At 52.5% G+C, this 115343-nt stretch carries 102 protein-coding genes, 2 tRNA genes, 1 other RNA gene, 1 pseudogene and 1 other annotated feature (1 of these 107 running past the window's edge); of the genes and pseudogenes, 55 read left to right on the top strand and 51 right to left on the bottom strand.

Annotation, left to right across the window (positions count from 1 at the left end; translation table 11 throughout):
- Together yicI and ACM615_RS01350 are read left to right on the top strand one after the other, a co-directional pair.
- A protein-coding gene (yicI, locus tag ACM615_RS01355; RefSeq protein ID WP_431011313.1) for an alpha-xylosidase crosses the window boundary here: on the top strand, positions 1-72 show its end. Its footprint begins 2253 nt before the window's first position; only the last 72 of its 2325 coding nucleotides appear in the window; the start codon falls outside the window, past its left edge; its stop codon occupies positions 70-72.
- A 253-nt stretch (positions 73-325) separates the two neighbouring features.
- Positions 326-1750, top strand: coding sequence for a DUF7594 domain-containing protein (locus ACM615_RS01350; RefSeq protein WP_431011312.1), 1425 nt, complete (start codon positions 326-328; stop codon positions 1748-1750).
- Positions 1751-1808: 58 nt separating this feature from the next.
- On the opposite strand, the gene xylR is transcribed toward ACM615_RS01350, so the two are convergent.
- From xylR to xylF, 4 genes are all read right to left on the bottom strand, one after another.
- Complete coding sequence (gene xylR / locus ACM615_RS01345) at positions 1809-2996, bottom strand: D-xylose utilization transcriptional activator XylR (protein WP_112289398.1); 1188 nt, start codon at positions 2994-2996, stop codon at positions 1809-1811.
- Between the two features lie 178 nt (positions 2997-3174).
- Positions 3175-4374, bottom strand: coding sequence for a xylose ABC transporter permease XylH (gene xylH, locus ACM615_RS01340; protein WP_129639861.1), 1200 nt, complete (start codon positions 4372-4374; stop codon positions 3175-3177).
- The gene (locus tag ACM615_RS01335) at positions 4367-5908 is read right to left on the bottom strand and encodes a xylose ABC transporter ATP-binding protein (RefSeq protein WP_431011311.1); all 1542 of its coding nucleotides are present in this window, start codon (positions 5906-5908) and stop codon (positions 4367-4369) included. Before ACM615_RS01335 ends, xylH begins: the two co-directional genes overlap by 8 nt.
- A 65-nt stretch (positions 5909-5973) precedes the next feature.
- On the bottom strand, positions 5974-6966 hold the full coding sequence (gene xylF, locus ACM615_RS01330) for a D-xylose ABC transporter substrate-binding protein (protein ID WP_120161446.1): 993 nt from the start codon (positions 6964-6966) through the stop codon (positions 5974-5976).
- Between the two features lie 382 nt (positions 6967-7348).
- Here xylF and xylA point away from each other — a divergent pair, with 382 nt between their 5' ends.
- Positions 7349-8668, top strand: coding sequence for a xylose isomerase (xylA, locus tag ACM615_RS01325; protein ID WP_129639859.1), 1320 nt, complete (start codon positions 7349-7351; stop codon positions 8666-8668).
- Between the two features lie 91 nt (positions 8669-8759).
- Positions 8760-10211 carry a xylulokinase gene (xylB, locus tag ACM615_RS01320; protein ID WP_159281071.1) on the top strand — a complete coding sequence of 484 codons (1452 nt, stop codon included), beginning with the start codon at positions 8760-8762 and terminating at the stop codon, positions 10209-10211.
- A gap of 681 nt (positions 10212-10892) precedes the next feature.
- Here xylB and lsrG read toward each other — a convergent pair.
- Genes lsrG through lsrA form a run of 6 tightly spaced genes read right to left on the bottom strand, consistent with a single transcriptional unit; the run spans position 10893 to position 16769 of the window.
- A complete protein-coding gene (gene lsrG / locus ACM615_RS01315; RefSeq protein ID WP_112288394.1) occupies positions 10893-11183 on the bottom strand; it encodes a (4S)-4-hydroxy-5-phosphonooxypentane-2,3-dione isomerase in 291 nt (96 codons plus the stop codon).
- Positions 11184-11186: 3 nt separating this feature from the next.
- Positions 11187-12062 (bottom strand): 3-hydroxy-5-phosphonooxypentane-2,4-dione thiolase, encoded by an 876-nt coding sequence (gene lsrF / locus ACM615_RS01310; RefSeq protein ID WP_129639857.1) that lies wholly within the window; start codon positions 12060-12062, stop codon positions 11187-11189.
- 19 nt (positions 12063-12081) lie between these two features.
- Entirely contained in the window at positions 12082-13083 is a 1002-nt protein-coding gene (gene lsrB, locus ACM615_RS01305) for an autoinducer 2 ABC transporter substrate-binding protein LsrB (RefSeq protein WP_369964279.1), read from the bottom strand.
- Positions 13084-13111: 28 nt separating this feature from the next.
- Complete coding sequence (lsrD, locus tag ACM615_RS01300) at positions 13112-14137, bottom strand: autoinducer 2 ABC transporter permease LsrD (protein ID WP_129639856.1); 1026 nt, start codon at positions 14135-14137, stop codon at positions 13112-13114.
- A complete protein-coding gene (gene lsrC / locus ACM615_RS01295; protein ID WP_132965989.1) occupies positions 14137-15213 on the bottom strand; it encodes an autoinducer 2 ABC transporter permease LsrC in 1077 nt (358 codons plus the stop codon). Before lsrC ends, lsrD begins: the two co-directional genes overlap by 1 nt.
- On the bottom strand, positions 15207-16769 hold the full coding sequence (gene lsrA / locus ACM615_RS01290; protein WP_132965988.1) for an autoinducer 2 ABC transporter ATP-binding protein LsrA: 1563 nt from the start codon (positions 16767-16769) through the stop codon (positions 15207-15209). The genes lsrC and lsrA overlap by 7 nt, the downstream gene beginning before the upstream one ends.
- Before the next feature lie 231 nt (positions 16770-17000).
- On the opposite strand from lsrA, the gene lsrR reads away from it, so the two are divergent.
- Together lsrR and lsrK are read left to right on the top strand one after the other, a co-directional pair.
- The gene (lsrR, locus tag ACM615_RS01285) at positions 17001-17975 is read left to right on the top strand and encodes a transcriptional regulator LsrR (RefSeq protein WP_112288400.1); all 975 of its coding nucleotides are present in this window, start codon (positions 17001-17003) and stop codon (positions 17973-17975) included.
- 70 nt (positions 17976-18045) lie between these two features.
- On the top strand, positions 18046-19638 hold the full coding sequence (gene lsrK / locus ACM615_RS01280; RefSeq protein ID WP_431011310.1) for an autoinducer-2 kinase: 1593 nt from the start codon (positions 18046-18048) through the stop codon (positions 19636-19638).
- Between the two features lie 442 nt (positions 19639-20080).
- On the opposite strand, the gene kdgT is transcribed toward lsrK, so the two are convergent.
- Positions 20081-21079, bottom strand: a complete 999-nt coding sequence (gene kdgT, locus ACM615_RS01275; protein WP_120161434.1) for a 2-keto-3-deoxygluconate transporter — start codon at positions 21077-21079, stop codon at positions 20081-20083.
- 260 nt (positions 21080-21339) lie between these two features.
- A complete protein-coding gene (fsa, locus tag ACM615_RS01270; RefSeq protein ID WP_120161432.1) occupies positions 21340-22005 on the bottom strand; it encodes a fructose-6-phosphate aldolase in 666 nt (221 codons plus the stop codon).
- Between the two features lie 145 nt (positions 22006-22150).
- On the opposite strand from fsa, the gene ACM615_RS01265 reads away from it, so the two are divergent.
- The 3 genes from ACM615_RS01265 to ACM615_RS01255 are packed head-to-tail and all read left to right on the top strand — an operon-like array spanning position 22151 to position 26292.
- A complete protein-coding gene (locus ACM615_RS01265; RefSeq protein WP_129639852.1) occupies positions 22151-23050 on the top strand; it encodes a glycyl-radical enzyme activating protein in 900 nt (299 codons plus the stop codon).
- 5 nt (positions 23051-23055) lie between these two features.
- The gene (locus ACM615_RS01260) at positions 23056-25488 is read left to right on the top strand and encodes a formate C-acetyltransferase/glycerol dehydratase family glycyl radical enzyme (RefSeq protein WP_112288858.1); all 2433 of its coding nucleotides are present in this window, start codon (positions 23056-23058) and stop codon (positions 25486-25488) included.
- A 60-nt stretch (positions 25489-25548) separates the two neighbouring features.
- Positions 25549-26292: a DNA-binding transcriptional regulator YciT gene (locus ACM615_RS01255; protein ID WP_431011309.1), complete on the top strand. Its 744-nt coding sequence runs from the start codon at positions 25549-25551 to the stop codon at positions 26290-26292.
- A gap of 18 nt (positions 26293-26310) precedes the next feature.
- Here ACM615_RS01255 and araD read toward each other — a convergent pair whose 3' ends face one another.
- Complete coding sequence (gene araD, locus ACM615_RS01250) at positions 26311-27006, bottom strand: L-ribulose-5-phosphate 4-epimerase (RefSeq protein ID WP_112288857.1); 696 nt, start codon at positions 27004-27006, stop codon at positions 26311-26313.
- Positions 27007-27407: 401 nt separating this feature from the next.
- Here araD and osmB point away from each other — a divergent pair, with 401 nt between their 5' ends.
- On the top strand, positions 27408-27626 hold the full coding sequence (gene osmB / locus ACM615_RS01245; protein ID WP_056780657.1) for an osmotically-inducible lipoprotein OsmB: 219 nt from the start codon (positions 27408-27410) through the stop codon (positions 27624-27626).
- Positions 27627-27715: 89 nt separating this feature from the next.
- Here the strand turns inward: osmB and yciH are convergent, their stop codons facing one another.
- Positions 27716-28045 (bottom strand): stress response translation initiation inhibitor YciH, encoded by a 330-nt coding sequence (yciH, locus tag ACM615_RS01240; protein ID WP_112288856.1) that lies wholly within the window; start codon positions 28043-28045, stop codon positions 27716-27718.
- An 11-nt stretch (positions 28046-28056) separates the two neighbouring features.
- On the bottom strand, positions 28057-28785 hold the full coding sequence (pyrF, locus tag ACM615_RS01235) for an orotidine-5'-phosphate decarboxylase (protein ID WP_431011308.1): 729 nt from the start codon (positions 28783-28785) through the stop codon (positions 28057-28059).
- Positions 28786-28976: 191 nt separating this feature from the next.
- On the opposite strand from pyrF, the gene ACM615_RS01230 reads away from it, so the two are divergent.
- Positions 28977-29264 carry an Arc family DNA-binding protein gene (locus ACM615_RS01230; RefSeq protein WP_112288854.1) on the top strand — a complete coding sequence of 96 codons (288 nt, stop codon included), beginning with the start codon at positions 28977-28979 and terminating at the stop codon, positions 29262-29264.
- A gap of 47 nt (positions 29265-29311) precedes the next feature.
- On the opposite strand, the gene lapB is transcribed toward ACM615_RS01230, so the two are convergent.
- From lapB to pgpB, 3 genes are all read right to left on the bottom strand, one after another.
- Positions 29312-30481, bottom strand: coding sequence for a lipopolysaccharide assembly protein LapB (lapB, locus tag ACM615_RS01225; RefSeq protein WP_431011307.1), 1170 nt, complete (start codon positions 30479-30481; stop codon positions 29312-29314).
- A 6-nt stretch (positions 30482-30487) separates the two neighbouring features.
- On the bottom strand, positions 30488-30799 hold the full coding sequence (locus ACM615_RS01220; RefSeq protein ID WP_095925116.1) for a LapA family protein: 312 nt from the start codon (positions 30797-30799) through the stop codon (positions 30488-30490).
- Positions 30800-31072: 273 nt separating this feature from the next.
- Positions 31073-31828, bottom strand: a complete 756-nt coding sequence (pgpB, locus tag ACM615_RS01215) for a phosphatidylglycerophosphatase B (RefSeq protein WP_120161425.1) — start codon at positions 31826-31828, stop codon at positions 31073-31075.
- A 291-nt stretch (positions 31829-32119) separates the two neighbouring features.
- Between pgpB and ribA the strand changes: the two genes are divergently transcribed.
- The gene (gene ribA, locus ACM615_RS01210; RefSeq protein ID WP_095921676.1) at positions 32120-32710 is read left to right on the top strand and encodes a GTP cyclohydrolase II; all 591 of its coding nucleotides are present in this window, start codon (positions 32120-32122) and stop codon (positions 32708-32710) included.
- 73 nt (positions 32711-32783) lie between these two features.
- Here the strand turns inward: ribA and acnA are convergent, their stop codons facing one another.
- The 3 genes from acnA to topA all read right to left on the bottom strand — a co-directional run bounded on the left by acnA (position 32784) and on the right by topA (position 39689).
- The gene (acnA, locus tag ACM615_RS01205; RefSeq protein ID WP_431011306.1) at positions 32784-35456 is read right to left on the bottom strand and encodes an aconitate hydratase AcnA; all 2673 of its coding nucleotides are present in this window, start codon (positions 35454-35456) and stop codon (positions 32784-32786) included.
- A gap of 186 nt (positions 35457-35642) precedes the next feature.
- Positions 35643-36617 carry an HTH-type transcriptional regulator CysB gene (cysB, locus tag ACM615_RS01200; RefSeq protein WP_112288851.1) on the bottom strand — a complete coding sequence of 325 codons (975 nt, stop codon included), beginning with the start codon at positions 36615-36617 and terminating at the stop codon, positions 35643-35645.
- A gap of 474 nt (positions 36618-37091) precedes the next feature.
- Complete coding sequence (gene topA / locus ACM615_RS01195; protein ID WP_132965974.1) at positions 37092-39689, bottom strand: type I DNA topoisomerase; 2598 nt, start codon at positions 39687-39689, stop codon at positions 37092-37094.
- Between the two features lie 462 nt (positions 39690-40151).
- Between topA and ACM615_RS01190 the strand changes: the two genes are divergently transcribed.
- A complete protein-coding gene (locus ACM615_RS01190; protein ID WP_112288850.1) occupies positions 40152-40403 on the top strand; it encodes a YciN family protein in 252 nt (83 codons plus the stop codon).
- Between the two features lie 137 nt (positions 40404-40540).
- On the opposite strand, the gene sohB is transcribed toward ACM615_RS01190, so the two are convergent.
- Entirely contained in the window at positions 40541-41584 is a 1044-nt protein-coding gene (gene sohB, locus ACM615_RS01185; protein ID WP_431011305.1) for a protease SohB, read from the bottom strand.
- A gap of 359 nt (positions 41585-41943) precedes the next feature.
- Between sohB and ACM615_RS01180 the strand changes: the two genes are divergently transcribed.
- On the top strand, positions 41944-42705 hold the full coding sequence (locus ACM615_RS01180; protein WP_431011304.1) for a YciK family oxidoreductase: 762 nt from the start codon (positions 41944-41946) through the stop codon (positions 42703-42705).
- A 14-nt stretch (positions 42706-42719) separates the two neighbouring features.
- Positions 42720-43310, top strand: coding sequence for a cob(I)yrinic acid a,c-diamide adenosyltransferase (cobO, locus tag ACM615_RS01175; protein WP_431011303.1), 591 nt, complete (start codon positions 42720-42722; stop codon positions 43308-43310).
- Between the two features lie 16 nt (positions 43311-43326).
- Here the strand turns inward: cobO and cobT are convergent, their stop codons facing one another.
- The 7 genes from cobT to rnm form a co-directional block, all read right to left on the bottom strand.
- Positions 43327-44370: a nicotinate-nucleotide--dimethylbenzimidazole phosphoribosyltransferase gene (cobT, locus tag ACM615_RS01170; protein WP_159281063.1), complete on the bottom strand. Its 1044-nt coding sequence runs from the start codon at positions 44368-44370 to the stop codon at positions 43327-43329.
- Between the two features lie 26 nt (positions 44371-44396).
- A complete protein-coding gene (gene cobC / locus ACM615_RS01165) occupies positions 44397-44993 on the bottom strand; it encodes an alpha-ribazole phosphatase (RefSeq protein WP_112288845.1) in 597 nt (198 codons plus the stop codon).
- 16 nt (positions 44994-45009) lie between these two features.
- Positions 45010-45762, bottom strand: a complete 753-nt coding sequence (cobS, locus tag ACM615_RS01160) for an adenosylcobinamide-GDP ribazoletransferase (RefSeq protein ID WP_431011302.1) — start codon at positions 45760-45762, stop codon at positions 45010-45012.
- Between the two features lie 25 nt (positions 45763-45787).
- On the bottom strand, positions 45788-46342 hold the full coding sequence (gene cobU, locus ACM615_RS01155) for a bifunctional adenosylcobinamide kinase/adenosylcobinamide-phosphate guanylyltransferase (RefSeq protein ID WP_132965970.1): 555 nt from the start codon (positions 46340-46342) through the stop codon (positions 45788-45790).
- A 136-nt stretch (positions 46343-46478) separates the two neighbouring features.
- Positions 46479-47399, bottom strand: a complete 921-nt coding sequence (rluB, locus tag ACM615_RS01150) for a 23S rRNA pseudouridine(2605) synthase RluB (protein ID WP_240783389.1) — start codon at positions 47397-47399, stop codon at positions 46479-46481.
- Between the two features lie 611 nt (positions 47400-48010).
- Positions 48011-48631 carry an L-threonylcarbamoyladenylate synthase gene (locus ACM615_RS01145; protein WP_431011301.1) on the bottom strand — a complete coding sequence of 207 codons (621 nt, stop codon included), beginning with the start codon at positions 48629-48631 and terminating at the stop codon, positions 48011-48013.
- Positions 48632-48665: 34 nt separating this feature from the next.
- On the bottom strand, positions 48666-49595 hold the full coding sequence (gene rnm, locus ACM615_RS01140) for an RNase RNM (protein ID WP_181955482.1): 930 nt from the start codon (positions 49593-49595) through the stop codon (positions 48666-48668).
- A 323-nt stretch (positions 49596-49918) separates the two neighbouring features.
- Positions 49919-50021: a sequence feature (Trp leader region), on the top strand.
- A gap of 55 nt (positions 50022-50076) precedes the next feature.
- Here rnm and ACM615_RS01135 point away from each other — a divergent pair.
- The 6 genes and pseudogenes from ACM615_RS01135 to ACM615_RS01110 all read left to right on the top strand — a co-directional run bounded on the left by ACM615_RS01135 (position 50077) and on the right by ACM615_RS01110 (position 57185).
- Complete coding sequence (locus tag ACM615_RS01135) at positions 50077-51639, top strand: anthranilate synthase component 1 (RefSeq protein ID WP_431011300.1); 1563 nt, start codon at positions 50077-50079, stop codon at positions 51637-51639.
- Position 51640: 1 nt separating this feature from the next.
- A pseudogene (trpD, locus tag ACM615_RS01130) lies at positions 51641-53244 on the top strand (bifunctional anthranilate synthase glutamate amidotransferase component TrpG/anthranilate phosphoribosyltransferase TrpD).
- Between the two features lie 3 nt (positions 53245-53247).
- Positions 53248-54612 carry a bifunctional indole-3-glycerol-phosphate synthase TrpC/phosphoribosylanthranilate isomerase TrpF gene (gene trpCF, locus ACM615_RS01125; protein ID WP_431011299.1) on the top strand — a complete coding sequence of 455 codons (1365 nt, stop codon included), beginning with the start codon at positions 53248-53250 and terminating at the stop codon, positions 54610-54612.
- 44 nt (positions 54613-54656) lie between these two features.
- Positions 54657-55847 (top strand): tryptophan synthase subunit beta, encoded by a 1191-nt coding sequence (gene trpB, locus ACM615_RS01120; protein WP_112288837.1) that lies wholly within the window; start codon positions 54657-54659, stop codon positions 55845-55847.
- A complete protein-coding gene (gene trpA, locus ACM615_RS01115; protein ID WP_112288836.1) occupies positions 55847-56653 on the top strand; it encodes a tryptophan synthase subunit alpha in 807 nt (268 codons plus the stop codon). The genes trpB and trpA overlap by 1 nt, the downstream gene beginning before the upstream one ends.
- A 217-nt stretch (positions 56654-56870) precedes the next feature.
- On the top strand, positions 56871-57185 hold the full coding sequence (locus ACM615_RS01110) for a BON domain-containing protein (RefSeq protein ID WP_095921655.1): 315 nt from the start codon (positions 56871-56873) through the stop codon (positions 57183-57185).
- Between the two features lie 75 nt (positions 57186-57260).
- Here the strand turns inward: ACM615_RS01110 and ompW are convergent, their stop codons facing one another.
- Positions 57261-57893: an outer membrane protein OmpW gene (ompW, locus tag ACM615_RS01105; protein WP_112288835.1), complete on the bottom strand. Its 633-nt coding sequence runs from the start codon at positions 57891-57893 to the stop codon at positions 57261-57263.
- Positions 57894-58328: 435 nt separating this feature from the next.
- Here ompW and ACM615_RS01100 point away from each other — a divergent pair, with 435 nt between their 5' ends.
- The 3 genes from ACM615_RS01100 (at position 58329) to yciA (ending at position 60228) form a co-directional block, all read left to right on the top strand.
- Positions 58329-59084, top strand: a complete 756-nt coding sequence (locus ACM615_RS01100) for a YciC family protein (RefSeq protein WP_112288834.1) — start codon at positions 58329-58331, stop codon at positions 59082-59084.
- 99 nt (positions 59085-59183) lie between these two features.
- Positions 59184-59723 (top strand): septation protein A, encoded by a 540-nt coding sequence (locus ACM615_RS01095; RefSeq protein ID WP_112288833.1) that lies wholly within the window; start codon positions 59184-59186, stop codon positions 59721-59723.
- Positions 59724-59787: 64 nt separating this feature from the next.
- Positions 59788-60228 (top strand): acyl-CoA thioester hydrolase YciA, encoded by a 441-nt coding sequence (gene yciA / locus ACM615_RS01090; RefSeq protein WP_013575935.1) that lies wholly within the window; start codon positions 59788-59790, stop codon positions 60226-60228.
- 88 nt (positions 60229-60316) lie between these two features.
- On the opposite strand, the gene ACM615_RS01085 is transcribed toward yciA, so the two are convergent.
- Positions 60317-61057, bottom strand: coding sequence for an energy transducer TonB (locus ACM615_RS01085; RefSeq protein WP_431011298.1), 741 nt, complete (start codon positions 61055-61057; stop codon positions 60317-60319).
- Positions 61058-61270: 213 nt separating this feature from the next.
- Between ACM615_RS01085 and ACM615_RS01080 the strand changes: the two genes are divergently transcribed.
- The 3 genes from ACM615_RS01080 to ACM615_RS01070 all read left to right on the top strand — a co-directional run bounded on the left by ACM615_RS01080 (position 61271) and on the right by ACM615_RS01070 (position 62332).
- Positions 61271-61567 carry a YciI family protein gene (locus ACM615_RS01080; RefSeq protein WP_112288831.1) on the top strand — a complete coding sequence of 99 codons (297 nt, stop codon included), beginning with the start codon at positions 61271-61273 and terminating at the stop codon, positions 61565-61567.
- Between the two features lie 163 nt (positions 61568-61730).
- The gene (locus tag ACM615_RS01075) at positions 61731-62045 is read left to right on the top strand and encodes a zf-TFIIB domain-containing protein (RefSeq protein WP_112288830.1); all 315 of its coding nucleotides are present in this window, start codon (positions 61731-61733) and stop codon (positions 62043-62045) included.
- A gap of 41 nt (positions 62046-62086) precedes the next feature.
- Entirely contained in the window at positions 62087-62332 is a 246-nt protein-coding gene (locus ACM615_RS01070) for a YnfU family zinc-binding protein (protein WP_310503040.1), read from the top strand.
- Here ACM615_RS01070 and ACM615_RS01065 read toward each other — a convergent pair whose 3' ends face one another.
- Positions 62333-62515, bottom strand: coding sequence for a YciY family protein (locus tag ACM615_RS01065; RefSeq protein WP_101076905.1), 183 nt, complete (start codon positions 62513-62515; stop codon positions 62333-62335).
- 299 nt (positions 62516-62814) lie between these two features.
- On the opposite strand from ACM615_RS01065, the gene cls reads away from it, so the two are divergent.
- Positions 62815-64275, top strand: a complete 1461-nt coding sequence (cls, locus tag ACM615_RS01060; protein WP_129639836.1) for a cardiolipin synthase — start codon at positions 62815-62817, stop codon at positions 64273-64275.
- An 80-nt stretch (positions 64276-64355) separates the two neighbouring features.
- Entirely contained in the window at positions 64356-64679 is a 324-nt protein-coding gene (locus ACM615_RS01055; protein WP_112288828.1) for an HI1450 family dsDNA-mimic protein, read from the top strand.
- Positions 64680-64756: 77 nt separating this feature from the next.
- Here the strand turns inward: ACM615_RS01055 and oppF are convergent, their stop codons facing one another.
- The 6 genes from oppF to ACM615_RS01025 form a co-directional block, all read right to left on the bottom strand.
- The gene (gene oppF, locus ACM615_RS01050) at positions 64757-65761 is read right to left on the bottom strand and encodes a murein tripeptide/oligopeptide ABC transporter ATP binding protein OppF (RefSeq protein WP_112288864.1); all 1005 of its coding nucleotides are present in this window, start codon (positions 65759-65761) and stop codon (positions 64757-64759) included.
- A 29-nt stretch (positions 65762-65790) separates the two neighbouring features.
- Entirely contained in the window at positions 65791-66816 is a 1026-nt protein-coding gene (locus tag ACM615_RS01045; protein WP_232829873.1) for an ABC transporter ATP-binding protein, read from the bottom strand.
- 11 nt (positions 66817-66827) lie between these two features.
- The gene (gene oppC, locus ACM615_RS01040; RefSeq protein ID WP_112288827.1) at positions 66828-67736 is read right to left on the bottom strand and encodes an oligopeptide ABC transporter permease OppC; all 909 of its coding nucleotides are present in this window, start codon (positions 67734-67736) and stop codon (positions 66828-66830) included.
- Between the two features lie 15 nt (positions 67737-67751).
- A complete protein-coding gene (gene oppB / locus ACM615_RS01035; protein ID WP_112288826.1) occupies positions 67752-68672 on the bottom strand; it encodes an oligopeptide ABC transporter permease OppB in 921 nt (306 codons plus the stop codon).
- Between the two features lie 186 nt (positions 68673-68858).
- Positions 68859-70499 carry an oligopeptide ABC transporter substrate-binding protein OppA gene (gene oppA, locus ACM615_RS01030; RefSeq protein WP_112288825.1) on the bottom strand — a complete coding sequence of 547 codons (1641 nt, stop codon included), beginning with the start codon at positions 70497-70499 and terminating at the stop codon, positions 68859-68861.
- Between the two features lie 1178 nt (positions 70500-71677).
- Positions 71678-72322, bottom strand: a complete 645-nt coding sequence (locus tag ACM615_RS01025; RefSeq protein ID WP_112288824.1) for a YchE family NAAT transporter — start codon at positions 72320-72322, stop codon at positions 71678-71680.
- A 533-nt stretch (positions 72323-72855) separates the two neighbouring features.
- On the opposite strand from ACM615_RS01025, the gene adhE reads away from it, so the two are divergent.
- Positions 72856-75525 carry a bifunctional acetaldehyde-CoA/alcohol dehydrogenase gene (gene adhE / locus ACM615_RS01020; RefSeq protein WP_120161392.1) on the top strand — a complete coding sequence of 890 codons (2670 nt, stop codon included), beginning with the start codon at positions 72856-72858 and terminating at the stop codon, positions 75523-75525.
- A 144-nt stretch (positions 75526-75669) separates the two neighbouring features.
- Here adhE and ACM615_RS01015 read toward each other — a convergent pair whose 3' ends face one another.
- Complete coding sequence (locus ACM615_RS01015; RefSeq protein ID WP_132965960.1) at positions 75670-76278, bottom strand: thymidine kinase; 609 nt, start codon at positions 76276-76278, stop codon at positions 75670-75672.
- A 627-nt stretch (positions 76279-76905) separates the two neighbouring features.
- On the opposite strand from ACM615_RS01015, the gene hns reads away from it, so the two are divergent.
- Complete coding sequence (gene hns, locus ACM615_RS01010) at positions 76906-77313, top strand: histone-like nucleoid-structuring protein H-NS (RefSeq protein WP_013575950.1); 408 nt, start codon at positions 76906-76908, stop codon at positions 77311-77313.
- 219 nt (positions 77314-77532) lie between these two features.
- Here the strand turns inward: hns and ACM615_RS01005 are convergent, their stop codons facing one another.
- The 4 genes from ACM615_RS01005 to rssA form a co-directional block, all read right to left on the bottom strand.
- A complete protein-coding gene (locus ACM615_RS01005) occupies positions 77533-78540 on the bottom strand; it encodes an NAD-dependent epimerase (protein WP_129639834.1) in 1008 nt (335 codons plus the stop codon).
- Between the two features lie 9 nt (positions 78541-78549).
- Positions 78550-79893, bottom strand: a complete 1344-nt coding sequence (locus ACM615_RS01000; protein WP_112288820.1) for a UDP-glucose dehydrogenase family protein — start codon at positions 79891-79893, stop codon at positions 78550-78552.
- Positions 79894-80109: 216 nt separating this feature from the next.
- Positions 80110-81123, bottom strand: a complete 1014-nt coding sequence (gene rssB, locus ACM615_RS00995; protein ID WP_112288819.1) for a two-component system response regulator RssB — start codon at positions 81121-81123, stop codon at positions 80110-80112.
- 96 nt (positions 81124-81219) lie between these two features.
- Positions 81220-82131 carry a patatin-like phospholipase RssA gene (rssA, locus tag ACM615_RS00990; RefSeq protein ID WP_112288818.1) on the bottom strand — a complete coding sequence of 304 codons (912 nt, stop codon included), beginning with the start codon at positions 82129-82131 and terminating at the stop codon, positions 81220-81222.
- A 149-nt stretch (positions 82132-82280) separates the two neighbouring features.
- Here rssA and ACM615_RS00985 point away from each other — a divergent pair, with 149 nt between their 5' ends.
- The 4 genes from ACM615_RS00985 to ACM615_RS00970 all read left to right on the top strand — a co-directional run bounded on the left by ACM615_RS00985 (position 82281) and on the right by ACM615_RS00970 (position 84109).
- The gene (locus ACM615_RS00985) at positions 82281-82745 is read left to right on the top strand and encodes a YchJ family protein (RefSeq protein WP_431011297.1); all 465 of its coding nucleotides are present in this window, start codon (positions 82281-82283) and stop codon (positions 82743-82745) included.
- A gap of 44 nt (positions 82746-82789) precedes the next feature.
- Complete coding sequence (purU, locus tag ACM615_RS00980; protein ID WP_129639831.1) at positions 82790-83638, top strand: formyltetrahydrofolate deformylase; 849 nt, start codon at positions 82790-82792, stop codon at positions 83636-83638.
- Between the two features lie 212 nt (positions 83639-83850).
- Positions 83851-83935 (top strand) — tRNA-Tyr (locus ACM615_RS00975).
- Positions 83936-83979: 44 nt separating this feature from the next.
- Positions 83980-84109, top strand: a non-coding RNA gene (locus ACM615_RS00970) — RtT sRNA.
- Positions 84110-84162: 53 nt separating this feature from the next.
- Here the strand turns inward: ACM615_RS00970 and ACM615_RS00965 are convergent.
- The 3 genes from ACM615_RS00965 to ACM615_RS00955 are packed head-to-tail and all read right to left on the bottom strand — an operon-like array spanning position 84163 to position 88596.
- Positions 84163-85995 (bottom strand): ABC transporter ATP-binding protein, encoded by a 1833-nt coding sequence (locus ACM615_RS00965; protein ID WP_431011296.1) that lies wholly within the window; start codon positions 85993-85995, stop codon positions 84163-84165.
- Positions 85996-86010: 15 nt separating this feature from the next.
- Positions 86011-87444, bottom strand: a complete 1434-nt coding sequence (locus ACM615_RS00960) for a M81 family metallopeptidase (protein WP_431011295.1) — start codon at positions 87442-87444, stop codon at positions 86011-86013.
- Between the two features lie 12 nt (positions 87445-87456).
- Positions 87457-88596: an ROK family protein gene (locus ACM615_RS00955; RefSeq protein WP_431011294.1), complete on the bottom strand. Its 1140-nt coding sequence runs from the start codon at positions 88594-88596 to the stop codon at positions 87457-87459.
- 235 nt (positions 88597-88831) lie between these two features.
- On the opposite strand from ACM615_RS00955, the gene ACM615_RS00950 reads away from it, so the two are divergent.
- Genes ACM615_RS00950 through ACM615_RS00935 form a run of 4 tightly spaced genes read left to right on the top strand, consistent with a single transcriptional unit; the run spans position 88832 to position 93113 of the window.
- Positions 88832-90376, top strand: a complete 1545-nt coding sequence (locus ACM615_RS00950; RefSeq protein ID WP_129639827.1) for an ABC transporter substrate-binding protein — start codon at positions 88832-88834, stop codon at positions 90374-90376.
- A gap of 24 nt (positions 90377-90400) precedes the next feature.
- Positions 90401-91321 carry an ABC transporter permease gene (locus tag ACM615_RS00945; protein ID WP_112288813.1) on the top strand — a complete coding sequence of 307 codons (921 nt, stop codon included), beginning with the start codon at positions 90401-90403 and terminating at the stop codon, positions 91319-91321.
- Entirely contained in the window at positions 91321-92187 is an 867-nt protein-coding gene (locus tag ACM615_RS00940; protein WP_120161378.1) for an ABC transporter permease, read from the top strand. Before ACM615_RS00945 ends, ACM615_RS00940 begins: the two co-directional genes overlap by 1 nt.
- Positions 92184-93113 carry an ROK family protein gene (locus tag ACM615_RS00935; protein WP_431011293.1) on the top strand — a complete coding sequence of 310 codons (930 nt, stop codon included), beginning with the start codon at positions 92184-92186 and terminating at the stop codon, positions 93111-93113. The genes ACM615_RS00940 and ACM615_RS00935 overlap by 4 nt, the downstream gene beginning before the upstream one ends.
- 40 nt (positions 93114-93153) lie before the next feature.
- Here ACM615_RS00935 and nac read toward each other — a convergent pair whose 3' ends face one another.
- Both nac and ACM615_RS00925 read right to left on the bottom strand, forming a co-directional pair.
- A complete protein-coding gene (gene nac / locus ACM615_RS00930; RefSeq protein ID WP_132965945.1) occupies positions 93154-94080 on the bottom strand; it encodes a nitrogen assimilation transcriptional regulator NAC in 927 nt (308 codons plus the stop codon).
- Positions 94081-94480: 400 nt separating this feature from the next.
- The gene (locus ACM615_RS00925) at positions 94481-95380 is read right to left on the bottom strand and encodes a GntR family transcriptional regulator (protein WP_129639824.1); all 900 of its coding nucleotides are present in this window, start codon (positions 95378-95380) and stop codon (positions 94481-94483) included.
- A gap of 192 nt (positions 95381-95572) precedes the next feature.
- Here ACM615_RS00925 and ACM615_RS00920 point away from each other — a divergent pair, with 192 nt between their 5' ends.
- The 9 genes from ACM615_RS00920 (at position 95573) to vapC (ending at position 103267) form a co-directional block, all read left to right on the top strand.
- Complete coding sequence (locus ACM615_RS00920) at positions 95573-96391, top strand: ABC transporter substrate-binding protein (RefSeq protein WP_112288808.1); 819 nt, start codon at positions 95573-95575, stop codon at positions 96389-96391.
- A 45-nt stretch (positions 96392-96436) separates the two neighbouring features.
- The gene (locus ACM615_RS00915; protein WP_431011292.1) at positions 96437-97150 is read left to right on the top strand and encodes an amino acid ABC transporter permease; all 714 of its coding nucleotides are present in this window, start codon (positions 96437-96439) and stop codon (positions 97148-97150) included.
- A gap of 10 nt (positions 97151-97160) precedes the next feature.
- Entirely contained in the window at positions 97161-97904 is a 744-nt protein-coding gene (locus ACM615_RS00910; protein WP_159281055.1) for an amino acid ABC transporter ATP-binding protein, read from the top strand.
- Between the two features lie 98 nt (positions 97905-98002).
- On the top strand, positions 98003-99166 hold the full coding sequence (locus tag ACM615_RS00905; RefSeq protein ID WP_132965939.1) for a M20 family metallopeptidase: 1164 nt from the start codon (positions 98003-98005) through the stop codon (positions 99164-99166).
- Positions 99167-99176: 10 nt separating this feature from the next.
- Positions 99177-100274 carry a mandelate racemase/muconate lactonizing enzyme family protein gene (locus tag ACM615_RS00900; protein WP_431011291.1) on the top strand — a complete coding sequence of 366 codons (1098 nt, stop codon included), beginning with the start codon at positions 99177-99179 and terminating at the stop codon, positions 100272-100274.
- Positions 100271-101455 carry a M24 family metallopeptidase gene (locus tag ACM615_RS00895; RefSeq protein WP_431011290.1) on the top strand — a complete coding sequence of 395 codons (1185 nt, stop codon included), beginning with the start codon at positions 100271-100273 and terminating at the stop codon, positions 101453-101455. Before ACM615_RS00900 ends, ACM615_RS00895 begins: the two co-directional genes overlap by 4 nt.
- Before the next feature lie 34 nt (positions 101456-101489).
- Positions 101490-102410, top strand: a complete 921-nt coding sequence (locus ACM615_RS00890) for a dihydrodipicolinate synthase family protein (RefSeq protein ID WP_132965933.1) — start codon at positions 101490-101492, stop codon at positions 102408-102410.
- A 204-nt stretch (positions 102411-102614) separates the two neighbouring features.
- Positions 102615-102848, top strand: a complete 234-nt coding sequence (gene vapB, locus ACM615_RS00885; RefSeq protein ID WP_112288802.1) for a type II toxin-antitoxin system VapB family antitoxin — start codon at positions 102615-102617, stop codon at positions 102846-102848.
- Positions 102848-103267, top strand: a complete 420-nt coding sequence (vapC, locus tag ACM615_RS00880) for a type II toxin-antitoxin system tRNA(fMet)-specific endonuclease VapC (RefSeq protein ID WP_112288801.1) — start codon at positions 102848-102850, stop codon at positions 103265-103267. The genes vapB and vapC overlap by 1 nt, the downstream gene beginning before the upstream one ends.
- Here vapC and ACM615_RS00875 read toward each other — a convergent pair.
- Positions 103253-104455: a glutamine amidotransferase-related protein gene (locus tag ACM615_RS00875; protein WP_431011289.1), complete on the bottom strand. Its 1203-nt coding sequence runs from the start codon at positions 104453-104455 to the stop codon at positions 103253-103255. The genes vapC and ACM615_RS00875 overlap by 15 nt on opposite strands.
- Positions 104456-104659: 204 nt before the next feature.
- On the opposite strand from ACM615_RS00875, the gene ACM615_RS00870 reads away from it, so the two are divergent.
- From ACM615_RS00870 to ACM615_RS00845, 6 genes are all read left to right on the top strand, one after another.
- Positions 104660-105868, top strand: a complete 1209-nt coding sequence (locus tag ACM615_RS00870) for a pyridoxal phosphate-dependent aminotransferase (RefSeq protein WP_431011288.1) — start codon at positions 104660-104662, stop codon at positions 105866-105868.
- A 160-nt stretch (positions 105869-106028) separates the two neighbouring features.
- A tRNA-Asn gene (locus ACM615_RS00865) sits at positions 106029-106104 on the top strand.
- 135 nt (positions 106105-106239) lie between these two features.
- Entirely contained in the window at positions 106240-106938 is a 699-nt protein-coding gene (locus tag ACM615_RS00860) for an RluA family pseudouridine synthase (protein ID WP_132965230.1), read from the top strand.
- Positions 106939-107149: 211 nt separating this feature from the next.
- Entirely contained in the window at positions 107150-108469 is a 1320-nt protein-coding gene (shiA, locus tag ACM615_RS00855) for a shikimate transporter (RefSeq protein WP_129639779.1), read from the top strand.
- 119 nt (positions 108470-108588) lie between these two features.
- A complete protein-coding gene (locus tag ACM615_RS00850; protein ID WP_120161347.1) occupies positions 108589-110037 on the top strand; it encodes an AMP nucleosidase in 1449 nt (482 codons plus the stop codon).
- Positions 110038-110270: 233 nt separating this feature from the next.
- Complete coding sequence (locus ACM615_RS00845) at positions 110271-111701, top strand: EmmdR/YeeO family multidrug/toxin efflux MATE transporter (protein ID WP_129639778.1); 1431 nt, start codon at positions 110271-110273, stop codon at positions 111699-111701.
- Between the two features lie 9 nt (positions 111702-111710).
- Here the strand turns inward: ACM615_RS00845 and ACM615_RS00840 are convergent, their stop codons facing one another.
- Together ACM615_RS00840 and ACM615_RS00835 are read right to left on the bottom strand one after the other, a co-directional pair.
- Complete coding sequence (locus ACM615_RS00840; RefSeq protein WP_431011364.1) at positions 111711-112397, bottom strand: response regulator; 687 nt, start codon at positions 112395-112397, stop codon at positions 111711-111713.
- Positions 112397-114049, bottom strand: a complete 1653-nt coding sequence (locus tag ACM615_RS00835) for an ATP-binding protein (protein ID WP_431011287.1) — start codon at positions 114047-114049, stop codon at positions 112397-112399. The genes ACM615_RS00840 and ACM615_RS00835 overlap by 1 nt, the downstream gene beginning before the upstream one ends.
- A gap of 369 nt (positions 114050-114418) precedes the next feature.
- Here ACM615_RS00835 and ACM615_RS00830 point away from each other — a divergent pair.
- Positions 114419-115343: 2-hydroxycarboxylate transporter family protein (locus ACM615_RS00830; RefSeq protein ID WP_431011286.1), on the top strand; the 925-nt coding region annotated here is incomplete at its 3' end.

Below are 115343 nucleotides of genomic sequence, written 5' to 3'. Positions count from 1 at the left end.
TCGGCCACTCAGGTGCAGGGCGTCGTCCTGACCCCGGTGACGGGCTGCAAAAAGTACGTTATTACGTTATAAAATTTATCATTAACCAGCCCCGCTACCTCCACAGGTAGCGGGTTTTTTATTCCCGTCAATTTCAGCATCACTCATTTGTACTCATCGTTATAAAACACATCATCGTTTTATTATTTCATCTGATTTTACGTGCGTGTCTGCCACATAATGAAAATAATAAGTTCACCCCTTTATTACTCAGGAGTTTTCTCTTTATTTTTAAACATGACACCACCGTCAGATATATTATCTGCGCCTTTCAAAGGATACCTCTATGAAGCTTATTATTTACTTTTCTTTGCTGCTGGCCTGTTGCGCAGGAATATCGCTACCGTCCGTTCAGGCTGCTGACGGACAGGCTAACGTGGTGTGTAGTTTCAGTCATATGAAACCGGATGACGCCATATTAATGCCCGGAATGCCAGGCATGGCAATGTCCCATGATTTTGTGGGCAACCGCTCCACCGATGCCTTCTCTACGGCAGAAAGCCTTCTCCTGCATTCTGGTACAACCTGTAATAACGCGGCGGACAGCACCGGTTATTGGGCGCCGACCATGATGTTACCTGATGGTCAGGTGGTGAACCCGTCCTACATCAAAATTTATTATCAGGCAAATAACGTTGCACAGTACCCTATCACCGCTTATCCGCACGGTTTGCAGTTACTGGCGGGTGATCACCGGGGCTCGGGGCCGAATCCTCAGGTTAATTTCTTATGTGCAAATGGTAATGGTTATACCCACACTGCCGACCAGACCTGCGGCCTGCGCTCCGCTGGCGATGCCGTGCAGTTCAATATTGCCGTGATGTTTCCTAACTGCTGGGATGGTGTCAACCTGAAAGCCAAGGGCACAAAAAATGCCGTCTACAGCGACAATTCAGGGAAATGTCCGGCCGACCATCCGGTCAAAATTGCCTCAGTGAATATGAACATTGCGTATGTTCTTCCTCAGATCCAATCGCTGGATGTCAGTAAAATCAAGTTATCACTGGATCCTCAGATGATTGACGGTCAGCTGACACCACTTTGGGGCAGTATTTACACCGCACATGGTGATTTCATGAATGGGTGGACAGAAGATGCAACCAAATTCATGGCTGACCGTTGCATGAATTATTCTATGGAGTGCTCGACGAATATCCCTTACAGCTATACCGATGCAGAAGCTGATACCTATGTCAGCAATCAAACCGATGCCGAAAATAATTATGGCAGCGTCCCGACATTATTAGTGCAGGATGACTGGAGAAACTCCAGCCGCGATTATCATAAACAAATGCTGGCATTAATTAAATTCAAAATTCCCGCTTTACCGCCAAATGTGGATGATTACCCCGGCGTAAGCTTTAAATATAAAATCCGCATCTATAATGGAAATATTTCTGATACCAGTGCCTTTACTATTTTCTTCTACCCAACCACACCTGATGGCTGGGATGAAAATACAGTGAACTGGAATAACAAACCGTCATTCAAATATACTGCGGATGCCAGTTTGTATATGGATAACGTTCAGCAATTCCGCTATGTCGATGTCGATAAAGCCGTCCGAGCAGCTATTGCTGCAGGGCAAACCGAAGTGGCGTATTACATAGGCGGTGAACGCACCGGCCGCACCATCAGTGTCGAAGCAAAAGAAAGCGGTAAGCCGCCGGTTCTGATGCTTGCCGGTTATCAAAAGGTCGTCGAACCTTAAAAAGCGGAAGGTCTGCCTTGCCCCGTTGCCCTCACAACGGGGCTTTTTTATGTGGTTTCTAAACGTCCTGATAGACACTTTCGCCGTGAATACTCCGGTACTCTTTCGGCGTCATTTCGTAGCCTTTTTTGAATACCGAATAGAAATATTGCAGCGACGGATAGCCGCACATCTGCGAGATCTCATTAATTGAAATCGACGTCGCCGCCAGCAGATTGCGCGCCCGGTCGAGTTTCTCTTCGTGGATCACACCGTGGATTGTTTGCCCGGTTTCATCTTTAAAGCGTTTTTCCAGGTTCGAACGCGACATCCCGATGGCATCAAGAACCTGCTCTACCTTAATCCCTTTACAGGCGTGATAACGGATATAGTGCATGGCCTGGATAACCGCCGGATCGCGCAAAGAACGGAAATCAGTTGAACGGCGCTCAACCACTTTCACCGGTGGCACCAGAATGCGCTGTAACGGTAAATCGCGCTGATCCAGCAACTGATGCAGGAGTTTTGCCGCCCGGTATCCCATCTGCCGCGTGCCTTGCACCACGGAAGACAGCGCCACGCGTGACAAATACCGCGTCAGTTCTTCGTTATCAATGCCGATCACACTGAGCTTTTCCGGCACCGGAATATTCAGGTGCTCGCAGACTTGCAACAGATGGCGTGCCCGGGCATCGGTGACGGCAATAATGCCGGTTTGCTGCGGCAAGGTCTGGATCCAGTCGGCCAGGCGGTTCTGCGCGTGCTGCCAGTTTTCCGGCGCGGTTTCCATCCCCTGATACACCACCCCCTGATATTGCTCGGCCGATACCAGTTTTTTGAAAGCGTGTTCGCGCTCCTGTGCCCAGCGTTTTCCGCCCGCATCAGGTAAACCATAAAATGCGAAGCGGTTGATACCTTTCTCTTTGAGGTGCATGAAGGCCGCTTCAACCAGCGCGTAGTTGTCAGTGGCGATGTAATGCACTGGCGGATAATCGTCTTCCTGATGATAAGAACCTCCGACGCCGACGATGGGAACGTTGAGATCCTTAAGCAACGTCTCGATTTCCCTGTCGTCAAAATCGGCAATGACACCGTCGCCGAGCCAGTCTTTAATATTATCTATACGACAGCGGAAATCCTCTTCAATGAAGATATCCCAGTCGCTTTGTGAGGCCTGCAAATACTCACCCACGCCTTCTACTACCTGACGGTCGTAGACTTTGTTAGCGTTAAATAACAGAGTGATCCGATAACGTTTCTCAAACATGCCTGTCTCTCACCGGTTTCTAATAGACTAAGCCTCATTCATTGCGCTAACTGAATGAGGCTGATTGCGTTGGTCAATAGCACAGCGCAATGGCTTAGGTTGATTTGGCATAGTGATTATGTGAGGTTCCTCAGGTTTTCCTGCATTGCCTCGTATAATCACCGCCACAGCGGTGGATTTATGCGCGTCTCTTGGTGGCCGAATCCATCCAGACCGCCAGCAGCAGGATCGCGCCTTTGACGATGTACTGCCAGAACGTTGGCACGTCCAGCATACTCATGCCGTTATCCAGCGATGCCATGATGAAAGCGCCCATTACGGCACCCGCAACACTCCCCACCCCGCCCGCCAGGCTGGTTCCGCCAATAACGCAGGCGGCAATGGCATCCAGTTCGGCAATATTACCCGCCGATGGCGAACCCGCGCCCAAACGTGAACTGAGGATCAGACCGGCGATAGCGACCATCAGTCCGTTTATCGCAAATACCGCCAGCTTGCTGCGCTCAACGTTCACGCCGGATAACCGCGCCGCTTCGATGTTGCCACCAATGGCATAAATACGACGACCAAATGAGGTGCGGGACGCCATAAACATGCCGCCCAGCATCAGAGCGACCAGAATCAGCACCGGCGTCGGCACCCCGCGATAGTCGTTGAGCAGAGATATCGCACCCAGCGCAATGATGGCCGTCAGTGCCTGACGGGTGACATCGTTTTTAGCCGCGCTCACCGGCAACCCGAGAGCTGCACGCTGTTTACGCCGGTGCCATTGCCAGCCGATAAACAGCGCCAGCGCCACTGCACCGATACCAAAACCTAAGGTATCCGGCAGGTAGCTTTGACCAATCAGCGACATCGCAGGCGTCGTCGGTGACACCGTGGTGCCGCTGGTGATACCAATCAGAATGCCGCGAAACGCCAGCATCCCTGCCAGCGTGACGATAAATGACGGCACCTTGCGGTACGCCACCCACCAGCCGTTCCATGCGCCAAGCAACAATCCAAGCGCCAGCGTCACCACGATGGTCAGTGGCAACGGCCAGCCGAGCCAGACGTCAAAAATTGCCGCCACGCCGCCGAGTAAACCCATCATCGAGCCGACGGACAGGTCGATTTCCGCAGAAATAATCACGAACACCATGCCGACGGCCAGAATGCCGGTAATGGCGGTCTGGCGCAGCAAATTAGAAACATTACGCGCGCTGATATACGCGCCGTCGGTGGTCACGCTGAAAAACACGATAATCACCGCAATCGCCGCCAGCATGACAAAAACCTGCAGGTTAATATTTTTCAGTTTTTTTACCGACAATGTGGCCTCTGAGCCGCTCTCGTTGACGGCGGCGGAAGGGGCCCCTGGCTGGGGAAATTTAGACATAAGCTTCACTCCTCAATGCGGCTTCCATGACCTGCTCCTGACTTAAATTGTTATTTTCCAGGCAGGCTTTCACCTGCCCGAGATGCATCACCACGACGCGGTCACTCAGTCCAAGCACTTCGGGTAACTCTGATGAGATAACGATGATTGCCATTCCCTGTGCCGCGAGCTGGCCGATCAGTTTGTAGATTTCATGTTTTGCACCCACATCGATTCCGCGCGTAGGTTCATCAAGAATTAAGATTTTTGGTTTAAGCAGCAGACAACGCGCCAGAATGGCCTTTTGTTGATTGCCGCCGCTGAGCCTTCCGATTGCCAGCTCGGGAGAAGATGTTTTGATTTTTAGTTGTTTCACCGATTCGCTGATGGTGTGCTGTTCCTGCGCTTCACGCAGAACGCCGCCACCGCTGAACTGGCTCAGCGCTGCCAGCGTGATATTGCTGCCCACCGCCATCACCGGCACGATGCCGTCGCGTTTGCGGTCTTCGGGCACCATCGCCAGGCCACGGCGCATGGCATCACGGCAATCGGTAATTTGCACTTTTTCACCTTCCAGCCACACATCTCCTGACCAGCGCCCCGGATAAACACCGAAAAGGCACTCCATCATTTCTGTTCTGCCTGCACCGACCAGCCCTGCGACGCCCAGCACTTCGCCCTGACGCAGTGTAAAACCCGCATTATCTACCCGCTTTATGTGGCGATTCACCGGATGCCACGCGGTGAGGTTTTCAATGCGCAAAATTTCATTGCCAATCTGCCGCTGACGCGGGGGAAATAACTCAGTGAGTTCGCGGCCCACCATCATAGCGATGATGTCTTTTTCCGACGTGCCGGCCGCATTGCAGGTAGCGATATGACGTCCATCACGAATGACGCAAAGTTTGTCGGAGATAGCTTTCACTTCGTTCAGTTTGTGGGAAATGTAAATGCAGGCGATATCGTGATGGCGCAAATCGCGGATAATATCGAGCAAAATCGCGGTTTCACTTTCAGTGAGAGACGCCGTGGGTTCGTCAAGCACCAGCAAACGCACCTGCTTGTTGAGGGCTTTAGCAATTTCAACCAGCTGCCGCTGTCCTAATCCCAGTTCGCCCACCAGCGTATGCGGATCGATATCGAGTTTGACCTGCGCCAGCATACGCTGACAACGCAGATACATTTTATCGGTATCGAGCATGCCAAAGCTGCCCCACTCATTGCCCAAAAACATGTTTTCCAGCACGCTCAGTTGTTTTACCAGCGCCAGCTCCTGATGAATTATCGCAATCCCTTTTTGTTCGGTATCACGAATACCTTTTGCAGTAAGTCGTTCACCTGAGAAATAAATTTCTCCCTCAAAAGTTCCGTGCGAGTAAATTGCGCACAACACTTTCATTAATGTCGATTTTCCGGACCCGTTCTCGCCGCACAGGGATAACACTTCGCCTGCGGCCAGCGTCAGGCTAATATTATCAACCGCTTTTACCGCACCAAATTTCTTGGTGATATTTCGCATATCCAGCAGGGGTAATTTTTCATATTGATCTGGCATGTTTACCTCCAGCAAAAACAACACGTCAAAAAGAAGTGTTGTTTTCGTAGAAAAATATTGAAAAATTAGAGATCAGATTTTTTATGGAAACCGTCAGCCACCACGGTGCTATCAATATTATTTTTATCCACCTGAATCGGTGTTAATAAATACGAAGGCACTTCTTTTTTACCGTTATTTAATGTCGCATTAGATTTTGGCGTTTCACCTTTGCCTAACTGCACGGCAATTTCGGCAGCATCATTGGCCAGTTTGGTGATTGGTTTGTAAACCGTCATGGTCTGCGTACCCGCTTCGATACGTTTGATCGCCGCAAGATCAGCATCCTGACCGGAGATCGCGACTTTACCCGCCAGACCCTGAGCTGATAACGCCTGCACGGCGCCACCGGCGGTCGCATCGTTGGAGGCGACGACGGCATCGATTTTGTTGTTATTGGCGGTCAGCGCGTTTTCCATAATCTTCAGAGCATTTTCAGGCAACCAGCCATCAGCCCATTGATCGCCCACCACTTTTATCTTGCCGTCTTTGATTAACGGATTGAGCACTTTCATCTGACCGGCGCGGAAAAGCTTGGCGTTGTTATCCACCGGCGAGCCGCCCATCAGGAAATAATTGCCTTGTGGTACGCGTTCAACCAGACTTTGCGCCTGAAGTTCACCCACCTTTTCATTATCAAAAGAGATATAAAAATCAATGTCGGCGTTGTTAATCATGCGGTCATACGCCAGCACTTTTATGCCTTCCTGTTTGGCTTCGGCAATAACATTACTCAGCACTTGTCCGTTATAAGGAATGATCACCAGCACATCGACGCCACGGTTGATCATATTTTCAATCTGCGCCATTTGGGTTTCTTCATTACCATTCGCAGACTGAACAAAAACATCGGCACCGAGCGTTTTGGCTTTAGCCACAAAAATATCACGGTCTTTTTGCCAGCGTTCTAAACGTAAGTCATCAATAGCCATACCAATTTTAATTTCTTTCGCCAACCCTGACTGGCTGAAAAGCACTAATGCGGCACAGGCAGAAAGAATTATTTTATTCATTTTCATCATGTCAGACCTTTTATAAGAATAAGTAGAGGCAGATACAGAAGAGTTCGTACAGCAATGACACAAGGATTGTTGTCGCTGGGTAATTAATCGGCAATTGCAGATTTTAATCACTGCATTACGATTTTTTGTTTATTTCAGGAATTATGATGGGGATCATGGTTTGCCTGTAATACGCGCACGATAAGACTTTTTATTATCGAGACATCGTGGAAGTTTAATAAAAATCATGAAGAAAACTGCTTATTTATGCGATCTACCGCACACTTAATAATTCTATTAAATTGAGTGTGAAATAACGTAATTGTGGGATTTAACATCTCCTCCGAAGATAGAGCTTCAGCTACCCAGTCCCGCTGGGCCCGTTTTCAAGGAGTTTTCAATGCACGCATATTTCGACAAGCTTGACGCCGTCCGCTACGAAGGTGCTAACAGCACTAATCCGCTGGCATTCCGTCATTACAATCCTGAAGAAGTCATCCTCGGCAAAACGATGGCTGAGCATCTGCGTTTCGCCGCCTGCTACTGGCACACATTCTGCTGGAACGGCAACGATATGTTCGGCGTGGGCGCATTTGATCGTCCGTGGCAACAACCCGGCGATGCGCTGGAGCTGGCGAAACGTAAAGCAGATGTGGCGTTCGAATTCTTCCAGAAACTCAATGTGCCTTACTACTGCTTCCACGATGTTGATGTCTCGCCGGAAGGCGCGACGATTAAAGAATACATCAATAATTTTGCGGTGATGACCGATGTTCTGGCGCAAAAACAGGAAGCCAGCGGCGTTAAACTGCTGTGGGGCACCGCGAACTGCTTTACCAATCCACGTTACGGCGCGGGTGCGGCAACCAATCCAAATCCTGAAATTTATACCTGGGCAGCGACGCAGGTTGTTCATGCGATGAACGCCACTAAACAGCTCGGCGGTGAAAACTATGTGTTGTGGGGTGGCCGCGAAGGTTATGAAACGCTGCTCAATACCGACCTGCGTCAGGAACGTGAACAACTGGGTCGCTTCATGCAAATGGTGGTTGAGCACAAACACAAAATTGGTTTCCAGGGCACCCTGCTGATTGAGCCAAAACCGCAGGAACCGACCAAGCATCAGTATGATTATGACGTGGCGTCCGTTTACGGGTTCCTTAAACAGTTTGGTCTGGAAAAAGAGATCAAAGTAAATATCGAGGCGAACCACGCGACGCTGGCAGGTCACTCATTCCATCATGAAATCGCCAACGCCATTGCCCTTGGGATCTTTGGTTCCGTCGATGCTAACCGCGGTGACCCGCAGTGCGGCTGGGACACTGACCAGTTCCCGAACAGCGTGGAAGAAAATGCGCTGGTGATGTATGAAATCATCAAAGCCGGCGGTTTCACCACCGGTGGTCTGAACTTCGACTCTAAGGTGCGTCGTCAGAGCACCGACAAATATGATCTGTTCTACGGCCATATTGGTGGCATGGATACCATGGCGCTGGCGTTGAAAGTGGCGGCACGTATGATTGAAAGCCGTGAACTGGATAAACACGTTGCACAGCGTTACGCAGGCTGGAATACAGAACTGGGTCAGCAGATCCTGCAAGGCAAAATGTCTCTGGAATCGCTGAGCAACTACGCGCAACAAAACGCGCTGGCACCTCAGCACCAGAGCGGCCAGCAGGAACGTCTGGAGAATCTGGTTAACCGTTATCTGTTTGGTTAATCTTGTAAAATAAGCTGACGCCCTGCCCGCTTTGTGCGGAATCGCAGGGCGTAAATCGTTCTGGAAACGGGTTAACAGAAAAGGGAAAAATATGTATCTCGGAATAGATCTCGGCACGTCTGGCGTCAAAGCCATTTTGCTTAGCGAAGAAGGTCGGGTGGTCGCCAGCCACAGTGAGGCGTTAACCCTTTCCCGTCCCCATCCTTTGTGGTCTGAGCAAAATCCTGCCGACTGGTGGACAGCCACAGACCGCGCAGTTTCTGCATTATCTAAGCAACATGCCCTGCAAAGTGTAAAAGCGGTCGGCCTGACGGGGCAGATGCATGGCGCCACGGTTCTTGATGCAAAGCATCAGGTTCTGCGTCCGGCAATTTTATGGAACGATGGCCGCAGTTTCAGCCAGTGCGGGAAACTGGAAGCAGAGCTCCCGGACTCCCGCCAGATAACCGGCAACCTGATGATGCCCGGCTTTACGGCACCCAAACTGCTCTGGCTGCGCGAAAACGAACCCGAGTTGTTCGCGAAAATAGACAAAGTATTGCTGCCCAAAGATTATCTTCGCTGGCTGATGACCGGCGTTTTTGCTTCAGATATGTCTGACGCCGCAGGCACGATGTGGCTCGACGTAGCGAAACGCGACTGGAGCGACAAAATGCTCAGTGCAACCGGCCTGACGCGTAAACACATGCCGGAGCTTTTCGAAGGCAATCAGATTACCGGTCAGTTACTGCCGGAACTCGCCTCCCGCTGGGGAATGGATTGTGTGCCAGTCATCGCCGGTGGCGGCGATAATGCTGCTGGCGCGGTGGGTGTCGGGTTATACAAAACGGGTCAGGCGATGCTTTCTCTTGGCACGTCCGGCGTGTATTTCGCAGTCAGCGACGGATTTCTGAGTAATCCGCAACAGGCGGTACACAGTTTCTGCCACGCTCTGCCGGACACCTGGCATCTGATGTCGGTTATGCTCAGTGCCGCATCCTGTCTGGACTGGGCCGCGAATCTGACCGGCACCGCCTCAGTGGGTGAACTGATCAATCTGGCTCAGAAAACTCAACCGGCGGACTCTCCGGTCTGGTTCCTGCCTTATCTGTCCGGTGAGCGCACGCCGCACAATAATCCGAATGCCAGGGGAACGTTGTTTGGCCTGACCCATCAGCACGGCCCTGCCGATATTGCCCGCGCGGTGCTCGAAGGTGTGGGATTCGCCCTGGCAGACGGAATGGACGTGTTGCACGCAACCGGTCTGAAACCGCACAGCATCACGCTGATTGGCGGCGGTGCCCGAAGCCCTTACTGGCGGCAAATGCTGGCGGATATCAGCGGTAAGACGCTGGAATACCGCACCGGCGGCGATGTCGGTCCGGCATTGGGCGCAGCGCGTCTGGCGCAAATTGCGATGAATACGGGTAAACCGCTGGAACAGTTCCTGCCGGAGCTGGCACTTGAGCAAGTGCATGAACCAGACAGTGTTAAGCACACGGCATATGCGGAGCGGAGGAAAGTCTTCAGGGAGTTATATGTGAGGCTTGAAGGGTTGATGTAATGGCGGATTGGCCATCAGGGCAATGTCAATGAAGGCCTGCTCGAGAAGATTTCGGTTTCTCAAGTGCTGCGGTCACCTGACGCACAGTGCCGAAACCGACCAGAGGGGAAAGGCTTTTCCCCTCTGAACTCCCCTCGCTTTTTCAAACACGTGATCCGCGCGCTGGCTATGTTTCAGGTATCGCAGCGACAGGCTGGAAATCTTGCCGCGTTGCGGTGCCTTCTCTCGGTCCTGGAGCCTCTGGTCTCCAGGCCGCTCCGCTCAGCAAGATTTCTGAATCGCCCGCGCGATCTTAAAGTCAAAACCAATCCGCTTTTCATATCAAAATCAGTAAGGTTGCGAAGTAGAAGCCTGAGGCCGGTTCCAAAATACCGCCGGAGGGAGAGGTTACAACCCGCGTGGCTTTTTACGCGGGTTGTAACCCGAACGAAGGGAACCGCGCAGCGGCGGGGTTTTGCGGCTATCACTGCGGCTGATGAAACATAGTCAGCGAGCGAAGCGCGCAGTGAAAGAGCCTGGGGGGGCTTGGGGGGTGGCGGCGATAGGCCGCCCCCCAAGTCGGTGTGGGCCGACGCCCACGGTTTTGAAGTTGCAGTTGCAGTTGCAGTTGCAGTTGCAGTTGCAGTTGCAGTTGCAGTTGCAGTTGCAGTTGCAGTTGCAGTTGCAGTTAGAAATTACAGGTCAAGGGTAAATCCCCTTGAAAGTTGTCTTCTTCCTCGGCTCCGACATAATCCCCTCCAGCGCTTCAACGCATTTCAGATAATGGGGGGTTTTCTTGTGCGCCAGCACAGCATCATTATCCTGATAGGCTTCGTAGATAAAGAAACGCGTCGGTACATTTTCGTCCTGCAACACATCAAACCTCAGGTTTCCCGGTTCTTTCACCGCACCTGAATGATTGGCGTGAAACACTTCCAGAAACTCATCCACCTTTTCCGGCTGAACATTAATTTCGACCAGTGTCACTTCCATGATTCACCCCTTTTCACTCAGGAACAGTTCGTATGCGTGCGCCACGCTGGCGTTTTCATGCACCACCGCTTTCACGGCTTTCAGCATGGCGATTGGCGATTCTGACTGGAAAATGTTACGCCCCATATCCACACCGGATGCGCCCTGGTCTATAGCTTTGAAACACATTTCCAGCGCCTCGCGTTCTGGCAGTTTTTTACCGCCTGCAATTACAATCGGCACAGGACAGCCCGCCGCGACGCGTTCGAAACCTTCATCGACGTAATAGGTTTTAATAATGTTCGCGCCCATTTCAGCCGCAATACGGGTTGCCAGCGAGAAGTAACGCTGATCACGCGCCATGTCTTTGCCGACGCCGGTCACCGCCATGGTCGGCATGCCGTAGCGCATCCCCTGATCGACTAACTGAATGATATTTTTAATCGACTGATGCTCATATTCACTGCCGATATACACCTGCGCCGCCATTGCTGCGACGTTCAGGCGCAGCGCGTCCTCTATCGCTACGGCTACGGTTTCATTGGAAAGCTCAGTCAGAATCGAGTTACCGCCGGAAGCGCGCATTACCACTGGCTTATTGACCGCCGCCGGAACCACACTGCGCAGCACGCCACGGGTACACATCAGTACATCGGTATGCGCAAACAGCGGTGCAATATTGATATCGATACGCTCAAGGCCAGTGGTCGGGCCCTGAAAATAGCCGTGGTCGAACGCCAGCATCACTGTACGCCCGGACTCCGGATTGAAAATACGCGCCAGCCGCGACTGCATTCCCCAGTCCAGCTGACCGCTGCCTTTGAGGAAAAACGCATGATTGTCCTGCGGCGTGCCGATGCCGAAGTTCTTGCCGTCTCTGATATCGTCCAGATCTGCCATGTTTATTTCTCCTTAATCGTCAGAAGTCGTATTTGCCGATGTTGTCCTTGGTGAAGACCACGCGTTCCGGCAGTAAGACGATGCCGTTGCCTTTGGCCTCATACTGGTAGCCCTGCACGCTGTTCGGCACGACTTCTACCGATCCGACGTTTGGCACATCCAGTTTGTCACCTACGTTGAGTTCGCCTTTTTTCAGTAACTGATCGGCGACGTAAACCGAAATCTTGCCCTGACTGACCACGTCCCACAGGCCGAACTGTTTCACCGTCCCGCGCTCAACATACGGGCGCATGACGTTTGGCGTACTGAAGCCGACAATGGTCACATTGGTACGTTTGAGGTTTTCCGCCGCCTGTGCGGCCGCCGGTAATGCATTGGCGTCTGGTGCAATAATCGCGTCGAGATCACCGTAGGATTTCAAAATCCCTTCGGCGGTTTGCAGCGATTTGGTGGCGTCGTTATAGCCATATTGCGTGGTCACGATTTCCCAGCCCGGATGCTCTTTGGCAATTTTGGCTTTCGCCTCTTTTACCCACTGGTTCTGGTCGGTCACCGTCGGGCTGGAGTAGAAAAACGCCACTTTGGCTTTTTCTTTCTTCACCTGGCTGGACGTCATGTCCACCAGCATCGAGCCGAGCTGTTGCGGTGTGCCCTGATTGATGTAAATCGAGCGACATTCTGGTTTGGTGTCAGAATCCCAGGTCAGCACTTTCACGCCGCGTTGCATGGCGCGTTTAAGTGCCGGACACAGGCCATCCGGTGATACCGCCGCGACTACGATCGCGTTGTATCCCTGATTGACGAAGTTGTTGATCATTTGTACCTGACCGGAAACGCTCGGTTCGGTCGGGCCGTCATACGTGACGTCCACACCCAGTTCTTTCCCCGCCGCCGTCGCGCCATTGCCGCCGCTGGTGAAATAGCCGACGCCCACCAGTTTTGGGATAAACGCGATACGTTCTGCCGCCTGCGCACTCACGCAGGCGAGGCTTACGGCGCTGGCAATCAGTAAGGTTTTCATTGTGTTGGCTTTCATCATTAACCCCGGCTTATTTAGAAGACGTCAAGGAAGGAGAAGGCGCAGACCAGCGCTGGCGATAACGCTGGAAAACACTGCGGATAAGACCACGGTTGAGGCTGGCAGAACGACCGATGACTACCAGGATCAATAGCGCGCCGGACAGCGCACTGGAAACCTGACTGGAGACGCCGACCATCTGCAAGCCCTGCTGGAGATACCCGATCAGCAGCGTCGCCAGCGCCGTGCCGAGAATGGAACCTGAACCGCCGTAGATATTGGCGCCGCCAAGCACGACCGCCGTGATAGCGGGCATCAGCAAAGCGTTGCCGAGATCAGAACGGGCTGAGCCGAAATAAGACGTCATCAGGATGGCGGCGACCGCGGAGGCCAGGCCGGTCATCCCGTAAAGGGCAAACACCGTGCGGCTGACCGGCAATGCGCCATAGCGCGCCACGCGGGCATTCTGTCCGATGAGGAAGACATTGCGACCGGTGCGACTGCGGTGCATCAGCAGCCAGAAAAACAGCGTCGCCAGCAGGAAGATCACCAGCGGCATCGGCAGCCCCATCACCACCTGATTAGCAAAGTTGGTGAACGCATCAGGGAAATTACCGATACCCTCGAAACCCGTCGCACCCGCCAGCCCGGAAAGCAGTAAGGCGCTGCCGCCGAACAGATAAAGCGTGCCAAGCGTGATGACCAGCGGGTTAACCCCGGTATAAAGAATAAGAGCCGCATTCAGCAAACCACAGGCCGCGCCGAGCGCCAGCGTCATGATGATCGCCAGTGCCAGCGGCACGCCAGCCTGACAAAGTACGCCGAGCGCGATGGCGCACAGGCCGATGGTTGAACCGAAGGAAATGTCGATGCCGCCGCTGACAATCACCAGGGTCAGCGGCAATGCCACAATTCCGATGGTGATGAAATCGCTGGTGCTGAACAGCAGCGTATTCGCATCCAGCATGCGCGGATTGGCGAAACCGAACAGTAAGATTTCGATGACCAGTAACGCCAGCAGCGCGATTTCCCAGCCATATTGTTGGAGTTTATTCATCACATCACCCCGCTTTTTTTGCTGGTACTTAACCGGCGGCTGGTATTTTTTGATGGCTGAGATTTACGTTCAGCAGGTTTCTTCTGAAGCGGCGGACTGGCCGTCAGGAAGCGTGAATATTTCTGACGCCGCAGGTTTTTCTCCAGCGCCTGTCGTAACCTGCCGTCGAATACCAGCACCGCCAGCAACACCAGTCCGGCGATAAAATCGTTCCACCAGGCAGGAAGGCGTAACAGCACCAGCACACTGTCGATTTGTGTCAGGAAATACGCGCCGAGCACCGCGCCGAGTATAGATCCGGTGCCGCCGAGCAGGCTGATACCACCCAGTACGCAGGCGGCAATGGCTTTCATTTCCAGTCCGCTTCCGGTCTGGTTAGGCACAAAACCGATTTGCGAGGCGAAGACAATACCGGCGATGGCCGCCATCATGCCGTTGATGCCGAACGCCAGAATGCGTACGCGGTTCACAGCGACGCCCAGCTGCCGCGCGCCCTGTAAGTTATCGCCCACCGCGTAAAAACTGCGGCCAAATACGGTGCGGCTGAGCATCCAGAACATCGCCACCAGTAAAACCATCACCAGCCAGCCCAGCGATGAAACGCTGAGAAACACCGGTTCGGACAACGATTTCAGTCCTGCAGGTAAGCCTTCAATCCATTTGCCGCCGGTCATCAGCAACATCAGCCCGCGGTATAAACCCAGTGTGCCGAGGGTGGCGACAATCGCCGGAATGCGCAGCCAGGCCACCAGCACGCCGTTAAATAATCCCGCCAGCAAACCGGTGCCGAGAGTTGCCACACAGGCCAGCGGCAGGTTCATGCCACTGTTGAGCAAAACCCCCAGCGTCACGGCGCAGAGGCCGGTAATGGAACCGACCGACACGTCGATATTGCGGGTGAGCATCACCACCGTCGCGCCCATCGCCAGCAACATCAGAATTTGCGCGCTGCCGAAAATCATGCCCAGCGTCTGAAAGCTGAACGACTGCCTGTCCATCGCGCCGAGTAAGGCAAACAAGGCGATGATCGCCATCAGCGCGGTCAGTTCACGGTTGTTTTGTATCCGCTTCAGCATGAAGATCCTCCGGTGGCGGGGGTTTTGGCGTGATTACCAAACGCGATGTGCATAATGTTGCTGACGTTGATGTCGCTGCCCTGCAACTCGCCACTCATTTCGCCCTGATGCATGACAAAGACCCGGTCGGCCAGCCCTTCAATTTCATCCAGATCGGAAGAAATCAGGATTACCGCCACGTTCTGTTCAACGACATTGCGCAGCAGCTGATAAATATCCGCTCGCGCAGAAACATCGACTCCGCGCGTTGGTTCATCGACGATCAGCACCGCGGGCTGGGCTTCCAGACATTTCGCAATCAGCAATTTCTGCTGATTTCCGCCGGAAAGCGTGCGGGCAGTTTGCGACCCGTCGCGATATTTGATACCCAGCGCACGGTGATAACGCTCCAGCACTGCCGCCTCACGTTTGATATTCAGCCACCAGCTGTGACGGTTGAACGTGAGCGATGTGGTGTTCCAGCTCAGTGGCGCATCCAGATAAAGGCCGGACGCCTGCCGGTCTTCCGGCAAATACACCAGCCCTTTTCTAAGACGTTGTAAGGTGCTAAACCCGCTGATGTCCTGTTGCAACAAAAGCACCTGACCGCTTTGTGCATCCCGCAGGCCATACAGGGTTTCGGCCAGTTCGGTGCGCCCAGCGCCGACAACGCCTGCCAGCCCGACGATTTCCCCGGCGCGGGCGCTGAATGAAATATTGATAAACCCTTCACCGGTCAGATTTTGCACCTGCAAGACCGGCTGGTTTCCCGACGAATTACGTCGTGCTCCCGGTAAATCCAGCCACAGCTTTTGTTCTGCGGGCAGCGCCGCGGCCTGCGTTTGCGGTGTGATAGCCGCAATCAGCGCATCGTTATCCAGCTCAGAAAGCGCGCCGCTGAGCGCAATTTTACCGTCGCGCATCACGCTGACCCGGTCGGCAATGGCGCGGATTTCCGGCAATTTGTGCGATATGAACACCACGCCGACGCCCTGCGCCGTCAGGTGTCGAACCTGCTTAAACAGTCGGGCGGATTCCGCGGGAGTCAGCGAAGCCGTCGGTTCATCGAGGATCAGCAAACGCGCATCACGCATCAGCCCGCGCAGAATTTCCACCAGTTGCTGATCTGCCACTTCCAGCGTTCCGGCCAGGGAACCGAGCGGCAGATTGCAGCCCAGTTCAGTCAGCGACTGTTGCAGTTTTTTCTCGCTGGCCTGGTGTGCGGGAAGACGGAAAAGAATGTTTTCGCGCACGCTGAGGCTCGGAAACAGCATCGGTTCCTGCGGCACCAGATAGATACCCGCCTGATGTGCTTTGGCAGGTGTCAGCGCCACCAGCGGCGCGCCACCAAGTCGCATTTCGCCCCGGTCGGCAATCTCGACACCGGCGATGATTTTCATCAGCGTCGATTTCCCCGCGCCATTCCCGCCCAGCAGTGCATGTACCTCACCGCATTGCAGGCTGAAATCGATATCTTTCAACACCGCAACACCGGAAAAGCTTTTACTGACACCGCTGACCTGCAACAGCAGGTCCGGGGATGGTGCGTCTGCTGATGAGTTTTCGCTGGACTGCATACGCTGGCCTCGGGTGAGATACATTAAGTGAACAAATGTATTTATTGTTTAACAATGTTCATAAAGTTAGTCTGTGGTGACGCGGAAAACTTTTGCCCTGATCACAGTTTGTTCAACTCATATACTCTGCGTTATGATTCGGGCAGTAATCATTTGAAATTTGCCAAATACATCACAGTTAACAACATTTCGTTAACGAACAATTGATCTACATTTTGATAAGTGTTCACTATGAATGACAAAACAACGCTTTCCGATTTGACTAACCATCCGGAATTCAGCATGGGTGAAGAGGAACTGCTGGCGCGCACCGCGTGGTTCTATTACCACGACGGCCTGACCCAGAATGAGATTGGTGAACGGCTCGGACTGACACGGCTTAAAGTGTCGCGCCTGCTGGAAAAAGGCCGGCAATCCGGAGTGATCCGCGTACAAATCAACTCGCGTTTTGAGGGCTGTTTGTCGCTGGAAAACACGCTGCTTGAGCGCTTTGGTTTGCAGCAGGTTCGTGTGCTGCCCCAGCTTGCCGACGGTTCGCTGAGCGCACGACTGGGCGTCGGCGCGGCGCATATGCTGATGACGATGTTAAAACCAGAGCAATTGCTGGCCGTGGGATTTGGCGAAACCGCCATGAGCACCTTGCAGCATCTGAGCGGGTTTATCGCCTCTCAGCAGATCCGTATGGTGACGCTTTCCGGCGGAGTCGGTCCGTATATGACCGGCATCGGGCAGCTTGATGCAGCCTGCGGCGTGAGCATTATTCCTGCGCCGTTGCGGGCGTCATCAGCCAGCGTGGCGACCATTTTCCGTCAGGAACGCAATGTTCACGACGTGATGCTGGCGGCCTGCGCTGCGGATATCGCCGTCGTCGGCATCGGTTCGCTGAACCAGAAACAGGAGGCGACCATTTTGCGCTCCGGTTATATCAGCGAAGGCGAACAGCTTTTATTTGGCCGTAAAGGCGCAGTAGGCGACATTCTCGGGTTCTTTATGCAGCGCAATGGTGAGCTGGCGGAAAACATGGCGATCCACGACGAACTGATTGCCGTCGCACCGGACGAACTGGCCAGCATTCCGACGGTATTAGGCGTAGCGGGCGGAGTCGAGAAGGCCGAAGCAATTGTCGCCGCACTGAAAGGCAAACGAATAAACGCACTGGTTACTGAAGAGAGCACAGCAAGAGCCATGCTGGCGCTGCTCGGCTGACCCGCAGGGAGTGAGGGGTGTGGCGGTCAGGTAACCGGTGCCCGATAAACTGGCACGAGAGAACATCACGATGACCCCTACCCTGAACTCTGACGACGATCGTAGCTATCTGATGGCGCTGGATGCCGGTACCGGCAGTATCCGGGCGGTAATTTTCAATCTTGAAGGTGAGCAGATTGCCGCCGGACAAGCAGAGTGGATCCATCTCGCCGTGCCGGATGTCCCCGGTTCGATGGAGTTTGATCTGCAAAAAAACTGGCAGCTTGCCTGTCAGTGTATTCGCCAGGCGCTGCATGAAGCGCATCTCCCTGCTTCCGCTATCCGTGCCGTTGCCGCCTGTTCTATGCGCGAGGGCATCGTGCTGTACGACAAATCCGGCGAGCCTGTCTGGGCGTGTGCCAACGTCGATGCCCGCGCCAGCCGTGAAGTCTCCGAATTAAAAGAAATCCACGATTTCGAATTTGAACGCGAAGTCTATGAATGCTCCGGCCAGACGCTGGCGCTGAGCGCAATGCCGCGTCTGCTGTGGCTGGCGCATCACCGGCCTGACATTTACCGGCAGGCAGCCACCATCACGATGATCAGCGACTGGCTGGCGTATATGCTCAGCGGCGAGCTGGCGGTGGATCCGTCCAACGCCGGCACCACCGGTATGCTGGATTTAGCCACCCGCAACTGGCGCCCTGAACTGCTGGATATGGCGGGACTGCGCGCCGATATGCTTTCGCCGGTGGCAGAAACCGGTACCCGCCTCGGCTATGTGACGGCTCGCACTGCGGATGCCTGCGGCCTGAAAGCCGGAACCCCCGTCGGCATGGGCGGTGGTGATGCGCAACTGGGCACGCTCGGCCTCGGGCTGGTGCGTCCCGGTCAGACGGCGGTTCTCGGCGGTACATTCTGGCAGCAAATTGTCAATCTGCCGCAAGCGGTCACCGATCCGGAGATGAATATCCGCGTCAATCCGCACGTCATTCCCGGCATGGCGCAGGCTGAATCCATCAGTTTCTTCACCGGCCTGACCATGCGCTGGTTCCGCGATGCTTTTTGTACGGAAGAAAAAACCATGGCGCATCGTCTTGGCGTGGATGCCTACAGTTTGCTGGAAGACATGGCGGCGCGGGTACCCGTCGGTGCCTGGGGCGTGACGCCGGTATTCTCGGATGCGATGCATTTCAAGAACTGGTATCACGCCGCCCCGTCTTTCATCAATCTTTCCATCGATCCTGAAAAGTGCAACAAACCGGTGCTGTTCCGTGCGCTGGAAGAGAACGCCGCCATCGTCTCGGCCTGCAATCTGGATATGATCGCTGCATTCTCCGGCGTACGCGCCAAATCGCTGGTGTTCTCCGGCGGCGGTTCGAAGGGCAAATTGTGGTGTCAGATTTTAAGTGATGTGACCGGCGTCCCGGTGAATGTGCCGGTGGTAAAAGAAGCAACCGCGCTGGGTTGTGCGATTGCAGCGGGTGTCGCTGCAGGTGTGTATTCGTCGCTCGCCGACACCGGTGAAGCGCTGGTGCGCTGGGAACGCGAATATCAGCCGGATGTGGCGAATCATGCAAAATATCTGGTGCAGAAAGCCAACTGGCAGGAAGTGTATGCGGATCAGCTTGGGCTGGTGGACAGGCAGCTGACGACGTCGATGTGGAAAGCACCAGGATTGTAGGCTTTTAGAAAGCCTGAACTTTTAATTCAATTAAGATAGTGAGAATTTCGGTTTCTCAATAGCGGTGATCACTTATCGCACTGCGCCGAAACCGCCCAAGAGGGAAAAGTGCTTTTTCCCTCTTGGATCTCCCTTCGCTTTTAACTCCCCGCTACCGCTCGCTGACCATGTTTCAGATACTACAGCGACAGGCTGGAAAGCTTGCCGCTACGCGGTCCCTTCATTTCGGGATTGCAGCCTTTGGTCTGCAACCTCTCACTCAGCAAGTTTTCTGAATCGCCCGCATGATCTTAAATTCAAAACCAAAATCCAAACTGCCATTGATTGAGAAGGTGTCGCAGGTTCCAAACTCACCATGATTACTGGAACATAGCCAGCAAGCGGAGCGTCTGTTGAAAAAGCGAAACTATCAAGTCCATAACTAAGAGGCCATAACGCCCAGTTATTTGACACTCGCCATCGGCGGATCCATCGCCACTTTGCCTTTCACTGCTTTGTTTTTCACTCTTCTTGACCACATCGCTGTCAGGATCGGCACCAGTATCGAGGTAACGATAACCGAAGTAGCGACCAGCGCCGTGGCGGCCGGTGCGATAGGTTTGAACTGCGGGACCATTTCGGCAATCAGTACCGGAGTCGCCACGGCGGCACCCGCGGAACTGGACGCGGCGATACCTGCGGTGCCATCCCCACCGCCGATGAATTTGTCGGCGAGGATCAGCGGGATACCGGTGATCACAATGACTGACACGCCCAGCAATATGCCTAACAGACCGGTTTGTGCGATGACGCTCAGGTTGATGGTGTTACCGAGGGCGAAAGCGAAGAACGGGATCAGCGTTTGTACCGCTTTGCTAAAGAATTCACGCAGTTCAGGATCCAGATTGCCTAAGCCAAAACCGACCAGGAATGGCAACACTGCGCCAACGAACACATGAGGTTCAAAGGACGCAATCCCTGCTGTGCCCAGGATAACCATCGTCATCAGCGGGCCGGATTCGAGAGACATCAGGACGAAAGCCCCCGCCTCTTCTTTGGTGCCGTATTGCTGCATTACTGAGGCATACAGGCCGCCGTTGGTCATGTCCATTGCGGCGACCAGCGCCAGTACCGAAAGCCCGGCGAAGAAGCCAAACTCTACGCCATTCTCCGGCATAAACCGTGATGCTATCGCCGCCACAACCCAGGCGACCGCGATTTTCGTGACCACCAGCGTGCCTGACTTACGCAACACGGTTCCGGTTGCGCTCAGTTTGATCGAGGCTCCCATGCAGAAGAACCACACTGCCAGAATCGGTACGGTGCCGGTCATCAGTCCGTTAGTGAAAGAGCCAAAATATTTGCCTGAGTCGGGCGCGAAGGTATGGCACAACGCACCAAGAAAGAGGGGTACTAACATCATTCCGCCAGGGATTTTTTCTATCGCTCGTTTAATGTGCATATTTTTTCACCTGATTAAGAGTAACGGACCACTGAATGCCGCTACGTTATCCATTTATCAGGTGTATAAAAGTGACTCGCCTCATAAATTGAAACGATGTTTCTATTTTTTAGATCGGTAGTTTTATTAATTCATTCCGTCAATATTTAATTTCGCAGCGCAATCACATTTTCAGATTTTTATTATTCAGAAGGTGCCTGTCAGAAAACAAAAAACCCGCAGCAGTTGCCTGTGCGGGTTCGGTATGGCGGGAATGAAAATCAACTGATTGACGTTGTTCCGAAAGCCTGGCGCCAGTCGGCATCAAATTTTTCGACGGCCGCCTGCACTGCGGGTGTATCGAGCAGTTGCTCAGCAACATCGACCGGCAGAGTGATTGACTGACAACCTGCCAGCAGACAATCCATCGCCTGGCGGGGCGTTCTGAAACTGGCCGCCAGCACTTTTGCATGTGGCGCATGAAGATTCAGCAGGGTCTGCAACTCCTTCACTACCGCAATACCATCACCGCCCTGCGCGTCCAGACGGTTGACGTAAGGCGCGACATATTCAGCCCCTGCCAGTGCCGATAATAACCCCTGACCCGCCCCGTAAACGGCGGTGCCGAGGGTCGGAATATTCATCCCTTTCAGTTTTTTAATCGCGGCCAGACCTTCACGGGTTACGGGGACTTTTACCACTAAACCAGATACGCGCTGCGTCAGTAACAACGCTTCCGCTACCATCTGTTCAGCATCAGACGCCATCACCTGCGCGAATAATTTGCCATTACCGCCCAGCGCATCCCGCAACGCAGGTAACACTTCCCACAGCGATTTACCTTCTTTCGCCACAATGCTGGGATTTGTCGTCACCCCCTGCAACGGCAATATGCGTGAAAGACGTTTGACCGCAGCCACATCAGCAGTATCGAGATACAACTCCATAACCCTCTCCTTAAACATGTGAGCAAATGCAAAGTTCAGTGAGTGTACGCCTGCAAGCAGAAGATTTGTTGATCATCATCAAAATCACTTTCGAATGAAAGCATGTAAATTACGAAAGAAGAAAAAGACACAAAGGAGTGTCGAGATGATTTTCAATGTGCAGCGTTATTCCACACATGATGGCCCCGGGATCCGCACGGTCGTGTTTCTTAAAGGCTGTTCGCTGGGATGCACCTGGTGCCAGAACCCGGAAAGTCGCTCCGCCAGCCACGATATTTTGTTCGATACCCGCCTGTGCAGCACTGGCTGTGACTATTGCGCGCAGGTCTTCCCACATGCAGTCAGTGTTGAGGATGGCAGGATCCGCGTCCGACAGGAAAATTTTACTGCGGCAGATTTATGTCAGATAGAACAAACCTGCCCTTCCGGCGCGCTGAGCGTGTGCGGAAGTGAGGCAGATATCGATGAACTGATGCAGCAAATTTTACGTGATAAACCTTTTTATCAGCGTACCGGTGGCGGCATCACGCTTTCCGGTGGTGAGCCTTTTATGCAGCCGCAAACAGCACAAACGTTACTGCAACGCTGCAAACAGGAAGGTTTGCACACGGCGGTGGAAAGCTGTCTGCATGTGCCGTGGAAATACATTGAACCCTCACTCGGTGCGCTCGACCTGGTGCTGGCCGATTTAAAACATGTCGGGGATGACCCCTTCAGACGCCTGACCGGCGGCTCGGTAAAACGCGTGATGGATAATTTTCGCCGTCTGGCCGCTGCGGGACAACGGCTTATCGTGCGCGTTCCGTTAATTCCCGATTTCAACGCTGACCGTGCGTCCATCCGGCAGATTGTGGATTTTGCCGCTGAAGAAACCGGCTGCGAAGCCATTCACTTTTTGCCGTATCACACACTTGGCATCAATAAATACGCCCTGCTCGGGCAACCTTATCTGGCTCCGCGCCAGCCGTTAAATGACCCTGACCTGCTGACGTTTGCCGAAGAATACGCCGCACAAAAAGGGCTATGTTCACAGTTAAGAGGATAAGAATAATGACCCAGCTGAATCTGAATACCCTTTCCGCCCGGATCCGCTCACACAAAGATGCCCTGATCCATATCGTAAAACCGCCGGTCTGTACTGAACGCGCGCAGCATTACACGCAAATTTATCAGCAACATGCCGACAAGCCGCTGGCGGTGCGTCGCGCCCTGGCGCTGGCTGAACATCTGCGCCAGCGAACTATCTGGATCAAACATGATGAACTGATTGTCGGGAACCAGGCCAGTGAAGTCCGTGCCGCGCCGATTTTCCCGGAATACACCGTCGGCTGGATCGAAAGTGAAATCGATGCGCTGGCGGACCGGCCGGGTGCGGGTTTTGCCGTCAGCGAAGCCAACAAAAAAGTTCTGCATGAAATCTGCCCGTGGTGGCGTGGTCAGACGGTTCAGGACCGTTGCTACGGGATGTTTACCGACGAACAGAAAGCGCTGCTCGAAAGCGGGATCGTGAAAGCTGAAGGGAATATGACGTCAGGAGACGCGCATCTGGCGGTGAATTTCCCGCTGCTGCTGGAACTCGGGCTTGACGGTTTACGTCATAAAGTGGACGAACGCCGCAGCCGCATTCAGCTGACAGACTGGGAAGATCTGCACAAAGAACAGTTGCTGAAGGCCATTGATATCACCCTGACTGCCGTGAGCCATCATGTTCTGCGCTTCGCTGAGCTGGCGCGTGAAATGGCAATTTCTGAAACCCGCGAAAACCGCCGTGCGGAATTAGTGACCATGGCAGCGAACTGCGAAGTGATTGCCCACCGGCCACCCGAGAATTTCTGGCAGGCGTTGCAGTTATGCTATTTCATTCAGCTGATTCTGCAGATTGAATCCAACGGACATTCCGTTTCGTTCGGGCGTATGGATCAGTATCTGTATCCGTTCTACCGCCGTGATGTGGAGCTGGAACAGACGCTGGAACGCGGTCAGGCGATTGAGCTGCTGCAAAGCTGCTGGCTGAAACTGCTGGAAGTGAACAAAATTCGCTCCGGCACACATTCAAAAGCGTCGGCAGGCAGCCCGCTTTATCAGAACGTCACCATCGGCGGCCAGACTTTGCATCACGGCGTGGCGGCGGATGCGGTCAATCCACTGTCTTACGCGGTGCTGGAATCCTGCGGACAACTGCGTTCTACCCAGCCAAACCTCAGCGTGCGTTATCACGCCGGTATGAGTAATGACTTCCTTGATGCCTGCGTACAGGTGATCCGCTGCGGCTTTGGGATGCCTGCGTTCAACAACGATGAAATCGTCATTCCTGAATTCATTAAGCTGGGCGTCGAAAAGCAAGATGCTTATGATTATGCAGCCATTGGTTGTATCGAAACCGCGGTCGGCGGCAAATGGGGATACCGCTGCACCGGCATGAGTTTCATCAACTTTGCCCGTGTCATGCTGGCGGCGCTGGAACAAGGCAAAGACGCGAAAAGTCATACCCGTTTCCTGGCTCAGGAGCGCGGTTTGTCGCAGGGTAATTTCGATAACTTCGAACAGGTTTTTGCACAGTGGGATGAACAGATCCGTTATTACACCCGCAAATCAATCGAGATTGAATGCGTGGTCGATACGGTGCTGGAAGAAAACGCGCAGGATATTTTATGTTCCGCACTGGTCGATGACTGCATTGAACGCGGCAAAACCATCAAGCAAGGCGGCGCGAAATATGACTGGGTATCCGGTTTGCAGGTCGGTATCGCTAATCTGGGTAACAGTCTGGCGGCAGTGAAAAAGCTGGTCTTCGAGCAGGGAACTATCGGTCAGCAGGAACTGGCTGAAGCGCTGGCTTCCGATTATGAAGGGCTGGATGGCGAGCGTCTTCGTCAACGCCTGATTAACGGCGCAGAGAAATATGGCAACGACCATGACGGCGTAGATAATCTGCTGGTGCGCGCCTATCAGTGTTATATCGACGAACTGTCGAATTATCACAATACCCGCTTCGGTCGCGGCCCGATTGGCGGCACGTATTATGCGGGCACGTCGTCAATTTCCGCCAATGTGCCTTTCGGGGCAGCCACCACGGCAACGCCGGATGGTCGCAAAGCCTTTACCCCGCTGGCCGAAGGCGCAAGTCCGGCATCGGGTACCGATCATCTCGGTCCGACCGCCGTATTTAACTCGCTGGGCAAATTGCCGACTGAAGCAATTCTTGGTGGTGTATTGCTGAACCAGAAGCTCAATCCGGCTTCACTGGAAAATGAAAATGACCGCCAGACGTTAATGCTGATGCTGCGGACTTTCTTCGAGGAACATCACGGCTGGCATGTTCAGTACAATATTGTTTCCCGCGAGACATTACTGAAAGCCCGTGAAGAGCCGCAGAACTATCGTGACCTTGTGGTTCGCGTGGCCGGATATTCCGCGTTCTTTACCGCCTTATCGCCGGAGGCTCAGGATGATATTATCGCCCGTACTGAACACTCACTTTAATGTTCTCAACTGATATTTCTTTTTTTGGGCGGTTCCGGCCGCCCTTACTTTCGGGCGATTATGAACGACAGACAACAAATTATTCTGCAATGGGTAAATGACAAACAACGTATCAGCGTCTCTGAGTTATCACAGATTTGTCAGGTTTCCGAAGTCACGATCCGCCATGATCTGACCCAACTCGAGCAGCGCCATTATCTGCGCCGGGCCCACGGTTTTGCCGTCGCGATCCAGACTGACGACGTGGATACCCGCATGATGTCGAATTTTGCACAGAAACAGAAACTGGCAAGATTTGCAGCATCATTGATCCAGGACGGAGAAACAGTGTTTTTCGAAAGCGGCAGCAGTATCGCCCTGCTGGCACAATATCTTGCTGACAAAAAGAATCTGACTGTGATTACCGTCAGCAGTTATGTGGCGTCATTATTGAAAAGTATGCCGTGTGACGTGGTTCTGCTGGGCGGAATGTATCAGAAAACCAGTCAGACCGTGGTCGGCCCGCTGACCAGACTGTGTCTGCAACAAATGAATTTCAGCAAGGCGTTTATGGGGATTGACGGTTTCACAGAGGCGACGGGTTTTACCGGTCGCGACATGCTGCGCGCCGATGTAGTGAATGCGGTGGTAGAGAAAGGGGCGGAAAATATCGTCCTGACCGATTCCTCTAAATTCGGCCAGATCAATCTCAATCCGCTCGGCCCTGTCAGCGCATTCAGCAGGGTGATCACTGACGATAAATTGTCACCCGAGTATCAGCAACTGCTTTCTGCGGCTGGCATTAAGGTCAGCCTTGTGGGCTGACCTTTGGCATCAAAAGGTTTACTGCCCGTAATAAGCGTTTTTTCCATGCTTGCGAAGATAGTGCTTATCTAAAAGTTGCGGCTGCATATCCGGCAGCTGCGGCGATAACTGACGCGAAAAAATCCCCATATACGCGATTTCTTCAAGTACGACGGCATTATGCACGGCATTATCTGCGTCGGTTCCCCAGGTAAACGGTCCGTGTGAATGCACCAGAACCGCCGGAATATCCGCCGGTGACAGGTTTCTTTCCGCAAAGGTTTTGACGATCACTTCGCCGGTTTCCCATTCGTAACGCCCTGCAATCTCCTCTTCCGTCATCCGGCGGGTGCAGGGAATATTGCCGTAGAAATAATCCGCATGAGTGGTGCCCCAGGCCGGAATGTCCAGACCGGCCTGCGACCAGATGGTCGCGTGGCGCGAATGCGTATGAACAATACCGCCCGCTTGCGGAAAATTGAGATACAGCACCCGATGGGTATCGGTATCCGAAGACGGCTTTTTGCTGCCTTCTACAATTTTGCCAGTTTCCAGTTCCACCACCACCATGTCGTCCGCGCCCATGTGGTCGTATTCCACGCCCGAGGGTTTAATCACGACCAGCCCGAGCGCGCGGTCAACAGCGCTGACATTTCCCCAGGTAAAGGTCACAAGATTGTGGCGCGGAAGTGCCAGGTTGGCCTCTAATACCTGCTCTTTAAGTTGTTTCAGCATCTTGGTTCCCTCATATTGCGATGCTTTATTGTCTGGGGTGCGGAGGTGTGCAGGTATGGGGCAAATCGCTAAAGAGTGCGTACAGATCTGCTGCAAACACAAAAGTGCCAGCCGGGAGAGATGAGGGATGAAATGTCACCGGCTTTAGTCTTTTGTGCTCCGGTGAAGCTTTGCGCTGGTGAATTAAGATTATTCACCTAGTGAATGAATGGTGGTTTCACTATTTTAATTCAACGGATGCAAAAGTGCGTCCGGATGATACGAAATATAAATAAAGGTTCGGAACAGCCAAAAAATTTATTAGTAGTGTGAAGGATCACAAGGTGAATTTCGGTGATAACGCTGCAACTTACCTATACTTATAAATGATGCTGAACGTTAATCCTTTGAGGAAGATAACTATGATGCTCGTAAATAAACGCGTTGCCAGTATTGCACTGGTTCTGACTCTTGCGATGTCTGTTACCGCCTGCGGTAACTGGTCTAAACGTGACCGTAACACGGCAATTGGTGCCGGTGCCGGTGCACTGGGTGGTGCGGTTCTGACTGATGGCAGTACTTTAGGTACATTAGGTGGCGCAGCAGTCGGTGGTATTGTGGGTCATCAGGTCAGCAAATAAAAACAGAATCAAAAAACAGAAAGACGCTGCGCTGTCGACCGGCGCAGCATCTTGTTTACATCAGCCTTCTTTACATCAGCTTAAGTACATCAGCCGCCAGCCAGCTTCACTTTCATTCCTTTCGCTTCCAGCAACTGTTTCAGCAGGTCACGTTTATCGCCCTGGATCTCAATCACGCCCTCTTTCACCGCTCCGCCACAACCGCATTTCTTTTTCAGTTCTGCCGCGAGTTTTTCCAGTGCTGCATCATCAAGATCAACGCCGGTGATCAGACACACGCCTTTGCCTTTACGACCGCTGGTCTGGCGCTGAATACGCACAATACCGTCACCTTTCGGACGCGCGACGACGGCTTTCGGCTCATCAATCCTGCCGCTGTCGGTTGAATAGACCAGACGGCTGTTGTTGTCATTGCTCATACGTCTCCCTCTTAACGCAGTGATGCGCGGATATCACGCAGGGTCTGCGCCGGATCGGCGGACTGCGTAATCGGACGGCCAATCACCATGTAATCCACACCGGCTGCCAGCGCTTCCTGCGGGGTCATGACGCGACGCTGGTCGTCAGCTTTACTGCCAGCCGGACGAATGCCCGGTGTCACCAGCTGGAACGCCTGCCCCAGCGCAGATTTAAAGCGCGTCGCTTCCTGAGCAGAACACACCACGCCGTCCAGGCCACAATCGCGGGTCAGACGTGCCAGACGCTCAGCGTAATCCGCAGGGGAAAGTGTAATGCCTAAATCCGCCAGGTCACTGCCTTCCATGCTGGTCAGCACGGTCACTGCAATCAGCAACGGTGCATCTTTACCAAAGGGTGCCAGCGCTTCTCGGGCTGCGGTCATCATGCGCGCACCGCCGCTGGCGTGAACATTCACCATCCACACGCCCAGATCCGCCGCAGCGGCAACGGCACGTGCGGTAGTGTTAGGAATGTCGTGGAATTTCAAATCCAGAAAAACGTCAAAACCGCGGTTTTGCAAATCTTTGACCATCTGCGGACCAAAATGGGTGAACATTTCTTTGCCCACTTTCAGGCGGCAATCGCGGGGATCAATCTTATCGGCAAACGCCAGCGCAGAGGATTTGTCGGCATAGTCAAGTGCGACAACAATAGGTGATGTATTTAAGTCGTTGTTGTTAATGTTATTTTCAGACTTCATATCGTCAGCCTCTTGTGTGAATTCAAATCAGAAAGGGGAAATAATTTTTTTGCCGCCCGCATTTTACATGGCAAGACGCTGAATTCACAGCTACACATAATGTGACAGATTTATTAAATTTTTGTGAATCACTAGACGATGCAACAAGGCTGGCATAGCTTGTTACTTTTACTCTAAGGAAAGGCTGAAAAATGAGTGAGATAACAACCCTGACCGTCAAAATCCCGGTTGAATTAAAAGAACTGATCAAAAACGCCGCCGCTGACGCAGAACATTCATTAAGCGCAGAAGTGGCAGCACGTCTGGAGCAAAGTTTTAATCCTGCTGCGCCAAAAAGCAAAAAGGCCGCCAAAGCGACCGAACACGAGATTGATAACCAGCATCTGGCGGAAGAAAGCGAACCTGCCCTTACCGCCAAAGAAATCAAGAAATTGCGTACCTTACTGAGCACACGTAAGACGAGCACCAAGAAGAAGTAACACTGAGAATCAGAACGAGACAGCCGGAGGGACAGCGAGTCAAAAGATCACTGTCCGTCCAGTCCTCTTATAGGCTTGATCGTCGCCCAGCCCCGGCATGACGGACAATGCCAGTACAATGAATGCGCGGTGAAGCCGCATTTGTGGCAACGGTAACGCGGTTTGGTACGGATTTGCTCGCCTACCATGTCGCGCAGTAAGACCAGACTTTCCTTCGCACGTCCCTCTTCTGCATCCGCAAGATGGTAATCCATCAGGTGATGGAACACGCGCATCGTCGGATGGCGTTGCAGCTGACGGTTAATGTAGTTCTGCGCCGTCTCACGCCCTTCCTCATTATGAATGATTTCCGCCAGCATCAGCTCCGCAGCCGCACCGGTATTTTCATCCACACAACGTTTGAGGAACTCGGCCCAACCGAGACTATCTTTCAGGTGCTGATAGCATTCCTGGAGCATCGGCAACGCTTCACTGACCAGCTCTTTATCCTGCTCCAGCACGCGCTGCAGGGCTTCTGTCGCTTTGCGGTATTCACCCTGCGCCAGCAAAATTCGCCCTTGCATGATAGAGACGCGGGCGCAGAGCTTATCCGCAGCAGCCGCTTTTTTCAGCAGCCCCATCGCTTTATCAAAATCATCGGCAACGATCGCCTGTAAGGCCAGTTCGCACCAGAAATGCGCGATTTCTTTACGGCGATTTTCTTTACCCAGTTTGACCAGTCGCTCAGCCACATCGATGGCATTTTGCCAGTCGCTGGTTGCCTGATGGATGATCAACAGTTGCTCAAGCGCAAACAGCTGGAAATCCTGCTCTTTAACCAGCTGATTGAACATGTCTTCGGCGCGGTCATAAAAACCGGCAGCCATGTAGTCACGTCCCAGTTGCTGGACGGCAAGCAGGCGTTGTTCGAAGGTCAGTGAGGCGCTTTCCATCAGTGACTGGTGGATGCGGATTGCGCGATCCACTTCGCCACGGGAGCGGAACAGGTTACCCAGAGTCAGGTGCGCTTCGACTGTACTGCTGTCCTCTTTTAACATCTCAAGGAACAGGTCGACCGCTTTGTCCTGCTGATTGGAAAGCAGGAAGTTAACCCCCGCTACGTATTCACGCGACAGGCGGTTAGCATTTTCCTGTTTATCCTGCTGAGAACTTCTGCGCCCCATGTACCAGCCATAGGCGGCCGCAACGGGCAACAACAGAAACAGCAGTTCTAACATAGAGGATTATTCCTTGCTGACATCATAAGATGCTGCTGGCGGCGTAACGACAGCCGCGGGCTCAATTTGTTGTTCAAGACGTTTGATTTTACGTTGCGCGCGCCCCAGTGACAGACGGACGCGAAGATAGAACAACCCGCAAATGACCCAGCCGAGGATAAAACCGGTGGCAAACAGCACGGCAAGTAGTGTGGAAACGCGATAGTCACCCTGCGCCAGCAAATAGTTAAAGGTCACAGTCTGATCGTTATGGGCACCCAGAGTGATAGAAATCACAACGATGACCAGCAAAAATAAAAAAATCAGCAGATATTTCACATTCGTTCCTGTAATGCCGGATGTTCCGGATGAATTATGCCAAAAACTCTCGTCCCGACCTAATAAGTTAGCATTTCCGAACAAAGCTGGGAAATATTGCAGTGGCTTTAGATGCAGTCTGTATCAACTTCGACCAATTTTAAACACTATATCCGAAGTTGCGCATATCACTGCCATCAGGCCAATAAGAAGTATATGGGGATTCAGTACGGGGAATTAAAGGGGCGCGGCGAGCGCCCCTTTTGGTGACAAACATTTACCGGTTTTGTCCGGTCATTCGCGCTCACGAATTTCCTGATTTTCTGCCGGCGGTGGCGTCAGCGGGCCGACGTAACGTTCGGTCAGCCAGCAGGCCACCGTCACCAGTATCCAGCTGATACCTACGGATGCCAGAAGGTCACGCGGCCAGTGCATACCCAGCATCAGGCGGCTGCCCATAACCACCACCGCCCACACCATTAGCACCGTGACCGTTTTGTAGTGCTTACGGCGCCATAACAGCCCGATACCTAACAAAGCCCAGGTAGCCGCAAACATGGTATGACCGGAAGGAAATGCGTATCCGGTATCGTTCTGCCAGCTTTTGTTCAGCCAGTGCGGGATTTGTACGTTATCGCCCAACACTTCTTTCACCTGAGCGCTGCGCACTTTCCTTTTCTGGGCGTAAAAATCCTCAACATCCATATGATGGTCAGTACCCAGCCACGCCACATAGGGCCTCGGCTCACGGACTTCCCCCTTGATGTAATCTTTCGCATACTGCCCGACCAGCAGAGAGGCGATGATAATCAGGCCCAGTCCGATGGCGGGTTTAAGCCGAAAACGCAAACACCACAAAAACCAACCACAAAGGATCACTGTGGTGATGATTCCCCACGGCTGACTCACGGTTTCAGTGACCCAGTACAACGGGCGCAACACGGCCGGATTTCCTCCCGGCACCCAGAGCCAGCCGCTTATCCATACCGCTGCGGGCATCAGCATTAAAATTACAGCCCCGAGAGCGGTGCGTTTGGCGATATCAAACATAGTTGTCCTTTCCGTCAGTCGTAAAAAAGAATTGGAGTGTAGCAACGTTGTCACTGCATCACATTCTCAACGCTTAGATTGTTGAGGATGCAGTTATAATTCATATCTTATTAACTAATCGTTCAAATATTCCCGCTAAAATGAACAGCAAACTGTGGCAAAATGGTGCCCTGTCATGATGGAAAGGCACCGATTCCCTATCCACAGGCCGCATCTGAACGTAGGATGCGCATCAACAAGTAAAATACTCACTGTGAATCAAGACTATTTGTGGTTTTTTTGGAGCGTAAAATGCAGCTGAAACGGGTGGCAGAAGCCAATCTGCCAACACCTTGGGGCGATTTCCTGATGGTGGGTTTTGAAGAATTGGCCACCGGGCACGACCACCTGGCGTTAGTTTTTGGTGACATCAGCGGTGAAACACCCGTTCTTGCGCGAGTTCACTCTGAATGTCTGACCGGTGATGCTTTATTCAGCCTGCGCTGTGACTGTGGTTTTCAGCTCGAAGCAGCACTGAATCACATTGCTGAGGAAGGCCGCGGTATCCTGATGTATCACCGTCAGGAAGGCCGTAACATCGGCTTGCTCAATAAAATCCGTGCTTATGCGCTGCAGGACAAAGGCTACGACACCGTCGAAGCCAACCACCAGCTCGGGTTTGCCGCTGACGAGCGTGACTTCACGCTGTGTGCGGACATGTTCAAACTGCTCGGCGTGGATTCCGTTCGTCTGCTGACCAACAATCCGAAGAAAGTCGAAATTCTGACTGAAGCCGGGATCCATATTACCGAACGAGTCCCGTTGATCGTGGGCCGTAATCCGGAAAACGAGCGCTACCTGTCGACCAAAGCAGCCAAAATGGGTCACCTGCTCGATAAGTAACGGCTCTATAGTCCGATGAAAATATTAAGGGCACCTTAAGAAGGTGCCCTTTTTTATGGCAGAAGGTCAGGTATTACAGCATTTTGCGGATCACATAATGCAGAATGCCGCCGTTCTGGAAGTACGTCAGCTCATTGCCGGTGTCGATACGACAGCGGGCATTGACCGTTTCTTTATGCCCGTCGGCATAAACGATATGCACCGCGACGTCCTGTCCCGGCGTCAGGGTTTGTAATCCGCTGACACTAATCTGCTCGTCGCCGGTCAGTTTCAGCGTTTTACGGGTCACACCCTGCGGGAATTCGAGCGGTAGAATCCCCATCCCGATCAGATTCGAACGGTGAATACGTTCGAAAGATTCGGCGATAACGACGCGCACGCCAAGAAGACGCGGTCCCTTTGCTGCCCAGTCACGGCTTGAACCCGAACCGTATTCTTTACCCGCAATCACCGCCGTCGGCACACTTTCATGCTGATAACGCATCGCGGCGTCGTAAATCGCCAGCTGATCCTGCGAAGGAATATGACGGGTATAACCGCCCTCCACACCCGGCACCATTTCGTTTTTGATACGGATATTGGCGAACGTCCCGCGCATCATGACTTCATGGTTACCACGGCGTGAACCATAAGAGTTAAAGGCTTTTGGTTCGACACCATGCTGTTTGAGATACAACCCTGCCGGGCTTTCCGCCTTGATATTACCGGCTGGCGAGATGTGGTCGGTGGTTACGGAGTCCGCCAGAATCGCCAGAATACGGGCATCCTTAATGTCTTCGAGCGCATCCGGTTCGGCTTTCATATCACTGAAGAACGGCGGATGGCGGATGTAAGTGGAATCTTCCTGCCAGGTGTAGGTCGGCGTACCGTCAACCTGAATCGCCTGCCAGCTGGCATCACCGTTGAAGACTTCAGCATATTCTTTGTGGAACATTTCCGTCGTCACCTGTCCGACCGCATTGGCAATGTCATTAGCAGAAGGCCAGATATCTTTCAGATACACCGGCTTGCCGTCTTTGTCCTCGCCGAGCGCATCGGTCGTCAGATCGACATTCATATTCCCCGCCAGCGCGTAGGCCACTACCAGCGGCGGTGAAGCCAGCCAGTTGGTTTTAATCAGCGGATGAATACGTCCTTCGAAGTTACGGTTACCGGAAAGCACCGCACCGACGGTCAGATCACCGGCTTTAATAGCCGATTCAATCGGTTCCGGCAACGGCCCCGAGTTACCGATACAGGTTGTACAGCCGTAACCCACCAGATTAAATCCGAGTTGTTCCAGATACGGCATCAGACCGGCGGCATTAAGATAATCGGTCACCACTTTAGAACCCGGCGCCAGCGAGGTTTTCACCCACGGCTTACTGGTGAGACCTTTTTCAGCAGCATTCTTGGCCAGCAAACCGGCCGCCATCAGCACGCTCGGGTTCGAGGTGTTGGTACACGAGGTGATGGCGGCAATCACCACCGCGCCGGTGGTCAGGGCATAATGCTGCCCGTCCAGCGTGAACGTCTCTTTATCGCTGCGCCCCGCTTTGCTGTTGCCCAGCTCCAGTTCCGTCGCCGCTTTAAACGCTTTGGGAACGTTGGGCAGTGCCACGCGATCCTGCGGTCGTTTCGGCCCGGCCAGACTCGGCTCGACTTCACCCATATCCAGCGCCAGCGTACTGGTAAACACCGGCTCATCACCGGCATTACGCCACAAGCCCTGAACCTGAGAATAGGCCTTCACCAGTTCGATTTGCTCGTCGCTGCGGCCACTGAGTTTCATATAACTCAGGGTGACGTCATCCACCGGGAAGAATCCGCAGGTGGCACCGAATTCCGGCGACATATTGGCAATGGTGGCGCGGTCGGCCAGTGGTAAGTCAGCCAGTCCGTCACCGTAGAATTCGACAAATTTGCCCACCACGCCGTGTTTGCGCAGCATCTGCGTGACCGTTAACACCAGGTCAGTCGCGGTGATGCCTTCGCGTAATTTACCGGTGAGTTTGAACCCGACAACATCCGGGATCAGCATGGAAACCGGTTGTCCGAGCATGGCCGCTTCGGCTTCGATACCGCCGCAGCCCCAGCCTAAAATACCCAATCCGTTGATCATGGTGGTGTGCGAATCGGTGCCGACCAGTGTGTCGGGATAGGCGACCGTTTTGCCATCCTGTTCTTCATACCAGACGGTTTGCCCGAGGTACTCAAGGTTGACCTGATGACAGATACCAGTGCCGGGCGGAACCACGCGGAAACGGTTGAAGGCTTTTTGCCCCCAGCGCAGGAACTGGTAGCGTTCGTTATTACGCTCCATTTCGAGGCGGACGTTTTCATCAAAGGCCTGATCATCACCAAATTCATCGACCGTGACGGAGTGGTCGATAACCAGATCTACAGGCGATAACGGGTTTACCTGTTCGACGTTACCGCCAAGCCGTTTGACCGCCTGACGCATTGCCGCCAGATCGACCACGGCGGGTACACCGGTGAAGTCCTGCATCAGAACGCGCGCCGGGCGGTAAGCAATTTCCCTGTCCGCATGGCCGGTTTTCTGCCAGCTGACCAGTTCCTGTAAATCACTTTCCGTGACTGTGTCGCCATCGACATGGCGCAGCAGATTTTCGAGTAACACTTTGAGGGATTTAGGCAGGCGCTGGATATCACCCAGCGTTTTGGCTGCGAGTGGCAGGCTGTAGTAGTGGAACTCCTTGTTCTGGACCGCCAGCGTATCCAGACTGTTCTTGCGAATAGACGACATAGCTTCTCCTTTAGCGCTCAGCGTGGCCTTAAGGAATAACCCGCTGGCTTATAAGTGCATAGTTAAAGATAACACAAATAATTGTTAACATTCCGATAACAGCTCAAAGTGTTCAACAGACAAAAAAAATCCCGCAGCATCATCAGAGGCGGCGGGACTAGCGGTCAGCAAAGAAAATGTTGCGGTTTATTTCACCGGCAATTTGATGTCTTTAAACATCTCTTCAATATCTTCGTTGGATCGCAAGGAAATGGCGGAATCCACTACATCACGCGTCAGATGCGGCGCAAAGCGCTGGATAAAATCGTACATGTAACTGCGCAGGAACGTACTGCGGCGGAAACCGATTTTAGTGGTGCTGTAGGTGAAGATATCGCGCGCATCGACGGTGACCAGATCCGGATCTTGCACCGGATCTACCGCCATACTGGCGATCACCCCGACGCCGAGCCCCAGACGTACATAAGTTTTGATCACGTCGGCATCGGTGGCAGTGAAAACAATGCGTGGCGTCAGACCGGCGCGGTTAAACGCGGTATCCAGTTCGGAGCGGCCGGTAAAGCCGAAGGTATACGTGACGATAGGATAAGCGGCCAGTTCTTCGATGGTGACTTTCTCTTTGCCCGCCAGCGGATGATCCGGCTGAACCACGACCGCACGGTTCCAGTGGTAACAAGGCAACATCACCAGGTCATCGTAAAGATGCAGGGCTTCGGTGGCGATAGCGAAATCCGCATTCCCTTTGGAAACGGCTTCAGCAATCTGAGTCGGAGAACCCTGATGCATATGCAGCGAAACGCGCGGGTAACGCTCGATAAAGCCTTTAATCACATTCGGCAGGGCATAACGTGCCTGCGTGTGCGTGGTCGCCACATACAACGACCCTTTGTCCGGATAGGTGTGCTCGCCAGCCACGGCTTTGATGGCATCCACTTTAGACAAGACTTCACGGGCAATACGGATAATTTCCTGCCCGGCGGGAGTCACCTGCGTGAGATGTTTGCCACTGCGCGAAAAAATCTGGATCCCCAGTTCATCTTCCAGCATGCGAACCTGTTTACTGATACCCGGCTGCGACGTGTACAGGCCTTCTGCCGTCGAACTGACGTTCAGATTGTGATTAACAACCTCTACGATGTAGCGCAGTTGCTGCAATTTCATATCTCATACCACCCTGGTTTCAAACCCTGTCGCCATCCCTGTTCATCCGTTGGCTGAACAGTCTGGAAATGATTTTTTTATCGACTACCGGAAGTCTGTGAACGCACCGTTTTTATGCCCCAGACGCATTAACTTATTACTTAAGTGCATAAGAATAAATTTTATATAACAATTATATCAATAATTAACGTCATGTATACCCGAAGAACATAACGATAACCGCGGTCTGTCGCAGACTGATAATAAAAATACGCAGAACTCAGCGATGATAGATCTTAATGCAATAAAAAAACCAGCCCGGAGGACTGGTTTTTTACAACTGCGCAACAGGATGCAGTCATTCGGTTATCGCCTAAATAATTCAAGTTGCAGCAAGGCGGCAAACTCTGGCATCCCCGGGAGCAGGGCTAGCCCTGTGACCGGGGTGACTGAGCGCAGCCAAAGCATCGGCACGTTGAAGTATGACGGCGATAATTATTTTTTGCCTTCGACCCATTTACCATCAACAAAGAACGCCGTCCAGCCAGTGGCTTTACCGTCTTTCTCAGAGGATACGTACTGCTGCTTAGTCTTGCGGCTGAAACGTACCATCGACTTATTGCCTTCCGGGTCAGCGACTGGCGCATCGGCCAGATAGCTCAGTTTTTCCGGCAGACGATCTTTAAAGCGTTTCAGTTCTTCCACCAGCGGCGCACGGGTTTCGCGCGATTTAGGGAAAGTATTGGCCGCCAGGAAGACCCCTGCCGCACCATCACGCAGAACGAAATAGGCGTCTGATTTCTCACACGGCAATTCTGGCAATGGAACCGGATCTTCTTTCGGCGGCGCAACGTCACCGTTACGTAAGATCTTACGGGTGTTTTTACACTCGTCGTTGGTACAGCCCATGTACTTACCGAAACGCCCCATTTTCAGGTGCATCTCAGAACCACATTTCTCGCACTCAACGATCGGGCCGTCATAGCCCTTGATGCGGAACTCGCCCTGCTCGATTTCGTAGCCATCACATTCCGGGTTATTACCGCAGACATGCAATTTACGCTGATTATCGATGAGATAGCTGTCCATTGCCGTGCCGCATTTGCCGCAACGGCGTTTCGCACGCAGCGCATTGGCTTCGGCTTCGTCGCCTTCCAGAATGTTGAGCACTTCGGCATCAGCAATCAGGTTGATGGTGGTTTTGCAGCGCTCTTTCGGCGGCAACGCATAACCGGAACAACCCAGGAAGACGCCGGTGCTGGCGGTGCGGATCCCCATCGGACGGCCACAGGTCGGGCATTCGATGCTGGTTAGTACCATCTGATTCGGGCGCATACCGCCTTCTTCAGGATCTTTCTCGGCGGTTTCTAACTGCTGGCTGAATTCACTGAAGAATTCATCAAGAACCGCTTTCCATTCCGCCTTGTTATTAGCGACCTGATCCAGCCCGTCTTCCATGCGCGCAGTGAAATCGTAGTTCATCAGTTCGCGGAAGTTTTCTTCCAGACGATCGGTGACGATTTCGCCCATTTTCTCGGCATAGAAACGACGGTTTTCAACGTGTACGTAACCGCGATCCTGAATGGTCGAAATGATCGACGCATAAGTAGACGGACGACCAATGCCACGTTTTTCCAGCTCTTTAACCAGTGATGCTTCGCTGAAACGCGCAGGCGGCTTGGTGAAGTGCTGAGTTGGCAGCAGTTGTTGCAGCTCCAGTTCAGTGCCCACCTCAATCGCCGGTAAGGTTCTGTCTTCGTCGCCTTTACGCAACGCAGGCATCACTTTGGTCCAGCCATCAAAACGCAGCGTACGGCCTTTGGCTCGCAGGGAATAATCACCGGCTTTAACCGTCAGCGTGGTGGAATCGTACTGAGCTGGTGTCATCTGACACGCCACAAACTGGCGCCAGATTAACTGATACAGCCGCTGTGCATCCGCTTCCATATCTTTCAGCTGTTCGGAAACAACGGCCACATCAGAAGGACGAATCGCTTCGTGCGCTTCCTGAGAGTTCTCTTTGTTGCTGTACTGCAGCGGAGCTTTCGGCAGGTATTTATCGCCGAAATTCTCGCCAATATAGCCGCGTACCATTTCCACCGCGTCCTGGCTCAGGTTGGTGGAGTCAGTACGCATATAGGTAATGTGACCGGCTTCGTACAGACGCTGGGCCATCATCATGGTTTTCTTCACACCGAAGCTCAGACGCGTACTGGCAGCCTGTTGCAACGTAGAAGTAATGAACGGCGCACCCGGTTTGCTGCTGGTCGGTTTGTCTTCACGATCAACCACGGTGTAGCGCGCTTTCTCAAGCAGCGAAACGGCTGCGTGAGTCTGTTCCTTATTCACCGGCTTAAACGGTTTTTCCAGGTGATGCGTGACTTCCATTTGCAGGGCGGTTTCTTTCTTCGCCAGCAAATCTGCATGCAATTCCCAGTATTCTTCCGGCACGAACGCTTTGATTTCTTTCTCGCGTTCCACGACCAGACGCACTGCCACGGACTGAACACGGCCAGCAGATAAACCACGGGCAATTTTCTTCCACAGCAGCGGGGACACCATGTAACCCACCACGCGGTCCATAAAGCGACGCGCCTGCTGAGCATTAACACGATCAATATTCAGTTCGCCGGGTTCTTTGAAGGCATTCTGAATCGCGTTTTTGGTAATTTCGTTAAATACCACGCGGCTGAAACGTTTGTCATCACCGCCAATCACTTCCCGCAAATGCCAGGCAATCGCCTCTCCTTCGCGGTCAAGGTCAGTTGCGAGATAGATATGGTCAGCTTTTTCCGCTAACGCTTTTAACTCAGCAACAACCTTTTCTTTACCGGGAAGTATTTCGTATTGAGCAGTCCAGCCATGAAACGGATCGACGCCCATGCGATTAACCAGCGCAGTTTTCTCATCCTTTTTAACTTTTTTCTTTGTTTTTTCTTCGGTTGAGACGGCGGTTTTTTTAGCAGCGGATCCACTGGTCGGTAAATCACGGATATGACCGACGCTGGACTTAACCACGTAGTCATTTCCTAAATATTTATTAATCGTTTTGGCTTTTGCCGGGGACTCAACTATTACGAGAGCTTTGCCCATAATTACCTTTACCTGAATGATTCTTCATCAACTGAAGAAGATTTTGTCTAGTTATGCCGCGGCACAATATCACGTCTTTTTTTATATTGCGGCAGTGAGTCAGAACGTCAACTCATTTCTTTAAAAGAAGGAGCGAACTGACTTCCAGAGGTTCAAAACACTGATTCTGCAAGGGATTAACCAGACAGGGCTCAGCAGAATGCGCCCATTTTTATGTCAAATAATGACCAAGCGTAAACAAAACATTCCACCTGAAGCCACAAAATCCCACACTCTACCTGATTAAAATCGTCACGCAAACTAATTAACACGTAAACGCTCTTTTCGCCAATCCGTGCAAACTCTTGACTGTTTAGTACAAATAACAATCAACCGTTCAGGTGGATTACCCACAGCAGATTTGCGGTTTTCTCCGTCGCGGGATTACAATAACGTCAGCAATTATAGTGGGGAGTAAATATCATGCACGAAAATACATCGGCAATTAGTCGCGAAGCTTTACTGGTCGAGGCGAATAAGGTTATCCGTGAGCACGAAGATTACATGCACGGAATGCTGGCGACAGACGTTGAGCAGAAAGGCAATGTGCTGGTTTTCCGCGGGGAGTTTTTCATGGATGACGACGGTTTACCGACCAGAAAAACCACGGCGGTATTTAATATGTTTAAACATCTGGCGCATCTTTTTTCAGAAAAATACCATCTCGTCGATTAAGCGTAAAAAAAGACTAATAAAGGTTAACGTTACCGATTAACTCTTGCAGTAAATCGGGACAATAAAAAAGGGACAATAAAGTCCCTTTTTACTCTTAATGCTCAGCCAGAACGATTTATGCCCCGCCAGATCAGGCGTTACAATAACGGCTTCTGACTGCGCTGCAACCAGCGCAGAAACAGGCGATCGGCGCTTTCTGCCGCACTGCCGGTAAACCGGTCCATCATGCGTTTACGGCGGCTGTAACGCACCGCGATCACTTCATGATTTTTCATTTCAGCAATCAGTAAATCATCGCTGGTACCGATCGCGTCAATCAGACCATTTTCTCGTGCCTGCGTACCAAACCAGTGTTCGCCGGTCGCTACCGCATTAATGTCCAGTGAAGGACGGTTCTGATGCACGAATTCCTTGAACAGCACATGCGTTTCGTTCAGGTCTTCACGGAATTTCTCGCGCCCTTCCTCGGTGTTTTCACCCAGCAACGTCAGCGTCCGTTTGAACTCACCCGCCGTATGCAACTCAATATCGATGTCGTTCTTTTTCAGCAAACGGTTGAAGTTAGGGATTTGCGCCACAACACCGATGGAACCGATGATGGCAAACGGCGCGGCAACGATTCTGTCCGCCACGCACGCCATCATATAACCGCCGCTGGCCGCCACTTTATCCACGGCAACGGTCAGGCGGATCCCGCTCTGACGCAGGCGAACCAGCTGAGAGGCCGCAAGGCCATAACCGTGTACCACACCGCCAGGACTTTCGAGGCGCAACAGCACTTCGTCTTCCGGTGTCGCCACCGCCAGAACCGCCGAAATTTCTTCACGCAGCGACGTGACTTCGTGGGCGTCCATACTGCCTTTAAAATCGAGCACATACAGGCACGGTTTGCTTTTAGAGCCACCGGTTTTTGCCTGCAGTTTTTTCTGTTTTGCTTCCGCTTTGTCTTTTTTCTTCAGTTCCTTGCTACGAATTTTCAGCTCAGCAGGATTCATACGCGCACTGCGCATTTCACGTTGCATTTCGCGGTACTGTTCGCCTAAGTCGATCAGCTGTAACTCACCTTTGCTGTAAGATTTACGGTGACGAAGGCCAATCACCAGAATTATCAGTGCGCCGATGGCGATCACTACGGTCACAACTTTGGCCAAAAACAGCCCATAAAGAGAAAGTAAATCCACAAAACCGCCTTATCTATGTGGTCATAAAACCGTGGTCAGAAAGATGTTGAACATTCTAGACAATCGTCGCTGCGGCGTCTTGTTTGAATATGACATTGTCAATCGTACGTAAAACTGAGTGCGCCAGTGTTCCAATTTTGTTACAAAAGAACTGTCCGTTTTTAGGTTAATCATTGAAACTCATGCTCATTTGAGGCATACAAGCGGTGATCACTGCCAAAACACCCCAAATTTTCGCCAAAATGTCGGACCGCGGTTGAGCGCAATTTCTCCCGTTCCCGGCATTTTCGATATTAAGTGCGCCAGATGTGATGACGGCCATTTGCCGCCACATCGCACCCTGTTTAAGAGGACTAACTGTGCATTACCATCCTAAATCTGATTTGCTCAATAACCGCATTATTCTCATTACCGGCGCTGGCGACGGCATTGGTCGCGAAGCCGCCCTGACCTACGCCCGCTTCGGCGCGCAGCTGATTTTGCTGGGTCGCACTGAGAGCAAACTGGCCAGCGTGCAGCAGGAAATTGCGGCAAGAAACCTGCGCCCGGCTTTTATTTATGCACTGGATTTACTGACCGCCAGCCAGCAGGATTGCCAGCGCGTTGCCGATCAAATCGCGCAATGGGTACCGCATCTCGACGGCGTTTTGCACAATGCAGGCCTGCTGACTGAGATTACGCCGATGGCCGAAATTCAGTTGCAGGACTGGATGAACGTGATGCAGGTTAACGTGAATGCAACCTTTATGCTGACGCAGGCGTTACTGCCGCTGAAGCTGAAATCCGCCAGCTCTTCTCTGGTCTTCACCACCTCCAGCGTGGGACGCGAAGGTCGCAGCGGCTGGGGTGCCTACGCCGTGTCCAAATTCGCCACCGAAGGCATGATGCAGGTGCTGGCTGAAGAACATAAGCATACCGGTTTGCGCGTCAACTGCATCAATCCGGGCGGTACGCGCACCAGCATGCGTGCCTCGGCGTTCCCCGATGAAAACAAAGATAAACTCAAAACACCGGCCGACATCATGCCGTTGTATCTTTACCTGATGGGCGATGACAGCCGCCGTAAAACCGGTATCAGTTTTGATGCCCAGCCGGGGCGTAAAGCCGGTCCGGCAGAATAATCACGGAGCCACTGATGACCGAAGATCGCCACAAGCAGCGCCAGCAAAAACTGAAAGAACAGGTTGACGCACGTATTGATGCTGCCAAAGAACAGCGCGGCATTTTGATTGTTTTTACCGGCAACGGTAAGGGCAAAACCACCGCGGCCTTTGGTACCGTCACCCGCGCGGTCGGGCATGGTATGCGTGCGGCAGTGATCCAGTTTATCAAGGGTGAATGGCCGAACGGCGAGAAGAACCTGCTCGAGCCGCACGGCGTAGAATTTCAGGTGATGGCGACCGGTTTTACCTGGGAGACGCAGAATAAAGAGACCGATACCGAAGCCTGTCAGGCTGTCTGGCAGCACGGAAAACGCATGCTGGCCGATGCTGCGTTGGATCTGGTGGTGCTCGATGAACTGACCTACATGGTCAGTTTCGGCTATCTGGATTTACAGGATGTGGTGGATGCGCTGAATACCCGTCCGGCGCACCAGACGGTGATTATTACCGGACGTGGCTGTCATCGTGACCTGCTGGAAATGGCCGATACCGTCAGCGAACTGCGACCGGTAAAACATGCCTTTGACGCCGGTATTATGGCGCAACAGGGCATCGACTGGTGACGCCCTGTTTCACCGGTTAAAGCTCTATCTGACATTCTGCCAGCGTCGCCATTTCGTTATGAATCGCGCAGGCGGCATCAATCAGCGGTAACGCGAGCGCCGCGCCGCTGCCTTCGCCCAGCCGCAGGTTCAGATCAAAATACGGTGTCAGGCCCAGTGCTTCCAGCGCCAGCGTCGCGCCCTGTTCTGCCGAAAGATGTGAAGGAATGAGATAGGGTTTCAGCGCAGGCGCAATCTGGCATGCCGCCAGCGCGGATGCGTAAGAAAGAAAACCATCCAGCACCAGCGGAATACCGGCAGCTGCCGCTCCCATCATGGCACCCGCCATCGCCACCAGTTCAAAGCCCCCCACTTTCGCCATCACATCCATTGCATCTGACGGATCAGGCTGATTGACCGCAATGGCTTTTTCCACCACGCTGATTTTATGCGCCAGTCTGTCCGGTGGCAGATTAGCACCCAGTCCGACGGTTTGTGCAGGCTGAGCACCGGTCAGCACCGCGACCATCGCCGCTGCGGGCGTGGTGTTTGCCATACCGAGTTCGCCGACAGCCAGCAGCGATAAGCCGCTTTCAGCTTTAGCTATCACCCGTTCTGCACTCCAGATCAGCAATGACTCAGCCTGTTCGCGCGTCATCGCCGGGCCGGTGGCAATATTTCCCGTTCCCTGCGCCACTTTATGGTTGAGCGTACCAGGAATATCCGCCCCAATGATCCCGCAGTCAATCAGCGTAACCTGCGCACCGGCCGCTCTCGCCAGCACGGAAACCCCGGCTTTCCCCTGCACAATATTCACCGCCTGAATGGCAGTTACAACCTGCGGAGACGGCGTGACACCTTCCTGCCACACACCGTGATCGGCAGCCATCACCAGCACTTCTTTGCTCGGAAAATGCAACGGCTGATTGCCACGAATGGAGGCCAGCTGGATCGCCAGTTGTTCCAGGCGGCCAAGGCTGCCCAGCGGTTTAACCAGACTGTCGAGCCGTTGTGCCGCCTTCTGCGCGGCCTGTGTATCAGGTTCAGCAATCTGACGGAGGATATTTGCCAGCGAAGCCATCGGGTTGTCCTTATTATTTTAAAAAGTTAAATACCGCTGTCGTTAAAACGCTGGATCACACAAGCGCCATGACTGAGATCGATTTCACACAGGCAGCCCTGCTTAAACGGGAAGCGCCACATGTCGGAGGGTGCCAGTTTGAGCATCATCGCCAGCAACAGGCTGAGCGAACCCTGATGCGCTACGATCGCTAACCGGCTTACCTGTGGACGCAAATGCAGCTGCTGCAAAGCCTGACGGATACGCAGGGTGAAATCTGTAAAAGATTCGCCCTGCGGGACATCGGCCTTTTGCCAGTCCTGACACCAGGCCTGATAACCTTCAGCCTGCGAGGCTTCCAGCTCCTTGTGATGGCGCATTTCCCAGTCGCCAAACGCCATCTCTTGCAACAGAGGCTGAGTTTCCATCATCAGTTCGCGTCCGTGAGCAATTATCGCCGCTGTATCGCGGCTGCGGCGCATATCGGTGTGGATCAGCGCATCGAGTGGCACAGAAGCCAGCTGGCGGCCGACGTGCTGCGCCTGTCGCTCACCTTCAGCAGTCAGCGCAATGTCGCTGCTGCCGCAAAAAACGCCGCTTACGTTAGCCTGAGTTTGTCCGTGCCGTATCAGATACAGTTTCATTATTTTGTCCTTTATCTCAGTGCCATAGCAGGAAAAACAGGAAGACCAGTTCACTTAATTCGCACGCTGCCCCCAGGGTGTCACCGGTCTGACCGCCAATGCGGCTGGCAACAAAACGCCGGAAGCCGAAGACAAACAGCAGCGTCACCAGCAATGCAAACAGGGATGATAACCCGCCGATGAACAACACGAGCGCCGTCATCAGCAGCAATGTGACACCGAAGCGCCCTTCACTGATTTTACCGATAAATAAATTGCCCATTCCCGATTCGCGGGCATAAGCCTGACGGTACATCATCACCGCCATCATGCCCCGCCCGACAACCGGCGTGACGATAAGAAGCGCCAGCACCGGCAATCCGTCCGCACTCATCTGATAAATCAGCGCTGTCCGCAGTACAACGGCTACAATCAGCGCCAGCGCGCCATTAGTGCCGATGCGGCTGTCGCGCATGATTTCAAGGATCCGCTCGCGGCTGCGTACCGAAAACAAACCGTCGCAACTGTCAGCTAATCCGTCGAGATGCAGACCGCCGGTCAGCATAATGTGCGCGATGACAACGGCGATTGCCGCGACAAGCGCGCCGACATGCGGCATGACAGTCCACCATACCAGCGCGGTAAGTAAACCCATCACCAGTCCGACCAGCGGAAAACAGACAATCCCGCGGGAATACTCTTTCAGATCAACGCCGTCGCACCATCGTTCCTTCACCGGAATGCGGGTAAGAAACTGCAACATCGCCAGAAACTGCCGCCCAAAAGCCATAATAAATTCCCTTTTCTGAGTGGTTTTATTCCGATGTTTTTACCGGTAGCGGAATGCCGGAGACAATCAGGTAAACGTCGTCCGCTGCGGCGGCCAGTTGCTGATTTACCCGCCCGGCGATATCACGAAAACGCCGCGCCAGCAGGTTGTCCGGCACGATACCCATGCCCACTTCGTTGGTGACAATAATCACCTCGGATTCAGGATGTTGCGCAGCTTCCATCAGCTGTGCAACTTGCGCAAAAATGTGCTGTTCTATCGCGTCAAAATCCATCTCTTCCGGCGGTGTTTCACCGGCAATATCAAACAGAAGATTGGTGATAAGCGTCGTGATGCACTCGATAATAATGGTCGGAAACTGCGCCTGATGCGCACGCACAACATTACCCAGGTCACGATAGCTTTCAAAAGTATGCCAGTGAGCCGGACGTTGTTGCTGGTGATAACGGATGCGCTCCGCCATTTCGGCATCGGTCACGACCGAGGTGGCGATATACAGCACCTCGCCGCCACGTTTTTCAGCCACCTGCTCGGCAAAACGGCTTTTGCCGCTGCGGGCACCGCCGGTGATCAGCATCATAATCGGCTCCTTGCTTTCTGTTTGTTAATTCAACATTCGTCAGAAATGACGTTATGCCCTGAATTTTGAGCAAAAAAAACCGCAGTCACTGACTGCGGTTTATGAGCATAGACGCAAGTGCCTCGCTTGTCAGCGATTAACCCCGTTTTGCCGGTCCGGTTGCGCGACGTGCCGGTGCAACCTGAGTGTGGCGCTTAACAGCACGACGGATCTGGTTAGCTTTCACACGACGACGGTCACGTTCAACCGGCAGTTTGCTGACGGTTTCTTCGGTCATATCGACCAGTGTGCGCAGGTAGTTGATGTCTGGCAGATCCAGCTCTTTATAGCCGCCACGAGGCAGGCCTTTAGGCAGGTTCAGGTCACCATAACGCACGCGGATCAGACGGCTGACCTGCACGCCAACGGCTTCCCACAGACGACGAACTTCGCGGTTACGCCCTTCTGTCAGGGTCACGTTGTACCACTGGTTCAGGCCTTCACCGCCCTGGAATTTGATCGAGCGGAATGCCGCAGGACCGTCTTCCAGCTGCACGCCACGGCTCAGTTGTTTGATTTTTTCATCATCAACCTGACCGAACACACGTACAGCATATTCGCGCTCAACTTCACGGCTCGGGTGCATCAGGCGGTTAGCCAGTTCACCGTCGGTGGTGAATAACAGCAGGCCGGAGGTGTTAACGTCCAGACGCCCTACCGCAATCCAGCGTGAACCGCGCATTTTTGGCAGACGGTCAAAGACGGTCGGACGGCCTTCCGGATCACTGCGCGTACACAACTCGCCTTCCGGCTTGTAGTACGCCAGCACGCGGCAGACAGTGTCCTGAGATTCCATCACTGACAGAACGTGGCCATCAAGACGAATTTTGGTGCCGCCGGTGACTTCCACGCGGTCGCCCAGCGTAGAAATTTTACCGTCAACGCTGACGCGGCCCGCCTGGATCATCGCTTCAACTTCGCGACGTGAACCGTGGCCTGCACGCGCCAGGACTTTTTGCAGCTTTTCGCTTTGTCCTTCGGTGCTGTCCAGCGCGTTCTTCGGCTTCTGGTATTTCACTTCTTCTTCTTCGCCGTTTTCATCAAACAGCGCTTCAGCTTTAGGTTTGGTACCACGCGGTTTTAGCGGCGCGCGAGGTTTTTCACCACGGGCATTTTCCGGACGACCCGGTTTGCCTGTACGTGGTTTTTCAATACGGGAGTTCTCGGTGCGTGAATCGCCGCGGCCTGCGTCAGAACGTGGTTTGTCTGAACGCGGCTTGTCGCTGCGTGGTTTATCTGTACGTGGTTTGTCAGTACGTGGCTTTTCGCCGCGTTTTTCAGCCCGTGACGGTTCCGGACGGCTTTTAGCTGCGCCGGAATTTCTGCCACTTTTTGGCTTGTCACCAGATGGACGTGCCGGTTTGGCTTTATCGCTGGTGTGCTTCTGGGAATTATACTTCTCGCTCATTGAGCAGCCTCATTTGTCGCCTTCACAGGCGTCGGGGGGAGCCGGCAGCATGACGTGATTCGCCATCTGCCCGCCAAAATTCAGTTATTGCGTAGTGATACAACGACTTACAAAAAAGTCAGCCCGCCATTATACACATTTATCAGTAATTTGTATCCCGCTAAGGACGTTACAGGCTGATTATTTTTCAAACAAAATGCCACGTATGACTCACGGGAAGATCAGCGGAAAGGTGCCGGATCGCCCGCGCCTTCACGGATCACTTCCGGTGACGCTTCAGTCAGGTCAATCACCGTGGTCGGTTGCTGACCGAGGGATCCGCCGTCAATGACCAGATCAACCAGCTTGCCTAAATTATCCTTGATGTCTTCCGGATCAGATTCCGCAAAGTCATTGCCCGGCAGCATCAGCGTGGTGGACATCAGCGGCTCACCCAGTGCATCGAGTAATGCGACAGCAATCGGGTTTGACGGCACGCGCAGACCAATGGTTTTACGCTTCTCACTCATCAGGCGACGCGGCACTTCTTTGGTCGCTTTCAGAATGAAAGTGTAGTTACCCGGCGTGTTATTTTTGATCAGACGAAATGCCGAATTATCCACGTAAGCGTAAGTGGACAGCTCAGAGAGATCACGGCACATCAGAGTAAAGTTGTGGTTTCCGTCTAACTGACGGATGCGGCAAATGCGCTCCATCGCGTTCTTTTCTTCCAGACGACAACCCAGCGCATAGCCTGAGTCCGTCGGATAAACGATCACATTGCCCTTGCGCAGCAATTCAACCGCCTGATTAATCAGACGTAGCTGCGGATTTTCGGGGTGAATATAAAAATATTGACTCATTGTTCCCTCTTAATTCTTCTTCTGCGGTCGGGCTTCAGACCGGTTCAATTTCAGGCTGTTTCCCGGCGACCGGCCAGTGTTGCCATACCGGTTCAACGCCTGCGGGAAGCCAAAGTTTGCGCCCCAGCTCAATCCACGAACAAGGCTGATGAAAATCAGATCCCTGCGAGGCGAGCAAATTATAGTCACGGGCGTAAGCCGCCAGTTGCGCACGCTCATTGGGTGCCTGCTGACACTGCGCGACTTCCATGGCATCGCCGCCCTGTTCTGCAAAGAACGCGAGCAGGCGTTTCAGCCATTTTGTGGACAAGTCATAACGCCCCGGATGGGCGACCACGGCCTGTCCGCCAGACTGATGAATCGCATCAATCGCTTGTTCTATTGTACACCACTGTGGCGGAACGTAGCCGGTCTTGCCTTTGGCGAGGAATTTTTTGAACACCTGGGCGATATTGTCAGCCGCACCAAATTCCACCAGATAACGGGCAAAGTGCGCCCGGGTGACAGCACCGCCATCGGCCAGACGCAACGCGCCTTCCCATGCACCTTCGATACGCGCTTTCGCCAGACGACGGCCCATTTCCTGCGCACGTTGCTGACGCAAATCGGCCTGTACTTTCAGTAACGCGATCATCGCCGGATGCGAAGGGTCGATGCCCAGCCCGACGATGTGAATTTCATGGTTTTCCCACAATGTAGAAATTTCAACACCGTTCACCAGTTGCAACGGCAGCTGATTTTCAGCAATGGCCTGTGCCGCCCGCGCCAGCCCTTCGGTACTGTCGTGATCGGTGATCGCCAGAACGCCCACCCGCATTTCCACCGCACGCGAAACCAGGGCTTCCGGCGTTAAATAGCCGTCCGACGCCGTGGTATGGCTGTGAAGATCGTAAATCGTGAATGCAGTGCTGGTGGTCTGATCGTCTGCTGAAGATGAAGTGTTTACGGGTAAAGTCGTCGTCACGTGGGGAATTAACCTGTTTCGGAATGCAGCACCCATCATAACGCGTTAGGGCTTTTCACGTTAGGGATGATTTTCACCTGAACGTGATGCACTGCAACGGTGCGATAACACTTTTTGCACAAAACAGCCGCACTAAAGCGGGGAAGTGCATGAAAAAGAGGGTTGACTTTACATCGCTGAACTAGTTTACTAGTACGCAAGTTCACGGAACAGTTCAGAAATGAACAGCGTGACAAACCGATTCAGAAAGCTTACGTTTTAAAAACGTTAGCTTCATAAACAAACAAGAGTGTCTGATGATGAAAACTCACATGATGGCGGTTCTCAGCTGGTGGCGTACTTCCCTTTGGCGGGCGGAATAATCACGCATAGCTGTCATCAGACGCTGCAAGATTTCCGAAGCCCGCATAATGCGGGCTTTTTTGTGGCCGTCTATTTGAAATCTGTTTTACAGAAACGTTAAAAAATTTCAGGAAGCAAAATGACTATTCAGAAACCACGATTAGAATTGCTGACCGCAGAAGGAAGTTATCGCGGCGACCCGACGGCCATTTTCCACCAGCTTTGTGGCGCACGTCCGGCCACGCTGCTGCTTGAATCCTCAGAAGTGACCAGCAAAGAAAACCTGAAGAGCCTGTTGATTGTTGACAGCGCCCTGCGCATCACCGCGCTGGGTTCCCGGGTTTCCATTCAGGCACTGACCCCCAACGGCGCTTCTTTACTGTCACTGATTGACGCCGCATTACCGGCTGAAATCCGCAATGATGTTCGTCCGAACGGTCGCGAACTGAGCTTCCCGGTGATTGACCAGATGCAGGACGAAGATGCCCGTCTGCGTTCACGTTCCGTATTTGACGCACTGCGCAGCATTCTGACCTCAGTTGAAACGCCTGCTGATGAACGCGAGGCGATGTTCCTCGGCGGTCTGTTTGCTTATGACCTGGTCGCCGGTTTCGAAGATTTACCGCAACTGCCTTCTGACCAGCGCTGCCCGGATTTCTGTTTCTATCTGGCAGAAACCCTGCTGGTGCTTGACCATCAGAACCGCTCCTGCCGTTTGCAGGCCAGCTTGTTTACCCCTTCCGCTGAAGAGAAACAGCGCCTGCACGAGCGTCTGGAACAGTTGCAATATCAGCTGCAATTACCGGCGCACGCCATTCCGCATCAGAGCGTGCCGGAAATGCAACTGAGCGTGAACCAGAGTGACGAAGAGTTCGGTGCCGTTGTTGAGAAAATGAAAGTGGCGATCCGCGCCGGTGAAATTTTCCAGGTCGTGCCTTCACGTCGTTTCTCACTGCCGTGCCCTGCTCCGCTGGCCGCTTATGAAACGCTGAAAAACAACAACCCGAGCCCGTACATGTTTTTCATGCAGGACAACGATTTCACGTTGTTCGGCGCATCGCCTGAGAGCGCGCTGAAATATGACGCGACGAATCGCCAGATCGAAATCTATCCGATTGCAGGCACCCGCCCGCGCGGTCGCCGTGCTGACGGTTCACTGGATTTAGATCTCGACAGCCGTATCGAACTGGAAATGCGTACCGATCATAAAGAACTGGCCGAGCATCTGATGCTTGTGGATTTAGCGCGTAACGATCTGGCGCGTATCTGTGAGCCTGGTAGCCGTTACGTCGCCGACCTGACCAAAGTTGACCGTTATTCTTTCGTGATGCATCTGGTGTCCCGCGTGGTCGGCACACTGCGTCATGACCTCGACGTGCTGCATGCTTATCAGGCCGTCATGAATATGGGCACGCTGACCGGCGCACCGAAAGTTCGCGCCATGCAGTTGATTTCGGCCTCCGAGCAGACACGTCGTGGCAGTTACGGCGGCGCGGTTGGCTACTTCACCGCTCACGGTGATTTAGATACCTGCATCGTGATCCGCTCAGCCTATGTCGAAGACGGCATTGCCACCGTGCAGGCAGGCGGCGGCGTGGTGCTGGATTCCGTCCCGCAAGCTGAAGCCGACGAAACCCGTAATAAAGCCCGTGCAGTCCTGCGCGCCATCGCCACCGCCCACAATGCGAAAGAGGTATTTTAAGATGGCCGATATCTTACTCATCGATAACGTCGATTCCTTTACTTACAACCTCGTCGATCAGCTGCGTTCAAGTGGTCATAACGTGGTGATTTACCGCAATCAGATCCCGGCTGACGTGATTATTGAAAAACTCAGCCAGCTGGAAAAACCCGTGCTGGTGCTTTCTCCGGGTCCGGGTACGCCTTCCGAAGCGGGCTGCATGCCGGAACTGCTGAAACGTCTGCGCGGTCAGTTACCGATTATCGGTATCTGCCTGGGTCATCAGGCGATTGTCGAGACCTACGGCGGATTTGTAGGTCAGGCGGGTGAAATCCTGCACGGTAAAGCGTCTTCTGTTACGCATGACAACGAAGCGATGTTTGCCGGTATGAACAACCCGCTGCCGGTAGCACGTTATCACTCGCTGGTCGGCAGCCAGATCCCCGACGGTCTGACCGTTAACGCTCGTTTCGGCGAAATGGTGATGGCAGTGCGTCACGAAGAAGATCGCGTTTGCGGTTTCCAGTTCCATCCGGAATCCATCTTAACTTCACAGGGCGCCCGTCTGCTTGAGCAGACACTGGCCTGGGCTTTGGCGTAAGGAGAACTGTCATGAAAACGCAAACTATTCCCGGCATTCTCGAAAATCTGTTTCGCGCTCAGACAATGACGCAGGAAGAAAGCCAGCAGTTATTTACCGCCATCGTGAATGGCGAACTGGAACCGGCGCAGCTGGCCGGTGCATTAATCAGCATGAAAGTGCGTGGCGAACAACCGGCTGAAATCGCCGGTGCGGCCAAAGCGTTGCTGGCACACGCGGAACCGTTCCCGCGCCCTGATTATCAGTTCGCAGACATTGTCGGCACCGGCGGCGACGGCACCAACAGCATCAACATTTCTACCGCCAGCGCCTTTGTGGCGGCGGCGTGTGGCGCTCGTGTGGCGAAACACGGTAACCGCAGCGTGTCCAGCCGTTCGGGCTCGTCGGATTTACTGGCGGCGTTTGGTATCCGTCTGGATATGCCAGCGGAAGAATCCCGCGCCGCGCTGGATGACCTGAACGTGTGTTTCCTGTTCGCACCGCAATATCACACTGGTTTTCGCCATGCGATGCCGGTACGCAAAGCACTGAAAACCCGCACGCTGTTTAACGTGCTGGGTCCGCTGATTAATCCGGCACGTCCGCCGCTGGCGCTGATTGGCGTGTACAGCCCGGAGCTGGTGCAGCCGATTGCCGAAACATTGCGTGCGCTGGGTTATGAACGTGCGGCAGTGGTTCACGGCGGCGGAATGGATGAGGTTGCTATCCACGCAGCCACACAGGTTGCCGAGCTAAAAGACGGTAAAATCACCACTTATGAACTGACTCCGCAGGACTTCGGTCTGGATAATTATCCGATTGAATCCTTGCTGGGCGGCGAGCCGGAAGAAAACCGTGACATTCTGGCACGCTTATTACAAGGTAAAGGAGATCCGGCCCATGAAGCCGCGGTAGCCGTCAATGTGGCGATGTTACTGCGTCTGTTCGGTCAGGAAGACTTAAAGCAAAACGCACAACAGGCTTTGGCCGTCATGCGCAGCGGTGAACCTTACCAGCGCGTGCTGGCATTGGCAGCAAGAGGATAAGTGATGCAGCAGGAAACCGTGCTCCACAAAATTGTTCGCGACAAGGAAATTTGGGTCGCGGCACGTAAAGAACAACAACCGCTGGCCAGCTTTCAGAACGAAATAACTCAGAGCCAGCGCAGTTTCTACCATGCCCTGCAAGGTGCCAGAACGGCCTTTATTCTGGAGTGTAAACAAGCCTCTCCGTCGAAAGGGAAGATCCGCGAAAACTTCGATCCGGTAGAAATCGCCAGTGTTTATAAAGACCATGCTTCCGCCATTTCAGTATTAACCGATGAGAAATACTTCCAGGGCAGTTTTGATTTCCTGCCGCTGGTCAGCAAAACCGTCACACAACCGGTGCTGTGCAAAGATTTTATTATCGACCCGTATCAGATCCATCTGGCCCGCTTTTATCAGGCAGATGCGATTTTGCTGATGCTGTCAGTGCTGGATGATGACCAGTACGTTCAGCTCGCCGCCGTCGCTCACAGCCTGAATATGAGCGTACTGACCGAAGCGAGTAATGAAGAAGAACTGGATCGCGCCGTTAAGCTGAAAGCGAAAGTGGTCGGTATCAATAACCGCGACCTGCGCGATTTGTCCATCGACCTGAACCGCACCCGTGAACTGGCACCGCGCGTTCCGCACGGTGTGACGGTCATCAGTGAATCCGGCATTAATACTTACGGGCAAATTCGTGAGCTCAGCCGCTTCGCCAATGGTTTCCTGATTGGCAGCGCGCTGATGTCAGAACAAGATTTGTCCGCTGCCGTGCGTCGTGTACTGCTCGGTGATAATAAAGTCTGCGGCCTGACCCGCGCTGAGGACGCCAAAGCGGCGTACGACGCCGGTGCCATTTATGGCGGACTGATTTTTGTCGAAACCTCACCGCGTTTCGTCACACAAACGCTGGCGAAAGAAGTCCAGAACGGCGCGCCGCTGAAATATGTCGGCGTGTTCCGCGATGAAACCGTCAGTACAGTGGTACAAACCGCAGAGACTCTGAAACTGACCGCCGTGCAACTTCACGGCGATGAGAGCCAGGCCTATATCGATGAACTGCGCGCAACGCTGCCGGAAACAGTGCAGATCTGGAAAGCGCTGAGCGTCAAAGAAACATTGCCCGCGCGCAACCTGAACCACGTGGATCGTTACGTGCTCGACAACGGCAAAGGCGGCACCGGTTATCGTTTCGACTGGAGTAAACTGGCCGGTCACGATCTCAGCAATACGTTACTCGCCGGTGGCCTGAGCGCAGATAACTGCGTCGAAGCTGCACAACTCGGTTGTGCAGGGCTGGATTTCAACTCCGGTGTTGAAAGCGAGCCGGGCATCAAAGATGCCGAAAAAATTACCGCCGTATTCCAGACATTGCGGGCGTACTAAGCCGCACGCAATGACGCAAAAATTGACAGACAGGACGGAATAACATGACTTTACTTAATCCCTACTTCGGCGAATTTGGCGGCCAGTATGTTCCGCAAATTCTGATGCCTGCGCTGGTCCAGCTGGAAGAAGCCTTTGTCAGCGCACAGCGCGACCCTGAGTTTCAGGCTGAATTTATTGATTTGCTGAAAAACTACGCAGGTCGCCCGACGGCGCTGACACTGTGCAAAAACCTCACCGCCGGTACTAAAACCAAGCTGTATCTTAAGCGTGAAGATTTGCTGCACGGCGGCGCGCATAAGACTAACCAGGTGTTGGGTCAGGCATTGCTGGCAAAACGCATGGGCAAAACAGAAATCATTGCTGAAACCGGTGCCGGCCAGCACGGTGTGGCATCGGCTCTGGCCTGCGCCCTGCTCGGTCTGAAATGCCGCATTTATATGGGTGCCAAAGACATTGAGCGTCAGTCGCCAAACGTGTTCCGTATGCGCCTGATGGGTGCGGAAGTGATCCCGGTACACAGCGGTTCATCCACGCTGAAAGATGCCTGTAATGAGGCACTGCGTGACTGGTCAGGCAGCTATGAAACAGCACACTACATGCTGGGCACCGCAGCAGGTCCGCATCCGTATCCGACTATCGTGCGCGAATTCCAGCGCATGATCGGCGAAGAAACCAAATCCCAGATGCAGGAACGCGAAGGCTGTCTGCCGGATGCGGTGATTGCCTGCGTCGGTGGCGGTTCCAATGCCATTGGCATGTTTGCCGATTTCATCGACGACACCAGCGTGAAACTGATTGGGGTTGAACCGGGTGGTCTGGGTATCGAAACCGGACAACACGGCGCGCCGCTTAAACACGGTCACGTCGGCATTTATTTCGGCATGAAAGCGCCAATGATGCAGACGTCTGAAGGTCAGATTGAAGAGTCCTACTCGATTTCAGCCGGTCTGGATTTCCCGTCTGTCGGCCCGCAACACGCCTTCCTCAACAGTATCGGCCGTGCAGAATATGTGTCGATTACCGATGATGAAGCGCTGGATGCCTTTAAAGAATTGTCCCGTCATGAAGGGATTATTCCTGCGCTGGAATCCTCACACGCGCTGGCTTATGCGTTGAAACTGATCAAGGAAACGCCAGAGAAAGAACAAATCCTGGTCGTGAATTTGTCAGGTCGCGGCGACAAAGACATTTTCACCGTACACGACATCCTGACTGCCCGGGGAGAAATTTAATGGAACGTTATCAGCAATTATTCAAGCGTCTGGAAAGCAAAAAAGAAGGTGCATTTGTTCCTTTCGTTACGCTGGGCGATCCGGGCGTTGAGCTTTCCCTGTCCATCATCGACACGCTGATTGAAGCGGGTGCGGATGCGCTGGAACTGGGGATCCCGTTCTCTGACCCGCTGGCTGACGGCCCGACGATTCAGAATGCTAACCTGCGCGCTTTCGCAGCGGGTGTGACACCGACGCAGTGTTTCAATATGCTCGCACGCATCCGTGAAAAGCACCCGGACATTCCGATTGGCCTGCTGATGTACGCCAATCTGGTGTTCCACAACGGTATCGAAACCTTCTATCAGCGTTGCGCTGAAGTGGGCGTCGATTCTGTGCTGGTGGCCGATGTGCCGTTTGAAGAATCCACGCCGTTCCGCGCCGCTGCATTGCGACACGGTATTGCGCCAATTTTCATCTGCCCGCCAAATGCGTCGGATGACTTGCTGCGTGAGATTTCTTCTCATGGTCGCGGCTACACCTATTTGCTGTCCCGCGCTGGCGTTACCGGTACGGAGAAGCGCGCGCTGACGCCGCTGAATCACATGGTTGATAAGTTGCGGGAATACAATGCCGCGCCACCATTGCAGGGCTTTGGTATTTCTGAACCTTCACAGGTGAAAGAAACGCTGGCCGCAGGCGCAGCCGGTGCGATTTCCGGTTCAGCGACAGTGCGTATCATCGAAAACAACCAGCATCAGCCTTCTGAAATGCTGGCTCAGCTTTCCCGCTTTGTCAGTGAAATGAAGGCCGCAACCCGCGCATAACCTTCTCTAAAACAGAACCTCAGTCATACAGTGACTAAGGTTCTGTTTCTTTTAATTTCTTACTTTTTTTTACCCCGCTTAATTTGTATTACCCATTTCAATAATCCAAACTAAAATTACTCTGCAGATCAATGATACTGTACGTGAGAGAGATATCATCTGCTCAGTTAAACGTTTGTTTCTTTTGGTTTTATAACAAATCATGGAGAGTTATTTTATGAAGCTATTCAAAACATTGTCCGCATTCTGCATGGCAGCCGTTGTGGTCATGGCCGTTGCCGCTTGTGCACCGACTAAAAAATCAGAAGGAACCGGTGGTTACATCGATGACACTGTTGTCACAACAAAAGTAAAATCAGCCCTGCTGGCCGATAAAACGATTAAATCCACTGAGATTAGCGTCGAGACCTTTAAAGGCCGCGTGCAGTTAAGTGGTTTTGTGACGTCAACAGCGGATGCAAACCGTGCGGTAGAAGTGACGCGTGGCGTTGCAGGTGTACGTTCGATTGAAAATGATATGCGGGTGAAATAAGCCAGCAAATGCGGTAAACTGAAAAGCGAAGAGGCGCCGAAGCGCCTCTTTTTTTTTGTGTTTTTTTCTTTAAAATCAGAAACGATAGCCGACGCCAAACATAAAGACCCACGGATCGATCCGGGTGTTGATGTTTTGCTGCTCACCACCGGCTTTGAATTTAACTTCCGTATCAATATCCATCCACCACACAGACATGTTGATTAACCAGTTGTCGTCCAGGTTGTAATCCAGACCCGCCTGCGTTGCCACGCCCCATGAATCTTTGACGCTTAAATCAGACAGCCCGGCATCACGCCCGGTCTGGTTGAAATCCGTGTCATAGAACGTGGTGTAGTTGATACCCACACCGAGGTAAGGACGCAATTTGTCCTGTCTGTCACCGAAGTAATACTGCGCCATCAATGAGGGCGGCAACTGCTTCACTTCTGCGATTGTCCCGGTACTTTGCAAACCGACTTTGTGCTGGAACGGCGTCGCGGCCAGCAACTCCATGCCGATATTGTCGGTGAACATGTAGCCCAGCGTTAAGCCCATCTGGGTATTGTTGTTGATATTAAATGACCCCAGACCCAGCACGTTATCCGAACCTTCTGTCGGACGTACCGTGGCTGTACCTACGCGAAAAATCACATCCCCTGCCTGATGTGCGCTCGCGACTGCCGGAAATGCCGCTGCTGCGACTAATGCCCAATATGCTGCTTTCATTGTCCCTTCCCTTTGTGTGGATTATTTATCAACCGCGCGAATGATACCTACTCTTTGGTATGGTTTGATCAATGCGAGATCACATCTTTAAAACAAAAAGTAAGAAAATGCATCTTCCGCAAAGCGATCTAAATCTATAAAAACAAAGGAATTGATCTACATCAAAAATGAGGGGATTTTGTAGATTTGTTAACAGGTATAATTTCAGTTGCTAAAAAAATAGCGTTGCGAAATTTGCATACACAAGTTGGTTTTAAAATGGTGCCGTGCGCTGAATACGAATTTACTGGCGATTGTTCTCAGTCACCTCAGCGACGTTTACGCAGAGATTCATCAGGCAGACTGACAGGAAATCAGCGCAAAACTATCGGCGGAGTATATTTAAAGGGTACAATCGCCGCCTTATTGATTTTTGCTTTTTGCCAAGGAGCGTCCATGTCTATCACGGCCAGTACGTTGTACCGTGACAGTTATAATTTTATGCGTAATCAGATGAGTAGCGTTTTGGCGCTCTCGGTTCTGGCCGCATTGATTACCGTCATATTGAGCTGGGTTTTAAGTCCTTCCGCTGAGCAGATCGATGCTATCGGCCAACTGATGAGCAACATGACCGGCATGAGCGTCGGCGATATGATGGGTTATATCGAACAACAGATTACTCCGGAGCAGCAAAGCGCTATTTTCCGCTATAGCCTGGCAGCACTGTTTTCCACCCTGGCTGGTAACGTCATTCTGGTCGGCGGCGTATTAACGCTCATTCAGCTGGTTTCTCAGGGTGTACGCGCCAGTGTCGTTCAGGTGATGACCGCTTCCCTGCCGGTTCTGCCGCGTCTGGCTATTTTGCTCTTCATTTACAGCGTGATGTTCCGTATCGGGCTGGCACTGCTGTTTGTTCCTGCTTTCCTGATTGCGATTGCATGGGCGTTATCCCCGGTTATCGCGTGCAAAGAGAACACGGGTGCCTTCAAAGCGATGCGCCTGAGTACACGTCTGGCCTTCTCAAATGTACGTCTTGTGGCACCGGCTGTGATGTTGTGGATTGTGGCACAAGTGGTTCTGATGCTGTTTGTCGGCGTTCTGAGCGCACTCAATCCGATGATTGGCGCCGTTATTCTCGGCGCAGTCAGCAATATCATCAGTGCATTTATGCTCATTTATCTGTTCCGTCTTTACATGAAATTACATGCATAATATAGACATACGTTTTTAAGGGGCGCTCCGGCGCCCTTTTCTTTTGTCCGTGAAATGATTCCGGTATAGTCATCCCATACATAAAACATGGAATGAAGTATGAAGCAGCTCCTCGATTTTCTTCCCCTGATTGTCTTTTTTGTGGTTTATAAGCTTTACGACATCTTTGTCGCATCAGGCGCGTTAATCGCTGCCACCGCGTTAGCGTTAGTGATCACCTGGATTCTGTACCGTAAAATCGAGAAGATGACGTTAATCACCTTCGCGATGGTGGCGGTTTTCGGCACCCTGACCCTGGTTTTCCATAATGATGAATTCATTAAATGGAAAGTGACCGTGATTTACGTCCTGTTCTCCGGCGCATTGCTGATCAGTCAGCTGGTGCTGAAAAAGCCGTTAATCCAGCGTATGTTGGGTAAAGAGCTGACATTGCCGGATCACGTGTGGAATAAACTGAACATCAGCTGGGCGATCTTTTTCCTGCTGTGCGGCCTGGCGAACATCTATGTCGCCTTCTGGTTGCCACAGAATATTTGGGTCAACTTCAAGGTCTTTGGCCTGACAGCCCTGACGCTGGTATTTACGCTGTTAAGTGGTATCTATATTTACCGGCATATGCCGGATGATGAAAAAAAATAAGCATTTTTTTGCACAGGCCTTTCTTTGAAAGGCCTTAATCTTTTGACAGTGTGAAGCCCAATACATGAACGAAAAACATAGCTTACCCAATGGTGAAATGGTGTTGCGTACGCTGGCTATGCCCGCTGACACCAATGCAAACGGTGATATTTTTGGCGGCTGGCTGATGTCACAGATGGACATGGGCGGTGCGATCCAGGCGAAGGAAATCGCTAAAGGTCGCGTCGTGACGGTTCGCGTTGATGGCATGACATTCCTCAAGCCGGTCGCGGTCGGTGATGTGGTGTGCTGTTATGCCCGTTGTATCCGTACCGGCAACAGCTCGATTACCATCAATGTTGAAGTCTGGGTGAAGAAAGTCTCTTCTGAGCCTATCGGACAGCGTTACAGAGCCACTGAAGCGGTCTTTACCTATGTCGCCGTGGATGACGAAGGCAAATCACGTCAGTTGCCGGATGGACGCAGTAATTTCAGCGTTGATTCAGACGGTGTTTCTCAGGACTGAGTGATTTCCTTAAACGCTGAAAAACGAAAAGGTCGCCTTGAGGGGCGACCTTTTTTATTGTGCTGAACGTCAGAATCCGCAGCAGGTGTTACTCCACACTGCTGCCGCCTTTGATTTTGAACACCAGATTAACAATCAGGTTGCTCGCCGCTTTAGGCTCATAACGCCATTTGTTCATCGCCTGCTTCACTTCACGCTCAAACATGTTGCGTGGTTCGGCTGACAACACGCGGATATTCTGCACGCGACCGTCGCTGTCTACATCAAACTGCACACGTACACGACCTTCGATACGCAGGGCCAAAGCACGTGCCGGATAACCAGGCTGCCCGCGTTGCAGCGGACGTGGCCCGCTGTCACTTTTTGCATTGGTTGACGCTGGCGGCTGACTGAACGGTTTGTTTACCGGCTGATTGCTGGTCACCGGCGCGGTTTGCGCGGTTTGCACCGTTTGCGTCGGTTTTTCTACCGGACGTTCAACAGGCTTAACCTTCGGTTTCACCACGGGTTTTTTAACCGGCTTCGGTTTGGGTTTCGGTGGTTCAGGGATCACCACGGCTTCTGGCGGAGGTGGCGGCTCAGGCACCACTTCCGGCTCAGGCTCGGGTTCAGGTGGCGTCGGTTCAGCCTGAGGCGGCGGCGGAGGTGGCGCAAAGTCAGCGGGATTGACCATCGTCACACTCATCACCTTTTGTTCCTGCGTCGGCAATTTGATCGACTCACCGACTGTCATATACAAAACGCCGGCGATAACAGCGACATGCAAACTGACAGCAAGCGCAACCGGAATCGTAACCTTGCGGATAAATCTAAACTTTTTTAGCGGCATAATGATTCATTTTCCCCGTGAAGCCGCAAGTTTAAATGTAAATAGCAATCATATTCAACACCGAGATGACAACTATTCTCAAATAACCTTTGCTTTGATCCTACGCAAAGCACTTTCCCCGGACTTCAGGTTTAGCTATGTTAATTCTACAAAACGCTCTGGCAGCGCCTGAATGCTGCAAATCGCTCTATAAAACCCAATTAAAGGTGACTCATGCTTTACGTTATTTATTCTGAAGATGTTTCGGATTCACTGGAGAAACGTGCCGCTGCCCGCCCTGCGCACATCGAACGCCTGAAAAAATTGCAGGAGCAAGGCCGCGTATTGATCGGCGGCCCGACTCCGGCCATCGACAGTGAAGATCCGGGCGCTGCCGGAATGACCGGCTCCGTACTGATTGTTGAATTTGAAACGCTCGATGACGCCAAAGTGTGGGCCGATGCAGACCCTTATGTCGCCGCAGGCGTCTATAAATCAGTCACCGTCAAACCGTTCAAACGCGTATTCTGATATTTCTCGGGCAGTCTTCGGGCTGCCCGTCGTTCCCTGTGCCCTGTCCTCTCTACTGCTTTAATCAACTTTACTTTTGCTTACGCCAGTTGATTGTCTAACTCTCCGGATAGCCAATAATTTACCTGCGCAATTTTTATCAAAAGCGAATGGAGAACCGGATATGCAATGTCCTGTATGCAAAGAAAGCCAGCTGGTGATGTCTGAACGTCAGGGGATCGAGATCGACTATTGCCCGGACTGTCGCGGCGTCTGGTTAGATCGCGGTGAGCTGGATAAAATCATCGAGAAGTCCGCCGCGCTACAACAGGCGGCACAGGTACAAGCTCCTCAGGAGCAACGGCCTCAGCCTGTACGTTATGACGAGCGCGACCGCCGGGACGACACTCGCCATCATGGCAATTACGATAACCGGGGTCATTACTCGTCGCATAAGCCGTATAAAAAGAAGAGTTTTCTTTCTGAGTTGTTCGACTAATTTCTGCCCGCTAAAAACTCACGCGTCATGACTAATGCGTCATGGCGCGATTTCCCCGAATGTCGTCACATTGCTTTCATCGCTTCTGTGTTAGGATGCCTACCCCTGCCCACGAGGTACGTCCTATGTCATTCTTCGACGGATTGAAGTTTCTAACCAGTACGACCACGAAGGTCACATGCCCTGAATGTGGTTACGTTTCAGAACAGATGACTGCAAAAGTACGCAAAAACTCGACGCTGGTTTGCAAAAAATGTGGCGCGCTGTTTCAGCCTAAATCCCGCTAATCAGGAATTCCATTCGTAATTTACGGCATATAATGACAATCGCTGGTGCTGCTGATGGTGGATCTGGCGAATGCGGTAGATGTGACGATAACGTCTTGACTGACCTTCCAGCCAGCGGCTTCTGCGGCGCTGAGTCTGGCGTAGCATACGCCACCGGCCAACTTCATTTTTACTGCGTTTCATTCACTTGTGTCCCGTGATGCCCGTCACTGCTTCTTTAACGGAAGAGTTTCTTTTACAGAAAGTGTCTTAAGCGGAAAAAACTGCGGAGGTCATTATAGGCCGATGACGTTGTGATCCAAGTCTTGTTTTTTCCTTCTTCCCCGTTATCGTCTAACCTTGATGTCAGAGCAGTGACATTTTTATTGAGCGGATACAGATTTAAGAGGTAGCTGATTGATTGCTGGGATAAAGTTAGTTAAAAGAATGCCCCTTTCACGTACACTCACGCCGATGGCTTGCGAACAGGATTTTTCGCCTTTATGACAACATTTTATACGGTAATCAGCGGACTTCTGGTTTTCGGTTACTGGTTACTGATTGCCGGCGTCACCCTGCGTATTCTGATGAAACGCCGGGCGGTTCCTTCCGCAATGGCATGGCTGCTGATCATCTACATCATTCCTCTGGTCGGCATCATTGCCTATCTTTCGTTTGGTGAATTGCATTTAGGCAAACGACGCGCAGAGCGTGCTAAAGCCATGTGGCCTTCCACGGCGCGCTGGCTGAATGATCTCAAAGACTGCAAACGTATTTTCGCGACAGAAAACAGTGAAATTGCGGCGTCTCTTTTCCAGCTTTGTGAACGCCGTCAGGGCATTGCGGGCGTCAAAGGCAACCAGCTGCAACTGCTGACCACCAGTGACGACGTGCTGAAAGCCATGATGCGCGATATTGAACTGGCCCGCAGCAACATCGAAATGGTGTTCTATATCTGGCAGCCTGGCGGTCTGGTGGATCAGGTCGCTGAGTCCCTGATGGCCGCATCACGCCGTGGTATTCATTGCCGTCTGATGCTCGACTCCGCAGGCAGCGTGGCCTTCTTCCGCAGCCCTTATCCCGCCATGATGCGCAACGCCGGTATCGAAGTGGTCGAAGCGTTACAGGTGAATTTATTCCGTGTATTCCTGCGCCGTATGGATTTGCGCCAGCACCGTAAAGTGGTGCTGATCGACAACTATGTCGCGTATACCGGCAGTATGAATATGGTCGATCCGCGTTTCTTCAAGCAGGATGCTGGCGTCGGTCAGTGGGTGGACCTGATGGCGCGTATGGAAGGCCCGGTCGCCACGACCATGGGCATTGTGTATTCCTGCGACTGGGAGATTGAGACCGGCAAACGCATTCTGCCACCGGAACCGGATCTGAATCAGATGCCGTTCGAGCAGGAAAGCGGCCATACCATTCAGGTGATCGCCTCCGGTCCGGGCTTCCCGGAAGATATGATCCACCAGGCGCTGCTGACCGCAACGTATTCCGCCCGCGAACAGCTGGTGATGACGACACCTTATCTGGTGCCAAGTGATGACCTGCTGCATGCCATTTGTACGGCAGCTCAGCGCGGAGTCGATGTCAGTATCATTCTGCCCATGAAGAACGATTCAATGATGGTCGACTGGGCCAGTAAAGCCTTCTTTGGCGAGTTGCTGGAAGCGGGTGTAAAGATTTATCAGTTCGAAGATGGCCTGCTGCATACCAAAAGTATTCTGGTCGACGGTCAGCTCAGTCTGGTTGGTACCGTGAATCTCGATATGCGCAGCCTGTGGCTGAATTTTGAAATAACGCTGGTCATTGATGACGCCGGATTCGGTGACGATCTGGGTCGTGTGCAGGAAGATTACATTGCCCGTTCGCATCTGCTGGATGTCGAAGCCTGGCTTAAGCGGCCTTTCTGGCATCGCATCGTTGAACGTTTGTTCTACTTTTTCAGTCCGCTGCTGTAAAAGCCGCGTCAGGCATGATGTAATACGCTCAGTACCGGCTGGTTTCAGCCTGAACACACTTATTTGTAAACGAGAATGATATGGACCTGAATAATCGCCTGACCGAAGACGAAACGCTTGAACAAGCCTACGACATCTTTCTGGAACTGGCCGGAGATAATCTGGATCCAGCGGATATCCTGATCTTCAATCTGCAATTTGAAGAACGCGGCGGCGCTGAATTATATGATCCCGCAGAAGACTGGGTTGAGCATGTGGATTACGATCTGAATCCTGACTTCTTCGCGGAAGTGGTGATTGGTCTGGCTGACGCTGAAGATCAGCCGATTAATGATATCTTTGCCCGTGTCCTGTTGTGCCGTGAGAAAGATCATAAGCTCTGTCATATCCTCTGGAAGGAGTGATTTAGGAGAGGCGCTTAACAGAAAAGAAAAACCTGCCATTGGCAGGTTTTTTTATGCTTTCCGTCTGAGAGTATGTATCAGAGCGGATCGACTTTCAGGCAGGATACCGCATGGCGGAAGCTGCCTTCCAGCAACGGACGGGTGATCGCACATTCAGGCCCGGCAATCGGGCAGCGGGTACGGAATACGCAGCCTGATGGCGGATTGATCGGCGAAGGTAACTCCCCTTCCAGCAACTGAATGGTCTTGTTGCGCTCTTTATCAGGATCCGGCACGGGCACCGCAGACATCAGGGCACGGGTATATGGATGCTGAGGATTGTTGTACACCTCATCATAAGTTCCCAGTTCGACCGCATGTCCCAGATACATCACCAAGACACGGTCAGAAATGTGCTTCACCACTGCCAGATCGTGCGCGATGAAAATCAGCGACAAGCCCATTTCGCGCTGCAACTGTTGCAACAAGTTAACAACCTGCGCCTGAATAGAAACGTCCAGAGCAGAAACCGGTTCATCACAGATAATCAGTTTCGGTTCAAGGATCAGGGCGCGGGCAATACCGATACGCTGACACTGACCGCCGGAGAATTCGTGCGGGTAACGGTTAATCAGGTTAGGCAGCAGCCCGACCTTTAACATCATTGCCTTCACTTTCTCTTTGACCTCAGCACGAGGCATTTTCGGATTATAGGTTTTCAGCGGCTCGGCAATAATTTCGCCGATAGTCATACGCGGGTTCAAAGACGCCAGCGGATCCTGGAAAATCATCTGAATATCGCTGCGGGTCTGGCGCCACTCATTATCAGACATATTGAGCAGATCTTTGCCTAACCAGGCTACGCGGCCATCGGTCGCTTTTACCAGACCGATCAGCGCACGGGCGAAAGTCGACTTACCGCAACCGGATTCACCTACAACACCCAGAGTTTCACCTTCATACAGGCGCAGCGTGACACCATCAACCGCTTTCAGGGTTTTTGATGGCTGCCAGAACCACTGTTTGCCGTCTTTGATATCGAAATGGACTTTGAGATCCGCCACTTCAAGCAGGACCTTTTTCTCAGGTGCGTTTGTGTTCATTGCCGCGCTGTTCATTACTGTATTGTCAGTCATACCAGTTCCTCCAGCGGCTTATAGCAGGCACGCAGGCGACCATCACCGAAACGCTCAAGCGGCGGAGCCGAGGAGCAGATATCCATCGCATGCGGGCAGCGAGGCTGGAAAGGACAACCTTTTGGCAGGCGCAACAAGTTTGGCGGATTGCCGGGAATGGTGAGCATCGCCCCGCCCTCGGCATCCAGACGCGGAACCGCGTTCAGCAGGCCGATAGAATACGGATGACACGGATCGTAGAACACATCGCGCGCACGACCATATTCCATGGTACGGCCAGCATACATCACCAGCACTTTATCGCAGATACCGGCAACAACGCCCAGATCATGGGTAATCATGATGATGGCGGTGTTGAACTCGGCTTTCAGCTCATTAAGTAACGTCATGATCTGCGCCTGAACAGTAACGTCCAGTGCGGTCGTTGGTTCATCAGCAATCAGCAATTTTGGACGGCACAATAAGGCCATCGCGATCATTACACGCTGGCGCATACCGCCGGAAAACTCATGCGGGAACATTTTCATACGCTTGCGGGCTTCCGGCATTTTCACCGCGTCCAGCATGCGTACAGATTCTTCAAACGCTTCACGACTGCTCATTTTTTTATGCAGGATCAGGACTTCCATCAGCTGCTCACCCACGCGCATGTACGGGTTGAGGGAGGTCATCGGATCCTGGAAAATCATCGATATCTGTTCTGCACGAAGCTTGTTGAGCTGCTGTTGCGGCAGGTTCAGAATTTCGCGGCCATTAAATTTCGCAGAACCGCCAATGCGACCGTTGCTGGCCAGCAGCCCCATCAGGGCAAATGCAGTCTGTGATTTACCGGAGCCTGATTCGCCCACGATGCCCAGCGTTTCACCGGCACGTAAGTCAAAGTTCAGGTCATTTACCGCGGTCACGTCACCGTCAGGCGTCTCGAAAGTCACGCGCAGGTCTTGCACATCCAGCAGGATCGGAGGTGCTTTGCCGTCAACCGCAGCGGGCGATGCAAAAGTGGAATGTTCAATGGTGCTCATGGTTGCACTCCTTAACGATCTTTCGGGTCGAGGGCATCACGCAAGCCATCGCCGATAAAATTGAAACAAAACAGAGTTACAACCAGGAAGCCTGCCGGGAACAGCAGTAACCAAGGTGAAACTTCCATCGAGTTGGCGCCATCACTTAACAACGCGCCCCAACTGCTCAGCGGCTCCTGCGTCCCTAAGCCGAGGAAGCTCAGGAAGGATTCGAACAGGATCATGCTGGGTACCAGCAGCGATGCGTACACCACTACGACACCCAGTACGTTCGGAACAATGTGACGCAACACGATATTGCGCGTATTCACACCGCTCACCAGCGCCGCTTCGATGAATTCTTTACGTTTCAGGCTAAGGGTCTGACCACGCACGATACGCGCCATGTCCAGCCAGGACACCATCCCGATCGCCACGAAGATCAGCAGGATGTTTTGTCCGAAGAAGGTCACCAGCAGAATGACGAAGAACATGAACGGGAAGGAGTTGAGGATTTCCAGCAGACGCATCATCGCGGAGTCAATTTTACCGCCCAGATAACCGGACAATGACCCGTAAAGCGTACCGAGGATCACTGCAACCAGCGCTGCCGCCACGCCAACCATCAGGGAAATACGCCCGCCGATCGCCACGCGCACCAGCAAATCACGGCCTGAAGAATCTGTACCGAAGAAGTGATGGGAAGCCATATCAGGGGCGGCTGACATCATATTCCAGTCAGTATCATCGTAGGCAAACTGCGATAACATTGGCGCGAAAGTCACAAACAAGGCGATGAACGCGAGGACGATCAGGCTGGTCACCGCGGCACGGTTGTGCATAAAGCGGCGTCGCGCATCCTGCCACAAACTGCGGCCTTCAACTTCCAGTTTCTCGCTGAAGTTTTCGACGACGTCGCTATTTTTCTTACTTAACATCATTGACGTACTCCGGCATTAATAACGGATTTTCGGGTCGATGACGGCATAAAGCACGTCGACGATCGCATTGAACAAAATAGTCAATGCGCCCACTAAAATGGTCAGGCTCAGAACCAGTGAATAGTCACGGTTTAATGCACCGTTAACAAACAGCTGGCCAATACCTGGCAATCCGAAAATGCTCTCGATGACCATCGAACCGGTGATGATACCCACGAAGGCCGGTCCCATGTAGGACAATACCGGCAGCAACGCGGGTTTCAGTGCGTGACGCAAAATGATGCGGCGCAGTGGCAAACCTTTGGCACGTGCTGTACGGATAAAGTTGGAATGCAGAATTTCGATCATTGAGCCACGGGTGATACGCGCGATACTGGCGATATACGCCAGAGACAGCGCCACCATTGGCAAGATCATATATTTTGCGCCACCGCCGTTCCAGCCACCACCAGGCAGCCATTTCAGCGTAATCGCAAATATCAGCACCAGTAACGGCGCCACCACGAAACTGGGTATGACCACCCCGGTCATCGCTATGCCCATTACCGTGTAATCCCATTTGGTATTTTGGTTCAGGGCAGCAATAACGCCCGCACTCACACCAAACACAATCGCCATGATAAATGCCGCCAGACCGAGTTTCGCTGAAACCGGGAACGAGGCCGCGACCAGATCATTAACGGTATAGTCTTTATATTTGAACGACGGGCCGAAATCGCCTTTCGCCAGCTGTTCTAAATAGTGGAAGTACTGCTTATACATAGGGTCATTGAGGTGATATTTGGCCTCAATGTTTGCCATCACTTCTGGCGGGAGATTACGCTCACCCGTAAAAGGGCTGCCCGGTGCGAGACGCATCATAAAAAATGAAATGGTGATCAGAATGAATAGCGTCGGAATCGCTTCCAGACAGCGGCGTAAAATAAACTTTAACATTGCCCGTACCTGTTTCTAAGCCTGTCACTACAGCTTTATAGTTTTGGCTTGTTCACGGCGACCATCAAATGATCGTCGCCGTGGTGGCTCTTTGTTTTCATCCCGAAATCCGGAATAAAAACATTACCTTCATCAAAATAGGATGAGCAAGGCAGCTCGGGGATGCCTTGCTCTGATATCCGTGACTTAGTGTTTGATGATGTACAAGTCTTTCACGTAGACGTTGTCCTGCGGATCTTTACCGGTGTAACCGCCAACGTATGGTTTCACCAGACGCGCGTTCACGTAGTAATAAACAGGAACAATGGCAGAGTCTTTATCCAGCTGGGTTTCTGCTTTCTGATACAGCGCCGCACGCTCTTCATCAGTTTTCACTGTCAGAGTATCCGCGATGTCTTTATCAAACGCCGGGCTCTTATAGTGAGCGGTGTTGTTGCTGCTGTCAGACAGCATGGTGTTCAGGAAGGAAGAAGGTTCGTTGTAGTCAGAACACCAGCCAGCACGTGCCACATCGAAGTTGCCCTGATGACGGCTGTCCAGGAAGGTTTTCCATTCCTGGTTAACGAGTTTCACGTCAACACCCAGGTTTTTCTTCCAGATAGCGGCGGCAGCGATAGCCAGTTTCTTGTGCAGATCCGACGTGTTGTACAACAGATCGAAAGTCAGAGGTTTAGCAGAGGTGTAACCTGCTTCGGCCAGCAGTTTTTTAGCCTGCTCGTTACGTTGTTCCTGAGTCTCTTTGAACCAGGCTGGCGGAGTCAGTTTCGCACCATCGGTATAAGGTGGGGTGTAACCGTAAGCTGGCAGGTCGCCCTGTGCTTTCACTTTGTTCACGATGATATCGCGATCCAGGCCCAGTTTCAGTGCTTCACGAACGCGTGAATCAGTGAACGGCGCTTTCTGGTTGTTGATTTCGTAGTAATAAGTACACAGGTACGGGTCAACGTGAACTTCGGTTGGGATTTCTTTCTTCAGTTTCTGGAACAGTTCGATCGGCATGTTGTTGTAAGTCATGTCGATTTCGCCACTGCGGTAGCGGTTAACGTCAGTTACTTCCGAAGAAATTGGCAGGTAAGTTACCTGGTTGATCACAGTTTTTGCGTTATCCCAGTAAGTCGGGCTGCGTTCCAGGACAATACGTTCGTTGACGGTCCAGGCTTTCAGTTTGTATGCGCCGTTGCTCACGTAGTTTTCTGGCTGGGTCCATTTGTCGCCAAACTTCTCAACAACACTTTTGTTTACCGGCTTCATCGCGGTGTGAGACAGCATTTTTACGAAATAAGGAACAGGTTCGGTCAGGGTCACTTGCAGGGTATGGTCGTCGATGGCTTTCACACCCAGAGTATCAGGGCTTTTCTTACCACTGATGATGTCATCAATGTTTTCGATATGACCGTATTGCAGGTAGCTTTCATAAGGAGATGCGGTTTTAGGATCTGCCAGACGCTGCCAGCTGTAAACGAAATCAGCGGCGGTCACAGGGTCACCGTTGGACCATTTAGCTTCAGGACGCAGGTGGAAGGTCCAGACTTTAAAATCTTTGTTTTCCCAGCTGGTTGCTACGCCAGGAATAACGCTGCCGTCTTTACTGTCGGTATTCACCAGGCCTTCGAGCAAATCACGGATAACGTTGGATTCTGGTACGCCTTCAACTTTATGTGGGTCGAGAGACTGAACTTCTGAGCCGTTGTTACGAACCAGTTCTTGTTTGGCTGCCAGAGTGACACCTGCTGGCACATTGGCTGCAAATGCATTATTCACTGACACCGCGCCAACCGCAGCCATAATGCAGGCAGCCAGCAGATTTTTTTTTGTGATGTTGGTCATTTTTATTCAACTCCAGTTTTTATTATGAACTTGCACGCCGGGGTGCAAGATAAACCCTTGCTGGGTCAACGGATCTCATGAGCAGGAACGAATTGCTCATGAAAAGCCCCATGTAGTTACCACCCGCAGATGGCTGTCCCCTACTACTGCATGTGTTACCTGGTAAGTCCGTTAAACCTCTGGCTGTTAATCGCCTTGCGGTTTCTGAGATCGTTAAGGATGATCTCCCTCCATTTGATTCACCCCGTGCGCGACAAAAAGAATTCTGTGGCGAACCAGGCAATCACATACTGTTATTCCTGCACTTAACAATATTATTTTCTTATTCACCCGACTTAGGGCGACAGAAAATCCTTCGCAGTTAAATGCGAGCCATCAAATTAATAAGAAGAAGATCTGAAGATTTGTTTAGCTGATCATGAAAATTCAGCATAAGGCGGTTTGATGTCGTCAACGTTATGCCCGGTTTTCTTTTTGCAGAAAACACATGAGGATAAATTTGCAGTAAGCATTGCGACACGACACTCTCCAAAAACAAATAAAATGGCTTCAATCTTTTTCGCACTAGCAAGAATCGTGCTCACCAGGAGCATTGCTCTAAACAAAAATCCATTTTTGAAGGCGATTTGAAAATTATCAGAACCCTGTTACGCGCGCCAATAAATTTTGCAAATTTGTTACGCAATTCTCTTTTACTCGTAACAGTCTTTACAACAGGTCAGTCAGGCAGAGAGCAGAAAACAGCATTAACTCGCTGATTTAAAGAATCTTTATGGCGAAATTACTCATCAAAGCCCTACCGGAGACTGTTCAAGAACTCGCCTGACACAATCAGTTAACATTGTTAGATTTATAAGAATAAACACCTGTTAACTGCTGTGTTAACACTAATAACATCTCGATACAGCCTGCACAAGCCTTACAGAATGATGTGGGCAAATTAACGTCAATACGGGCAATAAACGCCAGTAATTAGCGAATAATTAGCTAAGTTTATTTAAAGAAATGAGGACTTGGATTGAAAAGAGGAGTGAGACGAGGGTTTGCGCCACATTAGGGTGCAATCGCTCTGAATTAAGTCATTAGCTGCACTATAATAAGGCATTCGATTATAAGTGGAAGTGATAATTATCACGAAAACACCTGAGTATTTTCGTGATAATTCGGCCGCTAATTGATTAAAGAAGGCCCGGGAAAATCGCTTTTATACCTGTCACAATAAATTCAATGCCCAGTGACATCAGCAGCAATCCCATAATACGGGTGATGACGTTAATGCCGGTTTGCCCCAGCAGACGCACCAGTAAAGGTGCCGCCCTGAACAGCAGCCAGCAGCAGAAGGCGAAGAACATGATAGCAACAGTCAGACCCAGCAGGTTTGGCCAGCTGTGATAACGCGAACTCCAGACGATTGTTGAACTGATTGCACCGGGTCCTGCCATTAAAGGCAACGCCAGCGGAACTACACCGACGTTTTCGCGGATCGCTGTTTCTGACTTTTCCTGCTTGTTCTGTTTATCTTCCCCGAGCTTTCCGCTGATCATCGACATGGCGATAGTGACCACAAGGATCCCGCCGGCAATACGGAATGAATCAATGGAAATGCCAAACAGGTGCAAAATTGCATCGCCGAGGAACAGCGCAGTCGACAATATAATGGCAACAGACAGGTTGGCCGTCATATTGGTTTTGTTACGCCCTGCCGCCGCCTGATAGCTGGTCATGCTGATAAACACGGGCAAGATCCCCACAGGATTGACCAGTGCAAACAGCCCGACAAAGAATTTGATATAACCAGAAAAATCTAATAAAGATTGGCTCACGCAGAACTCCGCACAGTTACGCCGGTAGATGAAGGTTTTGATGGGCGCTAATGTACTGGAATCGCAGTAAAGGCGCCACGCCGTTTCATAGTTTTTATCACCAGATTTCCAAATAAAGGCAGTGGATAAGACTTTTGTTAAAAATCAGTTTTTTTATTGATAACTTTAGATACAAAACTGTATTATCCACGGGCTAATTTGATAATTATTCTCAATAAACTACTGCTGAAAGGTGTCAGCTTCGGTATTTAGTGATCCAGATCAAATTACGTCTGCCTACAAATAGGTAAGCTTTGTGCATAGTCACTCAACGGTAGTTTGCAGAACAAATATTCGTCAAGCCACGTTGAATGAGGAGTTATCTACTACCTTACGTGCTTCACTACTGGAAGCTCTTTAAGCAAATAAAGAGACAAAGACAACACCTTGAGAATCATAGAGTTAATTAGTTTCTCACGGTGACTGATAGCAGGTCTATACTAGTCTTTGGCAAGTTATTTACTAAAAGAGTTTAACTTTATCAGGAGAGCATCATGGCTGTAACAAATGTCGCTGAACTAAACGCACTCGTTGCGCGAGTCAAAAAGGCACAGCGCGAATATGCCAACTTCAGTCAGGAACAAGTAGATAAGATTTTCGCTGCCGCCGCTCTGGCTGCTGCCGATTCTCGTATTCTGCTCGCCAAACTGGCCGTTGAAGAATCCGGAATGGGTATTGTCGAAGACAAAGTGATCAAAAACCACTTCGCCTCCGAATATATCTACAATGCTTACAAAGACGAAAAAACCTGTGGCATCCTGGGCCAGGATGACACTTTCGGTACCATCACTATCGCTGAACCCATCGGCCTGATTTGCGGTATCGTCCCAACTACCAACCCCACTTCCACTGCGATTTTCAAAGCGCTTATCAGCCTGAAAACACGTAACGGTATTATCTTCTCTCCACACCCACGTGCTAAAAACGCGACTAACAAAGCGGCAGACATCGTTTTACAGGCTGCTATCGCTGCCGGTGCGCCAAAAGACATCATTGGCTGGATTGATGAACCAAGTGTAGAACTTTCTAACCAACTTATGCACCACCCGGATCTGAACCTGATTCTGGCAACCGGTGGTCCGGGCATGGTTAAAGCAGCCTACAGTTCCGGTAAGCCAGCAATCGGCGTGGGTGCAGGTAATACCCCGGTCGTTGTAGATGAAACTGCAGATATCAAACGTGTTGTTGCTTCCGTGCTGATGTCCAAAACCTTCGATAATGGCGTAATCTGTGCGTCTGAACAGTCCATCATCGTGGTTGATTCTGCTTATAACGCAGTTCGTGAACGTTTCGCATCGCACGGCGGCTACATGCTGCAAGGCAAAGAGCTGAAAGCTGTTTCAGATATCATTCTGAAAAATGGTGGCCTGAACGCGGCTATCGTAGGCCAGCCAGCGACTAAAATTGCCGAAATGGCCGGCATCAAAGTGCCAGCTCATACTAAAGTGTTAATTGGTGAAGTCAGCGTTGTTGACGAATCAGAACCATTTGCACACGAAAAACTGTCCCCTACCCTCGCGATGTACCGTGCTAAGAACTTCGAAGACGCGGTTGCTAAAGCTGAGAAACTGGTAGAAATGGGCGGTATCGGCCATACCTCTTGCCTGTATACAGACCAGGACAACCAACCAGAACGTGTGAACTATTTTGGCAACAAAATGAAAACCGCACGTATCCTGATCAACACCCCGGCTTCTCAGGGTGGTATCGGTGACCTGTACAACTTCAAACTTGCTCCTTCTCTGACGCTGGGTTGCGGTTCATGGGGTGGTAACTCCATCTCTGAAAACGTCGGTCCTAAACACTTGATCAACAAGAAAACTGTAGCGAAGCGAGCAGAAAACATGTTGTGGCATAAACTTCCAAAATCTATTTACTTCCGTCGTGGCTCACTGCCAATCGCACTGGAAGAAGTGGCTACTGATGGAGCAAAACGCGCATTCATCGTCACTGACCGTTTCCTGTTCAATAACGGCTATGCAGATCAGATTACCAGCGTTCTGAAAAGCCACGGCATTGAAACAGAAGTGTTCTTTGAAGTAGAGGCTGACCCAACGCTGAGCATTGTTCGTAAAGGTGCTGAGCAAATGAACTCCTTCAAACCAGACGTCATTATCGCGCTGGGTGGTGGTTCACCGATGGACGCCGCTAAAATCATGTGGGTTCTGTACGAACATCCGGACACTCAGTTCGAAGATTTGGCGCTGCGCTTTATGGATATTCGTAAACGTATCTACAAATTCCCGAAAATGGGCGTGAAAGCGAAAATGATCGCCGTCACCACCACTTCCGGTACTGGTTCAGAAGTGACTCCGTTTGCGGTTGTTACCGATGATGCAACTGGTCAGAAATATCCACTGGCTGACTATGCGCTGACACCTGATATGGCTATCGTTGATGCTAATCTGGTGATGAACATGCCTAAATCACTGTGTGCTTTCGGTGGTCTGGATGCTGTGACTCACGCACTGGAAGCTTACGTTTCTGTACTGGCTAACGAATATTCCGACGGTCAGGCTCTGCAGGCACTGAAACTGCTGAAAGAAAACCTGCCAGCCAGCTACAACGAAGGGGCTAAAAATCCGGTAGCACGTGAGCGTGTTCACAATGCGGCAACTATTGCGGGTATCGCGTTCGCTAACGCCTTCCTTGGGGTTTGTCACTCAATGGCCCATAAACTGGGTTCAGAGTTCCATATTCCACACGGTCTGGCTAACGCAATGCTGATTTCTAACGTCATCCGCTACAACGCCAATGACAACCCAACTAAACAGACTGCTTTCAGTCAGTATGACCGCCCACAAGCGCGTCGTCGCTACGCAGAAGTGGCTGACCATTTAGGTCTGAGCGCTGCCGGTGACCGTACTGCACAGAAAATTCAGAAACTGCTGACCTGGTTGGATGAAATCAAAGCGGAGCTGGGTATCCCAACCTCTATCCGTGAAGCAGGCGTTCAGGAAGCTGACTTCCTGGCGAAAGTAGACAAACTGTCTGAAGATGCGTTCGATGACCAGTGTACCGGTGCTAACCCACGTTACCCGCTGATCTCTGAACTGAAACAGATTCTGATGGATACTTTCTACGGCCGCGAATTCAGCGAAGAAGAGGCAGCAGAAGTTGTTGTTGCTGCTCCTAAAGCTGAAAAGAAAACCAGCAAAAAATAATCTGCTGAGTTTCTGATAGCTAAAATCAGAAAGTAAAAACCCGCTGAAAAGCGGGTTTTTTTATGGATTCAGGATAAATGAGGGAAAATTTGAGAATGGCTTTGAAGATAAAAGCCAAAAACCCTCTGTAAATACTTTGCAGATTTACTCTGGTTTAGCTTCGACCGTGGTATCAAACGCCGCCATGGCTTCTTTGTAGTGCTTACGGCAGACAGATACATAGCTTTCGTCACCGCCTATAACGACCTGTGCGCCATCATGCAGGGCGTTACCCTTCTCATCCAGCCTCAGGTTACGGTTAGCCTTACGCCCGCAGTGACAAATGGTTTTCAGCTCAACCAGTTTATCCGCCCATGCCAGCAAATATTCACTGCCCTCAAAAAGTTCACCACGAAAATCGGTCCGCAGGCCATAACAAAGTACCGGCACATCCAGATCGTCCACAACGTCAGTGAGCTGGGATACCTGCGCCTTAGTGAGGAACTGGCATTCATCTATCAGAACGCAGCTCAGACGCTGTAAGCGATTCTCCTGGGCTATCAGATTAAAAAGTTCAGTGTCCTTATTGTAGAGCTCTGCCGGCGAGGATAAACCGATTCGGGAGCTGACTTTACCGACGCCGAAACGATGATCTAATTCTGCTGTTAACACCAGCGTGCGCATACCACGTTCTTGATAATTATATGAAGATTGCAATAGCGAAGTAGACTTACCGGCATTCATCGCCGAGTAATAGAAATAAAGCTGAGCCATGAAGGAGTGACCCCATAATGTAAATGGATGGCATAAATTTTCGGCGTGGATTGTACCACAAGCCTGACAATCTATAACCACACCCCTCTGGCACAGTTATCGGGGACGGTTCAAAGAATCATTACATTTGAAAAAATCACAGAAACTTACAATCAAAATTTATAAATGCAATAGCCGATAATCCGTAATCGTTAGACGACAATACTCCCTGACATGGCTCATCTTATATACCAGAGGGCCGCATAATGGGTTTGTCTATACAATATCTGGCTGGGTAGAAGCTCATAAAAGTAAAAATTTGAGTATGCTTTTGCGATAAGGCCTCCCCCCATTTCCCCTGCCCCTACATTAGTTATCTACACTTCTTCTTTAATTATGTGAACAATCGCATGCTTATAAAACGACTTACACATTGCAACAATAGCGCTTAAGCGTGTATTGAAATTAGGGTTATAGACCTCAGATAAATAGTGTGAAATGTCCTGCCTATATTTTGCATGACACATTCACCATTTGCTTTAAATGCGTAAATTAAGGTCAGGTATACAAATTGGCTATTGCAGAATACTGAAGAGCATTCTATTATTAGCCAAACGCCCCCCACCAATATAATTTGAGACTAGTATAATGAGCGAAGCATTAAAGATTCTGAACAACATCCGTACTCTGCGCGCGCAAGCAAGAGAATGCACTCTGGAAACTCTGGAAGAGATGCTGGAAAAATTAGAAGTTGTTGTGAACGAACGTCGCGAAGAAGATTCTCAGGCAGCTGCTGAGATTGAAGAGCGCACTCGCAAACTGCAACAATACCGTGAAATGCTGATTGCTGATGGTATTGACCCTAACGAATTGCTGCAAACCATGGCTGCAACTAAAGCTACCGGCAAAGCAAAACGTGCAGCGCGTCCTGCTAAATACAAATACGTTGATGAAAACGGCGAAAACAAAACCTGGACTGGCCAGGGCCGTACTCCAGCTGTAATCAAGAAAGCAATCGAAGAGCAAGGTAAATCACTGGACGATTTCCTGCTGTAATTGCCCTTATTAACGTAAATGTTAATACAAAAAAGCCCATCTTTATGATGGGCTTTTCGTTTTCTAATCCCGCAGATAAATGCTTCTTGTCACTAATACAAAAACGAACCAAGTACATCTTAAAAAGAGATTACATTCAGACTGCTATAGGACTTAACTGATTCCATAAAAAAGGCTGCCTGAGCAACCTTCAACATAACAGAAGTTTTATCCTGAATTTCAGACTTGATAAAAATCCCGATACCAGTCAACAAACTTCTGCACGCCCTGCTCGACGCTGGTTTCAGGCGCAAAGCCAATGGCCTGCGACAATGGCTGCGTATCCGCGCTGGTCTCGTGTACATCGCCCGGTTGCATTGGCAGCATATTCTTAACTGCCTCCATGCCTAATGCCTTCTCCAGCGCACTGATATAGGCCATGAGTTTTACCGGATTGTTATTGCCGATATTATAAACGCAATAAGGCGCGGAACTGCTGGCCGGAGATCCCTGTTCCACAGTCCAGTCAGGATCTGATTGCGGAATGACATCCTGTAAACGAACAATGGCTTCTGCAATATCATCGATATAAGTAAAGTCTCGACGCATTTCACCGTGGTTATAAACATCAATACTCTGTCCCGCCAGCATTGCTTTAGTAAACTTAAACAATGCCATATCAGGACGTCCCCAGGGACCATATACCGTAAAGAAACGTAATCCGGTCGTTGGTAATCCATAAAGATGTGAATAGGTGTGAGCCATTAATTCATTGGCTTTTTTCGTCGCCGCATACAATGAAACAGGATGGTCAACAGAATCATCGGTTGAGAAAGGTTGCTTTTTGTTCAAGCCATAAACTGAGCTGGAAGAAGCATAGAGCAAATGCCCGACTTTATTATGGCGACAACCTTCCAGAATGTTTACAAAACCTACCAGGTTGGAATCAGCATAAGCCAGAGGATTTTCGATTGAATATCGGACACCAGCCTGCGCGGCCAAATGGATCACACGTTCGAAACGCTGCCCGGCAAACAATGCGGCCATGCCTTCACGATCGGCTAAATCCAGCTTAATAAACTCGAAGCCGTCTTTATTCTCCAGCTGAGCAAGCCGCGCCAGTTTCAGGCTGACATCATAATAATCATTCAGATTATCGATGCCGACAACCGAATGACCCGCTGCTAACAAACGTTGCGACACATAGAAACCAATAAAGCCCGCTGCGCCGGTAACCAGATATTTCATGAAAACTCCTTACAGAACCGGATTGATTGAAGCACCGCGGCCAATGCCGTAGTAAGTAAACCCGCGTTTCTCCAAACGTTCAGGATCGAATAAGTTTCGACCATCAAAGATAACCGGCTCTTTTAATGCTTTTTTGATCACATCGAAATCAGGGGCACGGAAGTTCTGCCATTCAGTACAAATAATCAACGCATCAGCATTGTGCAATGCGGATTCTTTAGTACCCATTAATTCTAAATCTTCGCGATGACCATAAATACGCTGTGTCTCATTCATGGCTTCAGGATCATAAGCTTTGATTTTCGCACCCGCAGCCCAGAGCTGTTCCATTAATACACGGCTTGAGGCTTCACGCATGTCATCGGTATTAGGTTTGAAGGACAGCCCCCAAAGCGCAAAGGTTTTGCCTTTCAGGTCGTCACCGAAGTGGCGCTGAATGAAAGCAGGCAATTTATATTTTTGCTGATAATTGACCTGTTCCACCGCCTGCAGAAGTTTCGGCTGATACCCGATGTGTTCTGCAGTACGGATTAATGCCTGAACATCTTTAGGGAAACAGGAACCGCCATAACCGCAACCTGGATAGATAAAGTGGTAACCGATACGGGAGTCTGAACCAATCCCCTGACGCACTTTTTCGATATCAGCACCCAGCATCTCTGCCAGATTGGACATTTCGTTCATGAAGCTGATTTTAGTTGCCAGCATACAGTTGGCCGCATATTTGGTCAGTTCAGCACTGCGGATATCCATCAGGATCATACGATCGTGATTACGGTTAAACGGTTCGTAAAGCTCACGGATAGGATCGATGGCATCAGGATTATCTGTACCGATGACAATACGCTCAGGACGCATACAGTCAGCAACCGCAGCACCTTCTTTCAGGAACTCAGGATTGGATACGACATCAAAAGTGATATCCACGCCGCGTTCTTTGAGTTTTTCACTCATTACCGCACGCACTTTATCGGCGGTACCCACCGGCACAGTAGACTTATCGATAACTACTTTAGGTTCGGTCATGTGCTCGGCAATAGTGCGCGCTACGGCAGTCACATATTTAAGATCCGCAGAACCATCTTCATCTGGCGGAGTACCGACAGCGATAAACTGAACGGTAGCGTGGGCAACACCTTCAGCCGCATTGGTGCTGAACAGCAAACGCCCTGCTTCGTAATTACGTTGAACCAGAGGAGTTAGACCTGGTTCAAAAATTGGGATCTGCCCGTTCTTCAGGTTTTCCACTTTCTTTGCATCAACATCGATGCACAAAACTTCGTGCCCGACTTCAGCAAGAACCGCCGCCTGAACAAGTCCGACGTAACCGATACCAAAAACTGTTACTTTCATCAGCGAATTCCTATTTGTTATTTTTTAAACAACGTGAAACAGACAGCCAAAAATTCCGGAACGCATTATACCAGTTTCAGCCGCAAGTTCGCCTGCAAAGGCATATTTTGCATAAGATAGGTCTTAGCAGAATGGATTAAAACGAAGATAGGTAATAACACGCCGAAAAAATGCTCAATGTTATTAAGGCATTATTATCAGTGACATTAAGTGAGTTCACTCTGTAGACAGCATTAATCTCAGACGTCCACCCGCTCCCCATACCTGACACTGCCACGCATCGCATTTCTGACTGATTTGATTGGAATATGTTGCACCCGTCGTGCCCAGCGGGACACCGTTACTGAGCTGGATCATATTGGTGCCGGTATTGACGTTGGCATGTAATCCCGCAGAAACCAGAATGAGATTCTTAAAACCGGCATGATAATAGCCCAGTAACAAAGGGAATTGCCCTTCAAGATTAGCCTGTCTGAATAAATGATTGACTTGTTTGAGCAACGTTGACATTTGCGGTAACCGCTGTTGCTGATTACTCAAATGCTCACGTAATAAGCTGTTAAAAATGGCCCGCAATAATAAGGCTGCCAGAACGCCATTTTCATTGGCGCGGGTGACGTCAAGACAATAAAACCCGAGATCTTTGGATGAAAGCGCCGCAATATCGAGCACCAGCCCCGGACGGTCCGCCGTTGTCAGTTGCCGGTAGTTAATGCGGCAACTCGCCAGCGTCTGCTGCACAGGCGGTTGCAACTCCTGCAATAACCGCCGGGCTTCATTCGGATTGCGGCACAGCGCTTCCCAGTCCTGAACCAGTGAACTTTCTTCCATCGCCTGTGAGGAAAAAAGCTTTGGGTACAATGACGTAAGTAACGCCTCACGTAAACGCTGCAAATCGTTAATAGGTTTAAGCAGAACATCTTCCACGCCCAGTCGCAGCATAGAAGCGACATCGGTCATTTTATCGGTGGCAGAAATCACCAGCACCGGGATTTTGTTGCCCTGCAACCGCAGATTTTCGACAAACTCCATCCCGCCCATTTCTGGCATCGCTAAGTCACAGAGGATCAGGTCAGGCGGGTAGTCCTCAAGCAGGGATAACGCTTCAAGACCATTCTCAGCTTCGGTAAAGGTGGCACCCAGGGAACTTACATAGCCAGCAAGAATAGATCGGAAAACGGCTTCGTCTTCAACGATGAGAATATGCTTGCTTGTAAGTGGCTTGTCCATCAGGGTCCCCCAGAATTTCTTATTCTAATAGTGGCTCATAAAGCCTGTTTTTGCTTGGCAGAATTGTCAGATTCGACCAAAGACGTTTTAAGCCATTCAGAACTGTCTATTTTTTATCAGGGGCAACAACTGCTCTCTTTGCTTTTCAACCGCAAGCCGGCCCGCCTCAATCGCTTCTTCCGCCCGATGAAAATCCAGCGTCGAAATCTGCGGACAATACGGCTGGATCAACACATCAGGCGGATCACCTGCCATACGGTTACGCTTAAGCCGGTTCTCCAGCACCTGAATAGAGGTAGACATAATCTCCATCGCCGAAGGGCTGACATTCGGCTTTCTGGCGTTTGGACGAGTTAAGCGCTGGCGGATTCTGTCACGCCAGCTGACTTCTTTCTCAGTATTTAGTGCTTCTCCCGTCGGTTGTACGGTAAGCAAATCTTGCTGCATCAGATGCGCGTCATGCTGGAGATCGACAGCAATCACGATATCGGCCCCCAGAGCGCGGGTGAGCGACACCGGCACAGGATTGACTACGGCGCCGTCAACCAGCCAATAACCGTTATGCCAGACCGGTGCCAGCAGGCCAGGCATACTGCATGAGGCGCGAATAGCCTGATGCAAATCGCCTTTAGTCAGCCACAGTTCACGTCCGGTACTCAGGTTAGTCGCTACGGCACCAAACTTCTTCGAGCACTTTTCAAACTCATCGATACGGATCAACTGACCGACGGCATTGAAAACCCGCTCTCCGCGCAGCAAACCGCCGCGTCGCCATGAAAAATCCATCAGCCGCAGCACATCCCAGTAGCTAAACGAACGTACCCAGCTTTCAATCGCCGGTAACCTGTTGCTCACATACGCGGCACCGACCAGCGCACCGACCGAGCAACCCGCCACCACATCGACTTCGATATCCATTTCTTTCAGGGCATTGATCACGCCAATGTGCGCCCACCCTTTTGCCGCTCCCGACCCCAGGGCAAGACCGATGGTGACTTTTCTGCTCATCTGATGACCTTAATAATTCGCATATCTTAAAAATGGGCCGGGAAGCGCGTTGTCACCCGGCGAGTTTGTTAGGTAACATATCACTTTGGTGCATTCAATAGCGCAGACCGCGCGCCGGATGTCGATACTCTGCCTATTCAGGAGTTTGTGTGTCTGAACTATGCCCTTGCGGCAGCAGCCTTTCTTATGAAGAATGCTGCCAGCCCTACATTGCTGAGAATAAAGTGGCGCCTTCTCCGGTAGCTTTGATGCGCTCGCGCTACACAGCCTATGTTTTGAAAAATGCGAGTTATCTGATCGCCTCCTGGCACTCGGATTGTCAACCAGAGCAATGGCGCGACAGTTTACAGGAAGGTTTTACCAGCACGCACTGGCAAGGACTTCAGGTCATCAGCGAAACAGACGGGCGTGATAATAATGAAGGCTTTGTGGAGTTTGCTGCGCGATTCACAGAAACCGGTGATGAACACATTCACCTCATCCATGAACGCTCGCGATTTCTTCGTTTAAAAGAACGCTGGTACTATATTGACGGAATTAAACCGCAGACAGGCCGGAACGATGCTTGCCCGTGCGGTTCCGGCAAAAAATATAAGAAGTGCTGCGGTAAATAATTCAACCGTAATATTGATAAGTCTTGGACAGGATCCACACCCTCATGCCGCAACAGAACGTACAAACCAAGGTGTTACGCACCATTTGCCCTGACGCAAAAGGTCTGATCGCCAAAATTACCAACATTTGCTACAAGCACGAACTCAATATCGTGCAGAACAACGAATTTGTGGATCACCGCACCGGCCGCTTCTTTATGCGTACTGAGCTGGAAGGGATTTTCAACGACACCACCCTGCTGGCCGATCTCGACAGCGCGCTGCCAGCCGGTTCTGTCCGTGAGCTGAACAGCACCGGACGTCGCCGCATCGTCATTCTGGTCACCAAAGAGGCGCATTGCCTGGGCGACTTACTGATGAAAGCTGCTTACGGTGGTCTGGATGTCGAGATTGCTGCGGTCATTGGCAACCACGATACCTTGCAGACGTTAGTCGAGCGTTTCGATATTCCGTTCCATCTGGTCAGCCACGACGGTCTGACCCGCGAACAGCATGACAGCGCAATGATTGCGCAAATCGATCAGTACCAGCCTGATTATGTGGTGCTCGCGAAATACATGCGCGTACTGACGCCGGGCTTTGTGCAGCATTATCCGCATCAGGTGATCAACATTCATCACTCGTTCCTGCCAGCATTCATCGGTGCCCGTCCGTACCATCAGGCCTATGAGCGTGGCGTGAAACTGATTGGCGCCACAGCGCACTATGTAAATGACAGTCTGGATGAAGGCCCGATCATCATGCAGGACGTCATCAACGTCGATCACACTTATACCGCTGAAGATATGATGCGTGCAGGCCGTGACGTTGAGAAAAACGTCCTCAGCCGGGCGTTATACCGCGTGCTGGCGCAGCGCGTATTTGTTTACGGAAATCGCACCGTTATTCTGTAAACCGTATTCTGACGGTGCTTTTCGTTCAGAGAAGCACCGTTAAGAACAAAAAACCCGCAAACAAACTTTTTTATCGCTTTCAGCGCTTTACACCTTCGAATCATTTGGTATTATGCGCCCCGTTCGCAGCTAACCGCTGTAACGATAAATCATCCATGTAGCGCATGATGATTTAAGGCCAGAAGTAAGTAGTAAATGCCACAAAAAATTGTGGTGGGGTTCCCGAGCGGCCAAAGGGAGCAGACTGTAAATCTGCCGTCATCGACTTCGAAGGTTCGAATCCTTCCCCCACCACCATCTTCCAGAAATTCCGTCCCTTTTACGAAAACTCCAAACTAAAATAAAAATGCAAATCGGGAAGGATAGAGAACCTTCGACCCGAAGGTTTGAGCCGAGCAAAGCGAGACAACGTTGCGCAGCAACGACCCGAAGGGCAAGTCCGGAGGACGAGTAATCCTTCCCCCACCACCATCTTCCAGACTCATCCCTGAGTCACTTCTTAGTAAACTTTCCTGTATCCCCCATCAAACCTGAACAAAATGTCCTGCTGATATTTCCTGATATTGCCTTTGCGGCGGAACATAGCCGTTATCGCGCACCGGGCTCTTCAGCTCATCCACCTGCATTTGCCGTTTGAGCATTCTGCGGGAGGGATCCGGCACCGGCACAGATGCCATCAGTTTTTTGGTATACGCATGTTGGGGATTATCAAATATTGCCGCGCGTGGCCCGATCTCCACGATTTCCCCCAGATACATCACCGCCACGCGATGACTCACCCGCTCAACCACCGCCATGTCATGCGAAATAAACAGATAGGAAAGATTCATGCTTTCCTGCAAATCGAGCAGCAAATTCACGACCTGCGCTTTCACTGACACATCCAGCGCCGAAACCGACTCATCAGCGACGATCACTTTGGGATCGAGCGTCAGGGCACGCGCAATGCAAATTCGCTGACGCTGACCGCCGGAAAACTCGTGCGGAAAACGGCGCAGCATATCCGGCGACAACCCGACCTTTTGCAGCAGCGACGCCGCCTTCTCTTTCGCATCGCTGCGGTTATGCAGTTTATGTTGCAGCATCGGTTCGATCAGCGCGTCGCCAATGCGCATACGCGGGTTAAGACTGGCGAAAGGATCCTGAAATATCATCTGGATGCGCTGACGCATTTGCAAAATGTCGCGCTTACCCAGATTCGTGACATCGAAACCGTCGAAATCAATCGCGCCGCTGTGCGTCTTCAGCAGACGGGTCACAGCACGACCCGTCGTGGATTTCCCGCAACCGGACTCGCCGACCAGCGAAAGCGTTTCGCCCTGAAATAAATCAAAGCTGATATTTTCCACCGCGTGCACCGCGCCTACCTGACGGCTGAAAATACCGCCATACACCGGAAAACGCGCGCTGAGGTTTTTGACCGATAACAACGGCGTCAGCCCCGAATCTATGGTTCCCGCCACTTCTTGCGGCACACTGGCTTCACCGGTTTGCAGGTTGATTTGCGGAAAACGCAGCGGCCAGTCGCGCCCCTGCATCGACCCTAATTTTGGCACCGCCGCAAGTAATGCACGGGTATACGGGTGTTGAGGCCGGTGGAAAATGTCTTCCGTCGCCCCGCTTTCCACCGCTTCTCCGCGATACATCACCAGCGTCCGGTCGGCAATCTCCGCCACCACGCCCATATCATGCGTGATGAACAGCACCGCCATCCCTTCTTCTTCCTGCAACGTCTTGATCAAATCCAGAATCTGTCCCTGAATCGTCACATCCAGCGCGGTCGTGGGTTCGTCCGCGATCAGTAATTTCGGTTTCAGCGCCAGCGCCATGGCGATCATCACGCGCTGGCGCATGCCGCCGGAAAACTGATGCGGATATTCATCAAAACGCGCGTTAGCATTCGGAATACGCACTTTTTCCAGCAACCGCAGGGTTTCAGCCCGCGCTTCAGATGACGACATGCCGCGATGCCGCTTCAGGCTTTCGGCAATCTGGCGGCCAATACTGAATGTCGGATTAAGCGACGTCATCGGTTCCTGAAAGATCATCGCCATCTCATTGCCGCGGATATCGCGCATCTGTTTGTCCGAGAGCCGTAACACATTGCGCTGATTAAGCCAGACCTCGCCCTCAATCCGGCTGCTTTGTGCTTTCAGTAAACGCATCACCGACAGCGACGTCACGCTCTTGCCGGAACCGGATTCACCGACAATCGCCAGCGTTTCTCCGGCATAGACGTCAAACGACAAATCACGCACTACCGGCAGCCAGTCGTCCTCGCCGAGAAATGAAGTGGTCAGATGCTTCACGCTCAGCACGGGCTGACGTTTTTCCTGCTGTCCGGCGGTCTGATTCATCTTATGGCTCCTGAATTATTTGCTGCGCGCGGAAATCTGCACCTGCGGCACATAGCTGAAATCCCGGTCAAACGGGAAGGTTTTGCGTGCTTTGCGGTTGCGCGGCAGGCGCTCTACAAACTGATCCACCACGCCGTTAGACAGCGCCATCAGATTCGGACTGGCAATCGGTGCCAGTCCGGGCGACAGATAACCGGATTTCACCACCACGATATCGGCGCTATGCGGATCGAGTTCCAGCACAGTGAAATCGCTGATGTTGTGATACGGACGACGACGCGCCGACACCACGACGTCAATTCCGCCAGTGCGCAGAACCGCCTGACGGTCAGAAGGTGTCAGTGCATCGAGCAGGAAAACCACCTCAAAATCACCTTTCACCTGCGGGCTGGAATGATCCAGCGAAGCCCCTAACGTCAGCGTCAGCACGGATCCCACGCCAGCGTTAAATGCCGCGTCCGTTGCCGGTGCATCGGCAATACCTGCCACGATCGTATTTTGCGCATACTGTTTGATAAGCTCCTGCAACACATCTGCACGATCGCCCACGCCGCCGCCGGTCGGGTTATCGCCGGAATCGGCCAGCACCACCGGACGAGTTTCACAGGCAATCGCCTTTTTCACGCAGGCCTCAACGGTGTCCGTTTCACAGCCAAACACGAAATCTTCGCGCGCGTCCCAGTAAGCCTGCGCCAGTTGCGTGCCCTGTTGTTCCAGCGCCGTCCGGTCGGTGCCGGTCATGATCACTGCGGCTGTCGCTCGTGGCTCATCTGCCCATACATAACCAACCATCAGCGAGCTGTCCCACACGCCATCCACTTCATCCATTTCTGGCAGACGGGCGTACAAACTTTTCGCCGGTTCATCTTCCGTACTGGTACGTTCACCCGGTAATACCACCGGCACCGGCACCCACAGCAGCGTCGGTTTTACACCGGTTTGCAGATGTTTCACCAGCATCGCGACCGAACGGCGCATGGTTTCCTCCACATCGATATGGGGCGCGGTGCGGTAAGTCGAAAACATATCAATGGCGTCGATAATCCGCTGAGAAACATTGCCGTGCAGGTCATAACTGACGCTGATCGGACAATCCGGCCCAACGGCTTTACGCGCCGCAGCAATCCAGTCGCCTTCCGCATCCTCCAGCCCTTCGACATACATCGCGCCGTGCATCGCCAGATATAAACCATCGAACGGTTTTTGCGCTTCCAGTCCTGCCAGCATTTCCGCTTTGAATTTATCGTACGTTGCGCGCGCTACCGGACCACCGGCAATGGCACGGGCGTGGATAGTCGGTAAAAACGTCGCCGGGTAATCCTGCAAAAAACGAAAACGCGGCGACGCCAGTAACTGGGCGTCACGCACGACGGTGAAATCCTTCTCCTCATTCAGCACCGGGTTATAAGTGCTGCATTCAATGTGGATACCGCTGACAGCTATACGCATGTTGATGATTCCTCAGACAGGCTTCAGACCGACCAGAAAGCGGTGTGCAGCAATACTCGCCGCCGCGCGCGCCCAGGTGTCGTCATTTAGGGTAAAAGTACGAACCGGCGTTTTCCCGGCATTTCCCGGCAAAACATTGGCTTCGATAGACTGATGAACAACCGTGCCGAACAGCCCGGAGAAATCTGCGTCCTGATGAGCTATCAGGATCAGGTCCGGGTCATTAATTTGAATCAGATGGGATATCGCTAAACCGAGCGCCGAACCGGCACGGTGCAGAATACGTACCGCTTCGCTGACCCCCTGCATCGCCAGCTTTTCCAGGCCGCCAATGGTGGTCGCTTCCAGCCCGCCGTCTCTGGCCATTTCGGCAATGGCATTCAGAGACGCCAGCGTATCGAGACAACCGCGCTTGCCGCAGCGGCAGGGCAAACCGTTCAGTTCCAGCGTGCAGTGGGCGATTTCTCCTGCGCCGCCATGCAGGCCACGATGCAACTGACCGGCGACAAAATGCGCGCTGCCGATCCCTGCGCCATGACTGACCAGCGTAAAGCTGCTCAAATCCCGCGCCTGCCCGAAATTTTTCTCACTCACCGCCAGTGCTTTGGCGTCATTTTCGATGGCCACGTCCATGCCGGTGGCCTGTGAAATCAGGCTGGCCAGCGGCACATCGCGCCAGCCAAGCAGCGCCGACTGTACGCAGGTGGACTGATTTTCATCAATAAGGCCGGATAACGTCACCCCCAGCCCGACCAGTTTTTTTGCCGCTTCGGGATGCGGTTCAAGCAGTGCCGGTAACGCGCTGGCGATGTTTTCTGCCAGACGCTGCGGACTGGCAGCGGCCTCGAACGATACCCGTGAAAGGATTTCGCCATGCAGATTAATCAGCGCCATCTGCGCCGGATTTTGCAGCAAAGAGACGCCCGCAAACCACGCGCCATCCGGATGAACCACCAGCCGCACCGAAGGTCTGCCCTGCCCGTTCCCCGGCACGGTTTCCGCTTCGTGCAGGAAACCGGCGTCGATCATTTCACGCACCACGCCGCCAATCGCCGCTTTGCTCATTCCTGAAAGCTGCGCCAGTTCGGTACGGCTCAGACCGCCGGATGCATTGACCGCACCCAATATCTGACGTTGCAAAATTGTTAGCATATTCGTTTCGGCGCTCTCAGTTTTCGGTCATCTGCATTGACATTAAACGCTGGAAATGGATATATCAATGCCAATTAGTTCACAAAATAAACTAAATGTTGGCATATAAGTATTTCATATGAACTATTTGTTAAATCTCTTTGTTAAAACAAACTGTCATTAAAACCGGCGCTTTACCAAACCGGCAGACGTAGCCAGAGCCACTTAATCCGATTTTTCACGCAGAGGGCAGAACATGAAGATTACCCGTTACATCCGGCGTCCCGTGCAGTTAACGTTGCTGAGCAGCGCTCTTCTGGCGGCGTTTTCGCTGCCGGTTTACGCCGCCACACTGAACGTGATGCAAAACGAAGCACCGCGCAGTATGGATCCGGGCAACCAGACCGCGACCTTTACCGGTACCGTGCTGGATCCGATGTATGAAGGCCTGCTGCGCATGTCGCCGCAACTGAAACCTGAAGCCGCGCTGGCAACTTCCTGGAGCAGTGATGAAAGCGGGCTGGTGTGGACATTCAAACTGCGCAGCGGCGTCACCTTCCATGACGGCACACCGTTTAACGCCGATGCGGTGGTCGCCAACTTTGCCCGCCATCTCGACACAAAACGCGGTCTGGCGGCCAGCGGACGTCTGCGCACCTTCCTCGACAGCGTGACCAAAACCGACGATTCCACCGTTGTCTTTAAACTGAAAAAACCGTATCCCGCATTCCTGAATTTACTGACCACCGGCGCCTGTCTGATGGTCAGTCCGGCGGCCGATAAAACCGGCACGCTCGACAGCAAAGCCGTCGGCACCGGCCCGTACAAAATGGTGCAATACAAAACCGGTGAATTCGTGCTGGAAGAAAAATATCCGGGCTACTGGGGTGATAAAGCTGCCGGGCCAGATGACATCAAATGGACGTGGAGCGCCGAGCCTTCGGTCATGAATATGGCGTTGCAGGCGGGCGAAACTGACGTGATTAACCCGGTGCCGCCGCAGTTTGCCCGCGTGCTGAAAAACAATCCGAAGTTCGACCTGCATGAAAGCCCGGGTGCCTCTGTATTCTGGGTGGCGCTGAATACCGATCTCAAACCGCTCAGCGACGTCCGTGTGCGTCAGGCACTGAACTACGCCACCGACCGTGACGGTCTGGTGCGCGCCATCATGTCCGGCTTCGCGCAACCGGCAAACTCGCCGCTGGCACCGGTCACCGCCGGTTATGACAAAACCCTGAACCCGTATCCGCTGGATCTGGCGAAAGCCAAATCCCTGCTCAAAGAAGCCGGTGTGGCTGACGGATTCACAATGTCGATTGCAGTGCAGGGTCAGGACGCACGTATCGGCCAGGTGCTGCAAAGCATGTGGGCGAAAATTGGCGTGAAGCTGGACGTGAAAATCATGGAAAGCGGCGTTTGGACCAAAGCGGCATTTGCCGATCAGGCCGGTAAAAAAGACGATAACACCGGCGCGGTGCTGGCATCCTGGTCTTCCGGCGCGAACGGCGCCGATCTGCAACTTCGTCCGTTGTACTACAGCAAAAGTTTTGCTCCGGGCGGCGCAAATCTGGGCTTCTTCAGTGACCCGAAACTGGATGAAATGTTAGACAAGGCCGCATCGACGCTGGATGAAAATACCCGCAACGCGATTTATGTCGATGCGCAGAAAGAGATTAACCAGCAGGCGCCGCAGGTGCTGTTGTATTACCAGAATGACTTGTACGCCACCGGCAAAAACATCTCAGGCGTCACGATGATCCCGGGCGGGCAAATTGTGGTGAAAGATGCTCAGAAGAAATAAACGCATTCACAGTGGGAAATAGCCATGAAAGCCTATCTTGCCAAAAAACTCATCGCCTTCCCGATCATCCTGATCGGGGTTTCGATGCTGATTTTTGTGTCCATCCGCGCGCTGCCGGGGGATCCGGCACGTCTGATGGCCGGGCCTGAAGCCACGCAGGAAGCCGTTGATGCCATGCGCGTTCGCCTCGGGCTGGATCAGCCGCTGCTGACGCAGTATCTGCATTTTGCCGGTGACGTTCTGCACGGCAATCTCGGCGTCTCGTTGCAGTCGCAGCAGCCGGTGACGCAGGAAATCGGGGAACGCATGCCTTACACGCTGATGCTGGCAGTACTGTCGTATTTTCTGGCAGTGGCGATTGGCGTTCCGGCGGGCATGATAGGTGCGGTGTACCGCAACCGCTGGCCGGATTTTGGCGTGATGTTACTGGCGATCGCCGGTGCCTCTATTGCCAACTTCTGGCTGGGGCTGATGGCGATGAACACCTTCTCGGTCAATCTCGGCTGGCTGCCGCTGCTCGGCGCAACGTCATGGAAAAGCTATATTCTGCCTTCGGTGACGCTGGCCGTTTTGCCGATGGCGGTGATGGCGCGCATGACGCGTTCCAGCATGCTGGATGTGCTCTCGGAAGATTATATCCGCACCGCCCGCGCCAAGGGGTTGTCGGCAACGACCGTGTATTGCAGCCATGCTTTTCGTAACGCGCTGATCCCGATTGTCACCATTGTGGCGCTCAATTTCGGCAGCCTGATTGGCGGCGCAGTGGTGACAGAATCTGTCTTTAACTGGCCGGGCATTGGCCGCTTACTGGTAGATTCCGTGCGTTATCGCGACTATCCGGTGATTCAGGGCGTTGCGCTGGTCGCTGTCTGCGGTGTGGTGGTGATGAATCTGCTCGGTGAATTACTGATCGCTTTCCTGAATCCAAAAATAAGGTTCGATTAATGTCTGCCATTATCACGCAATTACCCCGTCGCAAACCGCGCACGCTGCGGTTTTTCCGCTGGTTGTGGCGACATCCGGCAGTGTCTATCGGCGGCTTTATCGTCAGTCTGATTGTGCTGATGGGAGTGTTCGCACCCTTAATTGCCCGTCACGATCCTTACGCCCAGGATCTGATTGATACCCTGCTTTCCCCCGGTGCCGATCACTGGTTTGGCACTGACGATTACGGGCGCGATATCTTCGCCCGCGTTATTTACGGGGCACGCATTTCCATTATTGAAGTGGTGCTGAGTGTTGGTCTGGCGATGATTATCGGTATTCCGCTGGGCATTATTGCCGGTATGGCCGGTCGTTATACCGACATGATCATCATGTGGTTTATGGATATGCTGTTCGCGTTTCCGGGCATCGTGCTGGCGATTCTGGTGGTCAGTATTCTCGGCGGCGGTCTGGTGAATCTTTTGATCGCCATTTCGCTGTTCGCTATCCCGGTGTATGCGCGTCTGAGCCGTAACCTGACGCTCGGTTTAAAGCAGATGGAATATGTCGAAGCGGCGCAGGCGCTGGGTTTGTCTAATTACCGGATCATCGTACATTACATTTTGCGCAATGCCATCGGGCCGATTATCGTCCAGTCGACGCTGACCGCCGGTACGGTCATTCTTGCCGCTGCCAGCCTCTCATTTCTGGGGCTTGGCGTGCAACCGCCGATGCCGGAATGGGGTACCATGATGAGCGATGGCCGTAACTTCCTCGGCATTAATATTTACCTTTCGCTGTTCCCGGGTCTGGCCATTATGCTGACCGTGCTTGGTTTTAACGTACTGGGCGACGGGCTGCGAGATTTACTGGACACACGCTCATGACCTCAGCTGTTTTTTGCGCCGATATCGGCGGTTCATTTATTAAGTTTGGTGTTTCGCGCCATCCCGGCGAAATGGAAGAATGCGGCAAAGTCCCGACACCGGTTTCTTCATGGGACAATTTTGTGCAGGCGATGCACAATCTGATCGAAAAATTTGGTGCGGATTTACCCGCCGGTACACCGCTGGCGATTTCTACAGCCGGACTGGTTTCGCCACAAACCGGCGAAATGCTGGCAACCAATATTCCGGCATTTACCGGACATTCGCTGGCGAAAGATCTCAGCGTCGCGCTCGCCCGTCCGGTAACGGCGGCGAATGACGCGGACTGTTTTGCGCTCGCCGAAGCCCATGCCGGTAACGCGCAACACCAGCCGGTGGTGGTCGCCATTATTCTGGGCACCGGCGTCGGTGGCGGACTGGTGATCAACGGCCAGCTGGTGCGCGGTCACGGCGGCGTCACCGGCGAATGGGGTCACGGCGCCATCACCCGCACTGAGCTGGTGATAAATGGCGAAAACTACGCCGTTCCACGGCTTAAATGTGGTTGCGGTCAGACCGGTTGCCTCGACATGCTGGGTGGCGCTCGTGGAATGGAACGCTTACATCAGCATTTTCATCATAAAGACTGCACCAGTCTGGAGATCGTGACCGGCTGGCTGAACGGCGATGCCAGCGCGTCTCTCACCGTGAACGCCTGGCTGGAACTGGTCGCCGAACCGCTGGCCTTACTGGTCAATATTCTTGGCCCTTCGCGGATTGTCGCCGGTGGCGGACTGGCTTCTGCCAGTGAACTGATCGCCGCGCTGGATGTGAAAGTTCGCAGCGGCGTTCTGCACAACTATCAACAAACGCTGCTGGTGCCGGGGAAATTCCTGACCGACGGTGGCCTGGTCGGCGCATCAGTGATGGGAAGACTGGAAAGTTAAGGAGCTGCCCTCTCCTTCGGGATGAGGGCAACGTCAGATTTCAGCTCGCGACCAGCATCGGTTCCAGAACCGGTGCGGTTTGCTCGAAGACCAGTGACAGCAGAATTTTCTTCACCGCCATCGCTTCCTGCGATAATGCCAGCGTTTCAGAAACACACAGTGAAAGCGGAACCTGAATCGACGGACTGCTGATGCATGACATCCAGGCTTTCGCCGGACCGGTCATGGCACGGGCAGCAGATTCAGGCAAAATGGTGACGCCCAGACCGCTGGCCACGGCGGCAGTCAGCGTGGCAGCAGATTCAATTTCCCCGATGATATTCGCGCTCAGGCGGCGCAGCGCCATAGCGTCATCCACCAGACGGCGGGTCACGTTGTGCGAGCGCGGCATGAACAAATTCATTTTCGCCACATCGCTCAGTTCGACATATTTCCCCGGATTCAGCACCGAGTGCGCCCCGACGAGATACAAATCCTCTTTCATCAGCGGCTGGCTGCTCAGTCCGGCGGCCATACTGGTGCCATAAAATACCGCCATATCCATGCGACCGTTGAGAACCAAATCACCCAGCGCCGTGCCGAAATTTTCATTCAGATACAACAAAATGCCCGGATGCTGTTTACGCACCGCCTGTAACAGCGGCACCGCCAGCTGAGAAGCCGCCGTGCCCGGCGCAAGACCAACGGAAACCTGCCCGTTCAGCGACTGACCGGCATTATTGACCGCGCTGTGGATCTGGTCGCACTGGCGCAAAATCGCCTGCGCGTGGGAATAAAGAATATTACCGGCTTCGGTAGGAGTGACGCCGCGCTTGGTGCGAATCAGCAATTGTTGCTGCAATTCTCCTTCCAGTGTCGCCAGTTGCTGGCTCAGTGCCGGTTGGGCGATGTGCAGAACATCAGCGGCCTGCGTCAGGCTGCCGATATCGACGATTTTCACAAAGTACTTCAGACGTCTGAGATTCATCTCTGTCTCCATCTTGCGCGAAAGGGGTAACCCCGGGCGGTCGTTAATGATGCGAATAATAAGCTGGACTAATAAAAGCAAGATTTACGCCAATCTCCGGCGCGCAGGTAAAAAACGCCCGTTCACAAAGCTAATACCGCAAAATATAAGAGAAAACGATTACGCACGATGAGCAGAAAACTGGTGACGATGAAAAAAAAGAAGGGAATGAAATGCGCTGCAAAGGAAGGATGCACCAATATCATGCATTCTTATAGGTCATCCTTATAAATTAGCAGGGTTAATAACAGAGGCAGCCACAGCAAGGGCCGCCATCTGACACGCGGCCCTGAATACCAAAATCCATCATTTTTTCCTCTGCTTAACGTATTGCGAAAATAATCAATTTTGCATCAATGACTTACCCAACTTTACTGACTTTGTTGAGCACCATCTGATAAGCCGATTGCAGGTGACTGCGCATCATTTCCGCCGCCGCCTCCATTCGTCCCTCCATCACGGCGTCGATGATGGCGACGTGCTCCTCGCACCATTCGCGCACGCGGTGTTTATTGGTGTAACTGCCAAACTCAAGCAAACGACGCAGCCGGTTTTGCTGCTGGATCGCCTGCAAAACAAAAATGTTGCCGCTGAATTCCGCCAGCATCTCGTGGAAAGTCGCATCCGTTTCGAAAATCTGACGCCCATCAACGGCCAGAATATCCGGATGCGTTATCAGATAAATATGCTGCATCCGCAGGCGGCGCAGCGCGCTCTTGTCGGCATGAAAACCCGCCGCCAGCATCGCACCCGGCTCAATCATCAGGCGGAATCCGTAGCCGTTACTCAGCGCCACATCGGTATTCAGCGTCGGTAAAAACGACCAGCCATGCCCCTTATTGCGGGCGATCAGGCCATCCTCGGCCAGCCGCAACAACGTGCGCGCCAGCACCCCGCGATCGGCGTCATAGCGCTGAGCGATTTCAGTTTGCGTCAGGGAATCCGGCAACTTTCCGGCAATGCGATCTTTCACCAGCTGCTCGTATAAATCCTGATCGCTGCTGGCGGGGATATCGATGCTGATGCGCTGGAGTTCATCGAAGGCTTTCAGCAGGAAAAAACCCTGATTACGCCGCGCTTCGATAATCCCTAATTCACACAGCAATTTCAGGGCGGTACGCACCGGCGTGCGGGAAACGCCGAGCATATCAGCAAGCTGTTGCTCCCTGAGATGGTGACCTGGCTCAAATTTTGCTTCACGTATCAGGTCAAGGATTTGGTTTGCCAGACGCCTTCCGCTGGCTGTCGTAGTTTGGGTCATGGAATAGCAGCACCTGAAAGTATTTGTTGTTTAGGTTTGTACAATATCACAAGCCTTGAGGAGGGTGAAGCCTGGTGATAAAGCCCCCAGATCGTGCAATTAATGCACCAAAAAAGAGCCTTGACTCACAAGTTTAATTGTATTTAATGAGACACAAAGAGCAATCTTGCTCATGGGAAACAGGAGTCTGTCATGTCAAAAAAATATTTTTTGCGTCGATATGCCGCCGTCTCTCTGGCCGCTATTTGCCTGAGTGCCCCGCTGTTCAGCCAGGCCGCCGCACCTGCTCTGGTCAGCAAAGGTCAGCTGACGTACGGCACCGCCGCCACGTTCATGCCATTTGAATTTACCAAAGACGGCAAGCTGACCGGATTCGATATCGACCTGATCACCGCCATGTCTGAAAAACTGGCGCTGAAACCGGCGCCGATGTCGATGGAATTCAAAGGGCTGATCCCGGCATTGCAGGGCAAACGTCTGGATATCATTAACTCCGCGATGTACATCAACCCGACCCGTTCTGAGCAGGTCGATTTCGTGCCATACCTGAAAATCGGCAGCCGCGTGATTGTGGCAAAAGGAAATCCGGAAAATATCACTGGCCGTGATTTGTCCCTGTGCGGAAAAAACATTGCCGTGACGCTGGGCGGCATTGAAGAAAGCCAGGCGCGTGCGGATAACCAGAAATGTCTCGATGCCAAAAAACCGGCACTGACCGTGCTGACCTTCCCGGCAGCCACCGATTCCGCCGTCGCTGTCGCCCAAAAACGTGCCGATGCGGAATTCCTGTCAACACCGGGCGCGGTAGCGCTGCTGAGCGAAAAAGGTGACACCTTCGAAGCCGTCGGTGCTGAATTTGAAGCTGACACGCACATCGGTTTTGCCGTGCGTAAAGGCGATACAGAAATGAAATCGCTGCTGGAAAAAGGCCTTCAGGATGTCGTGAAAGACGGCACGTATCAGAAAATCATCAGCAAATGGCAGTTCCCGGCTTCAGTGTCCATTTTCTGAAACCGCGAAGTTAAGAAAGCTTTGCCCTGACGTTGAGGAAAGTTCATGTCACTTGATCTTGTTTGGCAATACCTGTTCTCACAGGCGTTCTTTCAGGGCGCATTAATGACCTTGTTGTTAACGGTGTGCTCGTTGTTCTTTGGCATTATTGCCGGGCTGGTGCTGGCCCTGCTGCAGGAATCCCGCTTCCGTGCGGGTTCCGTTCTGGCTTTCTTTTATCTGTGGTTGTTTCGCGGCACACCGGTGCTGTTCCAGATTATTTTCGTTTACAACGTTCTGCCGACCTTTGGCCTGCGATTCTCCGCCTTTACCTGCGCGGTAATGGCGCTGTCCTTAAATGAGGGCGCCTATATGGCAGAAATTCTGCGCTCCGGTTTGCAGGCCGTACGCAGCGGTCAGCGTACTGCCGGGATGGCGCTCGGCATGACCCAAAGCCAGATCATGCGCAAGATAGTTTTGCCACAGGCCGCGCGGATTGTGCTGCCGCCGATGGGCAATCAGATGATCAGCATGCTCAAATCCAGCGCCCTGGTGTCAGTGATTGCAGTGCAGGAACTTCTGCTTATCGCCAACCAGACCGCCAGCGCAAGCTTCCGTTATTTCGAAGCCTTGTGCGCCGCCGGGATTTACTACCTGGTGCTGACGTCGATCTTTATGGTCGGACAGGCCTGGCTGGAACGCTCTCTTGATCCGAAAAAGCGTAAGAAACCCGCGCTGTCTTTGACCGAACGCCTGCTGCGCAGCAGTACGCCAAACTGAGGAGAAGCCCGTGAATAAATCCAAACCGGTTCTGGAAATCATCGGCGTCGATAAACATTTTGGCGCACAACACGTTCTGAAAAACTGTTCCCTGAATGTGGCTCAGGGCGAAACCGTAGTGCTGATCGGCCCGTCCGGTTCTGGCAAATCCACCCTGCTGCGTTGCATTAATTTGCTGGAACCGATTCAGGGCGGCGCGATCTTCTTTCGTGATCAGGACATCACCCACGCCAGCATGGAGCCGCACAAACTGCGTCAGGACATCGGCATGGTGTTTCAGAACTACGAGCTGTTTTCGCATCTGACTGCCGCGGAAAACATCATGCTGGCACCCATGACCGTGCTGGGCGTCAGCCGCAGTGAAGCCGAAGCGCAGGCACTGGAACTGCTTGGCAAAGTGCGTATTCCGGATAAAGCCGATTCGTTTCCTGATGAGCTTTCCGGCGGTCAGCAGCAGCGCGTCGCCATTGCCCGCGCGCTGGCGATGAAACCGAAACTGATGCTGTTTGATGAACCGACTTCAGCGCTGGATCCGGAGATGATCCGCGAAGTGCTCGACGTGATGGCCGATCTCAGCGCCGAAGGCATGACCAGCATTGTGGTGACGCATGAAATGGGCTTTGCGAAACGCGCGGCCAACCAAATCGTCTTTATGGAAAACGGCGAAATTATCGAAAACGCGACCGGCGAAAAATTCTTCGGCGGCGACGTCAGCCTGCGGGCGCAACGTTTCTTAGATCAAATCTTACATTAATCACTTTTAGCAGCACTGAATCACACACTGCGCTCTCACCAGGGGCCTGACTTTTGCCACAAAACTGTATTTCAAATACTGTATTTCAGGAGACACCGATGAGCCTTTCATCGCCCGATATCAGCAGAATGAAACGTGACCTTGCCGCACTGGTCGCGATCAATACCGAAAATCCGCCAGGCCGCGAACGCGAAGCCGCTGAACTTATCAGCGCCATGCTCAGCGAAATCGGCTTCGACATGACACTCAGCGAATACGCGCCGGGACGCACCAACGTGATTGGCCGCCTCGAAAATGGCGCCGGCCCGTGCTTTGCTTTTAATACCCACATCGACGTGGTGCCCGCTGGTGAAGGCTGGCAGCAGGATCCATTCACCCTCACCGAACGCGACGGCCGGTTATATGGTCGCGGTGCCTGCGACGCCAAAGGGCCGCTGATCGCCATGATCGAAGCCATGCGCTGGCTGGCGGCCAACCGCAACGACTGGAGCGGCACGCTGATGGCGATTTTTGTCGCCGACGAAGAAGTCGCCAGCGAAGGTGCGAAGTTTTACGTGCGCGAAGCCCCGGCACATATCGACTTCGTGGTGATCGGCGAACCAACCTCTAACACCACGTATTCGGCACATAAAGGCAGTTTGCGCCCGCTGGTCCGCGTTCACGGCGTCACCGCTCACTCCGGCACACCGGAACTGGGCGAGAACGCTATTTTCCGCGCCGCACAACTGCTCGGTCTGGTGGAAGAAACCCACCAGCACACCGTGCGCTGCCGCTGTCATCCGCTGGTCGGTAATGCCAGCCTGACGGTCACCCGCATTAACGGCGGTCATGCCGATAACGTGCTGCCGGGTGCCTGCGAATTACTGCTCGATCGTCGCATGGTGCCTGGCGAAGACGAAGACGCAGTGAAACAGGAGATTCAGGATTTACTGCAACTCGCCCATGACAAATTCGGTGTACGCAGCGAAATCATTACCTTCAAACCGACCACCGGCGGTGCAACCGAAACCGACTCCGGCGATCCGATTGTGCTGGCCGGCGTTGAAGCTTGCGCGGCACAAGGCAATCCGGAACCGGGTCCGTTCGGTTTTCAGGGCGGTTGCGATCTGGTGCATTTTCGCAGCCTGGGAACCAAAGGCATCATCATCGGCCCCGGTTCGCTGGCGGTCGCGCACAAACCTGATGAGTTTATCCCGATCGACGAATTCATCGCAGGCAGCAAAATTTACTGCGATGTCGCGCTGAAAATGCTCAAACGCTGAGGAGGAGCCGGTGAAAGCTACGTTGTATCGCGCCGACCTGCGGTATCCGCATCTGCAACTTTACACCGCCTCTTCGGGCAGTGTGCCAGGGCTGGACACCTTGTATCTGCTGCTGGAAGACAAAAACGTCAACGGGCTGGGCGAGGTGCGTATCAATATCGCTTATCTCAATGGTTGCAACGCCGAAAGGGTGTTGAGTGATGTGATCCGTGCGTTGCAGCAACTGGATCTCAGCCAGCCTGCCAGCACGCTTTTGCTCAACCTGCCGCAACGGATGGCAGATTTTCTGGCACCGACACGCATGCTGCTGGATATCGCGTTGCATGATCTGATTGCCCGTCAGGAAGGTATCAGCGTGGCAGAACTTGCCGGGGCAGAAAACAGCCAAACGGTGAGTTATCACACCAACCAGACGCTGTTCTGGACGCCGATGGAACAGATGCTGGAACAGGCCACAGCCTATGTGGAGCGCGGTTTTACTCAGCTGAAACTGCGCGTCGGTGTGGCGTCATTTGCTGAGGACGAAGCACGCCTTAGCGCCCTGCGCCGCCGTTTCGGACACGAGATCAGTTTGTCCGCCGATGCCAACGGACAATGGCAACCGGAAGAAGCCCGCAGTCATTTACTGTCGCTGGCGAAATTTGAAATGAGTTATCTCGAACAGCCGGTTTCTGACGCCAATGCGCACTATTACCCGGCGCTCGCTGAAGTCAGTCCGCTGCCGCTGATGCTTGATGAAAGCATGAGCAGCGAGGCGGATTTAGAACGTATTGTGCAGCTCAAAGGCAAGGTCATGGCGCATCTCAAGCTGGTCAAAATGGGAGGGATTGCGCCGACAATAGCGGCCGCACGACGCCTGACCGTGGCGGGTGTGCCGTTTATGATCGGCCAGATGAATGAAGGCGGTGCTGCTACCGCCGCCGCGCTGCACGTCGCCCGCGCCAGTCAGCCGGCTTATGCAGAACTTTACGGTGCCGACGGGCTGGGCAACGACCCGGTTCACGGCCTTTCCTATCATCAGGGTTTACTCAGCAGCCAGCCGGGCGCGGGGCTTGGCATCCGCTTTACCCCTTCTCAGGCAGAATTTATTCAGGAGTTTGAACAATGACAGCAACATCATTGCCCGACCTGGGCCGCGTCGTGCCAGGCGCAGAATCCGCCTTTCGTGAAGCAGAATATGCGCAGCGCATGGCGAAAGCGCGTCAGCTGCTGGTCAAAGCCGGTCTGGACGTCATGGTCATCACCGGTCCGGAAAATATCTTTTATCTGACCGGCCAGCAAACGCCGGGCTACTACACCTTCCAGACGCTGGTGTTGCCGGTAGAAGGCGATCCGGTTTTTGTCATCCGTCAGCTGGAGTATTTCAACTTTATCTCCAACACCTTTATCCGCGACGCCGCGATTTATACCGATGGCGATAATCCGGTGAGTTTCCTGCTCGATGTGCTGAAAGCGCGCGGCTGGATGAAAAGCCGGATCGGTATCGACAAACGCGGCTGGTTCCTGCCCGTGGCGGTATACGAAGCGTTGCAGGCTGAAATCGGCACTATTCACGACGCAGCCGGCGTTATCGAACAACTTCGGGCGGTGAAATCTGCCGCAGAACTGGAAAAAATGGCCCACGCAGCGCGTTACGTTGATGCCGGTATGCTGGCAGGTCGCGCGGCGATTGCCGCCGGTGCCACTGAAAACGATCTGGTTTCCGCCATGATGGGCGCCGCCATTGCCGCCGGATCCGAATACATGGGCATGGAACCGCTGGTTTCCAGCGGTCCGCGCACCGGCGTACCGCACGGCACCTGGCGACGTCGCAAAATTCTCGATGGCGACCCGATTTTCCTGGAAATGGCCGCCACGCATGACCGTTACCACGCTGCCCTGATGCGCTCCGCCTGGCTTGGCAAACCACCCGCCGTAGCGCTGGAAATGGAAAAAGTGTGTCAGGAAGCACTGCAGGCTGCACTGGATGCCATTCGTCCGGGTGCCACCTGCGAAGCACCGCATCTGGCGTGTCAGGCCGTCATTGACCGCGCCGGTTACACCGACAACTTCAAAAAACGCACCGGTTATTCGATTGGGATCTCATTTGCACCTGACTGGGGCGAAGGCGCGATCCTCAGCCTTTACAGCGGCATCACGACTGAATTACAGCCGGGCATGACCTTCCACATTCCACCGGCACTGCGCATTTACGGCGAATTCACCGTCGGTGTCAGTGAAACCATTGTGGTGACCGAAACCGGCTACCGCGCCCTCGGCACGGTGGATCGTCCGCTGACCTTACTTTGATTTAGCGTTTAACAAGATGATGGGAAGTGAATAAATGAAAGACATCAGTGAAAGCCAGGCGCGCCTGAAAGGTATTTTTAATATTACCGTCACGCCTTTTACCGCCAGCGGCGAGTTTGATTTCGCGGGGCTGTCGCGCAATATCGAGCGCGTCATCAGCCTCGGTTATGACGGCATTTTGATTGGCGGCACCTACGGCGAATTCCCGGCAATGACCGCAGATGAGCGCGCCACGCTGTTTCGTTATGTCATGGAAGTGGTCGGTAACCGCGTACCGGTAATGTTATGCAGCGCCGGCTCCGATGCCCGCGTCGTGCGCGATTTAACCCAACTGGCGGGTGATCTGGGCGGGCTCCCAATGGTGACACCGCCGTTTGTTTCGGAAGTGACGGAAGCACAAATCATCAGTTTTTTCAAACAGATGGCGCCGCTATCACGCACCGGTATTCTGGTGTACAACGCGCCGGGCATCGGCATTACGTTACCGCCTGTGGTGCTGGAGCAACTGGCCGATATCGAAGGCGTTGTGGGCATTAAACAAGGTGACCTGAACCCGACGGCCATTGACCAGATTGCCAACCGGCTGGGCGGACGTCTGCGCCTGTTCTGCGCTTCTGACCTGGCATTTTTAGGTCCGATGATGTGCGGTTTTGATGGCATCAGCACCACTAACAGCGGCGCGTTGCCGGAAATCATTCTGGCGACATATCGTGCGCTGGAAAATGGCGATGCGAACACCGCGCGCGAACTGCACCGCCTTTGGTATCCGTACCGCGCCCTCGCCCGCCGCTATGGTCAGCCGCAACTGGTGAAAGCGGCCATGAACCTGCGCGGCTTCGACGGTCACCATGTGCGCGCACCACTGATTGATCTGGAGCCTGACGTTATCGGGCTGGTGGAGCAGGAACTCCAGCGTCTGGCTGCGGATCCGCGTTCCGGCGTCACCCTGAAGTAATCCGCTTTGCTAAAACTCCCGTCTGAGCAGGCGGGAATTTCCTCTCGTTACATCCGCTTTTCCGGGACATCCCGCAAATTCAGCAATGACATTTTTAATGTCCTTGCCATCGCCTTTCGGCGTATATACCTTTGCACTATATTTTTCAGGCGAGTATTATTTGAGCAGATTTCCGGCTTAAACAACTTACTGAGGAATAACGACATGCCCAAAGGCACCGTATTTTTAAATAACAGGACGCAAAGCGTACGTATTCCGGCAGAGTGCCGTTTTCCAGACGAGGTAAAAATCGTGACGATAAGAAAAGTAGGGAGTTCACTGGTTTTAACGCCAGTGGATAACACATGGGATAATTTTTTCCACAGCGAACTGCGCGTGACGGATGATTTTATGGAAGAACGCGCCTCACAAGATCAGTCTGAGCGGGATACATTTTAATGCTGACCTATCTGCTGGACACCAATATTGTCATTTATATACTCAAACGCAGGCCGATGAGCGTGCTGGCAAAATTCAACCAGCACGCCGATCAACTGGCGATCTCAATGATCACTTATGCTGAACTACTGCATGGCATTGCGAAAAGCACCAGTCCGACCAAAAACAAACTGGCGGTAGAGGAATTCGTTTCTCATTTACGTATCGTGGACTATGACCAGAAAGCTGCCGCGCATTACGGACATATCCGTGCCTGCCTCGAAAAATGCGGCAGCCTGATTGGGGTGAACGATATTCATATTGCCGCACAGGCACGTAGCGCGGGTATGGTGATGGTGACCAATAATATGAATGAGTTCACCCGCGTTGACGGGCTCCTGACTGAGAACTGGGTGGGTCCTTCCTTAACTGCGCTTTGAACCCGCCGCTTTTAAAAACGCGGTCAGCAACGGATGCGGTTTCACACGCAGTGACGACAACTCCGGATGCCCTTGTACTCCGAGATAAAACGGGTGATGAGTGAACTCAATACCATCAGCAATTTTTCCCGTAGCGTCAGTCCCGCTGATATGCAGCCCGAACTTCTCCAGATCGGGCTTCAGTTCGGGTTCAAGATGAAAGCGGTGGTTATAGCGCACGGTAAATTCATCGCCGAGGATGTCATTTAATCTGCTGCCAGGACGGCAATGCATCTGATAATCCCCAAGACGATGCACCGGAAATGTCGGCGTATCCGTCAGCGGGATAAAGGTTTTAATTTCGGCATTAGCATCGGCTTCGGCAAGATTGGCTTTCGTGGAACCAAGCATTTTCTGCACGATGGCCGTGGTCATGGTTTGCATACCCAGACAAAGCCCGAGAATGGGAATATTACGGTTCAGCGCGTAATGCGCCGCGCAAATTTGTCCGGTCACATTACACATCGCTGAACCTCCGGGCAGCAATATACCATCGACATTTTCCATCACTTCATGCAGGTGATCTTCCAGCGCCTGCGGTGCTGCGTACACCATGTCCAGTGATAACGACAGCGCATCTGCCGCGTCCCCCAGAGCAGCCAGAGTGGCAGGGTAAATACTGCATTGATCCGACTGGGACCCGACCAGCGCAATGCGCAATGACGGGCCGGTGTGCGGTGGCATGTTCTGATTGATCCAGCGCCCGTAGCGGTCTCGCCACCAGCATCCTGACGCGTCATCTGTCTGACCATGACGCCTGAATACAAACCCCTGATTGGCGCGCTCAACCGTAACCAGTTCGTAATCCAGCGCGTTATTCCGCACCTGTCTGGCGATTTGCGTGAACTGAATAATTTGCATCGGCCCCAGCGGAACCACCACATCCTGCGTACCGTAAGTATTGAGCAGATCTTCCAGCTCCATAACCTTTCCGGCACTTTGCGGATTCATTCGCTCAGTCCACAGTAAACCGCTGGTCATCAGCTGTCCTTCGCCGATGACATGCTGACAGGCATCCGGATAGCGGGCGATATCCCAGCTCACCGGCAGATGAGCTAACGGTAAATGTTTTTGTGCTGCCAGTATTGCCGCCATCGCCCCGTACAGCGATGGCTCAGGTGTGTCATGTGCAACAAAAATAAAAGACATAAGACAACCTTGAAATATAAAAGGAAAGTGACGGCATTTCGCAGACTCTGGAGTCTGCCAAACGAGTTGCCGTGCCATTTCCGCCGGTAAAATGCTGCTCAGCACGAAGAAATTATGAGCAAAGCAAAAAGAAGAATGGTAAGTTTAAATTGGTTTTAATGATTCATATAATACAATTTTGTTATTGCTCAAACAGGGGAAACAATGTCTGCTGAATTTCTTGCACCTCGTTTACGTCGTGTGCGCCCTTCGCCGACAGCGGCGATTTCCGACCAGGTACGCGCGTTTATTGCGTCTGGCGTTGATGTTATCAATCTCGGTGAAGGCGAACTCGATTTCGATACTCCCGCACACATCAGGCAGGCAGGGATCGATGCGATTGTACAAGGTGACACAAAATACACCGCTGTGGCCGGTACCGCCGCGCTGAAACTAGCCATCATCACTAAGTTTAATCGCGAAAATGGGATCAGCTACCGTGCGGACGAAGTGATTGCAGGTAGCGGAGCCAAGCAACTGATCTTCAATGCTCTTTTAGCCACGGTTTCTGCCGGTGATCAGGTCCTTATTCCTGCGCCCTATTGGGTTTCTTACCCGGACATGGTGGCGCTGGCAGAAGGCGAGCCGAAGATAGTACCTTGCCTGGAAAGCCATGGCTGGAAGTTACAGCCGGAAGATCTGGCGGCCGCGATTACCCCGCAAACCCGCTGGGTTATCCTCAACTCTCCGAATAACCCAACCGGCGCGGTGTATTCTGCAGAAGAATTAAAGGCGCTGGCTGCCGTTGTGCTGGAACATCCGCAGTTGCTTGTCATGGCGGATGATATTTATGAGCAAATTTGTTTTACCTCCGGCGAATTCGCAACGCTGGCGCAGGTTGAACCGCGCCTGAAGGATCGTATCCTCACGGTCAACGGTGTTTCAAAGGGTTATTCAATGACCGGCTGGCGACTGGGTTATGCCGGAGGTCCGGCCTGGCTGATTTCTGCGATGCAAATCTTGCAGTCCCAAAGCACGTCAAATCCAAGCTCAATCTCTCAGGCGGCGACCGTTGTCGCACTGGAACACGGCAGCGAATTCATCACGGAGTGGATTGAAATACTGTCACGCCGCCGCACCCTGATCATGAACTGCATCAATGCCATTGACGGCCTGAGTGCAGAGGTTCCGCCAGGAGCATTTTACGTTTTCGCTAATTGCCAGAGAATGCTGGGCAAAACAACGCCTTCGGGTGAGTCCCTCCATACAGATGAAGATTTTGCGGCTTATCTGCTGAAATTTGCCCACGTGGCAACGCTTCAGGGTTCAGCTTTCGGCGCACCAGGCTATTTACGCATCGCTTATGCCATTGATGACAAGCGTTTACAGGAAGCCTGTGAGCGGATCACCTGCGCCTGCGGCGAATTGCGCTAACCGGGCAAAGGCTGACAGAGTGCAGAAACAGGCCTTTCGGGTTCCTTTTTGACTCTATTGTCAACAACTTGACCAAAGTATCAGCAAACGAACGCATTTATAGAGTTTCCCCTTTGACATGCCGCGGGGCAGTCGCTATTATTCGCCCCGTTCCAACGATTCCTCTGTAGTTCAGTCGGTAGAACGGCGGACTGTTAATCCGTATGTCACTGGTTCGAGTCCAGTCAGAGGAGCCAAATTAGAAACGCCCGCTTAAGGAAACTTAAGCGGGCGCTTTGCTTTGGTGTGTTTCACTCTTCACCTGCCCGACAGGTCGCCACCTGCTTTAAAATTCGTTATCATCCGCTCCCACTCTTCCGCCGGTTAGTCTGATGTCTGCGATTATTGATACCTTTATTGCCCCGCCGTGCCATGAAACGATTGAGATCCTCTTTCAGGACGAGCATCTGGTGCTTATCAATAAACCCTCCGGACTACTCAGTCTCTCTGGGAAAAATCCGCAAAATCTGGATTCTGTTCATCACCGGCTGGTAAAGCTATTCCCCGGTTGCACCCTGATCCATCGTCTGGATTTCGGCACTTCCGGTCTGATGGTGCTCGCCCGTAATAAAGCGATAAATGCTGCCCTCTGCCAGCAGTTCAGCCAGCGCACCGTGACCAAAATCTACAGCGCATTGCTCTGCGGGCATTTGCAAGATGATGAAGGGGTGATAGACGCGCCGATTGCCAAAGACCCGGCGCTGTTCCCGCTGATGTCGATTTGTGCAATCACTGGCAAGCCTGCCCGCTCCGGCTATCAGGTGGTTGAGCGCTTTTATCATAAGCTGGAGGACGGAACGTCGCTGCCGTTAACACGGGTTCAGCTGATGCCGGAAACCGGGCGCACTCACCAGCTTCGCATCCACTGCCAGCAGATGGGTCATCCTATTTTAGGCTGTGACCTGTATGGCGGCCGCCTGCTGCCCGGCACAGAACAGACTCCGCGGCTGATGCTGCACGCCAGCGAACTGCACTTTGTACACCCTGTCAGCCTGGAGCGGATAGAAGCCCGCAATGCCAGCCCGTTCTGAATGAGAAATTTCCTGTAAAACCCTTGTCAGCCCCCTTCCCCGCATTAAATTCCCTTCACTTTGCAAAAGCATTTTTAACCTGACGGTTGACGCTGTAGTCTCAGTAGCGGTTTTATTTTGCTGTGCGCCAGATGAAACCCGCTTAACTGTTTTAATAAACAAAACGCTAATAACTAAAAGTTTAGAAATCTGAGGAACAGACAGGACAATTATGGACTCCATGCTCACCGCCCCCCGCCCCGATGAGGAGATAATTTCACATAACCGTGCCCGCCGGGCTGCCTGGGGCAGCTTCGTTGGCGCAGTCGTAGACTGGTTCGATTTTCTGCTGTACGGCATCACCGCAGCGCTGGTGTTTAACAGCGAGTTCTTCCCGCAAATCGACCCGGCAATGGGCACGCTCGCCGCATTTGCTACTTTCGGCGTCGGCTTTCTCTTTCGCCCGCTCGGCGGCATTGTCTTCGGCCATTTCGGCGATCGTCTGGGCCGCAAACGGATGCTGATGATGACCGTCTGGATCATGGGCATCGCCACCGCGTGCATCGGTATTCTTCCCTCTTTCGCGACGATTGGCTGGTGGGCTCCGGCGCTGCTGGTCACGCTGCGCGCTATTCAGGGGTTTGCCGTCGGGGGTGAATGGGGCGGCGCAGCGTTGCTGGCTGTCGAAAGTGCGCCTGCCGGAAAAAAAGCCTTCTACAGCAGCGGCATTCAGATGGGTTATGGCGTCGGCCTGTTACTCGCAACCGGTCTGGTGTCTTTGATAAGCAGCCTGACAACGGATGCGCAGTTCATGAGCTGGGGCTGGCGTTTGCCGTTCCTGTTCAGTGTTGTGCTGGTACTCGGCGCGCTGTGGGTGCGTAACGGTATGGAAGAGTCGGTCGAGTTTGAACGCGCTCAGGAAGAGCAGCCAAAAGAAGCAAAAAAACGCTTACCGGTATTCGAAGCACTGTTCCGCCATCCCGGCGCATTTCTGAAAATCATCCTCCTGCGCCTGTGTGAATTGCTGACGATGTACATTGTCACCGCGTTTGCACTTAACTATTCGACGCACAACCTTGGGATGTCGCGTGAACTGTTTCTGAATATCGGACTGCTGGTCGGCGGTATCAGTTGCCTGACCATTCCCCTGTTTGCCTGGCTTGCAGACCGTTACGGGCGTCGCCGCATTTACATTACCGGCGCACTGGTTGGCGCACTGAGCGCCTTCCCGTTCTTTATGGCGCTGGAAGCCCGCTCCATTGTTGGCGTAGTTATCTTCTCGTTGCTGCTGGCAAATATCGCCCACGATATGGTGGTCTGCGTCCAGCAACCGATGTTCACGGAAATGTTTGGCGCGGGTTACCGCTACAGCGGTGCGGGTGTGGGGTATCAGGTCGCCAGCGTGGTCGGCGGTGGATTTACGCCGTTTATTGCCGCTGCGTTGCTGAATTTCTCAGGAGGGGAATGGCATTCTGTCGCCATCTACCTGATGGCCGGTTGTGTGCTCTCGGCCCTCACGGCGATGTTTATGAAAACGTCTCAGCCACACTGAACCGCCACCTGTTAAAAAAGCATCATCCGGAAAAGTTGCGCGAATAAAACATTGGCGGCAGCGCGCAGACAAGCCATATTTAGAGTGAATGATGACGAAAGAAGCACAAAGGAAAACGTATGGATAACAAGTCCCTCACCGCTTCACAGGCGATTGAGAAGCTCGAAGAGATGTATAACAGCTCTGTGGCCGCATTGCGGGTGGCGATTAAAGACTTCATCGTTGAGGGGACACTGCCTGACATCAGTGCGCGTGCCGCCGGGTTGTTTGTTTACCCGGAATTACGTGTCACCTGGGACGGCGTAACGCCCGCTAAAAACCCGACCCGCGCTTATGGTCGTTTTTCCCATCCCGGCCGTTATGCCAACACCATCACGCACCCTGAATTGTTCCGTCACTATCTGCTCGAGCAGCTGTCCCTGCTGGAAGAGGAATATGAAGCGGTAATTGAAGTCGTCCCTTCCCAGCAGGAAATCCCGTATTCCTACGTGATTGACGGCTCAGATCTGATGCTTGACCGCTCAATGAGCGCGGGTCTGGCGAAGCATTTTCCGACCACCGAACTCTCGCAAATTGGCGATGAAACCGCAGATGGCCTCAGTTATCCCGGCGATATCTTCCCGCTGTCGCATTTTAATGCCCTGCGCGCGGACTTCTCGCTGGCGCGCCTGCGTCATTACACCGGCACACTGATCGAACACTTCCAGCCGTATGTACTTTTCACCAACTACACCCGCTACGTGGATGAATTCGTCAGCTGGGCGTGCGCGCAGATTGCCGATCCTGAAAGTCCTTACGAGGCGCTGGCCTGCGCGGGCAGTGTATTCATTACCGCAGAGACGCAGAATCCGGAACAGGCAGTGTCTGATCTGGCCTGGAAAAAACATCAGATGCCTGCCTATCACCTGATTGCCCGCGACGGCTCAGGTATTACGCTGGTGAATATCGGCGTGGGTCCGGCGAACGCCAAAACCATTTGCGATCACCTGGCCGTCTTACGGCCACACGTATGGCTGATGATTGGTCACTGCGGTGGATTACGTGAAACGCAGTCGATTGGTGATTATGTTCTGGCACACGCCTATCTGCGTGACGATCACGTTCTGGATGCCGTTCTGCCGCCAGATATTCCTATCCCAAGCATCGCTGAAGTGCAGCGCGCACTTTACGACGCAACGAAAAAAATGAGCGGAATGCCGGGTGAGGAAGTGAAGCAACGGCTGCGCACCGGTACGGTTGTGACCACCGATGACCGTAACTGGGAACTACGTTACGCCGCGTCGGCACTGCGCTTTAATCTCAGCCGTGCCGTGGCCGTCGATATGGAAAGTGCGACAATTGCCGCGCAAGGTTACCGTTTCCGTGTGCCTTACGGCACGTTGCTGTGCGTATCGGATAAGCCATTGCACGGTGAAATCAAACTGCCGGGCCAGGCGAACAAATTCTACGAAGGCGCCATTTCAGAACATCTGCAAATTGGCATCTGCGCTATCGACCTGCTGCGCGCCGAAGGCGATCATCTGCATTCACGCAAATTGCGCACGTTTAATGAGCCGCCTTTCCGCTGATAACCACCCTGAACACCCCTGAATAGTTCGGGTTGCAGGCAGGCGGCAAGTTTGATAATCCCGATGAGCTGACATTAAGTCAGTGATTCGGGTTGTTAAACGCAGCCAGCGCCTCTGCGGCACGAAATATGACGGGGAATTAAGGATTTCCATAAAAAGACTTTGCATATTGCGAAGTCTTTTACCATCATAAATTAAAACGCTGTTCTACTTTCTTCCATACTGGAACTCTCTTGCAAAACGTCATCGTCTCTTTGCGCAAAGCCATCGAGCGCACGCCCTGGTATCCGAAACGGCGTTCTTACCGCACGTTGTTCTGGCGCGAAATAACGCCCCTCGCTGTCCCGATCTTTTTTGAGAATGCCTGCGTCCTGCTGATGGGCGTACTGAGTACTTTTCTGGTCAGCTGGCTGGGTAAGGAAGCGATGGCGGGCGTTGGCCTGGCCGACAGTTTTAACATGGTGGTGATTTCGTTCTTCGCGGCGGTCGATCTGGGGACTACCGTTGTCGTTGCCTTCAGTCTGGGAAAACTCGACCATGAACGCGCCCGCGCTGCTGCCCGTCAGTCGCTGGCCATCATGACCGTTTTCGCGGTGCTTCTGGCCATACTTTTGCAATTTTCCGGGCATGTGATTATCGACATGATCGCCGGAAATGCGGAGCCGGAAGTCAAAGAACTGGCGCTGTCTTATCTGCAAATGAGTAGCTGGAGTTATCCGGCGGCGGCCATCGCACTGATAGGTTCCGGTGCGCTGCGGGGTGCGGGCAACACCAAAATCCCGATGTTACTGAATGGCGGGATGAACATCCTCAATCTGGTGATCAGCAGCGTGCTGATTTACGGCTGTTTTGGCTGGCACGGTCTGGGCTTTATCGGTGCCGGTCTGGGGCTGACTATCGCCCGTTATATCGGTGCGATTGCGGTCATTTTTGTGCTGATGGTCGGTTTCAACCCTTCGCTGAAAATCTCCCTGAAAAGTTATTTCCTGCCTCTTAATACCAATATTTTGCGTGAAGTGCTGGGCATCGGTATCCCGGCCAGTATTGAATCCGTGCTGTTTAACGGCGGTAAATTACTGACACAGGTTTTTGTGGCGGGCATGGGCACCAATGTCATTGCCGGTAACTTTATTGCCTTCTCGATTGCCGCACTGATCAACCTGCCGGGGAATGCCCTGGGGTCAGCTTCTACCATCATTGTCGGTACACGCCTGGGTAAAGGGCAAATTGCTCAATCCGAGCGCCAGCTGCGCCACATATTCTGGTTATCCACTTTCGGGCTTTGTGTGCTGGCGTTCCTTTCCGTGCCGTTTGCCGGATTGCTGGCGCGGTTTTACACCAATGAACAAGACGTTATCGACGTCGTAAAAATCCTCATCTGGCTGAACGCCGCCTTTATGCCTTTCTGGGCCGCGTCCTGGGTATTACCTGCAGGACTAAAAGGCGCACGTGACGCACGTTTCACCATGTACGTCTCGATGCTCGGCATGTGGGGTTGTCGTATTGTGGTGGGCTATTTCCTCGGTATTGTTCTTGGTTTTGGCGTGGTTGGCATCTGGCTGGGGATGTTCCTCGACTGGATCGTGCGCGGAATATTCTTTTACTGGCGCATGGCGAGCGGTCGCTGGTTGTGGAAATACCCGAAAACGAAAAGAACCGAATAGTTTTGACTGCTACGCCCGCCGGTACATCCGGCGGGGATGGCCAATTTTCCCGTACAGCATTTCGACTTTCAAATCCCCTTTCTGCACACAATGTTCAAGATAGCGCCGGGCAGTGGTTTTACTCAAACCGGTTTCACTGACCACTTCATCCACTGAATAGCAACGCCCGCTCTCCTGGATAAAGATGCCTTCCACAAGATTAAGTGTATTTTCCTCGATGCCTTTATTGCCCGCTTTCGGCGTAAAATCCTTCGCCTGTAGCTGGTAAAGACTGTCGACGTTTTGCTGATCCACCACTTTCCAGGCACGCTGTGTCTGGCTGAACTGAATAAAACGCTCCAGCGATTGTTGCAGCCGGTTCCACGACACAGGCTTTAAAATATAATCAAAAGCCCCGCAGCGGATCGCCTGACTGCATGTGTTCATGTCACTGGCCGCAGTAATAAAGATCACCGAACAGTGGGTCTTTTTAAGCAGGTCATTTTCAATTAATGAAATGCCCTGACCGTCAGGTAAATAGTTATCCAGCAGCAGGAGCTGCGGTCGTTTTGCTTCTATAAGTACTCTGGCTTCGCGCAACGTTGTTGCTACACCCGCCAGTCTCAGCCAGGGATGATTGTCTATAAGTTCGGCATAAAGCTGTGCCAGCCGGTTTTCATCTTCCACAATCATTACGTCAATTATTTCAGCTTGCATCATTTACTCACTTCCGTATTTTCCGGTTGAAGGTACTCTGCTGTATGACCTGGAACTCCATTACCGTTGGGGATAAAAACAGAGAAAACAGCACCGGTTGGCACATTGTCGGAAACCTCAATACTGCCGCCAGCATGGCTGACATAGCTGGCGACCAGATGCAGCCCCAGGCCGTGATCCCCTTCCGGCTTTGAAGTCACACCCATCGAAAATATGTCTTCCCGCCGTTCCTGCGTAATACCCACTCCGTGATCTGCCACTTCAATCACCAGTTCATCCTGGCTGCAAACGATATACACCTCGACCGGCCCTGCCTCGCTACCGCGCAGCAGCGTAGCTTCAATGGCGTTATCCAGCAGATTTCCGATAACTGACATCAGCTCAGTTTCACTCAGTGTTGCCGGCAACCGGGTCATCTCACAGGCCGGATCAAACTCCAGCACGACGCCCTTTTCACGGGCACGGGCATATTTACCCAGTAGCAATCCGCACAGTCTGGGTGAGCAAAAACGCGCCGAGACAAAATCCAGTATTTCCTGTGCATTTTCTGATTGCGCCTCGATGTAGCGTATGGCCTCGTCATAACGCCCCATATGCAACAAACCCGCGAGCGTCGCTGTCCAGTTAAGCTGTTCATGACGCATGATGCGCAGGTTATCGGCATAACGTTGCACCTGACTGAGCTGGATGCTGAGCCGGTCGATATCGCTGCAATCGCGGAAAGTAATCACCCAACCCTGCAGCTGATTTTCCAGCATGATCCGCACCCGGCTGGCGATCACCGTCAGGTTATTGAACAGGCAAATTTCATCGTGAATATCTTTTTCCAGCATCACCTGCGGAGTGAAAAAGCCGACCGGAACGATGACCTGCTGAAGCGGGAGACCGCGCAATTCACGCGACGGCGCATCCAGATTCAGTAATTTTTTAGCGGCCTGGTTGATCACCGCCACGCGAAACTGGTCATCAATGGCGATCACGCCTTCGTAGATAGACTCCATCAGGGCTTTTTGCTGACGCACCAGCAGACCGATGTCGCGCGGTTCCAGCGAGAACATCTGCTTTTTGATCGAGCGGGAGAAAAACCAGGAGAAAGTAAACAACGCCACCAGCAACGTGGCTGCGGCCAGTAAAATGCTGATCACTTTCTCGAGTGTCAGGCTATTAATGTGGCTGGTCAGATACCCGACCGAGACGATACCGATCACCTGATTTTCAGCATTGCGGATGGGTGCTTTGCTGCGCAATGACAATCCGGCGCCTCCCAGCCTGATTGTGGTGGTACTTTTACCGGCCAGCACCTCTTTGTTATCACCGCCGATCAGCGTTGACCCCAGCCTGTCGGCATCGATGGAGTGAAACAGATGCATCGCTTTCCCGTCGCCGATCACCATATAACTGGCATCACTGTGTGCAGAGACATTCTTCATTAAATGGTTAATTGCTGAAATATCCTTATTTTCAACTGCGTTTATTAATGAGGGAATAAGTGCAATTTCGTCTGCCTGAACTTTTGCACGAATACCCATATCGTCATACAACTGTCTCTGAATATCCTGATAGTAATAAATGCCCACTATCGAAAACAGCGCCATAAATAACATAACAAGATAAGTAAAAAGTTTTATCTGAAAAGAAGGCCGAAACCGCATCAGGCAACCTGTAAACAAACAGTGATATTAATAACAGTGCAGGGATATTATCACCGGGCGGTATTCCAGTCAGAGTGGAGAATAAAAGTTGCGAGGCGTGCCGCAGAACATCGCCCGCCAAAGCAAGCCACGGGTGGCGAGATACATAATTCACAACAGTTATTTCACCATAAATTAACAGCAATATTATAATTACAAATAACACCATAAAAACCACGAAAAAATAAACTCAGCCACTTTATGAATTTAATTAAAACCATAAAAACCTTTCACTCCTTTAAAATACCGTTTCTAATTTGCGGCACCTCACATATTAGCGGGCATTATCTCTCTTACACTCCCTGCACAAATTGACACAGGGGATTCATCATGAGTACAACCGACGACACCTATTCTGTTCCCGCGGGATCTTCACCCGCAAAACAGCTCTCATTAAAAGAAAAATGGTGGCATATTCTCGACACCTGGAAGATCGGCATTATTCCACTGCCTTTATTTGTCATGGCTGGCGTGCTGATCGCCATTGATTGCCTTGATGGAAAACTGCCCAGCGATATTGTGGTGATGGTCGCTACTTTAGCGTTCTTTGGTTTCGCCTGCGGTGAGTTCGGTAAGCGCCTGCCTTTCATCGGCAAGATGGGCGCGGCGGCGATTTGCGCCACCTTTATCCCTTCCGCACTGGTCTATTACGGCCTGCTGCCGGATGTGGTAGTGGAATCCACCACTAAGTTCTATAAAAGCACCAACATTCTTTACCTCTATATCTGCTGCATTATCGTCGGCAGCATTATGAGCATGGATCGCAAAGTGCTGATCCAGGGTTTCATGCGCATCTTCTTCCCGATGCTGTGCGGTGAAGTGGTCGGCATGTTAACCGGCATGGGCGTTGGCCTGGCGCTGGGCATGGAACCCTTCCAGATTTTCTTCTTCCTGATCCTGCCGATTATGGCCGGTGGCGTCGGTGAAGGGGCTATTCCGCTTTCCATCGGTTACGCGGCATTACTGCATATGGATCAGGGTGTGGCGCTCGGTCGCATTCTACCGATCGTCATGCTGGGTGGTCTGACCGCTATCGTTATTTCCGGCTCACTCAATCAGTTAGGTAAACGCTATCCGCATCTGACCGGCGAAGGCCAGTTGATGCCGACGTCCAAAAATGCCACCGCTGACAGCAGCAAACTGAGCAGCACCGGCGGTAAAGTTGATGTCACCACCATTGCCGCAGGCGCGTTACTGGCCGTTCTGCTTTATATGGTGGGCATGCTGTTACACAAACTGATTGGTCTTCCTGCAC

It is taken from the genome of Rahnella sp. PAMC25617, assembly GCF_050606005.1.
In the GTDB taxonomy this organism is placed as follows: Bacteria; Pseudomonadota; Gammaproteobacteria; order Enterobacterales; family Enterobacteriaceae; genus Rahnella; species Rahnella variigena.
The sequence above is the reverse complement of the archived record's forward strand: the minus strand, read 5'-3'. Positions and strand labels throughout refer to the sequence as shown.

What these genes read in the sequence shown, in the direction of transcription:
- ACM615_RS01350 (WP_431011312.1), top strand. Translation starts at nt 326, where the DNA reads ATGAAGCTTATTATTTACTTTTCTTTGCTGCTGGCCTGTTGCGCAGGA.
- xylR (WP_112289398.1), bottom strand. Translation starts at nt 2,996, where the DNA reads ATGTTTGAGAAACGTTATCGGATCACTCTGTTATTTAACGCTAACAAA.
- xylH (WP_129639861.1), bottom strand. Translation starts at nt 4,374, where the DNA reads ATGTCTAAATTTCCCCAGCCAGGGGCCCCTTCCGCCGCCGTCAACGAG.
- ACM615_RS01335 (WP_431011311.1), bottom strand. Translation starts at nt 5,908, where the DNA reads ATGCCAGATCAATATGAAAAATTACCCCTGCTGGATATGCGAAATATC.
- xylF (WP_120161446.1), bottom strand. Translation starts at nt 6,966, where the DNA reads ATGAAAATGAATAAAATAATTCTTTCTGCCTGTGCCGCATTAGTGCTT.
- xylA (WP_129639859.1), top strand. Translation starts at nt 7,349, where the DNA reads ATGCACGCATATTTCGACAAGCTTGACGCCGTCCGCTACGAAGGTGCT.
- xylB (WP_159281071.1), top strand. Translation starts at nt 8,760, where the DNA reads ATGTATCTCGGAATAGATCTCGGCACGTCTGGCGTCAAAGCCATTTTG.
- lsrG (WP_112288394.1), bottom strand. Translation starts at nt 11,183, where the DNA reads ATGGAAGTGACACTGGTCGAAATTAATGTTCAGCCGGAAAAGGTGGAT.
- lsrF (WP_129639857.1), bottom strand. Translation starts at nt 12,062, where the DNA reads ATGGCAGATCTGGACGATATCAGAGACGGCAAGAACTTCGGCATCGGC.
- lsrB (WP_369964279.1), bottom strand. Translation starts at nt 13,083, where the DNA reads ATGAAAACCTTACTGATTGCCAGCGCCGTAAGCCTCGCCTGCGTGAGT.
- lsrD (WP_129639856.1), bottom strand. Translation starts at nt 14,137, where the DNA reads ATGAATAAACTCCAACAATATGGCTGGGAAATCGCGCTGCTGGCGTTA.
- lsrC (WP_132965989.1), bottom strand. Translation starts at nt 15,213, where the DNA reads ATGCTGAAGCGGATACAAAACAACCGTGAACTGACCGCGCTGATGGCG.
- lsrA (WP_132965988.1), bottom strand. Translation starts at nt 16,769, where the DNA reads ATGCAGTCCAGCGAAAACTCATCAGCAGACGCACCATCCCCGGACCTG.
- lsrR (WP_112288400.1), top strand. Translation starts at nt 17,001, where the DNA reads ATGAATGACAAAACAACGCTTTCCGATTTGACTAACCATCCGGAATTC.
- lsrK (WP_431011310.1), top strand. Translation starts at nt 18,046, where the DNA reads ATGACCCCTACCCTGAACTCTGACGACGATCGTAGCTATCTGATGGCG.
- kdgT (WP_120161434.1), bottom strand. Translation starts at nt 21,079, where the DNA reads ATGCACATTAAACGAGCGATAGAAAAAATCCCTGGCGGAATGATGTTA.
- fsa (WP_120161432.1), bottom strand. Translation starts at nt 22,005, where the DNA reads ATGGAGTTGTATCTCGATACTGCTGATGTGGCTGCGGTCAAACGTCTT.
- ACM615_RS01265 (WP_129639852.1), top strand. Translation starts at nt 22,151, where the DNA reads ATGATTTTCAATGTGCAGCGTTATTCCACACATGATGGCCCCGGGATC.
- ACM615_RS01260 (WP_112288858.1), top strand. Translation starts at nt 23,056, where the DNA reads ATGACCCAGCTGAATCTGAATACCCTTTCCGCCCGGATCCGCTCACAC.
- ACM615_RS01255 (WP_431011309.1), top strand. Translation starts at nt 25,549, where the DNA reads ATGAACGACAGACAACAAATTATTCTGCAATGGGTAAATGACAAACAA.
- araD (WP_112288857.1), bottom strand. Translation starts at nt 27,006, where the DNA reads ATGCTGAAACAACTTAAAGAGCAGGTATTAGAGGCCAACCTGGCACTT.
- osmB (WP_056780657.1), top strand. Translation starts at nt 27,408, where the DNA reads ATGATGCTCGTAAATAAACGCGTTGCCAGTATTGCACTGGTTCTGACT.
- yciH (WP_112288856.1), bottom strand. Translation starts at nt 28,045, where the DNA reads ATGAGCAATGACAACAACAGCCGTCTGGTCTATTCAACCGACAGCGGC.
- pyrF (WP_431011308.1), bottom strand. Translation starts at nt 28,785, where the DNA reads ATGAAGTCTGAAAATAACATTAACAACAACGACTTAAATACATCACCT.
- ACM615_RS01230 (WP_112288854.1), top strand. Translation starts at nt 28,977, where the DNA reads ATGAGTGAGATAACAACCCTGACCGTCAAAATCCCGGTTGAATTAAAA.
- lapB (WP_431011307.1), bottom strand. Translation starts at nt 30,481, where the DNA reads ATGTTAGAACTGCTGTTTCTGTTGTTGCCCGTTGCGGCCGCCTATGGC.
- pgpB (WP_120161425.1), bottom strand. Translation starts at nt 31,828, where the DNA reads ATGTTTGATATCGCCAAACGCACCGCTCTCGGGGCTGTAATTTTAATG.
- ribA (WP_095921676.1), top strand. Translation starts at nt 32,120, where the DNA reads ATGCAGCTGAAACGGGTGGCAGAAGCCAATCTGCCAACACCTTGGGGC.
- acnA (WP_431011306.1), bottom strand. Translation starts at nt 35,456, where the DNA reads ATGTCGTCTATTCGCAAGAACAGTCTGGATACGCTGGCGGTCCAGAAC.
- cysB (WP_112288851.1), bottom strand. Translation starts at nt 36,617, where the DNA reads ATGAAATTGCAGCAACTGCGCTACATCGTAGAGGTTGTTAATCACAAT.
- topA (WP_132965974.1), bottom strand. Translation starts at nt 39,689, where the DNA reads ATGGGCAAAGCTCTCGTAATAGTTGAGTCCCCGGCAAAAGCCAAAACG.
- ACM615_RS01190 (WP_112288850.1), top strand. Translation starts at nt 40,152, where the DNA reads ATGCACGAAAATACATCGGCAATTAGTCGCGAAGCTTTACTGGTCGAG.
- cobO (WP_431011303.1), top strand. Translation starts at nt 42,720, where the DNA reads ATGACCGAAGATCGCCACAAGCAGCGCCAGCAAAAACTGAAAGAACAG.
- cobT (WP_159281063.1), bottom strand. Translation starts at nt 44,370, where the DNA reads ATGGCTTCGCTGGCAAATATCCTCCGTCAGATTGCTGAACCTGATACA.
- cobC (WP_112288845.1), bottom strand. Translation starts at nt 44,993, where the DNA reads ATGAAACTGTATCTGATACGGCACGGACAAACTCAGGCTAACGTAAGC.
- cobS (WP_431011302.1), bottom strand. Translation starts at nt 45,762, where the DNA reads ATGGCTTTTGGGCGGCAGTTTCTGGCGATGTTGCAGTTTCTTACCCGC.
- cobU (WP_132965970.1), bottom strand. Translation starts at nt 46,342, where the DNA reads ATGATGCTGATCACCGGCGGTGCCCGCAGCGGCAAAAGCCGTTTTGCC.
- ACM615_RS01145 (WP_431011301.1), bottom strand. Translation starts at nt 48,631, where the DNA reads ATGAGTCAATATTTTTATATTCACCCCGAAAATCCGCAGCTACGTCTG.
- ACM615_RS01135 (WP_431011300.1), top strand. Translation starts at nt 50,077, where the DNA reads ATGACTATTCAGAAACCACGATTAGAATTGCTGACCGCAGAAGGAAGT.
- trpCF (WP_431011299.1), top strand. Translation starts at nt 53,248, where the DNA reads ATGCAGCAGGAAACCGTGCTCCACAAAATTGTTCGCGACAAGGAAATT.
- trpB (WP_112288837.1), top strand. Translation starts at nt 54,657, where the DNA reads ATGACTTTACTTAATCCCTACTTCGGCGAATTTGGCGGCCAGTATGTT.
- trpA (WP_112288836.1), top strand. Translation starts at nt 55,847, where the DNA reads ATGGAACGTTATCAGCAATTATTCAAGCGTCTGGAAAGCAAAAAAGAA.
- ACM615_RS01110 (WP_095921655.1), top strand. Translation starts at nt 56,871, where the DNA reads ATGAAGCTATTCAAAACATTGTCCGCATTCTGCATGGCAGCCGTTGTG.
- ompW (WP_112288835.1), bottom strand. Translation starts at nt 57,893, where the DNA reads ATGAAAGCAGCATATTGGGCATTAGTCGCAGCAGCGGCATTTCCGGCA.
- ACM615_RS01100 (WP_112288834.1), top strand. Translation starts at nt 58,329, where the DNA reads ATGTCTATCACGGCCAGTACGTTGTACCGTGACAGTTATAATTTTATG.
- ACM615_RS01095 (WP_112288833.1), top strand. Translation starts at nt 59,184, where the DNA reads ATGAAGCAGCTCCTCGATTTTCTTCCCCTGATTGTCTTTTTTGTGGTT.
- yciA (WP_013575935.1), top strand. Translation starts at nt 59,788, where the DNA reads ATGAACGAAAAACATAGCTTACCCAATGGTGAAATGGTGTTGCGTACG.
- ACM615_RS01085 (WP_431011298.1), bottom strand. Translation starts at nt 61,057, where the DNA reads ATGCCGCTAAAAAAGTTTAGATTTATCCGCAAGGTTACGATTCCGGTT.
- ACM615_RS01080 (WP_112288831.1), top strand. Translation starts at nt 61,271, where the DNA reads ATGCTTTACGTTATTTATTCTGAAGATGTTTCGGATTCACTGGAGAAA.
- ACM615_RS01075 (WP_112288830.1), top strand. Translation starts at nt 61,731, where the DNA reads ATGCAATGTCCTGTATGCAAAGAAAGCCAGCTGGTGATGTCTGAACGT.
- ACM615_RS01070 (WP_310503040.1), top strand. Translation starts at nt 62,087, where the DNA reads ATGGCGCGATTTCCCCGAATGTCGTCACATTGCTTTCATCGCTTCTGT.
- ACM615_RS01065 (WP_101076905.1), bottom strand. Translation starts at nt 62,515, where the DNA reads ATGAAACGCAGTAAAAATGAAGTTGGCCGGTGGCGTATGCTACGCCAG.
- cls (WP_129639836.1), top strand. Translation starts at nt 62,815, where the DNA reads ATGACAACATTTTATACGGTAATCAGCGGACTTCTGGTTTTCGGTTAC.
- ACM615_RS01055 (WP_112288828.1), top strand. Translation starts at nt 64,356, where the DNA reads ATGGACCTGAATAATCGCCTGACCGAAGACGAAACGCTTGAACAAGCC.
- oppF (WP_112288864.1), bottom strand. Translation starts at nt 65,761, where the DNA reads ATGAACACAAACGCACCTGAGAAAAAGGTCCTGCTTGAAGTGGCGGAT.
- ACM615_RS01045 (WP_232829873.1), bottom strand. Translation starts at nt 66,816, where the DNA reads ATGAGCACCATTGAACATTCCACTTTTGCATCGCCCGCTGCGGTTGAC.
- oppC (WP_112288827.1), bottom strand. Translation starts at nt 67,736, where the DNA reads ATGATGTTAAGTAAGAAAAATAGCGACGTCGTCGAAAACTTCAGCGAG.
- oppB (WP_112288826.1), bottom strand. Translation starts at nt 68,672, where the DNA reads ATGTTAAAGTTTATTTTACGCCGCTGTCTGGAAGCGATTCCGACGCTA.
- oppA (WP_112288825.1), bottom strand. Translation starts at nt 70,499, where the DNA reads ATGACCAACATCACAAAAAAAAATCTGCTGGCTGCCTGCATTATGGCT.
- adhE (WP_120161392.1), top strand. Translation starts at nt 72,856, where the DNA reads ATGGCTGTAACAAATGTCGCTGAACTAAACGCACTCGTTGCGCGAGTC.
- ACM615_RS01015 (WP_132965960.1), bottom strand. Translation starts at nt 76,278, where the DNA reads ATGGCTCAGCTTTATTTCTATTACTCGGCGATGAATGCCGGTAAGTCT.
- hns (WP_013575950.1), top strand. Translation starts at nt 76,906, where the DNA reads ATGAGCGAAGCATTAAAGATTCTGAACAACATCCGTACTCTGCGCGCG.
- ACM615_RS01005 (WP_129639834.1), bottom strand. Translation starts at nt 78,540, where the DNA reads ATGAAATATCTGGTTACCGGCGCAGCGGGCTTTATTGGTTTCTATGTG.
- ACM615_RS01000 (WP_112288820.1), bottom strand. Translation starts at nt 79,893, where the DNA reads ATGAAAGTAACAGTTTTTGGTATCGGTTACGTCGGACTTGTTCAGGCG.
- rssB (WP_112288819.1), bottom strand. Translation starts at nt 81,123, where the DNA reads ATGGACAAGCCACTTACAAGCAAGCATATTCTCATCGTTGAAGACGAA.
- rssA (WP_112288818.1), bottom strand. Translation starts at nt 82,131, where the DNA reads ATGAGCAGAAAAGTCACCATCGGTCTTGCCCTGGGGTCGGGAGCGGCA.
- purU (WP_129639831.1), top strand. Translation starts at nt 82,790, where the DNA reads ATGCCGCAACAGAACGTACAAACCAAGGTGTTACGCACCATTTGCCCT.
- ACM615_RS00965 (WP_431011296.1), bottom strand. Translation starts at nt 85,995, where the DNA reads ATGAATCAGACCGCCGGACAGCAGGAAAAACGTCAGCCCGTGCTGAGC.
- ACM615_RS00960 (WP_431011295.1), bottom strand. Translation starts at nt 87,444, where the DNA reads ATGCGTATAGCTGTCAGCGGTATCCACATTGAATGCAGCACTTATAAC.
- ACM615_RS00955 (WP_431011294.1), bottom strand. Translation starts at nt 88,596, where the DNA reads ATGCTAACAATTTTGCAACGTCAGATATTGGGTGCGGTCAATGCATCC.
- ACM615_RS00950 (WP_129639827.1), top strand. Translation starts at nt 88,832, where the DNA reads ATGAAGATTACCCGTTACATCCGGCGTCCCGTGCAGTTAACGTTGCTG.
- ACM615_RS00945 (WP_112288813.1), top strand. Translation starts at nt 90,401, where the DNA reads ATGAAAGCCTATCTTGCCAAAAAACTCATCGCCTTCCCGATCATCCTG.
- ACM615_RS00940 (WP_120161378.1), top strand. Translation starts at nt 91,321, where the DNA reads ATGTCTGCCATTATCACGCAATTACCCCGTCGCAAACCGCGCACGCTG.
- ACM615_RS00935 (WP_431011293.1), top strand. Translation starts at nt 92,184, where the DNA reads ATGACCTCAGCTGTTTTTTGCGCCGATATCGGCGGTTCATTTATTAAG.
- nac (WP_132965945.1), bottom strand. Translation starts at nt 94,080, where the DNA reads ATGAATCTCAGACGTCTGAAGTACTTTGTGAAAATCGTCGATATCGGC.
- ACM615_RS00925 (WP_129639824.1), bottom strand. Translation starts at nt 95,380, where the DNA reads ATGACCCAAACTACGACAGCCAGCGGAAGGCGTCTGGCAAACCAAATC.
- ACM615_RS00920 (WP_112288808.1), top strand. Translation starts at nt 95,573, where the DNA reads ATGTCAAAAAAATATTTTTTGCGTCGATATGCCGCCGTCTCTCTGGCC.
- ACM615_RS00915 (WP_431011292.1), top strand. Translation starts at nt 96,437, where the DNA reads ATGTCACTTGATCTTGTTTGGCAATACCTGTTCTCACAGGCGTTCTTT.
- ACM615_RS00905 (WP_132965939.1), top strand. Translation starts at nt 98,003, where the DNA reads ATGAGCCTTTCATCGCCCGATATCAGCAGAATGAAACGTGACCTTGCC.
- ACM615_RS00895 (WP_431011290.1), top strand. Translation starts at nt 100,271, where the DNA reads ATGACAGCAACATCATTGCCCGACCTGGGCCGCGTCGTGCCAGGCGCA.
- ACM615_RS00890 (WP_132965933.1), top strand. Translation starts at nt 101,490, where the DNA reads ATGAAAGACATCAGTGAAAGCCAGGCGCGCCTGAAAGGTATTTTTAAT.
- vapB (WP_112288802.1), top strand. Translation starts at nt 102,615, where the DNA reads ATGCCCAAAGGCACCGTATTTTTAAATAACAGGACGCAAAGCGTACGT.
- vapC (WP_112288801.1), top strand. Translation starts at nt 102,848, where the DNA reads ATGCTGACCTATCTGCTGGACACCAATATTGTCATTTATATACTCAAA.
- ACM615_RS00875 (WP_431011289.1), bottom strand. Translation starts at nt 104,455, where the DNA reads ATGTCTTTTATTTTTGTTGCACATGACACACCTGAGCCATCGCTGTAC.
- ACM615_RS00870 (WP_431011288.1), top strand. Translation starts at nt 104,660, where the DNA reads ATGTCTGCTGAATTTCTTGCACCTCGTTTACGTCGTGTGCGCCCTTCG.
- ACM615_RS00860 (WP_132965230.1), top strand. Translation starts at nt 106,240, where the DNA reads ATGTCTGCGATTATTGATACCTTTATTGCCCCGCCGTGCCATGAAACG.
- shiA (WP_129639779.1), top strand. Translation starts at nt 107,150, where the DNA reads ATGGACTCCATGCTCACCGCCCCCCGCCCCGATGAGGAGATAATTTCA.
- ACM615_RS00850 (WP_120161347.1), top strand. Translation starts at nt 108,589, where the DNA reads ATGGATAACAAGTCCCTCACCGCTTCACAGGCGATTGAGAAGCTCGAA.
- ACM615_RS00840 (WP_431011364.1), bottom strand. Translation starts at nt 112,397, where the DNA reads ATGCAAGCTGAAATAATTGACGTAATGATTGTGGAAGATGAAAACCGG.
- ACM615_RS00835 (WP_431011287.1), bottom strand. Translation starts at nt 114,049, where the DNA reads ATGCGGTTTCGGCCTTCTTTTCAGATAAAACTTTTTACTTATCTTGTT.